Here is a 115,343-nt window from a genome sequence, read left to right as displayed (position 1 = left end):
TTTGCAGCATAAAAAAGTCTTCGGCTCGCTCACCAATGGTGGTGATCTTGGCCGCGAGTAACGTCGTGTTGCAACGGTAAAAGATATCCCCGACTTTTGCCAGTAATCCTGGCGAATCTAAGGCGATAAGCTCCATCATACTTGTACCATGACGACTGCTTTCGAGGAAACTCACTTGTGTCGGAACATTAAAAGGTTTCATCTTGCGCGACAGTTTTCTAAAGCGTGGCAGTTTTGGACTGTCGCTCGACAGGGCTTTTTCGAGCGCCTTACGGATACTTTGAATACGTGACAGCTGGCTAACGGGCGCGCCATCTTGCTCTAAGATCACAAAGGTATCGAGGGCATAATTATCTTTTGAGGTCATGATGTTGGCATCATGGACGTTGATATTTTTATTGTCGAGTACCGCCATCACAGTTGCGAACAATTTAGGTCTGTCTTGGCAATAGACAAAAAGCTCAGTGCCACCACGAGTCGTGTGTTTGGACACTAAGACTAAGGGCTCATCCTGTTGTTTATGCTTTAAAATCGCTTCGGCGTGCCACGCGACTTGATTGGGCTGGTGGCGTAAAAAGTAATCTGCCTTAAAACGTTGCCACAGGGTATCGAGATCTTTCTCTTTCAGTCCACGGCGCAGCAGTTCTTTTTTCGCCTTAGCTTGGTATTCACGCACTCTGGCACGAATATCGACGGGTTTTTCTTTACCGCGGGCGAGTACCCTTTGGGTCGAAAAGTACAAGTCACGCAGCAGTGAGCCTTTCCAGTTGTTCCAGGTTTTTTCGTTGGTGGCGCAGATATCGGCCACGGTTAAGCAATACAGATAACTTAAATGCACGGCATCGCGGACTTTATTAGCAAAATCGGCCACCACATCGGGGTCGGAAATATCGCGGCGCTGGGCGGTGACAGACATCACCAGATGATTCTCGACCAGCCAAGCGACTAAACGGCCATCGTGATCGTTTAACCCGTGCAGCTTACAAAAGGCGAGGGCGTCGCTTGAGCCCAATTTACTGTGATCGCCGCCGCGACCTTTGGCAATATCGTGAAAGATTGCACCGAGTACCAGTAAGCCCTTTTTCGGCAGTTGGTTGATGAGAATCGAGCCTAGGGGAAATTCTTCTTTTTGTTCGGGCTGGGAGAATCGTTCGATATTGAGCAGCAATCTGTGAGTATGTTCATCGACTGTGTAGGCGTGGAATAGGTCAAACTGCATCTGGCCTTCAATATTTCGCCATGCGGGTAAATAGGCCGATAACACACCGTGTTTATGCATTAACGAGAGGGCAACAATGCCGCGAGGGTGGCGCAGAATTTCCATAAAGGCTTGGCGACAGAGCGGATTTTCTTGCAGCGCTTGCGGCTGAGCACGCCTTGCACGGCGCAGTGAACGCAGTGTTGGCGCGTAAATGCCTTTGATGTTGGAGTTTTTAGCGACCAACAAAAACAGCCGGACAATTTCTTCGCCGCTATCGAACAGATCATCGCTGAGCGCTTCAATAAAGGTGCCACGGCGCTGGTAGTGTTTGTCTATCGATTGAATTTCTAAGGCTTTTGTGTGCCCCAATGTTGCCCGTTTAAATAGCTGCAGCAACATTTCGTTCAGCTCCATCACTCGGCGTACCGTGCGATAGTAGCGTTTCATCATCTGCTCAACAGCAAGCTGGGTGGCGTCTTCATACCCCATAAGTTCAGCAACTTGGCGTTGTACATCAAAGAGTAAGCGATTTTCATCGCGCCCCACCACCATGTGCAGGGCAAAGCGCAGCTTCCATAAAAAGTGCTGACATTCGAGCAATTCTTCTAATTCACCTTGCTCTAAAAAGGCGTATTGGACTAATTCTTCGAGGCGAGCGGCGCCAAAGTGACGCATGGCCACCCAAGCAATGGTTTGAATATCCCTAAGGCCACCGGGACAACTCTTGATATTGGGTTCTAAATCGAAGGCACTGGCTCTGGCATGGCGAGCATTTTGTTCGTCACGCTTAGCGATAAAGAAGTCGCTTGAGGTCCAAAAGTCACTCTGACGAATGGCATCGTAAAGTTGGTCGAATAAAAACTCGGGCCCTTCGAGCAGTCGTGCCTCTAACAGGTTAGTGGCTATGGTGATGTCTTCACGGCCGAGAGTAATAGTGTCGTTTAACGTACGGACACTGTGGCCGATTTCGAGATTAGCATCCCACAGAAAGGCAATAAACTGACTGAGTGCCGCTTCGGCGGCGGGTGACAAGATATCATTAAACAGGAACAGCAAGTCGACATCTGAGTGGGGATGCAGCTCCCCACGGCCATAGCCGCCTACGGCAATCAGGGAAATATCAAATTCCCTTAGACCGTGCTGTTCCCAAGCTTGCTTTACAAGGGTATCGACAAATTGACAGCGCTGCGTGACTAGCTCTTCAATCGGGGTTTTAGCCTTGAAACTGGCTAAAAGAGTCTGATTCTGTTCGATTAATGATTGTTTAGCGAGCAGAGCTATATTCATCGAGTCCCTTGTTTTTATGCTTGTTAGTTTGGCCTATCGCTCGTGATTGATGATACGCGGGAAATCTTCATCCTCACGCAGAGTCAGTACTTCAACCCCTTTTTCTGTTACCAGAAGAGTGTGTTCCCACTGGGCAGAGTTTTTTCCATCGGAGGTGGTAACCGTCCACTTATCATCACGATCGAGTATGGTCGTGTGGCGACCGGCATTGATCATAGGTTCAATGGTGAAACACATGCCTGGGCGTAATACTGTGTTATCGCCGTTACGGTAGTGCATGACCTGAGGTTCTTCATGGAAACCCGAGCCAATACCGTGGCCACAATAATCTTGCACGATGGAATATTTCTCAAGGCCTGTTTTGCTTGCTTTGATGAATTTTTCGATAGTATTGCCAATTTCACCCAGTTTTAAACCTGGACGCACCTTGCGAATGGCTAAATACAGGCTTTCTTGCGCGATGCGGCACAGGCGTTTGTCCTTAGCGCTCACTTCACCAATTAAAAACATCATCGAAGTATCACCGTGATAGCCGTCTTTAATCACTGTGATGTCGATATTGAGAATATCGCCTTCTTTCAATGGTGGGTTATCGTTCGGAATACCGTGGCAAATCACATTGTTTACTGAAGTACAAATGGACTTAGGAAAACCATGGTAGTTAAGCGGCGCCGAAATCGCACCTTGCTCTTCGGTATATTTGGCGCAGAGATCATTGAGTTCATTGGTGGTCACGCCCGGCTTAACATACGGGGCGATCATTTCTAATACCTGTGCGGCAAGTTTGCCCGCAGCACGCATTTTTTCAATTTCTTCAGCTGTCTTGATGACTATACTCATTGCGTTTTCTCTTGTGTCTTTAATGTCTGTTGGCCACGCAACCTAATGCAAAAATTTGTGCTTTAGGGCTATTTATGGTATAAAGCGCGCCGTTATGTTTAAGTCTTGATGAATTGCCTAAGCCAGCATTTGCTCTGTTTAGATACTTGCAAGACTAAAGATGGCGGCCATTATACATGGCTATTTGTCTAAATACTAAATCACACACGTGTCGACACATTCTTCGGGGTGCCCTCAGCTGTTAACTGCGGGGTCGAAGACATGGGATACGTGGAGGTCTAACCCCCTAAATTTTAAGGTAATAGAAATGACTACAGTTTCAATGCGCGATATGCTTCAGGCCGGTGTCCACTTCGGTCACCAAACCCGTTACTGGAACCCAAAAATGAAGCCATTCATTTTCGGTGCTCGCAACGGTGTTCACATCATCAACCTTGAGCATACTGTGCCAATGTTCAATGAAGCGCTGGCTTTCATCAGCAACGTAGCTTCAAAGAAAGGTAAAGTATTATTCGTTGGTACTAAACGTGCTGCTGGCGAAGCGATCAAAGAAGCTGCTCTGTCTTGTGACCAGTACTATGTTGATCACCGCTGGTTAGGCGGTATGCTGACTAACTGGAAAACCGTTCGTCAGTCAATCAAACGTCTGAAAGAACTGGAAAGCCAATCAGTAGATGGTACTTTCGACAAGCTGACCAAGAAAGAAGCGCTGATGCGTACTCGTGAGCTTGAAAAGCTGGAAAAATCTTTAGGTGGTATTAAAAACATGGGCGGCCTGCCAGACGTATTATTCGTCATCGGTGCTGACCATGAGCATATCGCTATTAAAGAAGCTAACAACCTGGGTATCCCTGTTGTTGCAGTTGTTGATACTAACTCTGCGCCAGATGGTGTTAACTACATCGTTCCTGGTAACGACGACGCTATGCGTGCTATCCGCCTGTACACTACTTCTGTTGCTGCTGCTGCTAAAGCTGGCCGTGGTCAAGATTTGGCTGTTCAAGCTGAGCAAGACGGTTTCGTAGAAGCCGAATAATAATAAGGCGGGATGAGTTTCATCACCCTTATTAACCAAGATTTTTGATTGGTTAACAGGGGCCATTCGGCCCCTGTTTTATATCTGCAAATTAGTCGATTTTTTATAGAGGATTTAACAATGGCAATTACTGCTGCCCAAGTTAAAGAACTGCGCGACCGTACTGGCGCAGGCATGATGGATTGTAAAAACGCTCTGACAGAAGCTAACGGCGACATGGAGTTAGCGATTGACAACATGCGTAAGTCTGGCGCTGCTAAAGCGGCTAAAAAAGCGGGTAACATCGCTGCTGACGGTACTATTTTAATCAAGAATGGCGAAGGTTTCGCTGCTCTGTTAGAAGTTAACTGTCAAACTGACTTCGTTGCTAAAGATTCTAACTTCTTAGGCTTTGCAAACGCGGTGTTAGATGTTGCTGCAGCATCTAAAGTGACACTTGAAGATTTAAAAGCACAGTTCGAAGATGCACGTGTTGCTCTGGTAACTAAAATCGGTGAGAACATCAACATTCGTCGTGTTGAGTACATCGATGGTGCAAACCTGTCTTCATACCGTCACGGTGAGCGCATTGGTGTTGTTGTAGCCGGTGAAGCTGACGAAGAAACCTTAAAGCACATCGCAATGCACGTTGCTGCTTCTAAGCCTGAATTCGTTAATCCAGAAGATGTGCCTGCTGATCTTGTTGCAAGAGAGCAAGCACTGCAAATCGAAATCTCTATGAACGAAGGCAAATCTGCTGAGATCGCTGAGAAGATGGTTCTGGGTCGTATGAAGAAGTTCACCGGTGAGATTTCTCTGACTGGCCAAGCTTACATCATGGAACCAAAGAAAACTGTTGGCGAAGTTCTGAAAGAGAAAGGCGCTACAGTGACTAACTTCATTCGTTTAGAAGTTGGTGAAGGTATTGAGAAGAAAGAAGAAGATTTTGCAGCTGAAGTTGCTGCTCAAATCGCTGCTTCTAAAAAGGCTTAATCGCCAACGCTAAATACCCCCAAGACCGTGGCATTCGCTGCGGTCTTGTTATAACCAGGATAAAAATTATGAGCACCAATCCAAAACCCGCATTTAGACGCATTCTTCTTAAATTAAGTGGCGAAGCACTGATGGGCGACGAAGGCTTCGGCATCGACCCTAAAGTATTAGATCGCATGGCTCAGGAAGTGAAAGAGCTGGTTGAACTGGGTATTCAGGTGGGTGTGGTTATTGGTGGTGGCAATCTGTTTCGCGGTGAAGGCTTAGCAAAAGCTGGCATGAACCGTGTGGTGGGCGATCACATGGGTATGCTGGCAACGGTTATGAACGGCTTGGCAATGCGCGACGCCTTGCACCGTGCCTATGTTAATGCCCGTCTGATGTCAGCTATCCCGTTAAAGGGTGTGTGTGACGATTACAATTGGGCTGAAGCGATCAGCTTGCTAAAATCTGGCCGAGTGGTTATTTTTGCTGCCGGTACAGGTAATCCATTCTGCACGACCGATTCTGCTGCCTGTTTACGCGGCATTGAAATTGAAGCTGAAGTCGTGTTGAAAGGGACGAAAGTCGACGGTGTATACTCCGAAGACCCAATGAAAAACCCAGACGCCGTTAAGTATGATGAAGTCACTTATGCGGAAATTCTGGAAAAAGAATTAAAAGTAATGGACTTAGCAGCCTTTACTCTGGCGCGTGATCACGACATGCCTATTTTAGTCTTCAACATGAACAAGCCTGGCGCTCTTCGCCGCGTTATCATGGGTGAAGAGGAAGGCACGCTGATCAGAGCAAAAAAAGTTATTTAATGACCAAGAAGGACATTTAACGTGATTGAGAACATTAAGAAAGATGCGCAAGAACGCATGGGCAAATGTGTAGAAGCGACTAAAAACCAAATGGCGAAAGTACGTACAGGTCGTGCTCACCCAAGCCTGCTTGATTCAATTCAGGTTTCTTACTACGGTACTATGACACCACTGAACCAAGTGGCAAACGTGGGCGTTGAAGATTCACGCACTCTGTCTGTGACTGTATTCGATCGTAGTGCTATCCAAGCTGTTGAAAAGGCCATTATGAGCTCAGATTTAGGTCTGAACCCTATGTCTGCTGGCGCGACCTTGCGTATTCCATTACCCGCGCTGACCGAAGAACGTCGTAAAGACTTCATCAAAGTGGTGCGTAACGAAGCCGAAAACGGTCGTATCGCTATCCGCAACGTACGTCGTGATGCCATTTCTGAAGTGAAAAAGCTTGAGAAAGCTAAAGAATGTACAGAAGATGACGTTCGTCGTAGCGAAGAAGAAGTACAAAAGTTCACCGATGCTCACATTAAAAAGGTTGATGAGATTTTAGCAGCCAAAGAAATTGAGTTGATGGAAGTCTAATCTCAAGTTCGATAAGCTAGAGTTGATGCGCCGTGTAGGGGTATACTACACGGCGTTTGTCTATTTTAAAGGGCTGTATTAGATGTCATCCACAGTGGAACTTGATCCGCACCCTAGGACGAGTGAGAGTGATTTATACACTCAAACGACCTTGCCGGGACAATTACCCGAACTCGTGAAACAGTCGTTACCTAAGCATGTCGCCATTATTATGGATGGCAATGGGCGTTGGGCACAAACCCAAGGTAAGCCACGAGTGTTGGGACATAAGGCCGGTGTTAAGGCCGTTAGAAGAGCCGTAAGCACGGCAAGCCAATTGGGTATTGAATCGCTAACGTTATTTGCATTTTCTAGCGAGAATTGGCGTAGACCCGATAAAGAAGTCAGCTTGCTGATGGAATTGTTTTTTACCGTATTACAGCGTGAAATTAAATTGCTGCATAAGAATCAGGTTAAGCTGAAGATTATTGGCGATATCAGCCGTTTTTCTGCGCGATTACAGAAGCAAATTGCTGCCGCGCAAGAGAAGACATCAGGCAATACAGGCTTAGTTTTGAATGTCGCCGCTAACTATGGTGGCCGTTGGGACATACTTCAAGCAGCCCAAAAATTAGCTGAAAAGGTTGAAACTGGCGAAATGACCAGCAGTCAGTTCACCGAAGAAGCCTTAAGTGCACATTTGTGCATGCAAAATCAGAGTGAAGTTGATTTAATGATTCGCACGGGCGGGGACTGTCGCATCAGCAATTTTGTGCTGTGGCAGGCGGCCTATGCAGAATTGGTGTTTACCGACACCCTTTGGCCTGATTTCGATGAACAGGCTTTTCATGAAGCGATTGCCATTTTTGCAAGTCGCCAGCGCCGCTTTGGTTTGACTGGAAGTCAGATTGATGAGATGCGTGCATTGTAAAACCTCATGAGGGATTTTTTTTGCTAAAACAACGAATAATAACAGCAATTTGGTTAGTTCCATTAGTTTTGGGGGCGATATTCTTGCTCCCTGCCAGCTACTTCGCTTGGGCCTTGGTCGGCGTCTTTCTCATTGCTGCAAAGGAATGGGGAAGAATTATCGATAATCAGTGTGACGTCACCCAGTGGAGCTTCACCTGTACGGTCGGTATCTTGTTGGTGGCACTGAATCTGATTGTGCCCATCGATGCGGTTTGGTTAAGCCATCAATTACACCCTATCTATTTAGCCATTCTCTATATTGGCGCACTTTGGTGGTTAGCCTCACTATTATTAGTGGTGACTTATCCGAAAAGCGCTAAGTTCTGGCAAAAGAATCCTATGTTTAAGTCCATGTTTGGACAGCTAACCTTAATACCTTGTTTTGTGGCTCTGATCGCGCTCAAATCCATTAGCTCGCAAGCTTCGCCTTATTATGGCCCTGTGTTGGTGTTATTGGTGATGTTGATTGTGTGGGCCGCGGATTCAGGCGCTTACTTCGTGGGCAAGGCGATAGGTAAAACCAAACTGATGCCAGCGGTAAGCCCAGCTAAAACGCTTGAAGGTTTACTCGGTGGTTTAGTGACCACTATGATAGTGGTTGGTGCGGTGATGTATTATTCGCCAGAGCAAGAACTGGGTTTAGTTGTGGCCGTGACCTTATTTGTTGCCTTAGTGTCAGCACTGGGTGATTTATCTGAAAGTATGTTTAAGCGTGCGGCCTGTATCAAAGATTCTGGCACCATTTTGCCAGGTCACGGCGGCGTGCTCGACCGCATCGACAGCCTGACAGCAGCCTTGCCGGTGTTTACCCTGATCTACATTGCATTCTGGATGTAACGCTATGCAAAATATGGTGATTTTGGGTGCTACCGGCTCTATAGGTGCCAGTACCTTAAGTGTGATCTCGGCTAATCCATTCGCTTATCGCGTGTATGGATTAGTGGCCAACGCGAGTGTTGATAAGATGCTTGCACTTTGTTTGGCGCATAGACCGAAAGTGGCGCATATGGTGGATGAAGCGGCAGCAAAACAGTTGCGTGCCGTTTTACCTGCGACGCTCAATATCCAAGTCACCACAGGCATGAATGATTTACTCGGGTTAGTGACCGCTGCTGAAGTGGATACTGTGATGGCGGCGATTGTTGGGGCTGCAGGGCTAGTACCGACGCTTGAAGCCGTGAAGGCGGGTAAGCGGGTATTACTGGCCAACAAAGAAGCCTTAGTCATGTCAGGTGAGCTGTTTATTGAGGCGACTAAGCGCTCTGGCGCAGTGCTCTTGCCTGTGGACAGTGAGCATAATGCCATCTTCCAATGTCTCCCCCAGGAAGTGCAAGCCAACCTTGGCCGTTGTGACTTAGCGGCATCGGGTATTTCCCATATTCTTTTAACCGGTTCTGGCGGACCTTTCCTGCGGTCGGATCTTGCGACACTGGCCGCCATGACGCCAGCCCAAGCCTGTAAACATCCTAATTGGTCCATGGGACCTAAAATCTCCGTCGACTCCGCCACTATGATGAATAAGGGCTTAGAGTTTATTGAGGCACGTTGGTTGTTTAACACTCAGGCTGAGCAACTTAAGGTGGTTATCCATCCGCAAAGCGTGATCCACTCTATGGTGCAGTACCGTGATGGTTCCGTTATTGCCCAAATGGGTAACCCAGATATGCGTACGCCTATTGCCCATTGCATGGCTTATCCGCAAAGAATTCATTCTGGCGTTGAACCTTTAGATTTTTTCAAAGTCGGACAGTTAAGCTTTTATGAACCTGATTTTGAACGTTTCCCCTGTTTAGCTCTGGCAATGGACGCGTGTGCCCAAGGCCAAGAGGCGACAACTGTGTTAAATGCGGCCAATGAGATTGCTGTTGAAGCGTTTTTACAGGGACAAATTGGCTTTACTCAAATTGCAAAAGTGAACGAAGCTTGTTTAGTGACTGTGCCTAAGCGCCCTATGGGCAGCATAGAAGATATTTTAGCCTTAGATGCGCAAACCCGCGTCTATGCGCGTGAGACCTTAGCAAGCATCGCTTAGCAATGGCTGAGTGATTAAATCAATGACGTAAGGAGTGGGATGTTAGATTTTTTATGGAACTTAGGTTCTTTCATCGTTGCACTGGGCCTGTTAATCACCGCCCACGAATACGGCCATTTCTATGTCGCACGCCGTTGTGGTGTCAAAGTCGAACGTTTCTCCATTGGTTTCGGTAAGGCGATTTGGCGTCGTGTCGGTAAAGACGGCACTGAATACGTGTTAGCCATGATCCCACTCGGTGGCTATGTCAAAATGCTCGATGAGCGCGTCGAAGACGTTCCTGAAGCATTAAAAGATCAAGCATTCAATCGTAAAACCGTTTGGCAACGCATTGCGATTGTGGCTGCTGGCCCGATTGCGAATTTTATTTTTGCCATCGTTGCCCTGTATTTTATGTATCTGATTGGTGTGCCGTCACTGAAACCTGTGATCACATCGACAACACCTGGAACTGCTGCCGCGCAAATCCAGGTCACTGAGCCCATGCAAATAACGGCCATTTCCGGCCAGGCTGTGCGTAACTGGGAAGAAGTGAATTTAGCCTTAGTGGGCCACATAGGCGATGAAAGCCTGAGTGTATCGCTGACGCCATTGAGCGGTTTGCAGGGCCTAGATTCCAGCGCGCGCTCTTATACCTTAGATACCCGCAATTGGCATTTTGATCCTGAAAAAGAATCACCGATTACCACCTTAGGTTTAGGAATATATCGACCCGAAATCGTCCCGACTATTGCTGCTATTAGCCCTGACAGCGCCGCTGCCAAGAGCGAACTAAAAGTTGGCGATACCTTAGTGGCGATAAATGGTAAAAATTATACCGATTGGCAGGCTTTTGTTGACATTATTCAACATTCTGCCAATGTGCCTGTGAGCTTAACTGTGCGTCGCAATGGCGAGCAGTTTAACGTGGCAGTGACACCGTTAAGCAGTAAAAACGCCGATGGCCAAGAGATAGGTATGCTGGGGGTGAGCCCAACCCAAGCACCATGGCCAGACAATATGCGTTTACAACTTGAATATGGACCAATCGATTCTTTCGGCATCGCAGCGGATAAAACATGGCAACTTGTTGCTGTGAGCTTTAAGATGATTGGCAAATTATTTACCGGCGATGTGTCGGTGAAAAACCTGAGTGGACCCATCTCGATCGCACAGGGTGCGGGCAGTAGTGCAAACTATGGTCTGGTCTATTTTCTCGGGTTCCTCGCGCTCATCAGCGTCAATTTAGGCATCATTAACTTGTTGCCTTTACCTGTGCTCGATGGGGGACACCTGCTGTATTACTTTATTGAAGTAATAACTGGTAAACCTGTACCTGAAAAGGTGCAGGAAATAGGATTCAGATTTGGGGCAGCAATACTGCTGATGTTGATGAGCATTGCGCTTTTCAATGATTTTGCCCGACTCTGAGCAAGGACAGACTAATAATTAGAAGTGCTCTATGAGATTGAATAAACTTTTTGCCTCGATGTTATTCGTCGGTGCGTCGTTTTCAGGGACTGTGTTGGCTGATACTTTCCAACCGTTTGAAGTGACCGACATCCAAGTTGAAGGTTTGCAGCGAGTTGCACTCGGTGCTGCCCTGTTAAGCTTACCAGTAAAAGTAGGTGACACTGTTGACCAGTTAAGAATTCAACAAGCCATTAAAAGCTTGTATGCATCGACTAACTTTGAAAATGTCTCCGTGAGCCGAGATGGCGGCGTATTAGTGGTGAAAGTCACTGAACGTCCTACCATCAGTGCCGTGACATTTGATGGCAACAAAGACATTAAAGACGAACAGTTACAGGAAAGTCTGGACGGTTCTGGCGTTAAAGTCGGTGAGTCGCTCGATCGCACTATGTTGACCGGTATTGAAAAGGGTCTGCAGGATTTCTACTACGGCGTGGGTAAATACGGCGCTAAAGTGGAAGCTCAAGTGATCAACTTGCCCCGTAACCGGGTTGAGCTGAAATTTAAGTTCACCGAAGGTTTAGCGGCCGAAATCCGCCAAATTAACGTGGTCGGTAATCATGAGTTCACCGATGCTGAGTTGATTGGCATGTTGGAACTTAAAGATTATGTGGCTTGGTGGGATCTGTTTGGCGAACGCCGTTATCAGAAGCAAAAGCTGCAGGCCGATCTCGAGACCATCAAAACCTATTATCACAATAAAGGTTATATCCGCTTTGAAGTCACCTCGACTCAAGTGGCGATGACGCCTGACCGTAAAGGTTTATATATCACCATCAACGTAGATGAAGGTGAGAAGTATAAAGTTAAAGAAGTAAACCTGACGGGTGATTTGATGGGCCGTGAAGAGTTGATGAAATCAATTCTGCCAATCAAAGCGGGTGATATGTACAACGGCGGCGATGTGACTTTCACCGAAGAAATGTACAGCAAATATTTAGGCCGCTTCGGTTATGCCTACCCAGAAGTGAAAACGTACCCAGAAATTGATGATAAGACCAAAGAAGTCACCTTAAACATCAATGTTAAACCGGGTAAACGTGTTTACGTTCGTGCGATTAACTTCACTGGTAACACAGTGACCAAAGATGAAGTGATGCGCCGTGAACTGCGTCAGATGGAAGGGGCTTGGTTAAACTCAGCACAAGTTGAGCAATCTAAAGCGCGTCTTAACCGTTTAGGCTTCTTCGAAACCGTTGACACTGAAACCATTCAAGTGCCTGGTACCGATGATTTAGTCGATGTCGCAGTGAAAGTGAAAGAACAGCCGTCGGGCTCATTCAACGCTGGCGTAGGTTATGGTACTGAATCAGGCCTGAGCTTGCAGTTTGGGGTGCAGCAAAATAACTTCTTAGGTACGGGTAACCAAGCTGGTGTGAGTTTGAGCACCAACAAGTACTCTAAGAACGTTAACTTATCCTATACCGATCCGTATTGGACGAAGGATGGCGTGAGTTTAGGGGGGAGCGTTTATTGGAGTGAGTTTGACGCCAATGAAGCGAACTTAGAACGTTATAAAAACAGTTCTTACGGTGTGGCATTGAACTCGGGTTTCCCGATCAATGAATACAACCGTATCAACGGTGGCATCGGCTATCGTCATAACACGATTTCTGAAATCTCCGCCTACGAGCAAGCGCGTCGTTTCTATAACATCTATCGTGATAACGATCCAAATGCGGACTTAAGTTTCGATAACTTTGAATTGAGTCTGGGTTGGTATCGTAGCACCTTGAACCGTGGCACTTTCCCTACAGACGGCTCGTCTCAGCGTTTGAACGGTAAAATGACTTCGCCAGGGTCTGATTTACAGTACTTTAAGACAGACTTTGACACTAACTTCTATTTCCCTATCAACCGTAGTCAGAGCTTCGTGCTTTTGGCCCGTGGTCGATTAGGTTATGGCAACGGTTATGGTCAGTTTAACGATAACGATCAAATTCTGCCTTTCTGGGAAAACTATTACTCGGGTGGTAGTAGCTCTCTACGTGGCTTTAAGTCAAACTCGGTCGGTCCTCGCTCCTTCTATATGTATAGTGGCAGCGAACCTTGCTTCGATCCATCCGGCGATGGCTGTAACTTCCCTCAGCCGGATCCTGATAGTATCCAAGTGAGTTCTGGTCGCTCAATCGGTGGTAATGCCCTTGCGACAGCGAGCATGGAGTTGATTGTCCCAACACCATTCTTGGATGAGGCTTACACGAATTCAGTACGTACGAGTTTCTTCGTTGATGCGGGTAACGTCTGGGATACTGAGTTTGACTACGATTTTTATAAAAATAGCTTGCCAGCAGACGAGTTTGCTAAGTTACAGGACTACAGTGATCCAGCACGCCTGCGCGCCTCTTGGGGCTTAAGTGTGCAGTGGTTATCACCTATGGGTCCTATGGTGTTTAGCTTAGCGTGGCCGATTAAAGAATACGAAGGCGACCAAACAGAGATATTCTCTTTCAATATTGGCAAAACTTTTTAAAAGGCATACACTCGGCAAGTTTTGCTGACTATAACAAGGTAACAAGGAGTTTATTTTGAACAAGATGGTAAATCGCGCGCTGATGACGTTAGTTTTGTTAGGCGCGCCGTTAATGGCACATGCTGAGAAAATTGCCGTAGTGGATATGGGCGCTGTGTTCGAACAGCTGCCACAACGTGAACAGATCTCTCAATCTCTGAAGAAAGAGTTTGGCGATCGCATGGCTGATGTCCAAAAAATGCAAGAAGAAATGCGCTCTCTAATGGAGAAGCAGCAACGTGACGGTGCGTTAATGAACGATGCACAAAAAACGGAACTGGTTCGTAAAATGGAATCGCTAAAATCTGAATATCAGTTAAAAGGCAAAGCATTGGATGAAGACTTACGTCGTCGCCAAGGTGAAGAGCAAAATAAACTGTTAGTTAAAGTGCAAAAAGCCATCAATACTATCGCTGAAAAAGACCAATATGATTTGGTATTGCAACGTGGTGCAGTCATTTATGTTAAGCCTAACGCTGACATCAGTGGCAAAGTGGTTGAAGCCTTAAGCAAAGGCAAGTAATAGATGAATAGTGTGACTTTAAAAGAGCTAGGCCTGTTATTAGACGGTGATATCCAAGGCGACGAAACGCTAGTTATTAATAGTGTGGCGACCTTAGAACATGCCAAAGCGGGTCAAATCTCTTTTTTAGCCAACAGTAAATATCGCTCTCAGCTTGAGGAAACTCAAGCGAGTGCGGTGTTATTGTCAGCTAAAGATGCGCAGGATTATAAAGGTACTGCGTTAATTGTAAAAGATCCTTACGTTGGTTTCGCCCGCGTTGCCCAGTACTTGGACACTACGCCTAAAGCGGCGGTGGGTATCCATCCTTCGGCTCAAATAGACGCTTCTGCCCATATAGGTGAAGGTGTTGCGATTGGGGCGAATGCGGTTATTGGTGCGAACGTTATTTTAGGTGAAGATGTCCAGATAGGTGCCGGTGTTGTGCTCGGACAAGATGTGATTATTGGCTCAAAAACGCGTTTATGGGCTAATGTCACTGTCTATCACGATGTGCATTTGGGGCAAAATTGTATTATCCATTCGGGTGCCGTATTAGGCTCAGATGGTTTTGGTTATGCCAATGAACGCGGTCAGTGGATTAAAATCCCACAAACGGGCGGCGTTCGTATCGGCGATCGGGTTGAGATAGGTGCGAATTCAACGGTAGATCGCGGTGCATTAGGCCATACCGAGATCCACGATGGGGTGATTATCGATAACCAAGTACAAATTGCCCATAACGATATTATCGGTGAAAATACCGCAATCGCTGGTAGTACGACTATCGCTGGCAGTGTGACTATTGGTAAATATTGCATTATTGGCGGTAGTTGTGCCATCGCAGGTCATTTGAGCATTGCCGATGGTGTGCATGTGTCTGGTGCTACCAATATTACCACTAATATGCGTGAGCCCGGTTTATACTCTTCTGCCACAGTGGCAATGGACAATAAACTTTGGCGTAAAAATACAGTTCGTTTCCGTCAGTTAGATGAACTGTTCCAGCGTGTTAAAACGTTGGAAAAAAATTTAAAAACACCAGATTAATTGCTCCAAGGCAATTTGAGGAACTCGGTTCGTGTCTAATCAAATGAACACTATGGATATTAAAGAAATACTTAAATATCTACCCCATAGATATCCATTCCTATTGATCGATCGTGTGCTTGATTACACTCCTGGTGTTAGTCTGCAGGCGATCAAAAACGTTTCAATAAATGAGCCATTTTTTCAGGGACATTTCCCGGTTCAGCCTGTAATGCCAGGCGTGCTTATTTTAGAAGCCATGGCGCAGGCAACTGGCCTGTTAGCCTTCAAAACCATGAGCAGTGATGTGCCACCTCCAGGGGTGTTGTATTACTTTGCTGGTATCGACAATGCGCGTTTTAGACGTGTCGTTGAGCCAGGAGATCAAATCCATTTTGATGTCAAAATGATTAAAGAGCGCCGCGGGATTGGCGTCTTCTACGGTGAGGCCAAAGTGGATGGTGAAGTGGTTTGTTCCGCTGAAATCATGTGTGCCCGCAGAGAGATTAGTCAGTGATAGATACATTAGCGTTTGTGCATCCCGATGCAAAAATTGGCAATAACGTCACTATTGGCCCTTGGACCTATATCGGTGCAGGCGTTGAAATTGGCGATGATTGTTGGTTGAGTTCCCATGTGGTTGTTAAAGGCCCAACGATTATCGGCAAAGGTAATCGTATTTTTCAGTTCGCCTCAGTAGGCGAAGAGTGCCAAGACAAAAAGTATGCTGGCGAACCCACACGATTGATCATTGGTGACAATAACGTCATCCGTGAGCACGTGACGATTCACCGTGGTACAGTTCAAGATAACAGTGAAACCCGTATTGGGTCGAATAACCTGTTTATGAACTATGTGCATATCGCCCATGACTGTGTGGTCGGCGATAATGTGATCATGGCGAATAACGCTTCTATCGCGGGTCACGTACACGTGGGTGATTGGGCGATTTTAGGTGGTATGACTGGTGTTCACCAATTTGTGCATATCGGTGCCCATGCGTTTACTGCAGGGTGTTCTTTGGTGCTGCAGGATGTGCCTCCCTTTGTGATGGCGGCGGGTCAGCCGACGATACCGCGCGGTTTAAACAGCGAAGGCATGAAACGTCGTGGTTTTTCTAAAGAAAGCCAGCTGGCGGTGCGTCGTGCTTATAAAACCTTATATCGCAGCAGCTTAACAGTTGACGAAGCGATGGAAGCCCTAGCAGAAGATGCGCAGAGCGATGAGCAAGTGAAATTGTTCCTTGAATTTGTAAAGTCATCGAGTCGCGGCATTATTCGCTAACTTGATGACCACACGACAACAAAAGGGCATTTTTATGCCCTTTTGTATTATTGGCTTAAGCCAATTGGGTGGTTAGACGTTGTCGTTAGTAATGTCCTTGTGCATTCAACCATCAATGAGCTTAATCATTAATTTACAGCAGTATGGCTTGGCATGATGCGTTTTAGCTGTTGTTCGCCCCGTCATCCAATGTCATTCATTCATGAGACATGATTGGTTTATGAGCAATAAAACTCCATTAGTGTTTGCCATGGTTGCCGGAGAACTCTCGGGCGATATTTTAGGCGCAGGTTTAATGGCGGCGCTGCAAAAGACTCATCCCGATGCGCATTTTGTCGGTATCGGTGGTCCCCGCATGGAAGCCCTTGGCTTTAAATCCCTGTTTGCGATGGAAGAACTCGCCGTGATGGGAATTGTTGAAGTGCTATCCCGTTTGCCTCGTTTATTAACAGTACGTGCCTCCCTGATTAAAGAGATTACCGCGCTTAAGCCCGATTGTTTTATTGGCATTGATGCACCGGACTTTAATATTGGCCTCGAGCTTAAACTCAAAGCGCGCGGCATTAAGACGGTCCATTATGTGAGTCCGTCCGTGTGGGCGTGGCGTCCAAAACGGATATTCAAAATCGCCAAGGCTACTCATATGGTGCTATCGCTGTTGCCCTTTGAGAAAGCCTTTTACGATCAGCATCAGGTGCCTTGTACCTTTGTGGGTCATACCTTGGCTGACGATATTCCTTTCCAAAGTGATAAAGCTGCAGCCCGTGCCTTGCTTGGATTAGATGCCGATGCAGAATACTTAGCGATTCTGCCCGGTTCCCGTGGTGGAGAGCTAAAGCAACTGGCTGAGCCTTTTGTGAAGGCGGCTTTACTGATTAAACAGAACTTCCCTGATATACGTTTTGTGACGCCGCTGGTGAATCAAAAACGCCGTGACCAATTTGAGCAAGCACTGAAGGATTTTGCGCCTGATCTTGAAATCCACATGATTGAAGGCCAGTCCCGTGAAGTGATGGCAGCGGCCGATGGTATTTTATTGGCCTCTGGCACTGCGACGTTAGAAGCCATGTTAGTCAAGCGTCCTATGGTGGTGGCTTATCGCGTGAGCCCGATAACCTATCGCATTGCTAAGCGCATGATGCAGGTCGAGCGTTTCTCGTTACCGAATTTGCTTGCTGGAAAAGATCTCGTCCCAGAACTTATCCAAGAAGATTGCACCCCAGAGAAAATTGCGGCGGCCGTGACCCTTGAACTCAATCGCGATTTTGCGCCGCTCAAAGCCGAGTTTGAAGCACTACACCAAGTATTACGTCGTGATGCGAGCTTAAAAGCTGCAGAAGCGGTAATGGCGCTGGTTGAGCCTAAACACACTCAGGCTAAATCGCCGGAGGCTAATTAGTGGCAACCTATAAAAGTTTAACTGAAGCCGATTTGCTCGCCTTTTCAACCGGTTTGATTGCTGGTGTGGATGAAGTTGGCCGCGGCCCCTTAGTCGGCGATGTGGTCACTGCCGCTGTGATTTTAGATCCAAACAAGCCCATCAGTGGTCTGAATGATTCTAAAAAACTCACTGAGAAACGCCGCGAAGCCCTGTTCGATGAGATTTGTGATAAAGCGTTGTGTTATCACGTTGGCCGTGCAAGTCCAGTTGAAATCGATGAGCTGAATATTCTGCACGCCACTATGTTGGCGATGCAGCGCGCGGTTGCTGGACTTAAGATTGCGCCTGCGTTGGTGTTAGTCGATGGCAATTGTAGCCCCATCTTTGTTGCCCATAATGGCGCAGAGCTTACCAGTCACAGCATCATTAAAGGTGATGGTTTAATTGCCAGTATTAGTGCTGCATCGATTATCGCCAAAGTGACGCGGGATCGCGAGATGGACGTGCTCGATGCCGCTTATCCGCAATACGGTTTTGCTCAGCATAAAGGCTATCCAACAAAGGCACACTTTGCGGCTATCGCCGAACATGGGGTATTTGACCAGTATCGTAAAAGTTTCAAACCCGTCAAAGCATTACTGGGACTGTGAGCGCTGATTTTTAGCATTTGACCCAAACAAGCCGAAATAGGTATCTTGAGGTTGTTTGGGTATATAGTTGCCGTTATCCTGCAAAGTCACTGGCTCTGGCTGCGTGACTTTGTTAGTCTGCTTTCTAGTTATTGTTAACCTGCTATTCAAAGATAATCCTAATTATGTCCGATCCTCGTTTTGTGCATCTTCGTGTCCACAGTGACTTCTCTATGACCGATGGCGTGGCCAAGGTCAAGCCTATTTTGGCGCAGGTGGAAGCGCAGGGAATGGCCGCGGTCGCCTTGACTGACCAAAATAACTTTTGTGGTTTGGTGAAGTTTTACAGTGGTTGCCATGGTGCGGGGATCAAGCCGATTATTGGTGCCGATTTTTGGATGCAAGTGCCTGGATTTGACGGTGAATTATGTGCCTTAACCATCATTGCGATGAACAATGTCGGTTATCAGAATCTGACCCAAATCATCAGCCAAGCCTATTTGCGTGGCCAAGTGGCCGGCCGTGTAGTGATAGACCAAGAGTGGTTACTCACTTATAACGAAGGCATTTTGCTGTTATCGGGCGCCAAAGAAGGCGATCTGGGTAAGGCACTGCTCAAGGGCAATGGCACACAAGTCGAATCTTTATGCGACTTTTATCAGACCCATTTCACTGACCGTTATTTCCTCGAACTTATCCGCACAGGTCGACCCGATGAAGAGCGTTATCTGCATATGGCGGTGGCCTTAGCGCAGGAGAAGGGCATCCCTGTGGTGGCTACTAATCAGGTGGTGTTTCTTAAACCCGAAGATTTTGATGCCCACGAAATTCGGGTGGCAATTCACGATGGCTTTACCCTTGCAGATCCTCGCCGACCTAAAAAATACAGTGAACAGCAGTATTTGCGTAGCGAAGAGGAAATGTGTGAACTATTCGCCGACATTCCTGCGGCGTTGTCGAACAGTGTCGAAATCGCTAAACGCTGTAATGTAACGATCCGTTTATACGAATATTTCTTGCCCAATTTCCCGACGGGCGATATGTCCATTGAAGACTTTCTGGTCGACTGTTCGAAGAAGGGTCTTGAAGAGCGGCTCGAGTTTTTGTTCCCTGATCCTGAGGTGCGCGCCGAGAAACGCGGCGAATACGATGAGCGCCTCGACATTGAACTTAAAGTGATCAACCAGATGGGGTTCCCAGGTTACTTCTTGATCGTAATGGAGTTCATTCAATGGGGTAAAGATAACGGTATTCCAGTCGGGCCTGGTCGTGGCTCGGGCGCGGGTTCACTCGTGGCCTATGCGCTTAAGATTACCGACTTAGACCCATTGGAATTTGACTTACTGTTCGAGCGATTCCTCAACCCTGAGCGGGTTTCTATGCCCGACTTTGACGTCGACTTTTGTATGGATAGACGTGATGAAGTGATCGACCATGTGGCCGAATTGTACGGCCGCGAAGCGGTATCGCAAATCATCACCTTCGGAACTATGGCGGCAAAAGCGGTTATTCGCGACGTTGGCCGCGTGCTGGGTCATCCCTATGGCTTCGTTGACCGAATTTCTAAACTTATTCCTCCAGAACCTGGGATGACGCTGGCGAAAGCCTTTGAAGTCGAGCCAGCACTGCAAGAATCCTATGATGCCGATGAAGACGTAAAAGATCTGATCGACATGTGTCGCAAGCTCGAGGGTGTGACGCGTAACGCGGGTAAACACGCGGGTGGTGTGGTGATTGCACCGACAAAAATTACCGATTTTGCGCCGCTCTATTGCGATGCTGAAGGTAAAAACCCAGTAACACAATTCGATAAAAATGACGTCGAAACCGCAGGTTTAGTTAAATTCGACTTTTTGGGTTTACGTACTTTGACAATCATCGACTGGGCACTGGAGATGGTGAACAAGGTCGAGGTCAAAAATGGTCGCCCACCTGTGCGTATCGAAGCGATTCCGTTAACGGATGCGGCATCTTTCCGCTTGTTGCAAAAATATGAAACCACGGCGGTATTCCAGTTGGAATCCCGCGGTATGAAGGATTTGATTAAACGTCTGCAGCCTGACTGTTTTGAAGACATGATCGCACTGGTGGCATTGTTCCGCCCTGGGCCTTTGCAATCGGGCATGGTAGATAACTTCATCGAGCGTAAGCATGGGCGCGAGGAAGTATCGTATCCCGATTCTCAGTACCAGCATGAATCCTTAAAAGAACTGTTATCACCGACCTACGGCATTATTCTGTATCAAGAGCAAGTGATGCAGATTGCACAGGTGTTATCGGGTTACACCCTTGGCGGCGCCGATATGCTCCGCCGTGCTATGGGTAAGAAAAAGCCCGAAGAGATGGCCAAGCAGCGCAGTATTTTTAAAGAAGGCGCAATCAATAACGGCGTCGACGGCGATTTGTCGATGAAGATCTTCGACTTAGTGGAAAAGTTTGCCGGCTACGGTTTTAACAAATCCCACTCAGCCGCTTATGCGCTGGTTTCCTATCAAACCTTATGGCTTAAAACCCATTTTCCTGCGCAGTTTATGGCGGCGGTAATGTCGGCCGATATGGATAACACAGATAAGATTGTGACCTTGGTCGATGAATGTGAGCGTATGGGCTTGCCGCTCATTCCTCCGGATGTGAACAAAGGCTTGTTCAAATTTACCGTTGATGATGATCTGCGCATTGTTTATGGCATTGGTGCCATTAAAGGTGTGGGTGAAGGCCCAGTTGAATCGATTTTAGAGGCGCGTAAGGATGGCCCCTTCGTGGATCTATTCGATTTTTGCGCCCGTATCGATTTGAAAAAGCTCAATAAGCGCGTGATTGAAAAGCTTATCTGCGCGGGGGCACTCGATACTCTTGGACCGCATCGTGCGTCTATGATGGCAACCTTGCCCGAAGCGATTCGCGCCGCCGATCAACACGCTAAAGCTGAGGCGATTGGTCAACACGATATGTTTGGTTTGCTCAACAGTGAACCCGAAGACAGTAAGCAGCAGTTTGTTGAATGTACCCCTTGGCCGGATAAAATTTGGCTCGAAGGCGAGCGTGAAACCTTAGGCTTGTATTTGACCGGTCATCCGATCAATCAATATTTAAAAGAGCTTAAACATTACACTTCTGGCCGTTTGAAAGATGTGCATCCGACCGAGCGCGGTAAAACCGCTAAGGCTGCGGGATTAGTGGTGGCAACACGCGTGATGTTGACTAAGCGCGGCTCGAAAATGGGCCTGTTGACGCTTGATGATAAGAGCGCGCGTCTTGAAATCATGTTGTTTACCGAAGCCTTTGAAAAGTTTAATCATCTGCTGGAGAAAGACCGCATCCTCATTTGTGAAGGTGAGGTGAGTTATGATGATTTTGCCGGCGGTAACCGTATGACGGCGCGTAACATCATAGATATCAGTGAGGCGCGCAGCCACTTTGCCAAAGCGCTGGAAATTGATATGGATGGCAGCGAGTTAACACCATCGGCGTTAGACACTTTCGAGCAAGCCCTAAGCCCGTGGCGTAACGGTGCTGTGCCTGTGGTGATCAATTACACTCAAGCTCAAGCCAAAGGTCAGTTTAGGTTAGCCGATGCTTGGCGAGTGAATCCGACCGATGACTTGATGCTCTCGCTCGAATCGCTCCTCGGGCCAAACAAGGTGAGAATTTTATTCTAATGTTGGCGAATGTCTTAGGTGTAAACAGATGAAGTTAACTTATGTCGGCTAAGCGTGACGAAGCGTTGACTGCTGGCGATCTCAGCGCGCATATCTGTGATTTTTTGGCAGCGCAATCCTTAGCGCCTGACAGCAAGTTAGTGCTGGCTTACAGTGGCGGAGTTGATTCCGAAGTCTTGGCCTTTGGTTTAAGCCAGTTTGCACGGCAACATCCGGAGTTTAATTATCAGCTAGTGTATGTACACCATGGCCTAAGCGATAACGCTGAGGCTTGGGCACTGCATTGCCTTGAGCGGGGCCTGTATTACGATCTGCCCGTGACGGTTGAGCGAGTCACGGTTAATCGTGGGCCAAGATTGAGCCTTGAAGCCGAAGCGCGCAAAGCGCGTTATCTGGCGATTGAGCGGCATTTAAGTGCCAATGATGTGTTGCTGACGGCTCACCATGAAGACGATCAGCTTGAGACTATCTTACTGGCACTCAAGCGGGGTCAGGGGCCTAAAGGGCTGGCGGCCATGGGACAAGTGCAAGCATTAGCACATGGCAGACAACTGCGGCCGTTATTGGATATCAGCCGTGAGCAGATTGAAGCCTACGCAAAACAGCAAGGCTTAGTGCATATCGAAGATGAAAGTAATCAAGACGATAAGTTCGATCGTAATTTTTTACGTTTAGAAATCATTCCCCGTTTAAAAGCGCGCTGGCCGAGTATTGCGACAACTGCGAGTCGCAGCGCGGCATTGTGCGCCGAGCAACAGGCAACGTTGGATTTACAGGTGAGTGAACGTTTGCCTTTATGGTTAACCCAAGCGCCTTACCATACTCAAAGTGTATTTAAGCTCGAGGGTTTTGTTGAGCAGTCAGCCGACTGGCAAGCGTTACTCTTGCGGGGATTTATCGAATCCCAAGGTTTTGCCTTGCCCTCAAAGGTGCAGCTTAATCAGATCATCACTCAGCTGTTAACCGCGAAAGATGATGCCAAAGTGCATATTCGAGTGGGTGAGTGTGAAATCCGCCGCTTTGCTAATCAAGTGTATTTATTTAAGTATCAAGCTCGCATGCGTCATGTTAAGCCTGCGAGTTGGACACTTCCTTCGCAGCTCCTCATCCCTTTAGTGCGGGGTGATGTTACGCAATTAGACGTGACTCAATCAGATGTTACTCAATTGGATGTGACTCAATTAGACGTGAAACCTGCGGGTGTTACTTGTGGTGAGCCGATACGTCTCAGTGCCTCTAGACAAGGGCCTAGAGCTCGCTTTCCTCGGCCAGATGAAGTGGTGAGTGTGCGTTATCAACTTGCGGGGCAATATCGCTGCCACCCGCATTCTCGGGGTAAGGGGCGAGAATTAAAGAAACTATGGCAAGAGTTTGGCGTGCCGCCTTGGGTACGCGAAAAGGTTGGTTTCGTGTTCTATAACGAACAACTGGTGATGGCGATTGGGCTGTGGGTTGAAAAAAGCTTTATTCTTGAGTCGAATAGACTAGGTTTACAGGTCTCTCAAATTTCTATTTAAGTGCTTGTTTAAGCGTTTTATAAGTGGCTGTTGGCGAAGCAAGGGGTTTGGGTTGGGAGTTGTCGCTGGAGTTTTTGTGAGTCGTTGCGGCGTTATTCTTTTTAAGTAGGAAAGCAGTAAAGTAAGAGAGTAGGTCGCAGCACGTCAGTTTGATTCGAATCTTCCTTGAGATCTACCTTAAGATAGTAATCTTCCTTTTGTTTTGAACCTTCACAGATTACGCGCTGCGAGTTTGTTATCGCATTTCATTTGGCATCCTTGCGCGTCTAAACTAATTGATTTTGGCTGAGTTTATAGCAGTTACGTCCCGCGGCTTTGGCTTGATAAAGCGCCTTATCGGCAAGTTCATAAAGTTGTTCGGCTTCAATGGTATCGTGTGATTCTGCCACACCTAAGCTACAGCTCACCCCAAATTGAGTGAAACTAGTGTGCAGATTGATGGCCGAGACAATCCGTTCGCACAATAGGCCTGCCGCATGAATATTACCTTGGACAATAATCACGAATTCGTCACCACCGATACGGAAGGCTTGATCCGTATTACGTATGGTTGCACGAATGATGTCGCCAAATTCCTTCAGAATATAATCACCGCATTTATGGCCGAATTTATCATTTAGCTGTTTAAAGTTATCTAAATCGAGCACTATGAGTGCAACAGAACCTTGTTTTCTATGGGCTCTGGCGGTCGCATTGTTGATGCTTTGACTGTAGTAATGACGATTACCTAAGCCAGTGAGCGAGTCAAACATGGCCTGCATCGACATTTCTTGATATTGCATCGCATTTAATAACGGTTGCAATAACAGCGGTTCAATATCCTGTAAGTTTGAGGCTTGTGATGGTGTTAGTGGCGTCAATAACTGGTATTGGATCGTCAGCGGCAAACCTGCACATATCAGCTGTCGTTTGACGCTGATACCATAACGTTTGCCCCAGCTGAATTTATGTTCGCCATAACTTAAGCGCACACCTTGGATCGGCAAGTGTTGTCCCAGCACTTTGCCATAGCAGGCAAAGACTGTCCTTGGATCTAAACTGGCGTGCAGTTGTTGGATCACTTGTACTAAGTCCAATGGATTATCATTGGGACTATAATGTTCTGTTTGATAGCGATATTCGTCGGGATACAGCTCGGTCGCTAGGCCAAAGTCCATAATCATCACTCCAGCAAATGTTAGTGCGATACATCTCTTACCTAGTCTAAGCAAATACCGTGCCGCAATATTTGTTAATAAAATTTGTCTTTGTTAGTCATTCAGTTAAGCTTAAAACTCAGCGTTAGTTTTTTTGACACGTCAGCATTTTGACAGGAGTCATAGCCCCAATGGAACATAGCTTTTTAATCCAAGTACTACTTATGTTAGTGATTGCCATTGTGGCCATTGCTGTGCTGCGTCGTTTGGGGTTAGCTGCAATTCTGGCTTATCTACTCACTGGTGTTGTGAGTGGACCAAGCGGTTTTCACTGGTTTACCCAGCATCAAATGCAATCCGTCGCCGAACTTGGGGTTGTGCTGCTGATGTTTACCTTAGGCTTGGAGTTCTCTGTGCCGCGGCTATGGGCTATGCGCCGCACTGTATTTGGCTTAGGCAGTGCGCAGGTGGTGATAACGACTCTGTTGACTATGGGTGTAGCCCTATTATGTGGTCTTAACTGGGTAGAAGCCTTGGTTATCGGTGCCGCTATCGCTTTATCATCCACAGCCATAGTCCTTAAATTACTCAATGAACAGGGATGGCTGAGGCGCCGTCACGGTGAGCTCTCTGTCAGTGTCTTATTGTTCCAGGATTTAGCGGTTGTGCCGCTGTTGATCTTATTGCCATTACTGGCCAATGGTGGCGAACCTTTGATCGTTGCGGATATCGCCTTTGCTTTGCTGAAAGGTATTTTGGCTTTTTCCCTCTTAATGGCTTTCGGTAAATGGGCACTGCCGCGGATTTTTGACGAAGTTGCCCGCTCCCGCTCTAACGAACTGTTCGTGTTATCAACGCTGGTGGTGGCCTTAGTCACTGGCGCGTTCACCCAATGGCTGGGACTATCCATGGCGCTGGGGGCATTTATGGCGGGTATGCTGCTGGGAGAAAGCCAGTACCGCCGCCAACTTGAGGCCGATATCCGGCCTTTTCGTGATCTATTGATGGGGCTGTTTTTCATCTCCATAGGCATGATGCTGGACTTTACCTTAGTGATGCGTTTTTGGTGGCAGATATTGCTGATTTTAGTGGCAGTTGTACTCGGTAAGGCGCTGATCATTCATGGCATTTTAAGATTAGTAGGCGAGCCTTTTCGAATTTCGATGAGTACGGCCATGAGCCTAGCCCAAGTGGGCGAGTTCAGTTTTGTGGTGTTGGCTTTAGCGGTTAATTATCAACTTTTAGATAATGAAATCAGTACCATGTTGGTCATGGTCGCCGTGCTTTCCATGTCGATCGCACCTTGGTTAGTTCGCCATAGCGTAGACATTGCTAAGTGGGTGTTGGGGATCCGGCAGGCAAAACACGTGGATGAAGTCGTACCACTTTTAATGGATGAGCAAGAGCTGGTGATGATTTTCGGTTATGGCCGAGTAGGGCAGACCATAGCGCGATTTTTGAAAACTGAAGCTGTACCTTATCTGGTCATGGATCTCGATCCGACTCGTGTCTCTGAAGCGCGTCGTGCCGGCGAACCTATTTACTTCGGGGATGTGTGTAAACGGGCGATGTTAAAACAAATTGGCGTTAAGCAGGCCAAGATGATCGTCATCACTTTTTGTGAGTCGCGCAGTTTGGAAGAAGTTCTACCCTTATGTAAGTTATTGGCGCCAGAAGCTAAAATTTTAGTCAGAACTAAAGACGACAGTGATTTAGACTTACTGAAAAAAGCCGGTGCTAATCAAGTGATCCCAGAATCTTTGGAAGGCAGCCTGATGTTAGTGTCACAGGTGTTACATCAATGTGGTGTGCCTCTGGCGCGCATTTTAAAACGCTTAGAGTCAGAGCGGCGCAATCATTATCAATTTTTACATGGTTTTTTTTCCGGTACTGAAACCGACTTCACCTTAGAGTCATTGCATGCGGTGGCGTTACCGCGTGGTGCAGATGCGATTGGTAAAACCGTTGCCGATATTATGTGGGAAACCTTAAGAGTTGAGTTAAGGGCGATTCGTCGCAATGGCGCCGAAGTGGAACATCCTGAGCAGGACTGGGTTTTTCGTGCAGGGGATATCTTACTGATAGTGGGTAAACCACGACGACTTGAGAAAGCTGAGGCTAAGCTCCTACATGGCTAAAGGCCTGAGGTTCACTCTTTTGAGATGGATGAAAATGCAGATATAAAAATGCCGACATAGTGTCGGCATTTTTGTCTGGAACTTGTTAACTTAAATTAGACAAAGTCTAATTACAGAATAACTACGTTCGCAGCTTGAGGACCTTTTTGGCCTTGTTCGATGTCAAAAGAAACCTTTTGACCTTCAGCAAGAGTTTTAAAGCCTTCTGAAACGATTGCGCGGAAATGAACGAATGCGTCAGCGCCACCATTGTCAGGAGAAATAAAACCAAAACCTTTATCTTCGTTAAACCATTTAACTACACCAGTAGTTTTAGACATGAATGTCTCCAAAATTTTCAAACAAATAATTCGCAATTATGCGGGATGTTAGCCAGAAATAGAATTATTTACATTGATGATAAGTTATGAGTGGAAAGCTTCATGACAGCAAAAAATATTACAGGCGTAGCGAAGGTTTTCAAATACATAATATTGCTTATAAATAGGTCTGAATCACAGGCCGGAGTGCAGATTAACACACTCTAGGGGTTTGTATAGCTTTATTTTGAAATACCTTTCATCTATAGAGAGGATTATGGAAAGATATTGGGAAGGGCGAGGCTTTATAACTGTTTATATTCAAATGGATACGAAGCTAGTTTGAAAGTTATCGAGCATAAAAAATATTTTGTCTGTTTGTCGCGACTTAGTGACAGTTTACCTATTAGGTGTCTGTGGAGTGTGGGAGGCGACCTGTATGCCAGAGAAAGGATTCAGTCACGCTTAGTTACGTTATTAAATTGTTGCCTATTTGTGTTGATGATATTCTCGTCAGCAAAATAACAGCGTGCTTGAGCTTTAGATTCAGTGCGATAACTGTAGACCCAATATAATAAGAATGGAGAATGACGTTGAAAACAGTACTGAAACGGATTGGACTCGGCAGCTTAGTCTTAGTGCTGTTATTAGTGGCGCTGGCCGCCCATGAATGGTTTGCGAAAAAACCGTTTTTCTTTCGCGCGTTCTTAGATCGAAGTGTGGTCAAGATGGCTTTCGAAAGCCCTGAGACCTTAACCTCATTGGGTTTCTTAGAATCGGTAGGGATTACAGGCCATAACGCCGAGTTGGATGATGATAGTCCAGAGGCGATGGATAAGACTTTCGCGCAAGTGCGAGATCTGCGTGAAACCTTATTGAGCTATTCCGATGCGGATTTAGATGAAAATCAACGTATCTCCAAGGATATTGCCTTATATCTTGCCGATTTCGCATTGGTCTCTGAGCCGTATCGTTACCATAACTATCCGCTGAATCAGTTGTTTGGTGTGCAAAACGGGTATCCCAGCTTTATGCAGGCGCAGCACCAAGTCCATTCTGTTGGCGATGCTGAAAACTATCTGTCGCGTTTACAAAAGGTGAAACTTAAGTTTGCGCAAACTCTCGAAGGCTTAAAAATCCGTGAAGCTAAAGGGATTATTCCACCTAAGTTTGTGATTGAGCGAGTACTGACCGAGATGAATGATTTTGTCGCGACGCCGATTCAAGACAATATCCTATACAGTTCATTCAAAACCAAATTAGCTGACACGGATATCAGTGCCGATGAACAAGCACGGTTATTGGCCGCCGCCGAAGCGGACATTAAAGGTTACGTGCATCCAGCGTATCAATTATTTATCGACTACTTTACCCAGTTACAAGCCAAAGCTGGGACGGATGATGGTTATTGGGCGCTGCCAAATGGCGACCTTGCCTATGAGCAATTGCTGAAGTTCTTTACGACCACTAATTACACAGCTGACGAAATCCATGCTAAAGGGCTGGCTGAGGTGGATCGCATTCAGAGCGAGATCATGACTATCTTAGCCGCTGAAGGTTACGATGTGAGCCAAGGTTTCTCGGTCGCGATTGAAGCATTAGCTGCCGATCCTAAGTTTTACTACGAAGATAGCGATGCGGGTAGAGCGCAAATTCTGGTTGATTATCAGCATATTCTTGATGAAGTGAATGCGGGACTCGGTGATGCCTTCCGTATTCGACCTGAAGCGGGCATGGAAGTAGTACGAATCCCTGAATTTAAAGAAAAAACAGCACCGGGTGCCTATTATCAGCAGCCCGCGATTGACGGCAGTCGTCCGGGGCGTTTCTATGCCAATTTATATGACATCAAGGCCACGCCTAAATACGGTATGCGCACTTTAGCCTATCACGAGGGGATCCCTGGGCATCATTTTCAAATCGCAGTGGCGATGGAGTTAGAAGGTATGCCGCTTATTCGTAAGATGGCGCCTTTTACGGCGTACATTGAAGGTTGGGCTTTATATAGCGAACGTTTGGCGTGGGAGCTTGGTTTTCAAAAGGATCCCTTTGATAATATCGGTCGTTTGCAGGCAGAGTTGTTCCGCGCTGTGCGTCTAGTGGTAGATACGGGCATTCACCATAGCCGTTGGACTCGCGAGCAAGCGATCGACTATATGAAGAAAAACACTGGCATGTCCGATCGTGATGTCACGGCTGAGATTGAGCGTTATATCGTTATGCCAGGCCAAGCGACGGCCTATAAAGTCGGCATGATGAAAATTCTCGAACTGCGCGAAAAAGCCAAGTCGGCCCTAGGGGATAAGTTCGATCTCAGAGACTTCCATGATGTGGTGCTGAAAAATGGCGCCGTGCCCTTGGATATCTTAGAAACACTGGTCGATCGCTACATTGCTGATAAAAACAATGCTGAGGCTAAAGCTAAAGTTTAGCCCTTGGTTGCAACCGTTAACGCTTAGTGATTAATGCAACACTAACACCTGATTTATCAATGGCTTTATGCGGGTTTAAATCCATCCCCTGTCTGCGAATAAGTATGTTCTATTAATTTTGCAGGCAGGGTGGGTTTATCGATAGAGGCTATCATTCTGGCTTTCGGCCAAGGCTTTCAATACAATCCCACACAACTCATTGATAAATGTCGCTCGGCAATGGCTTGCTATTGTTAGGTATCGATATTTTTAGTTTCAAGGTTTTTACATGAATCGCTTGTCCCCCCAAGATCCTATCCAATTGACTCGCACCACGATTGAGTCATTATTCACGCCGCCAACCTTAATGCGCGCCCGTGATTATGTGATGAAAGGACGGGTCTTGAGCGCCAAAGCGAATGCCGATTTTCGTCATATTGAAGGTCGCGTCATGGGTACGGAATCCCAGCCCTATCGTCAAGATATTCGCCTCGTGAGTGTTAACCATAAGTTGATCATGAATGGCTTCTGTTCATGCCCCGCCACTGGGCATTGCAAGCATATTGCCGCCGTGCTTTACAGTTTACTAAGTGATAGAACCGTTGAAGATCAACGTATTGCCCAGTGGTTACATCTGCTAGACGAAAGTGATGATCTCACGGTTTCAAATGTCGATTTACTCTATGACGATCGCGTGCTGTACGTATTATCTAAAGATGATAACGGCGTTTACCTTGAGCTCAGAAAAGGTAAGCTGGCGAAGAAGGGCGGCTATAACAAAGGCTCGAAAATCGCATTATCCGACGTACAATATTACATGCCCGCTTGGATTGGTGCCGAAGACGTACTCATCATCAATCTCATTATGTCGACTCGTCGTCACGGTGCCTCGCGTCTGTATCTTAAAGCTCAGTTAGGCGCTATGGCGCTGGAAAAAATGCTCGTCACTGAACGGTGTTTTTGGGAAGAGAGCCGTTTAGCGCTTACCCGAGGTGAACCGTTAAAGCCAGAATTCATTTGGCTGGATAAGGATGCCGAACATAAACAGATGCAGTTAACGCTGCCCAATAAAGAAAATTGGGAGCTTATCCCCTGTGAGCCGCCGACTTATATCGATTTAGATTATTTTAAGATAGGCGCATTAGAGACAGAGATCAGCGTTGAAAAACTGTTGTTACTCAGCCAGATGCCGCCAGTGCCTAGCTCGCAGATTGAAATGGTGAGCCACAAACTGATTAAACACTTTTCGGCGAAAACCGTGCCTACGCCCGCTTCGATTGATTTTGTCGAGCTGCAAGTGCCGCTGCAAGTCAGGTTGACCTTAACCGCGCAGGAGTTACCTGAGTTTGCGATGGCGCAGCCACTGGTGTTGCTGGAGTTTATTTATCAAGACGTGGTGCTTGGCGGCCAATATCCCGATGAGCCCTTGTCCTTAGTTACCCATCAAGGCAAAACCTATCAAGTCGCGCGTCAACTCGATGCGGAAATGGATGCCATTAATCGTTTGATGACATTGGAACTGGTCGAACTGGCGCCTTCTTTTATCTCGAATAGCGGCAGTTATGCCAGTATTTGGGGGGTAGGGCCACTGCCAGAAACCATTGATGCTTGGTTGCACTTTATCCAACAGGAAATCCCAGCGCTAGAGGCCTTGGGCTACCAAGTGCATTTTGCCGACCATTTCAGCTTGAATGTTATCGATACTCCGCTGGCGATTGAACTGGATGATACCCAAGAGGGGTGGTTTTCTCTGTCACTGAATGCTGACATCGATGGTCAAATAGTGCCTATGCTGCCCTTAATTGCCACTTGGCTTAAGCAGTATGGTGAGCCCGCCGATGATGCAGAATTACTGCTGCCCAGCCCAAATGGCGATTGGTTAAAAGTCAAAGCTAGCGTGATTAAGCCGCTGATCAGCATTATTTTAGAGCTGTTTGACAGTCACAAAGGCAATAGCGTGTCTTTGCCTAAATACCGTGCCCACCTATTAAATGATTTTGCCGACAGTGATCTTCGCCTGCTTAATGGTGAACGGGTGCGCAGTTTAGCAACTAAACTTGAAAACTTTAACGGCGTGTTAGAGGTTGCAGTCCCAGACAACTTAAATGCTGAGTTACGTCAGTATCAACAGCAAGGGTTGAATTGGCTCTGTTTTTTAAAGGAATATCAGCTTGGCGGTATTTTAGCCGATGATATGGGGCTAGGGAAAACCATTCAAACCTTGGCCTTTTTACTCAAGCAGCAAGCGCTAAAACCCGTAGGGGCTAACCATGCTCCAAGCCTCATTATTTGCCCAACGAGCTTAGTGGGTAATTGGGCAAAAGAAGCCGCGAAATTTGCACCTTCGTTAAAGCTTGTCGTGATTCATGGCGCCTTGCGTAAGCCTTTGCTCGAGCGCTTAGGTGAGTTTGATATTGTGGTGACGACCTATCCGCTGATTGTGCGCGACAGTGACTATTACCAACGGCAGGTGTTTGAACATATCGTGCTCGATGAAGCGCAGCAGATTAAAAATGCGCAGGCGAAAGTGACTCAAGTGATTAAAGCTCTTAAAGCGCCGTTTAGATTGTGTCTGTCGGGTACGCCGCTTGAAAATCACTTAGGTGAACTTAAGTCCTTGATGGACTTTTGTTTGCCCGGACTACTCGGCACGAATGCCTTCTTTAACAAATCCTTTAGGCACAAAATTGAACGTTATGGCGATAGGGAACAAGCGCAAATCTTGAGTCAACGGATTGCGCCTTTTGTGCTGCGCCGAACCAAAGATGAAGTGGTCGGTGAATTACCCCCTAAAACCGAAATCTCCCAGAGCTTAGAGTTAGAAAAAGATCAGCGAAATCTCTACGAGAGTATTCGACTGGTGATGGAGAAAAAACTGCGGGATTTATTTGCCTCTCAAGGTGTTGCTAGCAGCCATATCGAGTTTCTCGATGCTTTACTTAAGCTACGCCAAGCCTGCTGCGATCCGCGCTTAGTGAAGTTAGAGCAAGCGCAAAAAGTGAAGAGTAATGCTAAGTTAGACTGGCTAAAACAGAATTTGCCCGAGATGGTGCAAGAGGGGCGCAAGATATTAATTTTCAGCCAGTTCACTAGCATGCTTAGCCTGATTGAAGCAGAGCTGGTGGACTTAGAGCTCGATTACAGTAAGCTCACTGGGCAAACTCGCCTGCGCCAAGCCCAGATAGATAAGTTCCAAGAGGGCGATACGCCTGTGTTCTTAATCAGTTTAAAAGCGGGCGGTACTGGGCTCAATCTCACCGCTGCGGATACTGTGATCCACTATGATCCTTGGTGGAATCCAGCGGCGGAAAAACAGGCTACGGACAGAGCCCATCGTATCGGCCAAGATAAGCCAGTGTTTGTGTATAAGCTGATTGCCGAAGGCACTGTAGAAGAAAAAATCCAAGAAATGCAACAGCATAAACAAAGTCTGGCGGACAGTATTCTCGAAGGTAAAGGTAAGGGCACATGGCAAGGAAGCGCAGATGAGTTGTTATCGCTTTTTAGCTAATAGTGACCAGTTTAAAATTGATTGAATCATTTGACTGAGGTGAACCATGCAGTACCAAGTCGACACTCATACCCATACTGTGGCTTCGAGCCATGCTTATAGCACGATTCATGACTATATTGCCGTAGCAAAACAGAAGGGTATTCGCCTATTTGCGAATACAGATCATGGGCCTGCGATGGCGGATGCACCGCATTTTTGGCACTTTGTGAATTTAAGAGTGCTGCCTCGTATGGTCGATGGTGTCGGGATTTTGCGTGGTATCGAAGCCAATATTAAAAATATCGACGGCGAGATTGATTTCTTTGGTGATTATTTAAAGCAGCTCGATATTGTGCTCGCGGGATTCCATGAACCGGTTTATCCGCCATCGGATAAGGCAACCCACACAGAGGCCATGATTAATGCGATTAAGAGCGGCAAGGTTGATATCATTACTCATCCGGGAAACCCCGCCTATCCGATTGATATTGAAGCCGTTGCCCGCGCCGCTGCCGAATACGGTGTAGCGCTTGAAATTAACAATTCCTCCTTTGAAGTGTCCCGTAAGGGCAGCGAAGCCAATTGCACTGCGATTGCCAAAGCGGCCAAGGAGTTTGGCACTATTTTAGTTATGGGCTCTGATTCCCATGTGGCCTTTAGTTTGGGCGGTCTTGCGCGGGCGCAAGCGATCATCGATGAAGTGGCTTATCCGCCATCACGATTACTCAATCGTAGTCCTTCAGCACTCTTAGCCTTTTTAGCCGCCCGTGGCCATGAAACCGTTGCTGATTTGATCCCCTTATTCAGTGACGATGAGCCATGCTGTTGATTAGTGATGAAAATAGTGGCAACTAAAGTGACGCCACTTCAATGCGGAGCGGCGAGTGCCACAGACGCTAACACTCCTCAAGTGGTGTTAATCACTGGTGCGAAGAGTCAGCTCGCTCAGGCGTTACTGAGAGTCGCTGCCGATATTGGCGAGCTAGCCCTAAATAGCAGCACAAGTGCAAACACGAGCGCAAACACAGTCGCGCCACTGAAGCTGTATGCGCTAAATCGTAGTCAGTTAAACATTACCGATGCCGCCAATATTGCAGCAGTGTTTGATCAATATCGACCAAGCTGGGTGATCAATTGCGCGGCCTATAATGCGGTGGATGCTGCTGAGCATGATGCAATCGAAGCGAATCGGGTGAATGCACTCGGCCCTGAGTTATTGGCGCAGCAGTGTTTGTTGTCGGGCGCCCGCTTGCTGCATGTGTCGAGCGATTATGTGTTTGGTGGTCATGCAGTTTGCGATAGTGCCCATGCAACTGAACGTGTAGTGGGTGATGCTAGAGAAGCTGACTTTGAACAGCATCAAAACCCTGACTTAGCTCAAAATTCAAACCCAAACCAAGTTCATTTACCAAGGCCATTTGTTGAACTCGATGCTCCCGAGCCGTTGTCTGCTTACGGCAAGAGCAAGTTGCTCGGTGAGCAGAAGGTATTGGCGGTCTTGAGTGAGCGGGCAACGATTGTGCGCACCTCATGGCTTTACGGTCAAGATGGGCATAATTTTGTCAAAACCATGCTCAACTTGATGCGTACTCAGCCAAGCTTGCAGGTGATAGTCGATCAAATCGGCTGCCCGACATGGAGTGATGCACTCGCTAAGGTAATATGGCAATTAGTCGTGCAGCAGTACTCTGGAGTTTTCCATTACAGCGCTCAAGGCCAATGTAGTTGGTATGAGTTTGCCTGTGAAATTCAGCGACAAGCTATAGCGCTTCATCTGTTAAGTCAACCTATGGTTATCCAACCGATTACCAGTGCTGATTATGCTAAGCAGGCACTAAACCGCGGCATAAGTTTGGCAAAAAGGCCGAGTTATAGTGTGTTGAACAGTGGTAAATTACGCTCCACTTTGGCTACGAATAATGTACTGTCGATGCCTGAACAGATCGAGTGGCAAGATTGGCGTCAGCAACTGAATCGCATGTTGCGGCGGTTATCTTGACAATAATGAGCGTGACTCACATTTTGCTTTAGGCTGCTTTAATCAGGCTTTAAGCGTTTACGTCATCTAAGTGATTAACGCTGTCGAAAACAATAAGCCCGCCAATAATCAGATTTAAGCGACGGCTTTAGACTATCCGTATGAAAACATGGGCTGTGAATACGAATGCAGCTGGACTCAAGGCTCTTCTCAGCGCCGATGGCTTGCCTTAGTATCGTAATCACTTTGTTTATCTGTGGTTTTGTACGCAGCGGTTCAAGCCGTGAGTCTTAGTCTATTTTGCTTGATGTATGATGAATTTGTTCTAAATTCCCCTTGGATGACAATGGCATAATGCCAGAATATTTAATGCATTAAGGACGTTTCAGTGACAGACAAAACGACAATAGCACAGACATTGACCAAACAAGATTTATTGCAAGTGGTCGCGATTGCCAAAGCGGCGGGCGATGCCATTATGACGGTTTATGGTCAAGATGACTTTTCAGTGAGCCATAAGGGCGATGATAGTCCCGTGACAGCGGCCGATTTAGCCGCGCACCACGTGATAGTGGCGGCATTGGCAAAGCAGTTTGTCGGTATTCCTATTATGTCTGAGGAAGCGGCGGATATTGCGTGGGATGAGCGTCGTCAATGGCAAACCTATTGGTTAATTGACCCTTTAGATGGCACTAAGGAATTTATTAAGCGCAATGGTGAGTTTACCGTCAATATTGCGCTTATCCATCAAGGGGTTGCTATCGCAGGTGTGGTATATGCGCCTGTGCTCGATACCTATTATTACGGTGCTAAGCATTTAGGTGCATGGCGTCAACAAGCGGGTCAAGAAAGTCCCTTATTGGGCGCTAAAGTGCCACGCGCGATGCCGATGATTGTTGGCAGCCGCTCGCACTTGAGCCCAGGTTTAGCGCAATATTTACAACAGTTTGGCGAGCATGACATCTTAAGTGTGGGTAGCTCGCTTAAGTTTTGTATGTTGGCAGAAGGCAGTGCCGATCTGTACCCCAGGCTAGGCCCTACCAGCGAATGGGATACTGCGGCGGCGCAAGCTGTGCTCGAAAGTGCTGGCGGCACAGTTGTCTGTTACGACTCAGGTGAACCATTAACTTATAATCAAAAACCTGACATTTTAAACCCTTACTTTATTGCCACAGCCCCAGGCTGGGTGAAATAACGACCGCCTAGCATCGATACTTGTTGATGAAAGGGCGGGCTAAACACTGGAGTAGTATTCATGATGCGCATGGGCGTCGATTTAGGCGGAACAAAAATAGAATTAGTCGCACTGAGTGATGAAGGTAATGAGCTATTTCGCAAACGTGTGACGACGCCACGTGACTATCAGGGCACGCTTGCTGCGGTTGTCAATTTAGTTAAGGAAGCAGAAGCGACTCTTGGCGAGCACGGCACTGTCGGCGTGGGTATTCCAGGTGTGGTATCGCCCTATTCAGGTTTAGTCAAAAATGCTAACTCGACGTGGATCAATGGTCATCCCCTCGATGTGGATTTAGGGGAATTGTTGCAGCGTGAAGTGCGGGTTGCCAATGATGCCAACTGCTTTGCGGTATCTGAGGCGGTCGATGGTGCTGCCGCTGGTGCATCTGTGGTGTTTGGCGTGATTATTGGTACTGGTTGCGGTGCTGGCGTGGCAATTAACGGCAAAGTTCACGGCGGTGGTAATGGTATCGGCGGTGAATGGGGTCATAATCCTTTGCCTTGGATGACCAAGGAAGAGTTCAATACCACCCGATGTTTCTGTGGCAATCCCGATTGTATCGAGACCTTTATCTCTGGCACTGGCTTTGTGCGTGATTATAATGCGGCTTTGACGGCTGCAGGTACAGTGCGTACTGCCGCCAAATCAGGTGCTGATATTATGTTGTTAGTCGATGAGGGGGATGCGATTGCGGTTGCTGCATTTGATCGTTATATGGATAGACTCGCTCGTTCACTCGCCCATGTGATCAATATGCTCGATCCCGATGCCATAGTGCTGGGCGGCGGAATGTCGAATGTCGCAGCGATTTACCCAAGATTACCGGCATTGCTGGCCCATTATGTGGTGGGGCGTGAGTGCCATACGCCTGTGGTGCAGAATCTTTATGGTTGTTCATCGGGTGTGCGCGGCGCAGCTTGGTTGTGGGAAAAGTAATCTTCGCTTGGATATCTGTACTCATCTAGTGAGCTTATTCGGCTTTGAGATCAATGCTTAATGGCTTATACGTTTTATAAACATTAGCCCAGCAAAACGCTGGGCTAATGTTATCTGCTGTGCGTTTCGCCGTATTTTGATGCTATGATTGCGCTCCTTTGGGTTGCTTGGCATGGACATCATGTTTTGGGTTAAGAAAGTTGTTTCACAGGGGATAATGCCGATTCCCTTTATCCTATTGTTATTACTGATTTCTTTTCTGGTATGGCGCCGTCGGAGCATGGCGAAATACTTAGTATCTTGCGCTTTTTTTCTCTTACTCTTTTTAAGCAGTCAACTGAGTGTAAATACCTTAGTGCGGCCATTAGAAGCGGCTTACCCTATTAATTCTACGCCCATCGCTGGCGCTTGTTTTGTGATGGTATTAGGTTCGGCACACTCGGATATTCAAGGCGCGACTGCGGTGCAATCCTTATCTGCAGTAGCGCTTGCAAGGCTTAGTGAAGGTGTCAGACAACTTCACTTAGGCCAAGAATGCAAGTTGATTGTCAGCGGTTGGGGCGGCGAACTCACGCAGGTTTCCCATGCTGAAATGATGGCGAATGCCGCAGTTGAACTGGGCGTCGATAAACGTCGGATCATTCAATTTCCTTTAGCGCGAGATACGATAGAAGAAGCGCAATATTTACAGTGGGAATTAGGCGAAGAACCTTTTCGCTTAGTCACATCGGCCACTCATATGCCACGGGCTATGGCTATCTTCACCGCTAAAGGTTTACATCCCGAAGCCGCACCAACGGATTTTATTGGGAGAGATGATTTTTGGTGGCGTTTGACGGCGGATAATCTAGTGGCTTCTCAGCGGGCGATTCACGAATACATTGGCCGTTTGTGGTTATGGTTAAAGACCGTAAGTTAAAGATGGCAAGTTAAGGGTGTGGTTTCCGACTTTAATCTAAAGATAGTGAGTGTTAACAGGAAGATGAACAATGTCAATTGAGTCAGAAATAATGTCTGTGCGTCCTTTATCAAAACGAAATGGGTTAACCTTAACTTGGCTGGGCGGTTTAAGTCTGCTGCTGGGTTTGGTGCTGTTTCTGACATGGCCGGCCTTGTTTGCTGTTGGTTTGATGTTTTTTAGTTTGGGCGCGATTTCATTAATTCTCGGTTTAGCTAAGGTGTATGAGCCGGAAACGACCCTAGCATTAGATGACAAGGGGCTGACCTATTTTCATCGCCGCGGCAAAGTGTCTATCGCTTGGGATAATATTCAAAGGGTCGATATCCCGCGGGTGACCAATGGATTAGATACCATAGAGTTATCTTATTTAGGTATTAAATTAAAACACTTAAATCCTATTTTGGACAATATCTCCCTGCGCTTAGCCACCGGCTTATTAACAGAGCAGCGGCCTTTATTGGTGACTGCAGCCTCGCAAGATGAAGACTTAGCGACTTTAGAAACTTATCTCGGCGCAGAGTTTGGTCCTTTGGTGATAGAAGGGGATCGCTATCGCGGTGTATTGGCAATGTTTGGGCATCGCTGCGTGATGTTAGATACGCGTTTAGGTTATCACTTGTATATTCCCCACGACAGTTTGGACAGAGAAGCTAAGGACTTTATCAAGCTGCTTAGACAACGTATTGCACAAGCCAGTCGCTTAGCGGATTAAGCTTTACCGCAGTTATTAATACGATTGATATTTCATTTTTACGTGAAGATAATCGGTAATAAAAAAGGGGACCCTAAGGGTCCCCAATGAGTTGCAGAGATGAAGTTTGGGTTGTGCAGGGGCAACCCAAAGGTACTAGTACTGCTGTGCTACTCTGCGTGTACCTTATCTACGCCGTAGGTTTTTCCTTCAGCATGACAGGTCGCGCAAGATTCTACTGGTAGGTTAGGATCTGTCATTGCATCCGCTTCTACTACCGCACCGTTACTTCTAAAGTGAGCGACAGCTGCCGCATCAGAGTGAGCGTGACAAGTACGGCATGATTCAGCGACTGGGCTAATGTAGTAAGCACCTACTTTGATTGAGCGTTTGCCTGAAGTTAAACCACCGTCAGTTGCAAACAGTTTGGCATTGTCTTTATGACAAGCCGCACAATCTGTTTCAACAGCTGGATAACCGAACAAACCACCTTTCGCATCGCGGAAGATACCTTCTACTACACCGAAGTTACCGCTGTGGAAACGGTGAGCAACTGTGAATAGGTCTTTGTTATTGAAAGTCACTTCAGGATTAACAACTAACTTACCATCATCGCCTTTATAGCCAGTTGCACCGTGGCCAGAAGCGCCAGTGGTGTCGTTATGGCAGTGCATACATTGGTCGAAGGTGTAAGCGCCGTGTCTTGAACCTTTTGCATAATCTAAAGTGCCATGACAAGCATTACACTTAGTTTCTGCGACTGTGATACGAGTAGGATCAGTCATACGGGCTTTAGTGACTACGCTACCATCTGGGCTATAGAATTTCACTGCAGCTTCGTTACCGATAGGGCTAGTTGGACCAAACTCTAAGTTTGTAGTATTACAGCTAACCACTTTACCCGCTTTAGCACAGAAGTTGGCTTCTGAACCTACGTAGAGAGTGCCCACAGCTTGCGCATCTGGGATATCTTTAACGATAGTTAACACGCCACCAGCAAGTGTTCCACTGTCTAGCTTAATACTGATTGCAGCAGGTTTAACATCTCTCCAAGAGTACACAGTACCGTCAGTGGCCACATTACCGATCAATAGACCATTAGCGACAAACATCGCTGTTGGGTTACTGGTCGCGTTGTAGGCTTTTAACGATGTACCATCAGCAATTGGCGCACCATTTAAGGTGACATTGGCTGTTAAGGTTAAGGTTTTCATGCCTAGAGTCGCTGATGGAACTGTTGTAGCACTGGTGAAGTCAACTTTGAACAGAGATGCATACTCTGCACGTTTACCAACACTATGTACCATCGCAGGTGACAAGTTACCTGTGCCGTGGCAAGAGCTACATTGAGTATCATCTGCTTGAGCTAGGGCAAATTCAGAGTGGTTTTCACCGGTCGCAAAGTTGACTGTCATATGGCAGCCTACACAAGCTTGGGCGTAAATAGTGTTATAGCTAGGTTGGTCTGTAGTATGACAGGTCGTACATTCTTTCAGATCAGATGGGAAGCCAATTTCACTCCATTCTTTAGCGGTATTATTGCTAGTATCGAAGTTTGCTGCGTTTTCTGCGCCAGAGTGGATCCTGTGGATCATAGGTGCAAAGTCAAATATCAAACCTGCGGCTAGATCTGCATCACTTGGGATTTGATCTGGGTTATGGCAGGTCACACAATTTTTAACGCCTTGGTAGTTATGGTGGGCTGAAATATTGGCGATATGGCCATCTGCTTCACCGTGACATTTTTCACAGGCTGCGCTACTGACGGTATCTTTACCTGATGATGCAAGTTCATCAGTGGCAGGGATAAAGTCAACGGGTACAGATAAAATCTTGTCAGATAAGGCTACGCCTGCACTGTCAGTGACGTTGTAAGCACGTAGAAATATTCTGTGTACTGCATTTGGATTATCATTGGGATTAATGATTGGCGCTGCGCCATCATGTGCCCAAGTTGCAGTGTAAGTGCCTGGTGTTGCTGTATCTTCGGTTAAAGTACAAGCATTTTTAGTACCGTTAAGACCATCTAAGGTACAAGTTAGCGAAGTACCTGCGGCGTTCGCCATGGCATTGTTTTGCCATTGAATAGGGGCGCCAGTACCTGAGGTATTTTCATTTGCCGTTAAAGAATAAAGCGCAACTTTATCGAGTCCTGTAAAAGGAACATCTTTGTTAGCATTTTTTCCGGTAACAGTAAATTTAACGCTGAAGCCTTCACTGCTGGTCACTTTAATGTCAGCTGGACTTAAAGTGAAAGCCAGATCAGTAATAGATTGAGCTGTCGTTGCGAAGGATCCCGCAGGGGTTCCCGGTGTACCTGGTGTTCCGGGAGAGCCTGGTGTTCCGGGTGTACCTGGTGTGCCAGGTGCCCCATCTTGACCATCGCTTCCGTCCCCGCAGGCGGTAAGGCTTAAGGTACTGACGAGAGCCAGTGCCAGTAGAGATTTATTGTAGTTTTTCATCATCGCGTCCCTTTTTCTTTCTATAAGACTGCGTGTGCAGTGCCTCTAATATAGGAGGATTCACCTACTTATAAAGTGGTATTTGCAAGTTTGTATCTGATATGTGAACGATGATTTAACAAACGCGAATGGGAATTCTAAAATTTGCATTTTGATATTTTAAATAATGAAATTCAGCTGGAAAGCCATGATGGGCATCACAATTTATATTTTTCAACTTGGGCTTTAGTGAAGAATTCATTTTCGGTTAAGCAAAATGATTGAGGCTAAGATAGCCTAAATCTCAGTGATGGAATTGACGTTTTAAGCATTAAAGCGACGGGAAAAATAAGCGGTACTGTCGTCTGAGGATGAGGATGAGGATAAGCCTTGTTAAGAGAGAAAATATCGATGAAATTTTGCTGTTTTAAACTTCGGTATTTTACTACCTAAACCCCGTTTAACATCGACTTATCGCAATGATGTAAACAAGGTTTAGTGAATGATATATCCACGAGCTTGGCTGAGCTTATTGTCTCGTGTTAGCGTGCGGGGTCGAGCGCGGCAAGTAAGGAACGCACGACAAGCGCGCTTTGACTTTGGCTGTAGCGCCGATGAATGGCTGGTTTTTCAATAAGATAATATTGTGGCGCCATCATAGTATCGTGGAGTCGATTGAGCTCTGTATCGCTTAGGCGTTCTAAGTGTAATCCGGGCATGTGTTTTACTGTGTGCATATCAATGCTGGAACAAAAAGCCACACTCTTCATGGTGAGTAAATGGGCGTACCATTCCTCTCGGTCGATAACTTTCTCCACCGCAGGCAGTAAGATACCTTGGCGTTGGCAAAACAATTCTAAGGGGTCAATTTTACTGTTAAAACCTTTAACTTCTATAAATAGAAATGGATGGCGACAAATTTGCTCTAAGCTAATGTCAGTTTCAATTTGCCACAGAGGATGTTGTTTGGCCGCCACTATGTAAACGCCATTGACTGAGCCCAGTTTGGTGTAGCTTAATTCTTTATTTTCAGCACTTTCTAAGGTGATGCCAAAATCCAGTGCACCTGCGTGAATTAACTCTGCGCTATTCTCTTGCCATTTATGTAAACGTATTTGCCCTAGCGCTTGGGCGACGTCTGGCGTGCTTAATTGTGGCGCTAAAAAGCTCAGTAGCCCATTACAGGCAGCGATATGCAGCGGTAAATCGGCATTGATGGCTGCATTTTGTATCTGAGTTGCAGATTGTTCGAGGTGATAAACCGATTCAGTAAACTGGCAAATAGCCACATACAGGCTTTCTGCTAGCGGAGTGGGTTTTAGCCCCTGTTGACGGCGATAAAACAGTTCATCGTTAAAGGTCAGGCGTAATGCGTTGAGACAACGGCTGATTTTCGGTGCAGAAACATCCAGCGCTTTGGCGGCACTGTTTGCGTGCCCAGTGTCGAAAATACTTTTAAATACCAGCAAGGTAAAAACATCGAGTTCACAGATTTGTTTGAGTAATACGTTGCTCATTTTGTATGTTGCCCTGTATGAGTCTTAACTATTTTTTGCGGGGTTATTAAGGGCATTCTGTGGCTCTGACTCTGCTCCTTGCTATTACCCAAACCGCCGCGATTAGCCGCTAAGATTAACAGCAGTCGTGCGGATTAACTGTGATCACTCTCGGCAAAATAACAATTATTTAACCATTGTAAAGCGTGCTATTTCGCAGGCAGTTATTTGGTTGGTAAGTGGAGGGGTTTGAGTCGGGATATTAAGAAAAAATCGAGCAAATAATGAGTTGAAAAATACAAGCTCGCCTAAGTGTCGGTGAGCTTGCGAGTGTCATTTATTCGCCGTTTTAGCGAGATTCTATAACATCGTTTTGTACGTGCGATAAGTTACGATTGTCTGTTGCAGGAGTGTGGCCTATTGCATGGGAATAAATGGTTGGCGCATCTTCTTTAATCCGCATGCCGATAAATTGGCCGCCCTCAAGAATTTGCATTGAAGTACTCGCAACTTCGCCATCGACAACGCCATTACGCTGGATCACTAAACGCTCACAAATGAGTCTGCCTTTGAAGTGTCCATCAACGATAAATTCATGGCACTTTACTTCGCCTTGAATCATACCGCCTTGTTCTATGGTGATATTAGCCTCAGAAAGCAGTTGACCTTGGATATCACCGCCAACAAGTACATCGCCCGTTAATTCGATGTTCCCCGTGAGTTTAGTGCCTCGAGAAATAAAGCTAAAAGAGGGACTTTTTTTAGGGGGGAAGAACAGTTTTTTTACAAACATCATCATAAATCAACTTAATTCGAGAAGGGATTAACTGAGTTCAATAGAGGCGCGATACTAGCGTAAAACGGATGATAAGCACAGCCTTGTATGGGTTAATGCGATGGCTTTTCTGTAATTAAGTGGGTCGGGTTATTTCAATGGCCTTGCTAGGGCAGGGAGCCACACAGGCACCGCATCCGGTACAAAGTTCAAGGTCTATTTGCGGACGTGGAGCTTGGCCAATATTGAACACAAAACTGATGGCTCTAGGTTCACAGGCATCCTTACAACTTTGGCACCAGATCCCTTGAAAGGTTAAACAACTCTGTTGAATATGGGCGTGATACGACCAAGGTGTTTGGGCTAAATCGAAGATATTTTCAGGGCATGCCTTAGCGCACAGCGTACAAAATGTACACTCATTGTCCTTAAAGGACACTTCAGGAAATCCACCATCGCCTTTGTTGATGATCTGCGTTTCACATACCTCAACACAGGCTGAACAGCGCGTGCACACATCGGTGAACTCGATATCATCACGCACCCAAGGCGGCCTCAAGGCATTATCTTTACGGCGGCGAAAGAGGTTGCGACGACTGTGATTAATACTTTGAGTCATATTGCTCCTCGAACTGTTAATTATTTAAAGTGATGGGCGTATTCAAAGTGATAAAGAAAAATGGCTTGGGATATTTCCACAAGCCATTCAATTTGTTAGCCGTTATAACCATTGGGATTGGTCGATTGCCAATGCCAGCTACTGTTGGCCATATCTGCTAGCGTATGCGTTGCTTGCCAGCCGAGATCTTCCCGTGCATGGGTTGGATCGGCGTAGCAGGCGGCAATATCACCAGGGCGACGTGGCGCAATTTGGTAGGCAATGGTGTTACCACAGGCTTTTTCAAAGGCGTGAACCATGTCTAAAACACTATATCCTTGGCCTGTGCCTAAGTTATAGGTGACCAGACCTGGTTTAGTGGCCAATTTAGCCAGCGCTTTTAAATGGCCATTGGCTAAATCCACTACATGGATATAGTCACGCACACCAGTCCCATCATGAGTCGGATAATCATCACCAAACACGCTTAAGGCGGCACGTTTACCCACGGCAACCTGCGCAATAAAGGGCATTAAGTTGTTAGGGATATCGTTAGGATCTTCGCCGATTAAGCCACTGGCATGGGCGCCGACCGGATTAAAATAACGCAGACGAGCGATATTCCAGCTCGGATCGGCATTGTGTACATCTGCCAATATATGTTCAACCATCAACTTAGACTGACCATAGGGATTGGTCGCCCCAGTGGGGAAGTCTTCGGTGATAGGCAAACTGGCTGGATCGCCATATACAGTGGCCGATGAGCTGAAAACGAGATTTTTCACCTTAAACTCCGCCATAACTTGGCAGAGGATCAGGGTTCCTGTGACGTTATTCTCATAATACTTAAGGGGTTTAGCGACGGATTCACCCACAGCCTTTAATCCCGCAAAGTGAATAACCGAATCGATAGCATGATCGTTAAACACTTTCTGTAATAAGGCTTTATTGAGAATATCGCCTTGATAGAAAATGACCGATTTACCTGTGATCCGCTCGACTCGATTTAAGGCTTCTATGCTCGAATTAGACAAGTTGTCTAACACAATCACGTCATTGCCAGCATTGAGCAGTTCTACCACAGTGTGAGTGCCAATATAGCCAGCACCACCGGTCACTAAAATCGTCATTACTTCATCCCTTTTACAACTGTTTTTAAATATTGCGCAAAATCTTCACCGATTTCGCTGTGGCGCAGAGCATATTCAACGTTCGCACGCATGTAACCTTGCTTGTTACCACAGTCGTGGCTCTTACCTTCCATATAATAAGCGTTCACGGTTTCTTGCTTCATTAACATAGCAATTGCATCCGTTAATTGAATTTCATCGCCCGCGCCTGCAGGGGTTTTAGCCAGTAGTGGCCAAATGCTGGCAGGTAACACATAACGGCCTACAACGGCTAAGTTAGACGGCGCTTCATCCACGGCTGGTTTCTCAACTAATTCAACTAATGGCTCAGATTCACCAGGTTGTAAATCATGGCCATTCACATCAGCAATACCGTACTGATTGACGACGTTGTGCGGCACGCCTTCAACCATGATTTGACCCACTTGGGTTTCATCAAACAGCGCAACCATAGCGGCTAAGTTATCGCGACGCAGATCACAGCTGGCTTCATCAATGATCACATCCGGCAGCAATACTGCAAATGGTGCATCGCCGACGACTGATTTTGCACACAAAATAGCGTGGCCTAACCCTTTCGCCTGAGATTGACGCACGCTGATCACTGTCACGTCTTTAGGACAGATAGATTGTACGGCTTCGAGTAACTGACGTTTAACGCGGCGCTCGAGTTGGGCTTCTAATTCGAAACTGGTATCGAAGTGGTTTTCTATAGAGTTTTTACTGGCGTGGGTCACTAGGACAATTTCTTTGATCCCAGCAGCGATAGCTTCACTGACCACGTATTGGATCAATGGCTTATCGACAACCGGTAACATTTCCTTTGGAATCGCTTTGGTCGCAGGAAGCATACGAGTGCCTAAGCCTGCGACGGGAATAACGGCTTTACGAATTTGATGTTGTTTCATTGCGAACCTTTTAGGTCAAGGAGATGCGGTTAATGGCCAATATTGTAAATGACCTGCACAGAAAAGCTATTTACAAACACTAAAAAATTGAGGAAATCTAAGTATTTTAACGGCAAATTCAGGCATAAGTTTTAGCAAAGGTAGCACAGTGGATCTAATCCAGCATTCATGGCATGTACCAGCAGGGGGATTTTAATGACCTTGTAATATTTGCTTTACGTTTACGTCACAGTAGCGGCACAAGAATAAAGTGTGAGGGAGTTAACAAATTTAAAGCCTTAGACCACTATGGAGTCATGAGTGTTAGCCACCAAGTGAAGATTATGACGAAAGGAACAGAGTACATCGCTCACAGAGCCGATGACACTGGGTTTATCCATTACCCGCAAGAAGAGCACGATATTTGGCGTCAGCTTTACGCCCGTCAAGCCGTTAATCTCCCCGGTCGTGCCTGCAAGGAATATCTGCAAGGGCTCGATGCCTTGGGTATGCCAAAGGATCGCATTCCGCAACTTGCCGAAATTGATGCGGTATTACAAGCGACCACTAGCTGGAAAACGGCGGCGGTACCTGCGCTGATTTCCTTCGGCCGTTTTTTTGAATTACTGGCAAATAAAGAGTTTCCTGTGGCCACCTTTATTCGCCGCAAGGAAGAGTTTGATTACTTGCAAGAGCCAGATATCTTCCACGAGATTTTTGGTCACTGCCCTTTGCTCACCAATCCTTCATTTGCCAATTTCTCTCATATGTATGGCCAGTTAGGTTTACATGCCAGCAAAGAGGAAAGGGTATTTTTAGCGCGTTTGTACTGGTTTACGGTTGAGTTTGGTTTACTACAGCCTAAAGACGGCGCCTTATGTATCTATGGCGGCGGCATTTTAAGCTCGCCCGGTGAAACCTTGTATGCGATGGAAAGTGATGTGCCAGAGCGTCAACCCTTTGATTTATTAAATGTGCTGCGCACCCCATATCGGATCGACATTATGCAACCGATTTATTATGTGATTGAGCATATTGATATGCTAGATGAAATTGCCAAGATGGACATCATGGGTTATGTCACTAAGGCGCGTCAGTTAGGTTTATTTGCCCCTAAGTTTCCGCCAAAAGCCAAGGCGAGTTAGCCTCGATTAGATTGATGAGTTGACTCGTTATTTGGCTGACATCTAATTTAGCCATCTGATTGAGTGATGTGATTTAAGTTATTAATAGAAAATGAGTAAAGTGCAACTGAATATCCCTAATCAATGTTGCCAAGAGGAGTATGTATGACAGCGTTATCGAATATGAAATGTGAAGCGTGCCAAGCCGACGCACCTAAAGTGACCGATGAAGAATTGGCTGAACTTATTCGTATGATCCCCGACTGGGGAGTGCAAGTGCGTGATGGCGTAATGCAGCTTGAGCGCGTTTACAAGTTTAAAAACTTTAAACTGGCGATGGCATTCACAAATAAGCTGGCGGATTTAGCGGAAGAAGAATTCCATCATCCAGGCATTTTCACTGAATGGGGCAAAGTGACTGTCACTTGGTGGTCACACTCTATTAAGGGTCTACATAAGAATGACTTCATCATGGCAGCCAAGACAGACCAGTTATTAGTCTAATTAATTCGCCAATTTAATCAGCATCTTAATCTATTTTTCGATGCTGATTTTTTCTTCCTGTTACAATTCAACTGTAAACTAGGCTTGCCACTTTCTGTTTAACCTTCTAACGTATACGGGCTCTGCTATTTACCCTCATCGCTGACGTTTTCGTTAAGGTAACAACTTGCCTAGCAAGCGTCATTTTTGTTGTAAAGCTTAAGGCGAAAAATAGCTCTGCACGGTTTATCCCCAAAATTCGAATCAAAAAAGGGAATATCAGTCATTATGCGCTTGGAAGTCAGCTGTCAGGATCGTGTTGGTTTAGCCAAAGATATCTTAGTCGTGTTAGAGCGTTATGGTATTAATTTAATTGCCATTGATGCCAGTAACCAAGGATTCCTGTACTTACAATTTGCCGAAATCAGTTTTGAAACCTTAAGTGCCTTGATGCCGCAGATCCGCAAAGTGGAAAGTGTCCACGATGTGCGTACGGTGTCGTTTATGCCCTCAGAGCAAGAACATTACGCCCTTAAAACCTTGCTCAAAACCTTACCTGACTCCGTTTTCTCCATTGATGCCAAAGCGCGTATCCGTATCGTTAACGAGTCCGCCTTGCTCAATATCGGTATGGGTGAGCATGAAGTGCTCGAAGAGTCGCTCAATCATTGGGTGCAAGGTTTTAACTTCAGCCGCTGGTTGAGCGAAAGCCAAGTCTTACCGCAAGCGGCGAGGGTACAAATTGGTCCAAACGAATATCTAGCCGAAATGCTGCCGATTTACCTACCCGATGAGGATGAAAAAACCATCTTAGTTGGCGCTGTGGTGTCGCTAAAATCCCCCGCGCGGGTTGGAAAACAATTTAACGCGCTGCAGAATCAAACTACTGGCTTTGAAAATGTATTAGCCAGCAGCGACAAAATGAAGGAAGTGCTTAAGCAAGCGCGGCGGATGGCCCAGCTCGATGCGCCTTTATTGATCACAGGTGAAACGGGTACTGGTAAAGAATTAATGGCCAGAGCCAGCCACGATGCCAGCATGCGCCGCGAGAAACCCTTCATCGCCATCAACTGCGCCGCTCTGCCCGACAGCGCCGCCGAAGAAGAACTATTCGGTTATGTCAGTCAGGGCAAAGTCGTTAAACGGGGTTTCTTTGAAGAAGCCAAGGGCGGCACAGTATTTCTCGATGAAGTGGCTGAGATGTCTAAGGCCGCCCAAGTTAAGCTGCTTCGGCTATTGCAAGATGGTACCTTTAGACGCATAGGCGGCGATGAAGAAGTCCGCGCCGATGTGCGGATCATTTGCTCAACCCAGAAGAATTTAGCCGAACTGTGTCAAACCGGTGAGTTTAGGGAAGATTTGTACTATCGCATCCATGTGCTGAGTTATCACATACCGTCACTGCGCGAGCGTAAAGTCGATATCATTCCTCTGACGGAAATGTTCCTCGAACATTACAGCCAACAGTTGTCTAGCCCAGTGCGGCGGATTTCGGCCCAGTGCCGTGATCATTTGCTCACCTACGCTTGGCCAGGTAACGTACGCCAATTAAAGAACGCAGTATTTAGAGCTGTGTCTATGTGGGATGGTTCGGCCGAGTTGACGGTAGAACAATTAAAACTGCCGTCCTACGCCGAAGGTTTTGGTTACTTTGACAATGAGTTTGAAGGCAATCTCGACGATGCAATGAAGCAGTTTGAAGCGAGTCTGTTGCGTCGGTTATATCCAGCCTATCCGAGTACTCGGCAGTTAGCGAAAAAGCTCGGGGTGTCGCACACCGCTATTGCCAATAAGCTGCGTGAGTACAAGATAGCCAAGCGTCGTTAAGCCGAGTATTGCTAGCTTGACGCGATAGATGTAACAGTATCGTTCCACTTAGTTGCCGACTTTTCAGGCATATTGCTTACCGAGATATTGATAAGCGGCAACTAGGTTATAAACGTAATGATTAGTTTACGAAATGTGAAATAATTGACCTAAATGTGATTTGGGTCACGCTATAGGAATCTGCGCCAGCTTCGGGTATTTCTACGCGCAACAAATACGTTAAAGCAAGCAAAAGGGCGTGCCTCTGTTGGCGCGGAGTGCGTAACGTGTGCGCCCTTAATGAGTCAAAGAGTCCGATTAAAATCGCCGAATATAAGCTGAATGACGCCGCGCGTTTTCCAGCACAATAAAATTGTACGCCTAGCCTTAGAAGCACTGGAGCCAATATGAAACTTGCAAGTTATAACAATGGTCGCCGCGATGGTCAGTTGATGTTAGTTAGCCGCGATCTCACTAAAACGGTTGCCGTTCCTGCTATTGCCCACACTATGCAGCAATTACTCGACGGTTGGGATTTACTGAAACCGCAATTGCAAGAATTGTACGACGCGTTAAATGAAGGCATGTTAGATAACGCGCAAGCGTTTGACGAAGCTAAGTGTTTGTCGCCACTACCGCGTGCCTACCAATGGGCCGATGGCAGCGCTTATGTGAATCACGTTGAGCTAGTCCGTAAGGCTCGCGGCGCAGAAATGCCTGAAACCTTCTGGACAGATCCGCTGTTCTATCAAGGTGGTTCAGACAGTTTTATTGCCCCTAAAGCCGATATTCCACTGGCGAGTGAAGACTGGGGTATCGATTTCGAATCTGAAATCGCGATCATTACCGATGATGTGCCTATGGGCGTGAGCAGCGACAATGCGGCTAAGCATATTAAATTGTTGATGTTAGTGAACGATGTATCACTGCGTAACTTAATCCCTGGTGAGTTGGCGAAAGGCTTTGGTTTCTTCCAATCTAAGCCATCGAGCAGTTTTTCACCTGTGGCAGTGACGCCGGATGAACTGGGCGCACGTTGGGAAGATTCTAAAGTGCATTTACCGTTGATCACTCATTTAAACGGTGAATTATTCGGTCGTCCAAATGCGGGCATCGATATGACATTTAATTTCAGCCAGTTAGTTTCGCATGTTGCGAAAACCCGTCCATTGGGCGCTGGCGCGATTATTGGCTCTGGTACTATTTCTAACTATGACCGTAGCGCAGGCTCTAGCTGTTTAGCGGAAAAACGTATGTTAGAAGTGATTGCTGAAGGCAAAGCTACTACGCCATTTATGCGTTTTGGCGATACTGTGCGCATCGAAATGCTCGATGACAACGATGTAACGATTTTCGGTTCTATCGATCAAAAAGTGGTTGAATACAAAGCCTAAGGCTTTCCCTTAAAGGGCTACATCGACTCAAACTAACGGGGCTTAATTGCCCCGTTTTTATACTGACTTTTATAAGGATATGAAAATATGAAACTTTATGGTTATTGGCGCTCAAGCGCGGCGTACCGAGTTCGCATCGCTCTCAATCTTAAGGGGATTTCAGCCGAGCAGTTGTCAGTGCATCTTGTACGTGATGGCGGCGAGCAGCATAAAGCGGCTTATACTGCACTAAATCCGCTCGAGTTAGTGCCAACCTTAACGTTGGATGATGAGTTAGATATGGATGCTTTGTCGCAATCCTTAGCCATTATTGAATATCTCGATGAAATACATCCACAAACCCCATTATTGCCTGCATCGGCTCTTGAACGTGCCCATGTGCGCGCCATGGCGCTCACGGTAGCCTGTGAAATTCATCCATTAAACAACTTGCGGGTATTGCAGTATTTAACCCAAACCTTAGGGGTCGATGAAGCGGCTAAAAATACTTGGTATCACCACTGGGTTGCGAGTGGTTTTGCAGCCTTAGAAACATTGTTGGTTAGGCACAGTGGTCGTTATTGCTTTGGAGATACAGTGACATTAGCCGACTTATGTTTAGTGCCGCAGGTGTATAACGCCCAGCGTTTTAATGTGGATTTAACGCCTTATCCCAATATCATGCGCGTGTGGGCTGAGTGTAATCAGCTTGAAGCCTTTGCCGATGCGGCCCCAGAGCGTCAAGCGGATGCGGTGTAACGAATCGTACTGATGAAGCGTTTACAAATAGAAAGAATGGATGATGAGGCTTGCTTTGCAAGTCTTATCTTAGTGATGGGGTTTTAATGCTTTTCAGTAAAAAATGTCCGTATTGCAAAGGTAAACTCGGCGCTAAGGATGTGCCGATTAAGGAAGGACGCTGCTGCCATTGTGATAAGCCGATACTGTACAAACTCAATGTAATTAAATGGATGCTACTGTTCATGCCCATCTTTACTGTTAGCGTTAATTTGCTAGACAAAGATGTCTATGGGTTTTGGATTTGTTTTGCGGTTATGGCACCTATTTATAGTCTCGTTTATTTACTCTGTCATGGGGTCGTAAAGTGCTCAGAAACCGATGGCGAAGTGGAGTAAGCCGAATGTTATTCCCGTGCTTATATCTGACATTGAAGCGGACAATTATGTTAAGAGTAATGTTATGAATGATGCAGTGAGTGAAGTAGAACTAAAGCATCAATTACTCGAATGGATAGCTCAAGACTGCGAGCGGGTGAGGGCGCTTGAACTCGCGCTTCAATGCGCCAGAATACACTCAATGCCGCAGTGGTGCCTTGCGGCGGGATTTGTCCGTAATCTAGTCTGGGATCGCTTGCACGGATTTGAGTTGAGTCCACTGAACGATATCGATCTGATCTATTTTTGCCCGTTAGATATCAGTCCCGAGCGGGATCTGGCAATTGAAACCTATCTCAATCAGCTTGCCCCTGAGTTACCTTGGTCGGTGAAGAATCAGGCGCGCATGCATGTTCGAAATCAAGACATGGCTTACACATCTTGTGTTGATGCGATGGCCTATTGGCCAGAGCTTGAAACCGCAATCGGGGTAAGCTATCAAGCTGTCGATACAGAATCTGATGATCAGACTCAGACTTGTGTTGGGATGAAAAATCATCCCGCGTCTTATGATATTGAGCTGGTGGCTCCCTTTGGGCTGAACTCCTTGTTTGCACTCAAACTGAGTGCTAATCCAAAGCGGGCATTACCCGTGTTTGAATACAGAGTCGCGACTAAGGGTTGGCTCACTCGGTATCCTTTGCTTGAATGTTGCCGCACAAGCTGATTTTCTCATTCACCTACTTTATCTCTCATTCACCCACGTTATCTCTCATTCACTCCTAAACCGACTCAAGCATCTGACTCAATTCGTCCCATCAATTTGAACTTAATGGCCAAATCCCCCTCAGCTAAGTGCTTTTTGTTGTTACTTAAATGTTTATTTTACTAATATTCTCTACCTCTTGCTGTAGTCATTAGTGATGACTAATAAAGAACTTAGCTCACAGAAAACAAAGGTGTACTGTCGATAAATGTTTGAATTTCGTGATTCAGCTCCCATGTGCAGTACCTAGAAATGAGTATTGCTCATTCACTTTGATTTGGATCAATAAAGTGGTCGCGCTTCTCTGGCAGTGTAAGCGTCAATTGTTAAGGATGTAATTTAAAACAAAAACCTATGTTGTACATATGGAGTATGATGATGAATAAAAACACTGTTTCTACACTGATCGCTGCCACCCTTTTAGCTGCTGGTTTTTCTGCTTCTGTATCGGCTCACCAAGCAGGTGACATTATCGTTCGTGCGGGTGCTGTTGTTGTCGCGCCAAACGAATCAAGTGCCAACGTTTTAACTTTGGGTGAGTTTTCAGTCGATAATAATACCCAATTAGGCTTAAACTTTGGTTACATGTTGACAGATAACTTCGGGATTGAGTTATTAGCGGCAACCCCTTTTAGCCATACCGTTTCTTTGCCTGCAGATGGTGTCGGTGAGATTGCTGAAACTAAGCAACTGCCGCCAACGCTAGTGGCGCAGTACTATTTCGGTAATTCTCAATCTGTTATTCGTCCTTATATTGGTGTAGGTGTTAACTACACTAACTTTTATGACAATGATTTTAATGCCCATGGTAAGTCTCTAGGATTAAGTGATTTAAGTATGAGTACTTCTTGGGGCTTAGCTGCACAAGTAGGTTTGGATTATCAAGTGAACAAGAATTGGTTGGTGAACGCATCTGTGTGGTACGCAAAAATTAGTACAGATGTTAAGTTCACTGCCGGAGGTGCGCAACAACAATTCGAAACCGATATTGACCCATGGGTTTATATGGTCAGCGTAGGTTACACTTTCTAATCTACGGATCAGATAAGCGTAAAAAAGGAGCCTTAGGCTCCTTTTCCGTTTCTGCACTTTTTATCGCGCATGTTCCACTCAGGTTAAGCCGACTTAGCGCTTTGGCTTTTTAGCCTTCCAGTGGCGAGTGTTATAGATAAATTCGGGTAATAATACGGTGAGCCAAGCGACGAGGCGCCAGCGTTTAGTCACATAGACGCGGCGTTTACCTTGCTTCATTGCTTTGATGATCTGTGCTGCGACTTGTGGCAACGGGGCAAGCCACATTGCACTTTGTTGCATGGCGGCTTTATCGAGTAAACCGAGTTGGATATCGGTAATCGTAATGGGTAACTTGAGGCGCTGGGCGTGCATACATAAGCCCTCAAGGTAATTCTGCCCAAAGGCTTTTGAGGCGTGATAGGCCACACTTGGGCCACCGCGCAAACCTGCGATAGAGTTTATTGCCGCCAGTTGTCCATAACCTTGCTCGCGAAATAGTCTAAATGCCGTATTGCAGATAGCGGCAAAACCTCGCACATTGACATCGATAATGTCTTGCTCTGGCAGCCAAGGCAGCTCAGGATCATAACTATTGAGGCCTGTATTGACTAAGACTAAGTGCGCACCGCCAAGACTCTGCCAGACGGATTCAAGTTGAGTGATAATGGCTTGAGGCTGTTCAATTTGAAGTGAAAATACTTGTACTTTTGTTGGCAAGGATAAGGCAAAATCGCGGAGTGATTCTGGATCTTGGGCGAATAAGACTAATTCAACCTGTTGATCTGCCAATTGCTTTGCAATTTCACGACTTAATTGTGAGCTAGCTCCCACAATTATTGCAGTTGCTTGGGTCATAGGTTTTTCGGCAACGAAATGGTGGCTTATGATAGGAAGATATGTTCGCCAAGACAAGATTTATAGCTTGGGCGTATGGACATCTAGAAGTCTTTATGTATGATTAGGAGAAACAAAATGAACAAATGGTTGCGTTTAAGCGCGTTGAGATTAACTGCTTTAGCATTAATGGCACTAATGGGTGTGTTATCGGGTTGTGCGACACCCAATGCTATCGTGGAGATAAAAGGCGAGACCTTGTATCGCGAACGGATTGCTCTGCCCGCAGAGGCTAAGGTCGTAGTGCAACTGCTCGATGTATCAAAAATGGATGTGCCAGCCATAGTGATGGCGGAGCGCGTACAACAAGGTGCAGCAACACCCACGCCATTCAGTTTTGCGATTGGCAGTGATCAGTTCCAACCCGGGCACACTTATGCCATAGGTGCACGGATAATGCTCGGTGATAAGTTATTGTTTATTAATACTCAAGCCTATCACATTGACCTCAATTCGACTGAGCCAATGACGATACTGCTAGAGAAAGTCGGTGGCTAGTTAGCCCGCTCAGAAGTGAGCTGACATACGCGCCGAATCCGTTGGTATTTACGAACAGAAGAGGCGCGGTATGCCGGTTAGAATTCCAGATCATCTGCCCGCAGCAGAAGTGTTAGAGTCAGAAAATATTTTCGTTATGTCCGAGACGCGGGCGGCGAATCAAGATATCAGGCCGATGAAGGTGCTGATTTTGAACTTGATGCCGAACAAAATCGAGACAGAAACCCAGTTACTGCGTTTACTGGGCAACACGCCTTTACAAGTCGATGTGGATTTACTGCGTATTCACGACAAAGAATCCAAGCATACTTCCATCGATCACATGAATACTTTCTACCGTGACTTTGAAGCCGTGCGCCATAAAAATTACGATGGTCTTATCATCACAGGTGCGCCGCTTGGGCAAATCGATTTCGAAGATGTCGTTTATTGGGACCATATCCGTGAAATCATCGACTGGTCGCAAGAACATGTCACCTCAGTGTTGTTTTTATGCTGGGCAGCCCATGCGGGCTTGTATCATCTCTATGGTTTAAATCGAAAAATATTGCAACAGAAGCGTTCAGGCGTATTCGTGCATCGCCGTACCTCTCAGCATTTCCCGTTACTGCGCGGTTTTGATGATGAATTTTTTGCACCCCATTCCCGTTTTGCCGAAATGGATGTCGAAGAAATTAGACAACATCCACAGCTGCAGCTATTGGCCGAGTCCGATGAGGCTGGGGCTTATTTGGTATTGAGTCGGAACAATCGCAACTTGTTCGTGATGGGTCATCCTGAATATCAAAAGTCGACCTTAAACGAGGAATATCAGCGAGATTTAAGCCAAGGCTTAGATCCTAATGTGCCACAGAATTATTATCGCAATGATGATCCTAAAGCCGACGCCATTGCCCGCTGGCACAGCCACGGTAGTTTGTTGGTGAGTAATTGGCTTAATTATTACGTCTATCAGTTAACCCCTTACGACTTAAGCGATATGACGGCGATGACACCGTGGGAGTCGCGTTAACTCGTTTTTTGGCAATTTATTCAAATGCTTTCACATGGATGTGACTATGCAATGATTATTTCGAGATGGTAACCATAGCAAGCAATATAACTTGATTAACTCAGCACGTTAATCAATATCAATATCAATATCAATATCAATATCAATATCAATATCAATATCAATATCAGATTAATCGGAAGTAATCATCATGAGCAACGAGAATGTCATTGGATGTCTAATGCTTAGATATCAAAAATTTTTAATTGCTAGTTGGGATATTGTATTTCCTGATTTTGAAGATACTGATTTTCAAAATGATTTAAAGGATGATTGGCTAGAAGTCAATTGGGAACTTATCGTTGAATCACACTTCAATGTGGGTAAGGAAAGAATTAACTTGTCCCGTTATGGAGCTGGTGCCGCAGGACGATTCGATCGTGTATTTATTGAAGGCGCACAAGAAACTCATGAGGTTAAATGCTTTGCCGATAAAAATAACACCCTATTCAATATTGTTGATGGCATCAATATCGTCGTTCCAAAAGAAGGGTTTACATTCCGTAGGTTTGTGAGTATCCAAGATGGTTGGTATGTACAAGCTGTGCCATTTAATATGGTTCAGGTTAACGAGCTAGAGGACGCAGTATTTACTATTGAACAGATTGATTTTCGACTATCTGCAGTAATACATTCATATTCTGCTGGTAGTGTTTAACACCTCCCAATTCCCAGCTTGGCTGTAAATCCTTACTGACATTTTCCCCTGATAAAATCTGCACATTAGACCAAGGAATACTTGCTTTACGTTCGCGTAAACGTCAGAGTGGTTTTATTGTCGATTTTATTAAACGTCCCGAGGCTGGTACTAGGCTTCGTGGTCAATTTAGGTTGGAGCCTTCATGAGTACTGAACAGATAAATCAAGATATCGTTATCGTTGCCGCTAAACGCACCCCAATGGGTGGGTTTCAAGGCAACTTATCATCCGTAGCATCACCCATGTTAGCCGCGACGGCCATTAAAGGCTTGTTAGCGGAAACGCAATTGGCGGGTGAGCATGTCGATGAAGTCTTGATGGGCTGCGTATTACCCGCAGGCTTAGGCCAAGCGCCTGCACGTCAGGCAACTTTGGGTGCGGGATTACCCTTATCCGTTGGTGCGACCACAGTGAACAAAGTCTGTGGTTCAGGCATGAAGACGGTCATGTTAGCCCACGATTTGATTAAAGCGGGCAGTGCAAAAGTGGTGATCGCAGGCGGCATGGAAAGCATGAGCCAAGCGCCGTATTTACTCGATAAAGCCCGCGGCGGCATGCGCATGGGCCATGGCAAAGTGTTAGACCATATGTTTTTAGATGGCCTTGAAGATGCCTACACGGGCGGTGCTATGGGGACGTTCGCCCAGAAAACAGCCGATGAATTTGGTATCACCCGCGAGCAGATGGACGCTTTTGCCCTAAGCTCGCTCGAAAAAGCCAATGCCGCGATTAACTCGGGTGCCTTTAAAGCCGAAATCACGCCCGTTACTGTCAGTGATCGTCGCGGTGATGTGACTATCGATACCGACGAGCAACCCGGTAATGCCCGCCCTGAAAAAATTCCTACGCTGCGCCCAGCCTTTACCAAAGATGGCACTATCACAGCGGCAAACTCTAGCTCTATTTCCGATGGCGCAGCAGCATTAATGCTGACCTCACGCGGCGAAGCTGACCGTTTAGGCTTAGCCGTGTTAGCGACTATTAAAGGCCATGCAACCCACGCCCAAGAGCCTTCATTGTTCACCACTGCACCGGTTGGCGCTATGGCGAAATTGCTGGCCAATGTCGGTTGGTCAACGGATGAGGTGGATTTATTCGAAATCAACGAAGCCTTCGCTATGGTGACTATGCTTGCTGTGTCTGAGCTAGGTTTAGATATCGCTAAGGTAAACGTTAATGGCGGCGCCTGTGCCTTAGGCCATCCTATTGGTTGCTCGGGTTCACGTTTGCTGGTGACCTTAATTCATGCTTTAAAAGCCCGCGGTCTTAAGCGCGGTGTTGCCTCGCTGTGTATCGGCGGTGGTGAAGCGACGGCGATGGCCATCGAGGTTTAATCGCAAAGGTTTTAGTAAAATCAGGTTTTAGTTAAATCAACAAGACGGGGCTGGCAAGGGCAATCACTTCCCTTGAGGATAATCATAATATCGCACCGCCAGCCAATCACTCTACAAGGAAAGGATTGCAACATGACCACACAAGTAAAGCATTACATTGACGGTGAGTTTACCCAAGGTACTGGCACATCGCAGATTATTGTCACCAATCCCGCGAATAACTCGCCGATTGCAGTGATTAATGCTGCTACGAGCGAAGAAGTTCACGCTGCCATTGCTAGCGCCAAAGCCGCCTTCAAAACGTGGAAAGAAGTGCCAGTTTCTGAACGTGCGCGCGTCATGTTGCGTTATCAACATCTGCTAAAAGAACATCACGACGAACTTGCGACCATTCTTGCAAAGGAAACCGGTAAAACCTTTGAAGATGCCAAGGGCGATGTATGGCGCGGTATCGAAGTCGCTGAACACGCTTGTAACGTAGCGTCATTATTGATGGGCGAAACCGTTGAGAACGTCGCGCGTTCAATTGATACTTACAGCTACACCCAACCACTGGGTGTGTGTGCCGGTATTACGCCATTTAACTTCCCTGCGATGATCCCGTTATGGATGTTCCCACTGGCGATTGCCTGCGGTAACACCTTCATTTTAAAGCCTTCAGAACAAGATCCTATGACGCCGCAGCGCCTTGTTGAACTGTTTGTTGAAGCGGGTGCACCTAAGGGCGTATTGCAATTAGTGCATGGCGACAAAACTGCCGTGGATATTCTGCTGGCAGACCCTGCGATTAAAGCCATTTCCTTCGTCGGTTCTGTGGCTGTGGGCCAGTATATTTATAAAACCGGTACCGATAATTTAAAACGCGTACAAGCCTTTGCGGGCGCGAAAAATCACTGCGTTATCATGCCTGATGCGAACAAACAGCAAGTGATCAATAACTTAGTTGGTGCTTCTGTGGGCGCGGCGGGTCAGCGCTGTATGGCGATTTCGGTTGCCGTGTTTGTTGGCACCGCGAAAGAGTGGATCCCTGAATTAAAAGAAGCCTTAGCCAAGGTTCGCCCAGGTTTATGGGACGATAAAGAAGCCGGTTACGGCCCTGTCATAAGCCCTGCAGCCAAGGCTCGCGTGCTCAAGCTTATCAAGCAGGGGATTGATGAAGGCGCCGAGTGTTTGCTCGATGGCAGCGACTTTACTGTGGCAGGTTATGAGTCAGGCAACTGGATTGGCCCAACCATGTTCAATAAAGTCACTACCGACATGAGCATCTATAAGGAAGAAATCTTCGGCCCTGTACTGTGCTGCATGGAGTCGGACTCCTTAGAAGCGGCCATCGAATTAGTCAATGCCAGCCCTTATGGCAACGGTACTTCTATCTTTACTGCCAGCGGTGCGGCTGCTCGTAAATATCAACACGAAATAGAAGTCGGCCAAGTGGGAATTAACGTACCTATTCCTGTGCCATTGCCTTTCTTCTCATTTACTGGTTGGAAGGGCAGTTTCTATGGTGATCAACATGCCTACGGTAAGCAAGCGGTACGTTTCTATACCGAGACTAAAACCATCACTTCACGCTGGTTCGAGTCCGATATCGCCGTGGCGTCTACGCCAAACATGAGCATTAATCTACGCTAAGCTAGTACGCAAAGCTCAGTGATGAAGCTCGGTGATTAATCGATAAACCACGGCGTCTTTACGGCGCCCAATTTATAAAATAAAAAAGTGACCACAGAGTCATAGGAGAGCCCAATGGATTTTAATTTCAACGATGACCAACGCCAGTTTGCCGATCTTGCGCGCCAGTTTGCCGCGGAAGAGTTAACCCCGTTTGCCGCCAAGTGGGATGAAGAACACCATTTCCCCAAAGACGTGATCCAAAAAGCCGGTGAGCTGGGTTTTTGCTCTCTGTATTCGCCAGAATCAGAAGGCGGCATGGGCTTATCGCGCCTCGATGCATCGATTATTTTTGAAGAGCTCGCCAAGGGCTGCACAGCGACCACGGCCATGCTGACGATTCACAATATGGCCACTTGGATGGTGACAACTTGGGGCACTGAAACCCTGCGTCAGACTTGGTCTGAGCCGTTAACCACAGGGCAAATGTTAGCGTCCTATTGCTTAACTGAGCCGGGCGCGGGTTCAGACGCCGCATCTTTGCAAACCAAAGCGGTGCGCGACGGTGATGAGTATGTGATTTCAGGCTCAAAGATGTTTATCTCAGGTGCAGGCGCCACTGAGCTATTAGTGGTGATGTGCCGCACGGGTCAAGCTGGGCCTAAGGGGATTTCTGCCATTGCCATTCCGGCGGATGCCGCTGGTGTTATCTACGGTAAGGCCGAAGACAAAATGGGCTGGAATGCCCAGCCGACCCGTCAAATTACCTTTGAAAACGTGCGCGTGCCAGTAGCGAATTTGCTCGGTGAAGAAGGCCAAGGTTTTGCTTTCGCGATGAAAGGCTTAGACGGCGGTCGTATCAATATCGCGACCTGTTCAGTCGGTACGGCTCAAGCGGCGCTGGAGCGTGCAACTCAGTATATGAATGAGCGTCAGCAATTTGGTAAACCGTTAGCGGCGTTCCAAGCATTGCAATTTAAGCTCGCCGATATGGCGACTGAGTTAGTCGCAGCCCGCCAAATGGTGCGCCTTGCGGCCTTTAAACTCGACAGCAGCGATCCTGAAGCCACCGCCTATTGCGCCATGGCAAAACGTTTTGCCACCGATGTGGGCTTTCAAGTCTGTGATGCGGCGCTGCAAATTCATGGCGGATATGGTTATATAAGGGAGTACCCGCTGGAACGTCATTTCCGTGATGTGCGTGTGCACCAGATTTTAGAAGGCACCAACGAAATCATGCGCTTAATTATCGCCCGTCGTTTACTCGATGAAAATGCAGGACAAATCCTCTAAGTCTATTCGCAAGAAGTGTGACTTATCGGTTGGCGATAACATAAAAGGAGTCTATACAGATGGAATATTTAGTAGAACGTATCGAAGGCCATACGGCCATTCTGACGATGAATAATCCACCGGCAAATACTTGGACCGCCGAGAGTTTGCAGGCGCTCAAAGCCAAAGTGCTTGAGCTGAACGCGAATAAAGAAATTTACGCCTTAGTGTTAACGGGCCAAGGGCAAAAGTTTTTCTCCGCCGGTGCCGATTTAAAGCTGTTTAGCGACGGCGACAAAGGCAATGCGGCGACGATGGCAAAGCACTTCGGTGAAGCCTTTGAAACCCTAAGTCAATTTCGCGGTGTATCGATTGCCGCGATTAACGGTTATGCCATGGGCGGCGGCTTAGAAGTCGCACTGGCCTGTGATATTCGCATCGCCGAAATCCAAGCTGTGATGGCATTGCCTGAAGCGACCGTAGGTTTATTACCTTGCGCAGGTGGCACTCAGAATCTGACCGCATTAGTTGGTGAAGGCTGGGCTAAGCGGATGATTTTATGCGGCGAGCGCGTCGATGCGACTCAAGCTTTGAATCTGCGTTTAGTTGAAGAAGTGGTCGAAACGGGCGAAGCGCTCAATGCGGCAATTGCGTTGGCCGTAAAAGTCGCTAACCAAAGCCCAAGCAGCGTCACAGCGTGCAAGACACTCATTCAAGCGGGCCGCACTATGGCGCGTAGCCAAGCGCTGCCGATTGAGCGTGAATTATTTGTCGGGTTATTTGATACCGAAGATCAGGCCGAAGGCGTGAATGCGTTTTTGGGCAAACGTAAAGCTGATTGGAAGAACCGCTAATGACTAATGTAGTAGATAACGTAAATCAGGCCACGACCACGCAAAACGTGGTTTTTCAAACCTTAGCCACCGCGTCCGGTAAGTTGATTGGGGTGGTGACACTCAATGTGGAAAAAGCCCTCAACGCCTTAGATTTAGACATGGTGCGCGCTATGACGGCGCAGCTCAATCTATGGAAGAAAGACTCGCTTGTCGCTTGTATCGTGTTAGATGGCAGCGGTGAGAAGGCTTTTTGTGCGGGTGGTGATGTGCGCGCTTTATACCATGCATCCATTGCCGCTAAAGGACAAGTGACTGAGGAGGCAAAGGTTTTCTTCGAAGAGGAATATCGCCTCGATTATCTACTGCATACCTATGGCAAACCTGTGTTGGTGTGGGGCGACGGGATTGTGATGGGCGGCGGGCTCGGTTTGATGGCGGGCGCGAGCCACAGAGTCGTCACTGAAACCTCGCGCATTGCTATGCCTGAAGTGACGATTGGCCTGTACCCCGATGTGGGCGGCAGTTATTTCCTTAATCGTATGCAGGGCAAAATGGGACTGTTTTTAGGGCTCACGGCCTATCAACTCAATGCCGCCGATGCCTGTTATGTGGGCCTTGCGGATCATTACCTGAACCGTGACGACAAAGAACTGATGTTCGATGCCATGGCCACCTTAGATTGGAGCGATACACCAGCGCTTAATCATCAACGCTTAGATAGCATGATCAACGAGTTATCTAATCAAGTAGATATCCCTAAGGGCGAAAGTGTATTGGCGGACAGCCAAGATAGTATCGACCGACTGATGGCGGGGAGCTTAGAGGATATTGTCACCCGTATGTCGACGTTAGCCTCGGAGGATGCTTGGTTAATGAAGGCGCGTGACACCTTCCTTGCGGGCAGTCCTATCAGCTGGCATCTGGTTAATATCCAATCACAACTTGGTACTAAGTTAAGCTTAGCTGAATGTTTTAAATGGGAATTAACCGCCAGCGTTAACGTGTGTGCCCATGGTGATTTCTGTGAAGGGGTTCGCGCACTCTTGATTGATAAAGACAGACAACCCCAGTGGCGCTTTAAGGATGTGAACTCAGTGCCTACCGCTGTACTTGAGCAAATATTGACTTCCCCTTGGGGCGAGTCGCATCCCTTTAGCCAACTGAGCTAAGCGTTGAGTTGATTATGCATAGAGTTGGCTAAGCGTTGACTTGATTAGCGCAGACTTGAATAGTGCTGAGTGTATAGGCTCAGCCAAGCTCGCTTTACTCTGTGATAACGACAGCATAATCAACGGACTAGCATTATCACTACACTAAAAAGAGAACAGCACACAGGAGTGACAGCATGAGTACAGTAGCATTTATCGGTTTAGGCAATATGGGCGGCCCAATGGCGGCCAATTTATTAAAAGCGGGCATGACGGTTCGTGTATTTGATTTAGTTCCAGAAGCCATGCAAAGCCTTGCCGACCAAGGGGCCTTTGTTTCTAGCACGGCTTGCGGCGCGGCGGCGGGTGCCAATGTGGTGATCACTATGCTGCCTGCTGGCAAGCATGTGAAAAGTCTATATTTAGGCAATGGAACAGACAAAGGACTCCTCGAAGTGGTTGCGGGTGATACTTTACTGATCGATTGCTCGACCATAGATGCGCAAAGCGCGCAATTGGTGGCGGCCGAAGCGGCTAAAAGCGGCATCGAGTTTATGGATGCACCGGTTTCTGGCGGCACAGCAGGCGCGGCGGCGGGCACTTTAACCTTTATTTGTGGTGGTTCAGATACCGCTTTTGAGCGTGGTCAGCCAGTGCTGAAAGCTATGGGGGTGAACATATTCCACGCCGGTGGCCCAGGTGCGGGACAAGTCGCTAAAATCTGCAATAACATGCTGTTATCTGTGTTGATGGTCGGCACTTCTGAGGCGTTGCAAATGGGCATTGACCATGGTCTCGATCCCAAAGTCTTGTCCGACATTATGAAGGTCAGCAGTGGTGGTAACTGGACATTAGAGAAGTACAATCCATGCCCAGGTGTGATGGAGACTGTACCTTCTTCTAAGGGCTATCAGGGCGGCTTTATGGTAGATTTGATGGTTAAAGATCTCGGTCTGTCCCAAGAAGCCGCATTATTGAGCAACTCCAGCACGCCAATGGGCGCTTTAGCCCGCAGCTTGTATGTGAATCATGCAAGACAAGGCAACGGCCGCCGAGATTTTTCCAGCATTTTTGAACAATTTGCACAACTTAAAAAATAGACATAGTTAACAAGGGATAACCAGATGGATTTAAAAGATAAGGTTGTCGTCATTACTGGCGGCGCGGGTGGCTTAGGTCTGGCAATGGCGCAAAATTTTGCGCAGGCGGGTGCTAAGATAGCGCTTATCGACGTGGACCAAGAAAAACTCGAGCGAGCCTGTGCTGAGCTTGGATCGGACACTGAAGTCCAAGGTTATGCCTTAGACATTACCGACGAAGAAGACGTCGTGGCAGGTTTTGCCTATATTCTCGAAGATTTTGGCCAAGTGAACGTGTTAGTGAACAACGCCGGCATTCTGCGTGATGGCCTGTTAGTCAAAGCCAAAGACGGCAAAGTCACCGACCGTATGTCTTATGAGCAATTCCAATCTGTGATCAATGTGAACTTGACGGGCAGCTTCCTCTGCGGTCGTGAAGCGGCAGCGGCCATGATTGAATCCGGTCAAGCGGGCGTGATTGTCAATATCTCTAGCCTAGCGAAAGCGGGCAACATGGGTCAGTCGAACTATGCCGCCTCCAAAGCGGGCGTTGCGGCCATGTCTGTTGGCTGGGCGAAGGAATTAGCGCGTTACAATATCCGTAGCGCAGCGGTTGCACCGGGCGTTATCGCTACTGAGATGACAGCGGCAATGAAACCTGAGGCGCTGGAGCGTTTAGAGAAGCTAGTGCCAGTAGGACGCCTTGGTCATGCCGACGAGATAGCTTCCACCGTACGCTTTATTATTGAGAACGACTATGTAAATGGTCGCGTGTTCGAAATCGATGGTGGTATTCGTCTGTAATGACGATATCTTATTGATATTCATAAAAACCGAGCTGAGGCTCGGTTTTTTATTGCGTAAAGAAACATAATGGCATTTTGAACTCAGTCTTTGGATTTATTTAGATTTCACTGTTGGAGTTGACATTTAGTTGTTAACCTTCAACAATCGCCCTCCAGTTTTTTTACATAACTTTACATACATGCTTGTCGCATGTAACGGAGCTTAACATCCGGATGTCTTGGCAGGATAAAGCCCTCTGGCTTGAGAAAATCACTAAACGCATGATGTTAATCGTGGGTGTCCTAGGGTTGATTGTGATCTATTGCGGGTTCTTTTTTCTGCTCTTCAGTGGTCGCTCTGTGGCCGTGATCCCGTGGTTTTTCCTTATCTCACCTTGGGTGTGTATTTATTTTGGCTTAACGCAAGTACAGCAAGTGCAAGTGGTAAATTGGTTCTTAAAAAAATTTAAAAAATAACCAATTTCTGCAAGTTCCTATTTTGTTTCGGTTTGTGCAGTTGGCAAACATTGGGGAGAAACAATGAAGTTACATGGATATTTATGGGTGCTAGGGAGTTTGTTTTGTTTGGGGGCTTGCGAGCGCTCGAACAAAGAAACACCGCATCTTAGTGATAATGGTGAGCGTATTGTTGCGCCCTATGGCAGTTGGCTGTCTCCCTTATCCGCGAACGATGTTTTTGAACAGGCCGATAATGTCGCCGAGTTACAAAGCGTAGATGGGGCGATTTATTTCTCTGAATCTGATGGTGATAAGCAAGGCCAAGTAGGGATTAAGCGTCTCGATAAAAAGGGCAATATCGCCGACGTCGTGCCGCCAAGCTTTAATGTTAAATCCGCCGTCCATGAATACGGCGGCGCCGCCTTTTTAGGGATAGGCCAGAGTTTGTTTGCCACTAAGGCACAGGATCAACTGTTTTATCGTTTCGCCCCTAATCAACCTCCACTGCCGTTAACGCCTAATGGCACCCGTCATGCCGACTGTATCGCTTATCCTAAAGGGTCGCGGATTATCTGTGTGCGCGAGGATCATCGCCAGCCCGGTGAGCCCAAGGCGAGTCTAGTAACAATCAATCTTAACTTTGCTGGTGAAGGCGATACTTTTGTCTCGGGGCATGACTTTATTTCTTCGCCCGCTATCTCGCCCGACAACAGCCAACTGGCATGGATCACGTGGGAACATCCCTATATGCCATGGGATAACAGTATTCTCTGGCTTGGCGATCTCGACCGCAAAGGGCAACTGCACAATATTCGTAAGGTCAACACGCCTACGGATTCTTCGGTGACACAGCCATTATTCAGCCCTGATGGACAATTGTATGTCGTGTCGGATATCAGTAACTGGTGGAATATCTATCGAGTCACGGCACAAAATACCTTAGCCCCAGTGCTGAACAAAAAAGCCGAGTTTGCCGTGGCCGATTGGTATTTAGGCAATCACAACTACGCCTTCGAATCCGAAAAAACCATCATTGCCAGCTATATGCTTGGCAGCCAGGCGGCGTTAATTCGGTTGCATTTGGATTCGGGTTTAACCGAGTCCTTAGCCGTCGATTTCGGCGAAATCACTCAAGTGATCAGGGGCGAAGATGCCGTCTATTTTGTTGGCGCTAAGGCAACGCCAGAGAAGGGTATTTATAAAGTCATCGGCCGTGGCACTGAGTTGGTGTATACGCCTAACTTGCCAAAGCTTGATCCCAATTATATTTCTCGGGCAAAAAATATTACCTTTAAAACCGGCGTTAACCAGCAAGCCTACGGTTATTTTTATGGGCCGGTTAACCCCAACTATACAGCGCCCCATGATACCCGCCCGCCGCTGATAGTAATGTTGCACGGCGGCCCAACGGCGCGGGCGAGTCTGGCTTATCGCAGTGACATTCAATTTTGGACCAGCCGTGGCTTTGCGGTACTCGATGTTAATTTTCGCGGTAGCAGTGGTTTTGGCCGCGCCTATCGTCAGAGTATTTACGGAAAATGGGGCCAAGCTGATGTGGAAGATGCGGTCAATGCGGCCCGTTATTTAGTCGATAAAGGTTGGGTTGATGGACAAAAGCTGGCGATTCGAGGCGTAAGCGCAGGTGGGTTAACTGTGATGTCGTCCTTGGCTTTTTATGATGTGTTTCAAGCGGGTGTCAGTTACGCGGGGATCAGTGATTTTGAACAGCTGGCCAAGAGTACCCATAAGTTTGAGACTGGGTATTTAGATCAGCTCATTGGTCCCTATGCGAACAATCAAGCCCGCTATAGGGAGTTGTCGCCGCTGTATCATCTTGAAGGCTTGAATGAGCCCTTGTTAATTTTTCAAGGCTTGCGGGATCAAATTGTGCCGCCACAGCAGTCGCGACAAATTTATGAGGCGTTAAAAGTCAGAGGTGTGCCAACAGCTTATATTGCCTATCAAGATGAGCCACACGGCGGTTGGAAGCCAGAACACAGGGCCGCAGGATTAGAGACCGAACTCGCATTTTATGGGCAAGTGTTTAACTTCACCCCTGCGGGTAAGCTGGCAACATTGGTGCTGGATAATGCTGCGGCGTTAAAGCCGCCCGTCTTGAAAGGTCATCCCCGCGCTACTCGCGCTTATTGATCTAACTTGTCGTTATTACTTCAGGTTTTTACCGCAACACTCAGAGCCTGCATCGTGCAGGCTTTGATTTTTATGGGATTTGTCTTCGTCAGTCTCGTTGTCCTCATGGCTTAGGCTATCAATAATGGCGCAGTGGGGCTGATCGCCGCCTTGGCATTGGGTCACCATGTGTTGTAATTGCGCCCTAAGCTGTTGCAACTTATTGATTTGCTCTTCGACATAGGCAAGGTGAGTACGGGTAAGTTGTTTGACGTCTTCGGCATTACGGCTTTCATTGCCCTTAAGGCCAAGCAAGGATTTGCAATCCTCTAGGCTAAAACCTAAGTCGCGACATTGATGCACAAACTTAAGTGCTTCAATATCTTGATGGCGATAAACTCGATAACCCGCCTCATTGCGCTCGCCGCACACTAAGCCAATATCATGGTAATAACGGATACTCTTAACGCTCAAGCCCGTTTGTTTTGCCACTTCGCCTATCTTCATCTTGACCTCTATGTTTCCAACTGAATGGTATCACCCATTTCGCCCAGCAATTAATTGTCGATGTGATCACATTGAGTAAATTCATCCTTGACTCTCCCGCAATGGGAGACTTTATCTTAGACCTATAGTGTAAAACATCAAGTGAGGGATCTCCCATGTCTATGACCAGACTCTATGTCGCCAATATGAATTGCGCTGGCTGCGTCGCGAAAATTGAAAAGGCGTTTGCCGCCCAAGCGGGCGTCGAAGCGCGTGTTAATCTCGCCGATAAACAAGTGACGGTAGAAGGCAAGATGAGCGCCGATACCGCCTTAACTGTGATGGAAAAAGCAGGTTATCCGGCGCAGGTAGTGGTGGATGCAAAAGTCGCCGCCGAAGAAAAACGCCTAGAAGATGCCACTGAGTATCGGCTGCGGATGCGCCAAGCTATAGCCGCGCTCGTTGTGGGCGTGCCTATGATGCTGTGGGGATTATTGGGCGGCGAGATGATGATCAACAGTCCAGCGATGCAGCTTGGCTGGGGCATTATGGGACTGGTCACCTTGGCCTTGCTTGTCACCACGGGCGGACATTTTTATCAAGGCATGTGGCGGGCGCTAAAAGCCAAAACCACTAACATGGATACGCTGATTGTGCTGGGCACCAGTACGGCATGGGCTTATTCCATGCTGGTGGTCATTATGCCTAGCGTATTCCCTATGGATACCCGCCATGTGTACTTTGAGGCGAGTGTGATGATTCTAGGTTTGATTAACTTAGGTCACGGACTCGAGCTTAAAGCGCGCGGCAAAACCAGTGAAGCGGTGCAGCGATTACTTGGCTTGCAATCCACCACTGCTATTCGGATCACGGATAAGGGTGATGAAAAGGTTGAGATAAGTCAGTTGAAACTGGGCGATAAGCTGCGCTTGCGCCCCGGTGACCGAGTTGCCCTCGATGGTGAGGTCGAAACGGGGCAATCCCTATTAGATGAAGCTATGCTCACAGGTGAACCCATTCCCGTGCTTAAAAATCGCGGCGACAGTGTGAGTGCTGGCACAGTCAATGGCAACGGCAGCTTAGTTTACCGAGTGACGGCGGGGCAAGAAGATACCAAGCTCGCCAAAATCATCGCACTGGTGCAGCAAGCGCAAACCTCGAAATTACCCATAGGTCGATTGGCAGACAGAATCTCAGCGGTATTTGTCCCGACTGTGGTGGCGATAGCGCTGTTGGCAGCGGCAATTTGGTATTTTGTGGGGCCAGCACCCGCCTTAAGCCATGCGTTAGTGGTGCTGACGAGCGTGCTCATCATAGCGTGCCCCTGTGCGCTGGGGCTTGCGACACCTATGTCTATCATGGTGGCCGTTGGCCGCGCCGCCCAAATGGGCGTGTTAGTCAAAAATGGCGAGGCCTTGCAAACCGCCAGTAAAGTCGATTTTGTGGTACTGGATAAAACCGGCACTGTCACCTTAGGCAAGCCGCAAGTCACTGATTTTAATTTAGTGCAAACGCTGAGTGATGCCGATAAAGAGACTTTGCTGGGTGAAATTGCGAGTCTTGAGCAGCACTCTGAGCATCCGTTAGCGGGGGCGATTGTTAGTTATGCCAAGCAATCCCTGTCGCAATTGCCCGACACACAGGCATTTACGAACCATCAAGGTAAGGGGATTGAGGGCAAGGTCGATGGCGTATCGCTGGCGATTGGTAATCTCGCCTTAATGACGGCATTGGATATTGTTAATTCCGATGGCAGTGCCTTAGATCCAAAAGCGACATTAAGCTTTGCAAACCAAGGTAAAACTCCGATTTATGTCGCCAAAGCGGGCAAGTTAGTGGCCACTATCGCGCTTGCCGATCCGATTAAACCTGATGCTAAAGACGCCATCGCGGCCATGTTGCAAAGGGGTATTCGCGTGGTGCTGTTAACGGGTGATAACCCACAAACGGCGCAGGCGGTGGCCGACCAAGTGGGCATCACTGAAGTGATTGCCGGTGTACTCCCCGAGCAAAAACAACAGCATGTGCTGGATTTGCAAAAGCAAGGACATGTGGTGGCTATGGTAGGGGATGGCATTAACGATGCGCCTGCTCTGATGAGCGCCGATGTGGGGATTGCAATGGGATCGGGCACTGAGGTGGCGATTGAAAGTGCGGATATCACCTTGCTGTCGCAGCAGTTGATAGTGATTGCTAACTTATTGGCATTGTCGCGGGCGACGATTACCAATATTAAGCAGAATCTGTTCGGCGCCTTTGTGTATAACAGCTTAGGCATTCCGGTTGCGGCGGGCGTGCTTTATCCACTCACGGGCATGTTATTAAGCCCTGTGATCGCGGGCGCCGCCATGGCTTTGTCTTCACTCACTGTCGTCACGAACGCCAACCGCTTAAGACGGCAGAAGTTATAAGCTGTCGATACCTAAGCTAACTCAAAATGTTGAAACGGGTATCTTGAGTTAGTTTAGGGCTATGTCTACATAAGCCTTTAGCGTCGGCAAGGTTTGCGACGCTAAGGGTCATCAGATTGTCATTCTGCTCGAATACATTGAAAGTTAAGCCAATAGGGTAAAATTAATTACGCTTCTCACGCAGGCATTGTGCGGCGATTTCGGCATTCCCTCTGGCTTTTGATCAGCCTTGGTAGTTGATAATTTAGCCCAAACTGCTATAGTGCCACGTTTATTTTTACCCCTTCGGCATAGCGTTATTTGGTTTATGCTTATTTAAAGCGGCGCCAGCTGGCTCGGCCAACATTACTCGATTTGGAAGTTCATTTTGATCACAACAGCAAATATCACCATGCAGTTCGGCGCTAAGCCACTGTTTGAAAACATCTCAGTTAAATTTGGCGGTGGTAACCGTTACGGTCTTATCGGCGCAAATGGCTGTGGTAAATCGACCTTCATGAAGATCCTGTGTGGTGATCTAGACCCTAGCAGCGGTAACGTTTCGTTAGATGTGAATGAGCGTCTGGGTAAACTAAGCCAGAACCAGTTCGGTTATGAAGAATTCAACCTGATCGATACTGTGATCATGGGCCACCGCGAACTGTGGAAGGTAAAGCAAGAGCGTGACCGTATTTATTCTTTACCAGAAATGAGTGAAGAAGACGGCATTACCGTTGCCAACCTAGAGATGGATTTTGCTGAGATGGACGGTTATACCGCCGAATCTCGCGCCGGTGAATTGCTGTTAGGTGTAGGTATCGGTATCGACAGCCATTTTGGTTTGATGTCTGAAATTGCACCGGGTTTAAAACTGCGTGTACTGTTAGCGCAAGCCCTGTTCTCTGATCCAGACGTGCTGCTGCTCGACGAACCCACCAACAACTTGGACATCGACACTATCCGTTGGTTACAAGACATGTTGAACCAACGTAGCAGTACTATGGTTATCATTTCGCATGATAGATATTTCTTAAACTCAGTCTGTACTCACATGGCTGACTTAGACTACGGCGAACTGCGCGTTTACCCAGGTAACTACGACGAATACATGCAAGCGGCTACCCAAGCTCGCGAGCGTTTATTGTCTGATAATGCGAAGAAAAAAGCCCAGATCTCTGAGTTGCAAACCTTCGTAGCACGCTTCTCGGCTAACGCTTCTAAGGCGAAACAAGCCACATCACGTGCCCGTCAAATCGACAAGATTAAGTTAGACGAAGTAAAAGCCTCTAGCCGTGTGAACCCCTTCATTCGTTTCGAGCAAGAGAAGAAACTATTCCGTAATGCCTTAGTGATTGAAAACCTGACTAAAGGTTACGATACGCCGCTATTTGAAGACTTAAACCTGATAGTTGAAGTGGGCGAGCGCATTGCGGTATTGGGTGAAAACGGCGTCGGTAAAACGACCCTGTTACGTACCCTGATCCACGACATCCCGCAGGATGCAGGTACTATCCAATGGTCTGAAAACGCCAACATTGGTTACTATGCACAGGACCATGAGTCTGATTTCGCGAACGAAATGACCTTGTTCGAGTGGATGAGCCAATGGCGCAAACCAGAAGATGACGACCAATCGGTACGTGGCATCTTAGGCCGTATGTTGTTTGGTTCTGACGACATCAAAAAGTCAGTCAAAGTGCTGTCTGGTGGTGAGAAAGGTCGTATGTTATTCGGCAAGCTCATCATGCAAAAAGCTAACATTTTAGTGCTCGACGAACCGACCAACCACATGGATATGGAATCGATCGAATCATTGAACAACGCGCTGGAAATGTACGAAGGCACCTTGATTTTCGTGAGTCATGACCGTGCATTCGTATCGTCGCTAGCTAACCGTATCCTCGAAGTGACTCACACAGGTGTGAATGACTTCAGAGGCACTTACGATGAGTTCCTTGCCAGCAAAGGCATCGAAGTCTAAGGTTATTCGCTATTTAGCTGCATGTGTAAATGCATGCATCTAAATTCAGCATCAATAAAAACGCCGCAATGCATTGCGGCGTTTTTGTATCTGTTATCTGTCTATTATCTAGCGATTAGTTTTTTATGCACTTGATTCTAGCGCATTAGCGACGCTCGTTATTGCACTGACTCTTGCTGCACATAAATCAAACTGTCGGTATCAAAACCGCGGGCTTTAGACATTTCAACAAACTTTTGCAGTACCTCGGTTGGCACAGTCGGGGTTTTAGCCAGTAGCCACAAATAATCCGTGTCGGGTCCCGATATAAAAGCGTATTGATAGTTTTCATGATCTAATTCGAAGACCACATACGATCCATAAAATGGCCCAAAGAAGGAGACTTTCAAATAGCCTTCTGAGTCCCCATTGACAAAATAGGCCTTACCTTCGGCTTCTTTCCATTCGTTTTTAGCCGCTGAGAATCCACGGTTAATGACCATCACACCGCCATCGTCTTTCAGGCTGTATTCTGCGCTAACTTGGCTTAACCCTCTTTCGAATGAATGATCTAAGCGCGCAATTTCGTACCATTTACCTAAGTATTTATTCAGCTCAAAATCATTAACGGGTTGAACCAATTTAGGCATGCCTAAACAACCGCTGAGCAAAAATATACTGATGACTAACAGTAGCTTTCTCAATTTGACCTCCTGATCCCAAATCTTAGTTGCACATCTTAAGTTAAATGTTCAATCAATCCTCTGTCGAGCTTACACTATTTTCTTCATATTATTTCAGCAACTTGGCTTCTGTTTGTTAAAGTTCTGTTGTTTAAAGTCGTGTCGGCGACAGTCTTGTGGGTTACTCGCTCGCAACCTGCACTTTGCGCTGACTTATAAAGCCTTGGCTAATGCCGGCCAGAATAATCAAGCCGACACCGCTTAATTGCATTGGGCTCAAGCTTTCACCAAATATCCACCATGCCAGCGTCACTACGATAACCGGTTCCACATAGGCGAGGGTGCCAAAGGTGACTGCTGGCAATTGGCGCAGGGCTTTTACCGCCAGTAATATCGCTAAAAATCCGGGGAAGAATCCAATCGCGACCAACCAAGCAATTTGCGGCAAACTTGGCGTCAGCGGCGCATTTATCACTAAGGGCAGTAGACATAAAGCGCCGACACAAAGCTGCACTAAAGTGCTCTGGTAGGGCGAACTCAGACTCGGTTTTCGGTTGATTAACATAAACCCGCAGTAGGTTAAAAGGGCGAGTAAAGCATAAAAATAGCCTAATAATTCAGTGTGATTGCTCGCTTGCTGCGGCCCTGTTGGGATCATTAACATAAAGCCCATCAGCGCGACCACTACGCTTGCCATGCTTAAGCGGGTGAGTTTTTCGGCAAAGAAATAATGGGCGAAAATAGCCGACACCACTGGGGCTAAGTAAATAATCATGATTACATTGGCCATTTGGGTGTACTGAATGGCTTCAATATAAAACGCCATAAAACCCGCGAGCATAGCGCCATTCACTAAGTTGCGTTTGCTGAGTCTATGGCGAATCTGATGGCCTTTACCTGTGAGCAGCATATAAGCCAATAGAAATAGGGCACCGAGTAGTAAGCGGTAGAAGGTAATGTGCTCGGCGGGCAGGGCGGCAAAGCGTGCGAATACACCGATAGTGCCCATAAGAATGGCCGCCAATAGGGCAAAAATGATTGGTAAAGCTGAGCTTGGCATAGATAACCTACAACAGAGTGAACAGAGAGTTAAGGGGCGACACCGTCCTGTGGACGGCGTCGATTTTGCCTTAAAAACTCACCCTAGGCTATGCCGATATATTAACTAAATAATGCTTTTACGTGAGCGGAAATGGTTAAAGCTATCTTGGCTGTAGGCCGCCTTAATCCGTTTTAACGCGGCGTAATTATGGTCGAAGTACACATCAGTGGGGATAGCCTTATCTTTGAAGCTGATAAAGGCGCCCGAGGTGTTGGGGATGTCATAATTTCGGCTGGCATCAATCCAATCGAGTGCACGATTGATGCGAGTAAACACTTGGCTATCCTGCAATTGTTGTTTCTCTTGCAGCGCGTTATTCCACCAAGTTTGATATTGAATCGTGTATTGTCTGTCCTTGTAGGGGAAGGCGCTGCGGCTCTTTTGCTCTTCGCCCATAGTGCGATAATAATCACCCGCAATGGCGCAAAGGGTGACATAGGTAAATAGCCCCAATTGGCGATTACCTTCAAGCACATAGCGAGAAGTTAAGCTTTCAAGCAGTGGCTTATAACCGTCCCTCAGTCCCGTTTGATTCACTAAGCGCGAGGTGACTTTATGGGGCGCGGGCTCATCCAAATCGGGTGGCGTCGGTGAGCGGTTTATGCCTTGTAAGTCCGCTTGCAGATGATGAAAAGATTCCCTTTCCCAATTGGCCATTAAGTTTTCACCGTAGGCTTTGGTGAGTCCGCCCATACCCTCGATGCGTATATCATTGGGCACTAGGTCAAACTCATTAAATTGTGTCTGGATAAAGTGATTCAGACTGGCTGAATTGCCTTCCCAAAAGCCATACATCAAGCAGTTATGCTTAATCGACTCTGTGTCTATGTCAGGCGTTTTGTGTTGTTCTGCGGGTAAATGTTTGGCATTTATCTTGAGATTAGTACCAATCAAACAGCCTGTGCTGTCGGCATTAATGATGGCTTCCCAGCGCTGTAAAATGTCTTTGGTTGGGGTGTGCTCAATGAGTTCTTGGGTTTGTTTATCATAGCAATTCCACTCTAATTCAAACTTGAGCAGGCAAGGCGGTAGTGGAAAGGTTTGCACAAAAAAGCGGGTCACTATGCCGTAACTTAATCCGCCGCCACCCTTGAGCGCCCAGAGTAACTCTGGTTTATTGGCAACCGAGACGACTTGGGTTTCACCAATGCCGAGGACAATTTCTGCTTGTAATAGGGATTCGCAGCACATGCCGTATTTGCGGGTCCAAGGTCCTGAGCCGCCGCCCATAATAAATCCCGCTAAGGCAACGTTGCCACTGGTGCCATGGGGGATCATCACGCCTTTTTTTGCAAGGGCAGTGGTGAGATTGATAAAGCGATTGCCTGGGCCAATGGCCGCAATACCTGTGATGGGATCTAAAGTGAGGCTATCCATCTTCAGCAGATCCAACACTATGGTATTGGTCTCAGTGCTTTCACCTTCGTGATCATTCCCACCCGAGCGCACGCTGATCGGCAAGTTATAATCGATAGCCGCTTTATAGGCGATTTTGACTTCTTCAGTGGAAGTGCATTTGATGATCGCCAGAGGCTTTTTTTGCAACCTGCGGTTGAACAGCTGGCAAGCTTGTTGGTAGGCAATCATTTGCTTACCCGTGCTGACCGAGAATTGCTGTTCACTATAATAATGGCCAGCGGTAATAATATTGTCGGCCGGAATGTGTGCGCGAACTTCATTGATGAAATTAACAAAGTTTTTGGCTTGAGTGATCACTAAGTTTTCACTGATCCGCACTTCTGCACTTAATTCTTCTTCGGTCGATTGCATAATCAAACAATCCCGTTCGAGTTCATTCGCGACGGTCACTTTAATGTTCGAGCGATAGGCCGTCAGCGATTTAAATACTTCAATATTGAGGGTGATATCCGCTTGATTGCTCGCCGCGTAATTAACGACATAATTAAAATTAGGCCAAGTGTTATAGTCACACTCAATAATATAGGCTCGGCGTTCGTGGGGCGGAATAATCTTAGGCAGTTGTTGATTATAGGCGTTGCTATCCGCGGTGGTTTTTATGAATTGATATTCAGTATCATTAAATATGACCAGCAGCACTTTTTGTCTTTGAAGTGGGATAACGTTTTCATCACGAAAATTATATACATCTTGATGCTGATAAATATAAAGGTTATTTTCGGTAATCGATTTTTGTTGCGCCGGATTACGATAATAGTCGACGATTTCGGTTCGGGTTAATAATCGATTGAGTAAAGTGATGCCAAATATTTCACCATCGAAATGAGTGTCGCGGTGATTGGGTAATGACACGTTTTCAATTAAAAACTCATTGTCAGCAACCAGTGACAGGTTATTGAGTTGTGTATGGGTAATTTCACCATCCACATAACAATTTATTTCATGGTATTCATGGCAGATAGACAATAAGTGCCACTGGCCATCGTTGAGTCCACCTAAGGTTGAAATTGCCTCAACCCGCAGCAAGGTGGTATTAATCACGCATTCAATATGCCCCAGTGAATTAATATCCACCGCGAAATAGGTATCTTCTCGATCGGTTTTATAATGGAACACACGCCCACCTGCGCTGGTTTTTACCCAACACTGGTAAGTAAATATGGCAAGGGGTGACGTGTTCACGGGTAAGCTTTTTTCAATCACTGCCCGTATATTTCTTGATGCCTCAAGCTTATTCATATTCGTGCGTCCTTTCGTGTGCTTTGCGTGTTTTACCTCAGTGCGCTAAAGCGCAACTGGGGTAATTCATCCCGTGGTTAATCCATCGCGGGTAACTAAGTCGCGGATAACTATGTTTTGGGTAAATCAGTCGCTAATTAATGGGGATTAAAGCGACGTATTGATCCTGTCACGGCCATCGGCTTTGGCGCGATACAATGCGGTATCGGCGGCGCACAGCATGGCGAGTGAGGTACGGAATTGGCCATTGATTTCACTCGCAATTCCTTGGCTCGCGCTCACAGAGACATAATCGCGCAGGCCTTGCTCAGTAAAGCGCAGTTCATTAATCCCTTGCTGCACTTTTTGGGCAATCGTCAGTGCCATTTTGGCATTGTGGCTTGGCAGAATTAGCGCGAATTCTTCACCGCCGTAACGCGCTGCCAGGCCAATGTCTATTGGCACTATGTCAGCAATCACTTTGGCAATCTTACGTAGGCATTCGTCGCCTTGGATATGGCCGAATTGGTCGTTGAACACTTTGAAATAATCCACATCGATAATCACCACGCTGATAGGGCGCAGCTTACCTGTGCATTCTTCCCAATAGTGATGCAGCATTTCGTCGAAGTATCGGCGGTTCGCCAGCCCAGTCAGTGAATCCGTGGCGGCCAATTTACGTAGCTTTTGATTCTCCGCTTTGTGCTGCGTTAAATCGTGCATCATCATCACGAACAGAGGTTCATGGCTGGGGATGTAGGAAATGGAGAGTTCGACATCTTTTGCTTTGCCTGAGGCGGTAATGAGGGTGATTTCTTCGGCGCAGTGCTGCACTGGAATGCCGCAGTTTTTGCCTAGTTTAATATCATTGCTCAGCAGATTGTCGTAGCGAGCTTGATGGTGCTCTGTCAAAAAGTTACGCCAATCTTGTCCCTTCAAACTGGCCTGAGGGCATGTCAGTAAGTCAGCACCTTTGCTATTGCTAAAGTAAATGTAACCTTGGGCATTGACGATAATCACAGGCTCAGTTAGATGCTGAATAAACTGTTGAATCGTTTCAATCGAGGCATGCTCGAAGAAGGTTAACGGCAATGCGGGCTCGACCAAGCCTTGCTGCGCAGTACACTGTAAGCCATTGTCTTCACCCACAAGTGATAATGGATGTTGTGAGCGAGTCTGTTTAGGTGAGCTTGTCATTGTTATCATTCTCCGTGAACCTAATGTCATCTGCGCTAAGCGCTTTTCTGATGATGACTTTATTCTCAGCAAAGAAAAGATACCTTCTGCTTACCTTCCGATTTAATATATTGTTTATAAAGGTTTTAAATTTACTCTTCTCACGGTAAATACTCAGGTTTAGCTGAAACGTGCGAGGTTTTTGGGCATGGCTAAGTTGAAAGAGTGGCACTCATGAGTGGATTTTTGGCTATTAAGCGGCAAGCGCAAAGGATGTTAGTGTCGAAATTTAACCGCAGATAAACAGTGGAAACGGCTCGTTCACCCTAAAGGTTGATTTGGATGCAGAGCTTCGCTACTTGATTTTCCTCTACACCATTTACCACCTTGCTGAAGTTTAAAAGCGCACATCGCATCCCAACGACCACTGATGCCACTGTATTGGCGGCGAAAATCTTTAGCAGAGCTGAGCCAAGCATCTGATGCAATCCCTAACTCATTGAGCAGTTTTGGTCGCTGATTATCGATAAAGCCTTTTTTATCATGGCGAATGGCGCGGCCAGTCCAATCGATAAGTTCCAGATAATCCGCAAAATGAAAAGGGATGCCCGTTTGTTGACTAGAGTGTGTTGCCGCATCGAACTTGGCGAGAGATTGGTTTATCGTTTGAGGCTGATTTTTTGCGGATTGGACTGGTGCTTGCGGTGAGATGATGATGTTATTTACCTGCTTGAGTGCACTAATTCTTTCTTGAATCGAGGTGAAATCAGAAGATTGTAAAGAGTCGGCAATCCCTGCTCGAATAGGGTTTAAATCCACGTACATCATGCAGGCTAGTAAGGCTTGCTCATCTAGCAAAGCTTGGGATTTGAAACGGCCTTCCCAGAACGCGCCTTTACACTCATCTTCACGATTCGCTTTACGGGCAATTTCTTCGTTCAGGCAGCGCATAAACCAAGATATGCTGGATAAACGTTCATGCCATTCGGTAATTAACCCATCGAGCAGCATGCGTTCACCGTCAATTAAGGCTTCACCATTCATATACTTAGTTGCGACAGTATGGCCTTTAGTTATTTGACACCACCGGCTGATAACCTCTTTTGGGCTTAAGGTTTTTGCTTCCTCAACATCAATTTTAAGTACTAAATGGTAATGGTTGTTCATCACTACATAGGCGCAAATGTCGATACAAAAGATGGTGGATAATGCTTTGATTTTATCGACAATCCAGCCACGTCTATGCTCATAACTGCGGCCTGTGAGTTTATCCTCACCGCACAGAAAAGCCCTTCTAACACAGCGATTTATCACATGATAGAAGGGCGTTGTATTGGCATCGATAATCATTCTTCTGGCCGAGGTCATGACTCGCTCCAAACAGACAAGGTGAAGATAATCTAAAGACTAGTAGAAGAGGGGACAAAGCACAAAAAGACATGGCTGTCCCCGCTTTTGCTGCTTATCTCGAAAAGATATGGCTGTCCCCGCTTTTTTTACGGGATTTAGCGTCACTAGCAACCAAAGACAGTGCTGTTATGGGAATACGGAGGATAAGCGGATGTCTTGTGAGAAATGCTCTGCCGTAGCAGCAGAGCATTTATAACTCATTTCAGGAGGCACTTATCTCGAAAAGATATGGCTGTCCCCGCTTTTTCATCAGGAGGCACTTATCTCGAAAAGATATGGCTGTCCCCGCTTTTTCATCAGGAGGCACTTATCTCGAAAAGATATGGCGGTCCTGAGAAAAATCCTTTAATCACGATCATTAATGATTTGTGGATCAGGGCTAAGTAACAGTAAAGTATTGTTAGTATTAGTGAGTACAAACTGAAACTTAGTTGTACCAGAAGTGTGGTCAAGGTCGATCATCTGCAATATCGCGCCATCACTGCTTAGGGTCAAAGCATCTATAATGCCATCAAAGGGGGTTAAAAAGCCTGCGCCTACGAATTTAAGTCCCTTACCAGTTTGGTCATCGAGTAGGTAAGTGATAGTGCTAGCAGCAGTAATAGTCACATCACCTGGGCATTCACTTCCTTCTGCATTTGTATAAGTGAACACAGGTTCACCATTTTCAAGAGCCACCGTGACTTTAACATAATGAGCTTGTCCATAATTGTCTGACATCTGTTATTTCCTTTGTGTGTTGTTAAAATTTAATACTTTGTATTCCTGCATGTTTTAGTCTATTTACGAGTTCTTGATCTCGATCCAGTTCCCCTAAACAGTCAAGCGCTCTACTATAAGGTTGTAAATATTGGGGATCTCTATCTTTATTCTGAATTTGCATGAGTCGATTCTTTGCTCGCATGCAGTTCTGTTGCATGGCTTTTATATCATGTTGTTGATTGAATAATTGAGCATTTAGTAGTTCCACTTCTGCCATGCTGGCATGATATTTAAATTCATATGGAGCGTCATTGATCAATGTTGTAAGTAAAGCTTTTGCTTCTTCTATTAGATCCCAGCTTTTCTGGTACTGCCCAGTAAGCTGGTAATATTGAGCGGCATTTTTTAGCAGCATAGCTTTCAGTGGGCCGTATCTACGACTGGAAGAAAAAGCAGCCTTTTCTTTTGAAAGTTCAGCTTGCAAAGTTACAGGTGTATAAGTACAACGAGGATCTTTAAGAGTAGCGTTAAGCAACATTAGTTGGAACTTGAGGTAATACAGTTTTGTTTTCCATGCGGAATTTTCGGGATCTAAAGCTACAGCCTGCTGCATTAGGCTTTCTCCCTGCAATGCATTATCAAAAGCTTGCTGAGTAAGGTTTTGATATCCCAATAAATCAGAACTATTTCTCAAACTGCTTGCCAGTCTGTCTAATAGATATCCATCCACACTATTTATTTTCCTTATTGCTTCTAACCCAACCTGCAGCTGCTTATGTATTGTGATTGCAGAATTTAAGTCACCCTGAGAGAGGGCTGCACTCGCTAACCAAGATCTCGTATCCGCCACATCCGCAATGAGCTGACTATCCTCAGGTGCTTTGGCCAAGGCGAGCAATTTTAGCCTTAGCGACTCTTCAAAATCCTGCCGTGCTTGAGTAAATTCTTGCTGCTTCATTGAAACCGAGCCCAAAGTATTATGGGCGTAAGATAGCTCCATGAGCGCATCTTTATCTTCGGGCGCAAGGGCGTACATGGTTTGGCTGTATTTTAAGTATTGCTCGTAAAAAGGGCGTGACGCCGCCCAATCACTGACATCATACTTAAGCTGCCCTAACCAAAAGGCATTGGCACCTAGAGTTTTTAGTAGGGCTAAGTTTTCAGGCTGCACACTCAAGAGTGGCAGCATTTTTTCTTGCGCTGCGAGTAATGCGCTGCGAGCTTCATCGATTTTATTGCGCGAATATGCCACTTCGCCCATGGCCTCTAAGGTTTGGCCGTGTTGGAAGCGGGCGTCAAAACTTAAGTGTGCATCATCTTCTGTATTGGAAAAATCACTGAAATATTCCAGTGCTTTATTGCTGATCCCGTCGAGTAAGTCCATTCGGCCGATGCCGCGCATCTTGTCGGCGAAGTCGCCTACCATGAAACCGAGCAAATCTTCGGCGGCGAGGCGTTTTTGCAGGGCGAGTTTTTCAGCTTCTATGCTGCGCACACTCATGATAATGGAGGTGAGGGTGAGGATGCATAACAGGGTAACGGTTAAGCGCCTCGTCCAGCGCAACATATTGGCGCGTTTGGTGGAGGCTGTGATAAAGGCGGTTTCGGGATCGTCTAAATCGAATAACGGATTTTGGCTGAGGCTTTGGGCTTCTTTTAAAGGTTTACCTTCAGCGAGTAGATAGGCGCTGTGTTTGGCTTCGCTGAGCCAGCGTGTTGAAAGATGCTGTAGGCGACTCTTAATGCTCAAACTGTCGCTATGTTCGCTAATCCAAGCCGTCGCCCGTGGCCAACGGCGCAGCAGGGCTTCGTGGGCGATGCTAAAACAGGGTTCACCATTTTGCAGATGCGACACGAATAAGCGGCTATCGACCATGGCTTGCACTAGGGCAGTTTCGGCGGTGCTTTGCAGCTGCGACCAGCGGGCGGTGCGGCTGGTGATGGACTTTTCATCTTCGCGCAGGGTGACTAGCAGGGATAAAATCCGTGGCAGACTGGCTTTTTCGGCATCGCTTAAATGGGAGATCGCTTGCTCTGCATTTTTACCAATCGCCCCTTCAATACCGCCAAGGGCATGATAAACCGAGACTAATAACTTATCGTCGGCGCTGCGCTGTAAATACAAGGCTTGCAGCGTGTATTGCAACATGGGCAGTGCATCTGGGTTACTGGCGGCGTCGCTGCAGAGCATTTCATCGAGCGGCATCGCGGTTTCGCTGTCAACTTCCCAGCTTAAGTTGGCGGCCACCGCAGGCAGGCGGATCATTTGTAATAGCTCAGTGCGTGTTGGCGGCGCTAAGTCAAAGTGGGCGCCGCGGGCTTTACCCGCCATTAAGCTTGGGTAGCCCACAAGTAAAGGATAAAAATCGTTGCGACAGGCACTGATGATAATCACGGCTTTTGAGGTGGCGAGTTGTTCCAATAATTCTATGAACTGAGTTCGTTCGGTATCGCTAAATAGTGGTGATGAGAGCAACACTTCTAATCGGTCGATAAACAAGGCAAAAAACGGATTGGAAAAGGGTTTAGCCTTGAGCGCTTGGGTACACTGATTGATCACGCTTTGGATATCTTCGATAAGTTGAATCGCCAGAGTCTCAGCGCTCATGCCTTCGAATACTGGGATGTCGTTGATTTCCCAGTCGAGCATAGCGCTGGCAAGATCGGTTAACAGTTGCCCTTTACTCACATCGGCAAAATCTAAGCTGCTGAATGACGCGACACCAATGCCGTTATAGCCGCCGCCCTTCATTAAATTGGGCACAACACCGGCATTTATCAGGGAGGATTTACCGCTGCCACTTGGGCCTAAAACCAGACAGAAGGCACGACCATAGATGATTTGCTGGCTGATACGGTTAAGCAAAGTGCTGATTTGTTCACTGCGACCAAAAAACACCTCGGCATAGTTAGCGCTATAGGCTTGCAGACCCGGAAAGGGCGAGCCGCCTTGCCAACTTTGCGGGCTGGCGGTGGCTTCGTGGCCGATAGGAAAACGCACTTCGGCTAAGGTGCGATAGCCGCGTTTGCGTATGGTTTCTATATAGATGGGATCAGTGGCGCTATCGCCTAATGCTCTACGTAACTGATTGATAATTTTATGTAGTGGGTTGTCGCCAGTATCAACACCCGGCCAGCAGTGGCTGACTATTTCATCACTGCTGACGACTTCGCCCGCCCGTTGACAGAGAAACAGCAGCACATCCATCGCCTTGGGCTCAAGTTGTTTGACTTGTTTGCCAAGAAGCAGACTATTGGCGCTGGGATTGATTTGCCATTCACCAAAGAAAAATGTGCTGTCACTCATAACGATGTCCATTTATTGAGTATTGGCTAGCGTACTGTGGGAAACGTACCGTTAGTTACCACTCTTATAGTTATATTTTTGTTGTGTTTTTATGGTAAATGTTGGGCTGTTGTCGGCCTAAGGTTTGATGTCAAAGCCTTGACATTATGCCTATTACATTTGTTATTTAAAAGGGGTAACCCTTGATAATCAATGTAAATTTTATCAGGGTGAGGTGTGGTAAATAGTCTTTAGCTTGTCATTTTTCTGTCAACAGTTTGTGCTTTGCGCTAGATGTTAAATAAGGTAATGGCTTTTAGGTGTAGATTGCAAAAGATCAACAATAAAAAGTGCCCGTGATTGGGCACTTTGTATTAGAGAGGAACTTAAGGCTAACAAGCCTGACTTATCAGCACGTTAAGCTAAGTATCTTAACGTTAGCCCCTTAACATTGGTTCCTTTGGATTAGCGCGTTAAGGTTAGTGCCTTGGCTTGATAGCTTAATCTGGCCATTTGACCTTGATCTTGCAGTTCTAACTCATTGAGTTCGAAGGGCGGCTGTAAACCCGAGGCTTGGATAAGCTTAGGATCTAACATCAGCTTTAACTTTGGTGACTCTGGGGTCAGCCAATTGGCCGCTTGGGTGCGTAGAATCGCTACCTTTTGACCTTTGGCATTGGTGCCGGTTAACGTGCCACTTAAGCCAAAACGTCCCGCCTCGGCGACCGATAACTCAAAGTTTATTTGGTTAGGCAAGCCTTTATCCCAAACCGTGAGTACTTCGGGCTTGATGCTCGCCGAATTGACATAGGACTTAAAGACAGACTTGACCGTGCGCTGCACCGGTCGGCCATCGACTTGGGTTTGCACTGTGATTTCAATTTCACTGAAACCTGCATTGCTGCTCGAAAGTGCGACGCCCGCGGGGATCTCCGCTTGCCATGCCTCCCCTTGTTTTACCATCGCCAGCGGTTGCATATTGCCATCGGCTTGTTTGAGTTTTGCCTGTGGCACAAAGGCGTTATCACTTTGGCTGAGTGCGAGTTCAAGCCCAAGGGTTTGCGCATCCGCCGCGATGGCTATGGGGGCTTTGACGCTCAGTTGATAGGGCGAGCCTTTTTCCTTCACATTGACTAAGTAGCTGGCGCTCGGTGTTAACGGCTGGCTGACCTGCAGGCGATATTCGCCCGGTGTGGCCTTCGCCGACATTTGCAGCGCACTGGAATCATCGGTTAACCCTGCGCTAGCCAAAGCATCGGCGTTGACCATTGATTTGACCAGTGACTCATTGGTGTTTATTCCACTGCTGTTGGCTGCTTTGCCTTGGGGTGACTGATTAGGGGTAACGCGCTGAATTTGCACGCGCTCAGGGGTAATGACCTCGGCGTGCATTAAGGCGCCAGAGCGGGTATCGCCCCGAGGTGCAATGCGCACTAAGCTCGACGCTTGGCTCATGGTGAGGCCCACGCCCGCATTAAGCTGTGCGCCTGTTACATTGACCCAATACTCGTCACTTTGGCTGGCTTGCTCCAGCTTAAGCATACTCGCTTGATACTCACCGTACAGCGGGGTGATAAAGCTAATGTAATCCGTACTGGTGTTGATGGGCGTGAGTGTTGGGCTGGCAATATTGCTATCGACTAAATCGGTATCGCTCGGCGCAGCTAAGGTTAATCCTTTGGCGTACATAGGGCTGGCATTGGTTTTGGGATCTATGGGTGTGGCTTCATCTTGGCAGGCTGCAAGCAGTCCGCTTAGCGCCAAGACACTGGCAAGTTTGCTGAGTGTGTGCATCTTAGTGCTCCTTAAATGTGGTTGCGGATCAGCGTGTCTAAATTGAAACACGTACGACGACTCTGCTGATGGCTTAAGGGCTCTTGGCCACGGGTCTTTTGTTTATCAGTAAACCAGACGGTGCCAGCCGCCTTTTGTGAGCTGCAATTTAAGAAGCCGTCGGAGCAGCTATCGAGCCAGTTTTGGGTGGTTTCGAGCGCGACTTGGTATTGATAACCCGCGCAGTAACTGTCGCTGTCCCAAATGGCGGAATCAACATCTGAGCCCACCACGACTTCGAAGGGTTTACCCAGCGATGGGCGACCCGCTGTGCCATTAAGCCAAGCGTTGTTGTAGTTTGCCATCCAACCGACTTGCTGTTGTTTCACCGCATTGCTGCCATAGCCTAAGAGCCAGCCTAAGCTGGTTTCGAACACATTACCTTGGTTCACCGCATCGGCCAGCGGCGTACCAGCACTGGAAGGCGCGATGGCGATAACCTTTGAGGTGGAGTTGATCACTGCAGGATAACGGCTGTCCCACGTTGGGTTAGATAAAATCCACCGCACTACGTTGCCACCATTGGAGTGGGTCAGCAGAATTAAGTCGTCGATATTTTTGGCTTGGATAAAGCTATTGAGCTGCGTGGCCAGACAACCTGCGGCGCTTTCTTCCCACATATATTGGTCAAAGTCGCAGTTGATCACTGTGTAATTGTTTGGCACTGGGATGCCTTGGCGCACTGAGTTAACAAATTCGGGCGTCCAGTAATCGGCTAAGGCATTGGTCTGGTGACCCGTACCGTGGATAAAGGCAACTCCGGTTGCAGCGAGTGTCGCTGGGCTGACAGCTAACAGACCCAAGAGCATGAGGGCTTTTTTGATCTTCATGGGTATATCTCGTGTTGTTGGTCTTGTTGATAGTGGCCGCGCAGTCCGTTGTGACTGTTTAGGGCAAATCGGTTAATGCTAAGGATTTGCCGTAATTTAGCGTTAAATCGGCTGACATGGATCGGGTTATATGCGCCATAGGCGCGGGTTACTCACTTTGGGTAGAACATGATTTAAGGCCTGAATACGACGGGATAGGGTGAATGCGCTAGTTTAGGTTGGCAGTCAATGTGATTGCCGTAACTTAGCCATTATCAACAGGACTTAACTCAAGCTTCTTAACCTAGACGTAACATTTTTAGCTGGCAAGTAAAAAATCACCATATAATTGAATAGCATGGCAGCATTTTAAAGCATGCGTTTTAATATCAATATCGAGGGTGATAAGGTGATGATAAGCAATGACTAATAAATGGTACTGTGTTTTATAGTGTTTGAAATCATGGCTCAATTACGCAAAAGAATTTTCTGTGACATTGGCTTTGTGTTTGAGTTAATCGGTTTATCGTTCTGTATATAAAGGTTTTTTGGATAAATTCGCTAAACTTAGCCACTCGCTTTGTGAGATCGACATCAGCTTAGTGCATTTACAGCGTAAACCGATTAGGCTGAGCTGAGTTAACGTAGTATCAATGTGATAAATACAAATTGGGTAGTTTTTACAGGGATAAGGGAGAATAAGTTTGGCGATAGAACATAATGAGATGGTGAGCTGCTTAAGTGGATTGCAATGCCGCACTAACTTCAGCATAAAAAACATTACCGAATACATGCTCCCAGACACCAAAGAGGCGTTCTATTTACACCTCGACGGTAAATCACCGAACTTGATTATTCGGCCCGCATTTGAGGTTTTTTCTGGCGAACTCGTCACCATTGCAGGCGTGCATGCCAAATACGATTATTTCCACAATGCGGAGATGACTCGTTTTCCAAAGCGTTTGCATAAGAGTCTCACCGAAACCCACTATGGACTTGCCTTTAGCTTTGACACAGTCGAAGCCGTGCAGCAATTTGTCAGCCGTTTAGGTGCCATAGTCAAAGGTGCATAAATTTTAGTCTTGACGCTTTAGGGTTAAATTCCTCAATACCAATGAAAATGAGGAATTTAACTGCTGCCTTTTTACGCGGCGTTTCAGTATATTCATCAATAGATGAATTTTGCTGGAGCCTGCCATGTCGCTTATTCCCGGTCGTCCTAGGGGCGTCGTTCCATTTAGCGCCCAACCTGAATCGCCGCCCATTCTCGGTCGTCCGAAGGGAAATTCAGACGCGCGTCAACGCTTAATAACCGCTGCCTTAAGTCTCTTTAGTCATCGCAGTTATCCTACTGTGTCTACCCGTGAAATCGCCCGCGAAGCCGAGGTCGATGCCGCGCTTATCCGTTACTATTTTGGTTCGAAAGCGGGTTTGTTCGAACAAATGGTGCGGGAAACCCTTGAGCCCGTATTAACCCGCTTACGCGAAATATCTGCAGCTGAGGCGCCGAATAATGTCGGCGAAATCATGCAGACCTACTATCGCGTTATGGCGCCCAACCCTGGCTTGCCACGGCTGATTATACGGGTATTGCAGGAGGGCGATGGCTCGGAACCCTATCGAATTATCTTGTCTGTATTTGAGCAAGTGTTAACCCTGTCGCGGCAATGGCTCGAATCCACGTTAGTTAATTCGGGATTATTAAAAGAGGGTGTCGACCCCGATTTAGCACGGCTAAGTTTTGTGAGTCTTATGGTATTTCCGCTTATTGCCCCGCCCGTATTAATGCGTCAGTTCGGCTTTTTTGATGCCGATGCTGCGCTTTTGCAGCGCTTAGCTCTGCACAATATGCAGGTTTTTACGCAGGGACTGTTATGTGAACCAAGGAGCCAGTCATGAGCTCAACGAAAGGTTTAACGATGTTGAATGACCAAGATTTTAGTCGCAATCGTTTCAGTAAAAACAACTCAAGTAACAAAAGTTTAAGTAACAGCAGTTTAAGTAGCAGCAAGTTAAGCAACAGCAAGTTAAGAAACAATAAGTTAACTAATCAAACCGCATTAGCTAAAAGAGTCGCGACAGGTGTCGTTTTAGGCTGTTTGCTGCTGCAGTTAGCGGCTTGCACTCAAGAGTCGCCGAGCGTCCTTGGCACAGTCGAGCGTGACAGACTGACACTGACCGCGCCCGTGGGTGAGTTAATTACTCAGGTAAATGTGGTTGAAGGTCAGCAGGTTAAGGCGGGCGAAGTGCTACTCACACTCGATTCGACCTCGGCCAATGCGCGCCTTGCCCTGCGTCAAGCCGAGCTTGAACAGGCCAAGGCTAAACTTTCTGAGGCGGTGACTGGCGCGCGTTTAGAAGATATCGAACGCGCCAAGGCCGTGCTCGACGGGGCAAATGCCAGCGTGAAGGAAGCGAAGCGTGCCTTTGAGCGCACTAACCGTTTGTATGCCACGAAAGTGCTGAGCCAAGCGGATTTAGATACCGCCCGTGCGGCGCGGGATACCAGTTTAGCCAAGCAAGCCGAGGCGGAGCAAAGCCTGCGCCTACTAGAAAATGGCACCCGTAGTGAGCAGCTAGAACAAGCCAAAGCCGCGGTGGCCGCCGCCAGCGCCAGTGTCGCCATCGAACAAAAAGCCTTAGCCGACTTGAGTTTAGTGGCGGCGCGTGACGCCGTTGTCGATACCCTACCTTGGCGAGTAGGCGATCGTATTGCTGCGGGTACTCAGTTGATTGGTTTGTTGGCGAGTGAGGATCCCTTTGTACGGGTTTACCTGCCCGCGACTTGGTTAGACAGAGTGAAGGCGGGCGATAAGGTCAATATCCGAGTGGATGGCCGCGAAATGCCGATTGCTGGCACAGTGCGTAATATCCGCAGTCAGCCCGCTTATACGCCGTTTTATGCGCTGAATGAGCGTGACCGAGCACGGTTGATGTATCTGACAGATATTACGATTTCTGCCGAGGGGCAGGATTTACCGACGGGCATGGCATTAGCCGTGGAGCTGCCATGAGCCACACCGACTTTGCTATCGAGACCCAAGGCATGACCCGCGCCTTTGGCGGCGTCAATGCGGTGGCAGACCTCGATCTCGCCATTCCCAAGGGCACTATTTATGGATTTCTTGGCCCCAATGGCTGCGGAAAGTCCACTTCAATTCGCATGTTGACTGGGCTGCTAAGTCCAACATCGGGGGAAATCCGCGTCTTGGGTGAAACCTTACCCGGCGCCGAGGAAAAACTGCGTCGCCGTATCGGCTATATGACGCAAAAATTCTCCCTGTACGACAATCTTTCGGTGCGGGAAAACTTAGAGTTTGTCGCGCAAATTTATGGTCTAAATCGCCGAGCCTCAAAGCTGCGGATAGCCGAGTTAGTCACGCTGTACGATTTAGTCGGCCGCGAGAAACAAATGGCGGGCTCCATGAGTGGCGGCCAGAAGCAGCGTTTGGCCTTAGCGGCGGCGACCTTGCATCACCCCGAATTGTTATTTCTCGACGAGCCGACATCGGCGGTCGACCCCGAGAATCGACGTGAGTTTTGGGAGCGCTTATTTGATCTCTGCGCCCAAGGCACCACGATTCTTGTGTCGACTCACTATATGGATGAAGCCGAGCGTTGCCACGGTCTGGCGATTTTAGAGCGGGGGATAAAACGCGCCGACGGTTCACCCCAGCAGCTGATGGCGGCGATGGGCGCTCGGGTGGTTGAAATTTCAGGGGATGATTTACGTAATTTAAAGCAATCATTGATCAGCGAGTCCGCGGTATTGTCGGCGGCGCAAATTGGCAGTCGTTTAAGGGTGTTAGTGCGTAGCGATATTGAAGATCCGCTCGCTTGGCTTAAACCTCGAGTTGCCAGCCGGACGATGGAAGAAGTGCGCGCTAGCCTAGAGGATGTGTTTGTCACTTGCACCGGCGAGCGTTTGGCTGGGGTGTCCAAGGGAGCAACTAACCATGTGGCGTAGAATTTTTGCAGTTGTCGTCAAAGAGTTGCGGCAATTGTCACGGGATCGTATGACCTTTGGCATGATAGTCATGATCCCGCTAGTGCAACTGATGTTGTTTGGTTATGCCATCAATACCGATGCGCGCCATCTGCCCGCGGGGCTGGTGAATTTGAGCGATTCTGCCTACAGCCGCTCATTGGTGCAGGCGGTAGAAGCGACGCAGGTGGTCGATTTCAAACAGCGTTATTTAAGTGCAGCCGAGGCAGAAGCGGCGATCACTCGCGGCGAAGTTAAAGCTGTGCTGTATTTGCCCGCCGATCTCGATGAGCGCTTAGTGCGTCACCCAAGCTTTGTGGGTCAGCAATATTTAGCTCAGCCTTATTTATCACAACCTGTCGGCCAATGGCTGGTGGACGGTTCTGATACGGTTGTCGCCTCAACCATTCGTAGCCTTAGGCAAATGCCGCTGGATGCAGTCGCAGGGAGAGTGCAAAAAGCCGTGATGCCGAGTTTTGAAGTGGTGCAATATTTCAACCCTGAGCAGCGCTCTGTGGTCAATATCGTACCCGGCCTGCTGGGCGTGATTTTGACTATGACCATGGTGATGTTCACCTCTGCCGCCATAGTGCGCGAGCGCGAGCAGGGCAATATGGAGTTTTTGATCACTACACCAGTACGGCCGCTGGAGTTGATGCTGGGTAAAATCGTGCCCTATGTGATCGTCGGCTTTGTGCAAGTGACCATTATCCTGAGCGCAGGGCATTTGTTGTTTGATGTGCCGATTCGTGGCGGGCTTGATTCCATCGCCCTTGCCGCTATGTTGTTCATTTGCGCTAGTTTAACTCTAGGATTAGTGATTTCGACCATAGCGAAAACCCAGTTGCAATCGATGCAAATGACGGTATTTATCCTGCTGCCATCGATTCTCTTGTCGGGGTTTATGTTCCCCTATGAGGCCATGCCCATCGCGGCGCAGTGGATTGCCGAAGCCTTACCCGCAACCCACTTTATGCGCATGTCACGGGCCATAGTGCTACGCGATGCTCAAGTGATGGATCTGCAATTTGATGCCCTGTGGATGATAGGTTTTACCTGTGTCGGGCTATTTATCGCCAGTATGAGATTCTCTAAGCGTCTAGATTAATATTGTTAACAGCATGCTGATAGCCGCATGACAGGCTATCAGCGACTGGGAATGAGGTTGTGCTAGCTTGGGCTGTGAATTATGATGCCGTTTTCCAAATCTAGGGTGAAACGGAGTTCAATTGGATATTCAATGGAAGCCAAAAACTTGGCTCGCAGTATTATTAGGTATATTTTTTCAGCCGTTTGTATTTTTATACGTTAATCAATTTAAATATTTTATTCGATATTGTATTGTTGCGCTGATTATAGCGGCCGTGGATGTATTTTTACACTCAAATTATTTCCCATTTAAATCGGGGAATATGGCTTGGCTTCAACATATTTACCTCTCTTGGTTATTTATTGTTATTTGTCCCATTCACGGGTTTATGATCGCCCATCGTTACGATATTACTCAACCCCGCCGCTGGTATGCTCGTTGGTGGATAGTGTTAGCAAGTTACGCTTTGATGATGTTGCCGCAGATTGTGTTACGAGGTTTTTTCTTTGAGCCTTTTAGTATTCCGGCCTCTTCCATGAAGCCGACGTTAGCGCCCGGCAATCATGTGTTGGTGAGCAAATATGGTTTTGGTAACTATCGATATCTAGGTTTTCAACTGGCTAAGTCGACGCCATCGGTCACACCCGCAAGAGGGGATATATTGGTATTTCAATACCCTGCAAACCCGAAAATTGACTATGTTAAACGTGTCATTGGTTTACCCGGCGATAGGATTATCTATCGTGATAAAACCATTTTTGTGCAGAAAGCCTGTGATGTATCGAGGGAAGCGTGTGCAGAATTGGACTCACAATACGAACGTATCGATAAAAATTTATTACCCGAGTTGAGCACTGAGACTCAAGCCGTTTACCAAGAGTCGCTGGATGACATTCACTATCAGGTATTATTACTCCGCCATCAGAAAGAACTGGTTGATCGCTATTATGTGCAGGAAAACACATTAAGGGGTGAATGGTTAGTTCCCGCTGGTCAGTATTTCGTCTTAGGTGATAACAGAGACAATAGCTTAGATAGTCGATATTTTGGGTTTATTCCTCAAGACTTGATTATTGGTAAAGTGATATATATTTGGTAAGGCTGAGTGCTGATGGGGATAACCTAATACGGGCTTATTGGTGTTATCCCTAATCAAACTGTTGCAAAGCATTTTAGCCAGAGGCTTTATTAACCTCTAGTGCCAAAATAGGTTGAATGTGTATTTTGAGATCCAATTAATAATCCAGAGTTTGATATAGCGCAAACTATAGATAAACAGTCGCGCTAAGCCATTGAAATCGATATTGCTTAATTAGGATATCCCTTACACTACCGCTAGGGCCATTGCCGCCATCATGCTTAGGGAAGGGAATTCATTATGCCTGCAATCATTTGTCATAGCGCGCTCGAAGCCGTTGCATTAATTCAAAGTGGCGAGACGCTGTGGACGCATTCCATGGGCGCCACGCCGCGTATCTTGCTCGATGCGTTGGCGCAGCACGCACTCACTAAAGACAATCTCACCTTATTACAATTACATACCGAAGGCGCTGAATCCTTAAGCCATCCGAGTTTACAGGGACATTTACGCCATCGGTGTTTTTTCGGTGGTCTGCCGACGCGGGCATTATTGCAAAGTGGTGATGCGGATTATGTGCCGATTTTCCTGTCTGAAGTGCCTAAGTTGTTTCGCTCCGGCGAGCAAAAAATTGATACTGCGATTATCCAAGTATCGCCGCCCGATAAGCACGGCATGTGTTCCTTAGGGATCTCGGTCGAAGCCACGCTTGCGGCCTGTCAAGTGGCGGGCAAGATCATCGCCCATATTAATCCACAAATGCCACGCACCCACGGCGATGGGTTTATCCATATCGACCGTTTTGCCGCTGTGTATGAAGAAAGTGCGGCCTTGCCGATCCATTCTTTTGGTACGGGCGATGCCGTGAGTCTGGCGATTGGCAAAAATGTCGCCCAATTGGTACGCGATGGCGATTGCCTGCAGATGGGCATAGGCGCAATCCCCGATGCTGTTTTATCTTGCTTAACCGACCATAAGGATTTGGGCGTTCACACTGAGCTATTTTCTGACGGCATATTACAACTGGTTGAAAAGGGCGTGATTAACAACAGCAAGAAGCGATTTTATCCGGGGAAATTAGTCACAGGTTTTGCCCTGGGGAGTCAAAAGTTATACGACTATGTTGATGATAATCCGGCGGTTATTTTTATGGACATAGAGCAAGTCAACGACACGTCCATTATCCGTAAAAACCCCAATGTAATGGCAATTAACTCGGCGCTGCAGGTCGACCTTTCTGGCCAAGTGTGCGCCGATTCGATTGGCACTAAAATCTATTCCGGCGTCGGCGGCCAGATGGATTTCATCCGCGGTGCAGGGTTATCCGAAGGTGGGCGCTCTGTAATTGCGCTGCCCAGCACGGCTGCGGGCGGCACAATTTCTCGCATCGCAAGCGTGTTATCACCCGGCGCGGGTGTCGTTACCACTCGGGCCCATGTGCATTATATTGTGACCGAATACGGCGCCGCTAATCTACGCGGCCGCAGCCTGCGCGAACGGGCACAAGCGCTGATCGCCATCGCTCACCCAGATTTTAGGGAACAACTGAGTCGTGATGCCTTTGAGGTGTGGGGATTAAATCTATAGCATTGTAAATCTTGGTGTTATGGCTTGCTGCCGAGTTTGCAGTGGTGCAAGCTCGTTTGAGCGTAAAGGGTTGGTTTTAATACGTCGTTTAATCGCGGAAAAGAGTCATTCGTCTGTCCCGATATGGTATAAACTCTCGGCGGGTTTGACCGACAGACTTATAAAGAAAGGCGTCAATGATTTAAATGGATGAGATTGAATTAAAAGCATATTTAACAGAGAGGGTGTTATCTTTTTGTACGCGCTGGAACAGTATCGAAAATACCCTCTATACCGAAAGAACTGCCGAAGAAGATAAGCTACGGCAGGAATTGCCAGTGGCTGAATGAGCAATTAGCGCCGTTATTTGACGATTTTTGCACCGAAAAACAGCGCGTTTACGGCGGAAAAGTGCGTAATTCCTTCGGGTTTCCTTCAAAATTTAATGGTTGCGATCATCCTCTTGAGGTGCAAGTCACTTTAAAAAATAAAAGCAGAGCCGAAATCTATATTAAAACCAGCACTAACTTCGAAGATGAGTATTTGTTTATTGCTCTCAAAAAAGCCGATGAATGGCGTATCGATAGCTATAAAAACCGTCGCTATGGTAATGAGAAATGGAGCGTACAAATCCTTTAATTCAGCTTAATCTCAATGCTTGACGTCAGTAAAAAATGACTAAAGCATTGAGTTTAGTAACGTCGGTTTAATTTAAGTGATGCACTGAGACACAAAAAATATTGTATAAATGGAACATCTTTATGCCATTAGATAATGCTCTTATTGCTCGAATCAAAGCCGAGACATTGCGGTTTACAACGGTTGAGGTTGAGCAATTTTTATTAGCTCATCCTGATAAAACCTTTCATGCCTTTGCTTTTGACACCCATGCCGAATACGCAGAATTAAATCTTTGTTTTAATACCGAGGCAGATTTTCAGCAGCGATTGGCCTATTACCAGTCTGGGAAATGGGCTGAGTCATACCAAAGCCCTGAGGCCATCCAAGAACTTAAATTCAATACAGGTGACTGGGAGTATCAATGTTTTAGTACATGTTACCTGCTTTCAGAGGATGAGTTGCAGACGATTCAACAGAGCTTACCCGAGGATGACTTTAGTGAGTGGGAGGAGATAGCACGGCAAATACGCGCAGTGTTTAACGAATGCCTAGTGCAGTTTACCCAAACTGAAGTCTATCAAGCGATCCCTAAAATCGATGGTTTTATGGCCTTTAGTATCGACCATGATGAAGATGTTGCTGATATGCTGGCTGATAGATTTTTATAGTTATTAAATTTAAAAAAAATTAAAATCAATATCTTATGCTTTTATTCGTCGGTCATGATATCCAATTGCACAGATTCTCCGATGACTTTGTTCAAGCCCTACACGGTTAACAATCATCACTTAAATCTATTCAACATAGGTTAATTGGGTATTGCGAGGGCATTTCAATCTACCTAAGCTATACAAAATAGCACCGCAGCTTTATTAAATTTAGTTGACTACTACACTCTTCATGATGAAAATACCGCGTTTTCTTCGAGATGATTTTGTATTTTATTGATATTATAGGTTTTTATGTTTGATATTAAATCTCGCTTAGCAAACAAATCGATTGGAGAATGGCATCAATGTATCGCATCCTTAGAAGACATACTTGATGTAGGCGTTGCACTTTGAGGAGCATGTGCTTCGACAACTTTTATCACCTCGCATCCATCAACACCAAAATACGATAGGTACCTGATTTATGGCTGATATGTTAGCCCAAGCAAAAGCCCGTCAATGTACCATCGCAATCGATGAACTTGTATATGATCCAGCCTCTCGCCAATTGAGCAAAAATGCTCAAGGAATTGAATTAGAACCTCGAAGCATAGAACTGCTTGAAGTCTTTTTACAGCAAACAGGTACTCCGATTGCGGCAGAAGACATTATCAGTCGGGTTTGGCAGAGCAATTATATTTCTAAAAATGTCCTGACTAATCGAATTAGTACGCTACGTGCCATTTTTAAAGAGAGCTCGCCTGAACTGGATGCAACTAAATTATTAGTGACTTATCCTAAAAAGGGTTACTACCTCAATGCGACGCGAGTTACTTTAATCGACAGCGCAGCTGATCTGATAGCACCATCGAAACCTGTTCAATCAAAGATAATGATTCATTTGGTTTATATGGGTCTGCTGATGATTGCGGGCTTTTTTATCTATCAACAGTCGCAAAAATTACCTATAATAGCGCCTGTTAATCCGCTCACCGCAACAACACGACAGGATGCTCATATCACTATTGCTGTGGTTGAATTGGTGCTAAACCGAATTCATGTCACCAATAGTGCTGCCAGTCCTTATGTTACAGCGATCAAAACCGCGTTACTTTCACAACTCGTCGCTTACCCCTATATCAATGTGCTTAATCAGGATGATCCAACCTATTTTTTAAGCCCGCTCAATGATAGTGAATATTGGCCTGGCGATGGCAACACCTTATTTTCGGACTACAAACTTAATTTGCGACTCGACAAAGCTCCTACATCCGATCAGCTTACTGCACGGGTTGAGTTGGTGTACCACAGCAGCGAAAAGCAAACGTATCGCGGTGAGTATATTCTCTCTACTGGCTCACTCGACCAAGATATACAAAAGATCACTGATGATTTGATTGATTATTTTAAGTTGCCAGTCATAGCCTCTGCCAATACAGAGCAAACTCATACCTTTATCAATCAAACTTTAGCGCAACAGCTAGATACTGATAACCCCAGTATGTTTCAGGCCAATTATCTTGCCAGACGACTGTTGCTTGACCCAGAGCTCAAGTCTGATCAAATACAAACTTGGCTCAATCGTATCGACAAGTTGTTTCCTTTCCCGAGTGAAGAAACTGAAATTTGGCTGGGTCTGCTTGATTTTAGAATTGGAAATCATAAACGCGCACGTGAACGCTTGTTGAAGGGGCACTTCAATAATCAAATCGACAACGCATTTATTTATTTAGTGTTGTCAAATATTGCCCTTAAAGATGATAAACCTGAACTTTTCCGTTATTACTACCTTAAATCATTAGTCTCTTTGTCTTTAGTCGTACCGTCAAAAACGGTTTTTGAGCAGTTGTCCCGCGAGAAACTCACGAGTCAATGTTTAGGTGTGTGGGGCGTGTTATTCCAAGACAAAGCGCTTACCGCTGACATCCATTCTTGGGCAATGTTTGCTAATTATTGTGATACAGCCGCCCCATATCTTCCTAAAGCCTCTGCAAAAAGGTCGCAATGAAGCGACCTTTAAACTCTAATTAATGCTGCTTTGTCAGTAACCCTGCACCACCGACTGGATGGGCACCAGCAAGGTGATTGATGGCCATAATATCCTCGCCTTTGGCATCCTCAATAAAGCCTATCTTGATAGTTTGATTAGAAATAATTGCACGCACTAACTCTGCACTCGCACCTTGTTGTTGTAGGTATTGCTGACAAGGTACACTTTCTGAATCATTGATTTTTAAATCAAAATGCATAATAAGTCCCTGCTTTGCACTTACCGCCCCCACTGCGATACATTGTGGATTACCTTGCGCATCAGTCATTGATGCAGTCAATTGCACGGGAGCTGAACCATCACGGGTAAACTTGTACATATCATAGTCTAGTGGACTGCCATAAGCAGAGGGCGTTTCCCACTGACTTGGCAGTAAGCTTGTCATCAATGCCGCGGTTAAAGGTCTTGCTTTGACTTGGATTAATAGTGCCGATAACTGTGGGTTATCGTTAACACGCATCGTAAATCCTTTATCGGTGAACAGCGGTTCGATATTGTCGGCAAATTGATTGGCTTGCAATTGTGCTCTATGAGCATTCGATAGCGGAGTTAACCAAGTATCGCCACGCTCAATACTGGATTGCTCGATAGTGCACTTACCTAGTCCATCGCGGCTACAAAAGTTAACTTTGATATTATTGTCAAATGCGCTTAATTGGTTTGCTTTTGCATTGATGTTATACCAGTCTGCTGTAGTTTTTCCGACTTGCTTTACACTGGCTTGCAACTCTTGCTGAGAAGGATAGAGGTCGAGTGCAAAGCCAACACCTACATATTGGCTATAACCGTCGTTACCACGAATAAAATCGCCTTCGTCTTGTGCCAAGCTGAGCAAATAGATCCCTTCAGCATATCTACTTTTGGCTTTAGTGCCGCCATTCTCATCGGGCTTGGGTTTTGTACTGTTGTCTGTGCTTGAACCACCACATCCCATCAACACTGAACTTAACGCAGCAACGAGTAATACACAACGCAACATAAAACACCCTTAACAATAATGGCTAAGCTAGCCTTAACTTAAATTAAGTAACGACAACCGTTACAACTGCGGCGTAATTTAGGTATCGGTATAAAGGAGGTCAAAAAACAAAAGTGAATTAAATAATAATTTAATCTTAATTTTTATTTAATTTATTGATTTTTAATAGTAAAAATTAATTTTTGAACAGGCGTGATTTTGCAATGATGTGCTCGTGATATCGATACTTCTCTATACAACGGATGCCGCAATCACGCTCATAGCAGCATTTTTATGGCGAGTCACTGGATTGACTGCGCCTCATTAGCTTGGCTTATCGATAGCAATTGCAGCATTTATCCAATAGCAATGAAGCTATAGTTCGAAGCGTAAGGTTAATATTGTGGAATGCCTGAAAGCGTGAGACCAGCAATTTGCGCTAGGATTTCCCCATGCACTCTGCTAACAACTTAACAAAAAAGTCGCTGCCTTTGCGTTCGCAAAAGGCAATGTTACGTTCTGGGATGGTTTCGGGATCTGTGTAACTGGCGAGAGCGAGCTCCATGCTGGCTTCGCGGATGATGTGCAGGGTTGGGTAGGGCGCGCGGTTGGTGAAGTTGGCTGCCCCGTCCTGTGGTTCGCCATCGAAACAATAGTCTGGGTGGAAGGTGGCGAGTTGATATGTGCCTTCGTACTCGTGTTCGATAAGCGTATCGGTTGCCATGTCGACGAGGTCGAGATAGGCATAAAAGCCCTCAAAACCTCGGGGCAGAATAAACAGCGTGGTTTCGGCTTCTGGGTGGGCGTCGAGGTATTGGCACTCTTCAATCAATGCCTTAAGCACGAGTTTGACTTTGGTTTGTTCCACCACCAGATACCGAATACTGCCGCGCTCGACTTCTTGTCTGGCGAAGGGGCAAATATTGTATTTCATGATCACTTTTTTGACCCAGTTGTCGGTTTGTTCAATGATCATGTCGATTTCGTTCATGGTGGTCGTGGCTCGTGCTGACAAAAATTAGGGGGCGATCATAGGGATGATAGACGCCACAAGCAAGATTGCCATAGTGATATTGAAGATCTTCTGTTGGCGCTCATTTTTTAAAATGCGCTTAAGGGCAACGCCAAAACCGAGCCACACAATGGCGCAGGGGAAGGCGACACATAAAAATACCGTTGCGATAGTAATCACTTGCGGAGTTAAATCTTGCTGCACTGACGTGAATGTTGCAATTGCGCCCACCGCCATGATCCAGCCCTTAGGATTCACCCATTGAAACGCTGCGGCTTGAATAAAACTAAAGGGTTTGGCAATGGCTTTGCCTTCCATCTTGCTACTGCTGTTGGCGATTAGCCAAGACAGATACAAAAGGTAACCTATACCGACGACTTTAATCACTTGATGGATGATAGGATAGCTTTGGAAGAGCGCGCTTAAGCCCAAGCCGATCGCGAGGATCATAGTTGGGAAGCCAAGGCTTATTCCCAGCAGATGCGGAATACTGCGTTTCACGCCAAAGTTAACCCCTGAGGTCATCAGCATAATGTTGTTCGGCCCTGGGGTGATCCCCGATGAGAAGGCGAATAGCGCGATAGCGAGTATTAACTCCATGGATAGATCTCACACCTTTTGTTGTCGTTTTTGGCATTATGATAGGGAAATCTACCTCGAATTTACGTGCCGAAGTATGACTATCACTGACGTTAAGCGAAGCATTCTAGCGGGTAAACGGAACCGCGCCTATACGCAGGGTGGGCTTTATAAGTAACAAATCATAACGAATTGGACCGGGGTGATTGTCTTACCGTAGTCCTTGTCAATAAGCACGATTTAACACCATGATGCATATAGACTTTCAGTCTGAGAAATAGCAACTATCCTTAAGCTGTAAAAATCGCAATAAGGGAAAGATCATGTATTTACCACAGAAAATTGGGCGTTTATTGACGCTTTTAACCATCAGTTTGGCCGTGTTGACGGCCTGTGTGAGTGTGGAGGATTCGCAGGTGTTGCGAACCACAGTCGTGACTTCGGGGGATTTGAGCCAATTACCGCCGAGCGCCATGACCTACAGTTGGCATCCCACTTTACAGAAAATCTTTGTTGATCCTAGGCTCGATAAACAGCAAGTCCAGCAACATATGCAGGATACCCTTAAAAAGGTGCTACTGACGAAAGGGTATCGCTGGGTAGAAGATACGCAACTCGCTGACTTCCAAGTAGGTTTTGGGGTTGCCATGGGTACACAAATGTCTGACGAGCAGATATTGGCCGCTGCAGGCTTAGTGCCGGGTCTGTCAAACCAAGGGGTGGATCCTAAAAAATACGATAAGGGTTCAGTACTCATTAGCCTTTTTAAGCCGACAGCGATCGTGGGGCAATCTTCTGAAATGGTATGGCGAGTCCTTGCCCAAGGCTTTGCCAACATTAAGGATATGGATGAAGTCAAAACCCGTTTCGATGGTTTAATCGATGAAATGTTGTCAGCGCTGCCCGTTACCCATGCGGTGCAATAAGCGGTGCAATAATGCCGTCAACTAGGCGCAATCATAAGGCGAGTGAGATACTCGCTTTGTTCTTTTAGGGAGGAAATGAGCGATAGGGTTTTTAGCTTTTATCCGAATTACGCTTAGTATCGTGAGATTTTAGTGATCATAGTTTAGGCTGTAACAAGCATAAACAGGACGATTTACCGTCCTGTTTATAGGACTTAGTCTGACGTCCGGTTAGCACTTATAAAGGGAGATTATTATGGCGCAAAGCATCTTTGTTAATTTGGCAGTCGAGAGCGTTCAGGATTCACGCGCTTTCTACTCAGGTCTTGGTTTTGGCATCAATGAGCAATACAGCAATGAGCAGGCTGCCTGCGTCGTCATTGCGGACAATATTTATGTGATGCTGCTGGCTAAGCCTTTTTTCTCTGGTTTTACCGATAAGGTGATTGCGGATGCTCATACCACGACAGAAGTGCTCAATTGCCTAGACTGCGACAGTCGGGAACGTGTCGATCACTTGGTTAAGCTTGCCGAGCAGCATGGCGGCAAAGCCTATCGTCAAGCGCAAGATCAAGGATTTATGTATGGCCATGCGTTTGAAGATCCCGATGGACATATCTGGGAACTTGTCTACATGGAAGCGCAAGGTTAGTGCATTCTCTTCACATTCCTCTAAACCAAGCTTGTCCAATAATAGCGCGCGTTGCGTGAGACCTAAGCTGTACACAAGGCAGCGCGCCTATGTTTAATTAACCAGCCTATCTTAAGCTGGCTTATTCCCTCGGTTGGAAATATGAGTCTCAAGAAATTCCTTTATAAAATCAAAATCATCCACATTTATTTCCCTAGGCGTGAACGACACTTGGCCGGAAATGTGGGCAAAGTTGATCGTGAAGCTACGTATGCCTCTGCGTTTTGAGTATTTTGTACTGGCAATGTCATCCAAAGGGACAAACTGCTGCTTCATCTCAAAAAGATGAAATTCGGCATCGTAAACATGAAAAATGAGGCCTTCTTGATAGATATCAATGTAATAGCCATCTGGCCCCGCTTCGGCTAATTTCCTTTGTTCATTTTTAGCGGCTTTGCCTAGTCTTATCGATTCAGAAATGATCATGAAGACGAAGAAAAATGCCACCACAACGGCTAAAACGACAACAATAGTAAATCCTATATCCCATGGTTCTGTCGAAAGCGATGCAGTCAGTTCCTTCCAAGGACCGCTTGCTATTATCAGCGGGATTATCAAGAGCAAAAATATTCCAGATTGCTTACTACGTAATTTTTGTTGGAATGCACAGCGACGGATAAAATGTTGAGGTCCTTGTTTCATCAAAAATATTCCATATAAAGATGTTTTTTACTTTGGGGAAGCCAAGCGCCACTTTCATCCATACGGAGGCAAGGCTCGAGTTCCTCGGGGTAATAACGAGACGGCGGCAATCAATTAACCTATGCTCTGGCACAGTTTCAATGCTTCAGCATGAGCATGCCGAGGTTTCGCTATCAGTGTGTTGATAACCATGACAGATAGCAACACACTGAATTGAATAAAAATGAAGTTATATTAGCTCCACGCTCACTTCATAGGCAGTGAATTTACGAATGTTAATCACACCGGTATCGAAGATCAGATACTGACCTTTAATCCCCTGTAAAATCCCGCTTACCACCTCATTTTTATCGAAGTTGTGGGAAGTGATCTTTTTCGGAAAGGTGTCGATGGGATAGTGAATTGACTGAATCGTTTCATCTAAACGCTCGATACTGTAATCGCCTTTTTGCATGCCGATTTCGTGCAACTTAGCCTCAATTTGCGGGATCAGTTCTGCAGCTTTAGCATTTAAATCGATATCATCGGCGTGGCCCTTGAGCATCGCTTGCCAATGGGTTTTATCGTTCACCAGTTTGGCCAATTCTACTTCTACTAAGCCTGAGAGTTGCCTTGTTGACACTTTAAAAATCGGCAAACCTTGGGTGGCACCTTGGTCAATCCAACGGGTGGGCAGTTGCGTGTGGCGGGTAATGCCGACTTTAACGCCTGAAGTATTCGCCAAATACACATAATGCGGCACAAAACAGTGGCTCTGGGCCCACTCTGGCTCGCGGCAAGTACCTTGGTCGTAATGGCAGGTTTCCGGTTTCATGATGCACATATCGCAACTGGCGAGTTTTTGCATACAGACAAAACAATGGCCCTGCGAGTAACTCTTCTTGCTCTTTTTACCGCAGTTACAGCAGAAGATATTGCCCGTGTGGGTCAAGGTTAATTGCTTGCCTATCAATGGATTGAGCGGGAGTAACTCATCACCGACAACGAGTTGATATTGCACTTGTTGCGCGTCATCTAACTGTACGCGCATCTTCTTTAGCGTTCCTAACATGGTAATCCTAATGTGTTGCGTTCTGGTGCAGCTTAGTCGCTCATCATGCTGTCTAGTGCACGCTTTCGTTATATCGTCATTGCGTGGCCGTCAGTATACAAGATTATCCAAGCCAGTTTAGATAGGAATTCTAGATAAGTGAGTCGATAAGTAAGGCGATAAGTCAGTCGATAAGTGAATCGATAAGTCAGTCAATAAGCGAGCCGATTGATGGCGTTAATGACCAGAGTCGATTGAATTAGTCGATTGAATGAGCTGATTAAGTGCGTCTTTGTAAACTGTACTCAACTCCATCATCTTAATCAGACTTTTTGAGGGTAATGATTTGAGTCTTATGATGAAAACCAGTAAGTTACCCAGCATTACAAATGGAGGTGTACTTATGCGGTTGGTTTTAGTGCTGATGTTTTTCTTTTCAACGGCTGTCTTCGCACAGACGGATAAGACGGTAATTCATTCAGAAATCTTGAATGATGACATCAACTTACAAATCCATTTGCCAGATACCTATGCGCATTCCAACGACTTTAACTATCCGGTATTAATCGTACTAGATGGCTCTACCCAATTTGAGCATGTGGCGGCGAATGTTGGCTTTTTAAGTACTTATGCCATTATTCCGGAAATGATCACCGTTGGCGTGAGTTCGGATCAACGGATGAAGTATTTTACGCCGACTCAAATCGATAAATTTAAAGACAGCTCCGGTGGTGCTGAACAGTTCAGGCAATTTTTAGAGCAAGAGCTACTCAGTACATTAGGCAAAAAATACCGCACCTCAGATTATCAAATACTCACGGGTCATTCCTTCGCTGGGCTGTTTACGAGTTATGTGGCTATGACGCCTAATAGCCAATTTGATGCGGTGATTTCAATCAGTCCCAGTTTATGGTGGGACAGTGATTGGCTAGTGCTTAAGTCGGCTGAGTTATTACCAGCTAAGCGTGCAAAACCACTGCGCTGGTTTTTGAGTATGGCAAGTGAACCCAATGAAATGGCGAGCGCGTTTGCGGCGCAAATTAAGCAGTTGCAAGACGGCTTAGGTGCAAACTCAACGGGTAACGCATCAAAGCAACTGTATTGGTTTTACAAACACTTCCCCGATGAAACCCACGACAGTACGCCGCTTGTTGGCAATATTGAGGCGTTAAAGACCCTTTTTGCCGGTTGGAATGCTGTGCCTGAAATTGCCGTTATGCCACTCAAGGACCTACAACACTTCTATCGACAAAAGAGCGCTGAGTTTGGCTATGAATTTCCACTCTTTGCTCAGCAATATAATGTTTATGGACTCAAAGCGACTTATGAACAAAAAACGGCTTGGGGCGTTGAAATTCTCGCAGAGGGGACGCGCGCGTTCCCCAATTCAGAGGTGTTATGGGACAGTTTAGCGACCGCCTATGATCTGGATGGACAGCTTGAACAGGCGATAAAAGCCTCCGACAAAGCCGTGCTACTGGCAAAACAAACGGATTCAGTGTTTTTAAATGAGATCCTCAGTCAAGCTAAGCGCTTGCAGTTGCGAGCGAAAAAGTAACCGCTCCCAGAGAGGGTTTAACTACAAAGTTGCAACATGTTTGGACAAGTCTCACGCGGCTAGGTAATCTTGTGATCTTTTTGTTCGCTGAGAATTTATCTTGCCTGCCAACCTGTTATTACTGCTTGCCGCCGCGATTTGGGGCTTTGGATTTGTCGCCCAAACCTTAGGCATGGAACATCTTTCCCCCTTTGCGTTTAATGGTATTCGCTTTTTAATGGGGACGTTCAGTTTAGTGCCTTTGGTGTGGTACTTGCGTCGGCAAAATAAGCTGCATGTGAGTGCGCCAAAGGATTTAGTGCGCGGCAGTTTGCTGGTCGGGGTTTTACTGTTTGCGGGCGCGTCATTTCAACAGGTCGGTTTGCAATACACCACAGCAGCGAACGCGGGTTTTATCACTGGTCTATATATAGTGTTAGTGCCTGTGCTTGGGTTAGCGCTAAAACATACAACAGGCTTGAATACTTGGCTTGGCTGCGCGATTGCCGCAGTCGGTTTGTATTTTTTAAGCGTTAAAGATGGTATGAGCATAGGTTATGGCGATGCCTTGCAGTTGGTGGGCGCCTTGTTTTGGGCATTGCACATTCTGGCGGTGGATCATTTTGCCAAGCGGATCTCGCCCGTGGTGTTAGCCATGATGCAGTTTTTTGTCTGCGGCGTGCTGAGTTTGATGGTGTCGGCGGTAATTGAAGTCACCACGCTCGATGGTGTGTTGGCGGCTTGGGGATCACTCTTCTATGCTGGGCTGATTTCGGTGGGGATTGCCTATACCTTGCAAGTGTTGGCGCAGAAAAATGCGCATCCTGCCCATGCGGCGATTATCCTCAGTTTAGAAACCGTATTTGCGGCCATTGGCGGCATTATCTTCCTCGATGAGAGTTTGAGTGTGCGGGCATTATTCGGCTGTGGCTTGATGTTGCTGGGGATGCTGATCTCCCAAGTGCCGCTACGGTACTTAGTCAAATCTCGGCATCAAAAAGTGAGTTAAACAAAAAACGCCGCTGGCATCTGCTTAGCGGCGTTTGTGTTTTTAGCATTTTAAAAACCGTTCTTAAGTGCCATTTAAGTGCTGTTTGAAAGTGCTATGGCAAATGCACGCTCTAAACGTGTTGGCGTGCTAAGTTTCGCTCGTCGTAAAGGTTAACGGCTTAATCTATCGAGCACGAGATCATCACCCAGGGCATAGAGGGATGCTACCAGTTGATCTTCTTGGGTCAGATCTGTGAGCCCAAGGCCGATAGTTGCCCGAAATAGCGCAATGCCTGTGTGGCCAGCGGTTTCATATTGGCTACTAAACTGCTCGATATTGATGCCAAGGGCATTGATTTTATTTGAGATATCGAGCACGAGTCCAGGTCTGTCGTAGGCCACTAGGCTGTAGCTCAAACGTTTGATGGGCTTAAGGGCGACCGAGGTTTTGGCGTAGGTGAGGGTGAGGCTATCGATGCACTCCAGCGCCTCAATGAGTTCGTCCATACGCAAGGCAGGCACTTCGAGCAGCAGAATAGCGGCAAAGATACCGTCGATATGGCGTAATTCTGAGTCGAGCCAGTTGCCGCCGTGGCGGCTCACTGCATGGGCGATTTGTTCTACTAATCCTTTTCTATCAGGTGCTTGAAGTGTTATTAAGTATCGTAGCATAGTGACTGACTCCTATTTTTTGTAAAAGGCACCTGTTTTAAAACGGGGTGTAACACAACTGTCATCTTTGCGTCATATAATCCAACGCACTTAGAATAAAGGATGTTGTTATTGCTCAGTTTACGTTCAAACAGTGTAAGCATAGCACTCGGCAAATCCTAGCGAAAAAACTCGCTGGCTATTAATAATAGAGGTTCTTAATGGAAAGTCAGGTCACTCAACCTGGTTCTGCATCGCACAGTATGCTTAAAGGCGGACGCTCGAATCGCAGGGCATTTAAGGATAAAGCGGCGCAAATCGGCGTCACTATCGGCGGCACTATGGTGTTTGTCGCCTTATTGTTGATCTTCTTTTATCTGTTGTATGTGATTAAACCTATTTTCGATAGTGCTGATGTCACACCTGTGAAGACGGTGAGCTATCAACATGCGGATGTTCCGACATTAATGGTGGGCGCTGAAGAGCAAAATGAGGTGATGTACCGTGTGGCCGTTGATGGCCAAGTGGACTTTTATACCGTTGCCGACGGTAACTTACTTTCTAGCTTTACACCGCCATTACCAGCGGGCGTGACTGTGACCAGTGCCGCCGTTGCCGTGCCGAGCGAACAGCGTTTTGCGCTGGGATTAAGTAATGGTCAGGTGCTAGTGGCTGGCCTAGAGTTTGGATTAAGTTATCCAAACAACAAGCGTTTAATAACGCCTAAACTGCGTTATCCCGCAGGCGAAACCCCGATCACCATTAATGAAACGGGTGGGGCGATTAATAAACTGACCTTCAGCTATAGTTCAGACAAAATGAGTTTTGCCTATCAAGATGAGAACGGCATTTGGCGTCTGACTCGCCTCGAAGGGCAAGAGAACATGATGACTGAAGAAGTGGAGTGGGTTTCTACTACCTCACAAATTCAAGATGCGCCGAAGAAAGTCTCCCATGAGCTGATGACGCCAGACCAACGTCAATTGATGTTGCAAACCGGCAATAAAATCTTCGTGTATGACATCCGTGATATTGACAGCCTAGATTTGCTGCAGGTGATTGATGTTGAACGGGCTAAAGCTCAAGTGAATAACGTGGCTTTGCTGGCGGGCGCGAGTTCGTTACTGGTCAGCTACGACACAGGTATTGTGGCCCAGTACTTCCAAGTCAGTGGTCCAAAAGGGCGTTTATATCAAGAAATCCGCCAGTTTGATGACTTACCGCCTATCGAGTCACTTACCTCTGAATTCTACCGTAAGAGTTTTGCGACAGTGAGCCCTGAGGGCGAGCTGACATTGCTCTATACCACGAGTCATCGTGAACTGTTTGACGAAAAATTTGACCTTAAAAACCCCGGTAAAATGGGTTTTACCCCACGCTCAAACGGCATAGTCGTTGAGGCGGACAAAAAGCTGCATATCTTCAGTGTGGAAAACTCCCACCCAGAAGTGTCATGGAGCGCTATGTGGGACAAGGTGTGGTATGAAGGTTATCCAGAGCCTAAATACGTATGGCAATCGACTTCGGGGTCTGATGATTTCGAAGCTAAGCTGAGCTTAATGCCATTGGCCTACGGTACGATGAAAGCGGCATTTTATGCCATGTTGTTTGCCGTGCCTTTAGCCATTGCTGGTGCGATTTACACTGCTTACTTTATGTCGCCTAAGGTGCGCGGTTTCGTTAAACCGACCATCGAAATCATGGAAGCCTTACCGACGGTTATCTTAGGTTTCTTGGCGGGTCTGTGGTTAGCGCCGCTGATTGAAGAACATCTCCCCGGTATTTTGATTTTACTGACCCTGTTGCCGACCTCGATTCTCGCTTCGGCCTATGGCTGGAGTAAGTTACCTGCAGCTTGGAAACAACGTTTACCCGAAGTGTACCAAGAGCTGATGTTGATCCCTGTGGTCTGTTTCGTGGGTTGGTTCTCTTTTGCGGTTAGCCCTATCATCGAAGTGGCGCTGTTTGATGGTAATACCCGTCAATTTATCACCAACGAACTGGGCATCACCTTCGACCAACGTAACGCGCTGGTAGTGGGGATCGCCATGGGCTTTGCGGTTATTCCTACGATTTTCTCTATCGCGGAAGATGCGATTTTCTCTGTGCCACGTCATTTATCGAACGGCAGCTTAGCCTTAGGTGCGACGCCTTGGCAGACACTGACACGCGTGGTGTTGTTAACCGCAAGTCCGGGTATTTTCTCGGCCATCATGATGGGCCTAGGCCGCGCTGTGGGCGAGACCATGATCGTACTGATGGCCACCGGTAACACCGCCATTATGGAATGGAGCGTGTTCGAAGGGATGCGAACCTTGGCAGCAAACATTGCGGTTGAAATGCCTGAGTCGGCTATCGGTAGCTCACATTACCGTGTGCTCTTCCTCGCGGCGTTCGTGCTATTCATCTTTACATTCTTCTTTAACACCATTGCAGAAGTGGTGAGACAGCGTCTACGTGAACGCTATAGCTCGCTGTAACGGGGATAAGACAATGACATTAAATACTATTTCGCCAGTGACCTTGAGAGGTTTGTGCAATGGGTAAGTGGGTAAAATCAGGCTCGCCATGGATATGGATGACGGGCGGTGCGGTGAGCATCAGTTTGATTGCCGTCTTAGGCTTATTACTGTTAATCGCTTGGCGTGGCTTAAGTTACTTTTGGCCAGCAACGGTTTACCAGTGGGAACTCGAAGATAACACGGGTGTACGTTCAACCTTAATTGGTGAAGTTTACGATAGGGAAGAAGTACCGACTGAGCGTTTGATTGCTGCGGGCCATGTGTTTAAAGAGCATCCTGGCGAGTTCGTCACCCGTTACTTAGTGAAAACCGGTAACCGCGAATTTGTAGGGCTAGATTTCCGCTGGATATTAGGCACTGACATTCTGAGCCGTTCTACGCCAAGCGATGTCGCCATGATTGAGCGGGCTAAAAACGGTAACTTCTACGGTTATCCAATCGCAGTGATTGAAAATGGCAAGCGTCTGGATTTAGTCAACGATGCGATTGAGTCTTCCTTAATGGAACATATCGACCGCGCTGTGGCCTTATCGGACAAAGCGGTAGATTTGCAGAAGCAAGACATTGGCTCGATTAACTACGCCATTGAAAAGCTGCGTTTACAGGAGCGTCGTTACGAGCTTGATGGCGAGCTGACCGAGAGCAATAAAGCTGACTTAGTGGCCAAGCGAGCGCAACTGCAGAAAGATTACTTAGTGCTTGAAAAAGCGTTATTTGCCCTGCGTGATGACGCGGCGCGAGATTCAGTAATCGTGCGTGATATGCGCGGTGAAGAAGTTGAGCTTAAGCTAGATACAGTGCTGGATGTGACCTATGTGAACCACTTAAGCCTAATCGGCAAAATTGGTAAATGGTTCGTCGGTATCGGCCGTTTTGTGAGTGACGACCCGCGTGAAGCCAACACCGAAGGCGGCGTTTTCCCGGCGATTTTCGGTACTGTGTTTATGGTGATGTTGATGGCCGTTATCGTGACGCCATTTGGTGTGGTCGCGGCGGTTTATCTACATGAATACGCTAAGAAAGGCCCAATCACTAAGATGATCCGTATTGCGGTAATCAACTTAGCGGGTGTGCCCTCGATTGTGTATGGCGTGTTTGGTTTAGGTTTCTTCGTCTACATGATGGGCGGCTCTATCGACCAACTGTTTTACGCTGAAGCATTACCGTCACCGACCTTTGGTTCGCCAGGGGTGATTTGGTCGGCATTGACCTTAGCGATTTTGACTCTGCCTGTGGTTATCGTTTCGACCGAAGAAGGTTTGAGCCGTATCCCAAGTGCGGTGCGTCAAGGTAGTTTGGCACTGGGCGCAACGAAAGCTGAGACACTGTGGCGCATTGTGATCCCAATGGCGAGCCCAGCTATCATGACGGGGTTGATTTTAGCTGTCGCCCGCGCTGCCGGTGAAGTGGCACCACTGATGTTGGTGGGTGTAGTGAAATTAGCCCCAACATTACCACTGGACTTTAACTTCCCGTTTGTGCATTTAGAACGTAAGTTCATGCACTTAGGGTTCCATATTTATGATGTGGGCTTCCAGAGTCCTAACGTTGAAGCGGCACGTCCTCTGGTGTATGCGACTTCCTTCTTGCTGGTGTCTGTGATTGTGGCACTCAACTTGACGGCCATTGGCGTACGTAACCACTTGCGTGAAAAATATCGTTCGCTTGAGCACTAATCAGCGATTATCCTGAAAGTATTAGGACTGAATATGATTTCTATAGATTCGACAGCAATGAAAACCAACAACTTTGATTTAGCGAACTTAAGCCAGACCGACACCGCGTTGGAGATCCGTAACTTAGACTTGCGCTATGGCAGTAAACAAGCGCTGTTTAATGTATCGATGAAGATCCCCAAGAAGCAAGTGACCGCCTTTATCGGCCCCAGTGGTTGTGGTAAATCGACGCTGCTGCGTTGTATTAACCGCATGAACGACTTGGTGGATAACTGCCATATCGACGGTGAAATTTTGCTGCACGGCCAGAATATTTACGACAAGAAAATCGACGTCGCGGCCCTGCGCCGTAACGTGGGCATGGTGTTCCAGCGCCCGAATCCGTTTCCTAAGTCGATTTATGAAAACGTCGTTTATGGTTTGAGATTGCAAGGGCTGAATAATCGTCGTGAACTCGACGAAGCGGCCGAGCGTTCACTGCGCGGCGCGGCGATTTGGGACGAAGTGAAAGACAGATTGCACGATAACGCTTTTGGTTTATCTGGCGGTCAGCAACAACGTCTGGTAATTGCCCGTGCCATTGCCATCGAGCCTGAAGTGTTATTACTCGATGAACCCACATCGGCACTCGATCCTATTTCGACATTGACGATTGAAGAGCTGATAACCGAGCTTAAGACTAAATACACTGTGGTTATCGTGACTCACAACATGCAACAGGCGGCGCGGGTATCGGATCAAACGGCCTTTATGTATATGGGTGAATTGATTGAATACGCTGATACCAATACGATTTTCACCACGCCGAAAAAACGTAAGACCGAAGATTACATCACAGGGCGTTACGGTTAATTAGCTCGGTCGCTATCGGATAAAGCCGCAACCGCAGGCTTTGAGCATGCTTGGTAAACAGTTAAGTAAAAGGTTGGCTAAATGGAAAACATGAATTTAAGTAAGCACATCTCAGGACAGTTTACCGCTGAGCTGGATGATATCCGTAACCGCGTACTCGCTATGGGTGGCTTGGTTGAACGTCAGCTTGAGCAAGCCATTGACGCGCTCAGCGCACTGGATGCGGAACTCGCGCAGCGTGTTATCGAGGGCGATCACAAGGTCAATGGCATGGAAGTGTCTATCGACGAAGAGTGCACCCGTATTATCGCCAAGCGTCAACCTGCGGCCAGCGATTTACGCCTGATTATCGCCATCTCAAAAACCATCGCCGATCTTGAGCGTATTGGTGATGCCTGCGTGCGTATCGCTAAAGCAGCGTTAGATAAGCGTTTGAATAATCAACAACCTTTACTGGTTAGCATTGAAAATATGGGCCGTCACGCGACCCGTATGTTGCACGCGACCTTAGATGCTTTGGCCCGTATGGATGCCGATACTGCGTTAGAGCTGCACAAAGAAGATGCCAAGCTTGACCGTGAATACGAAGGCATTATCCGCCAGTTAATGACTTATATGATGGAAGATCCGCGTTCTATCCCAGACGTCTTAGACGTACTGTGGGCAGCGCGTGCGGTTGAGCGTGTTGGTGACCGTTGCAAAAATATCTGTGAATACATCATCTACTACGTGAAAGGCAAAGACGTTCGCCATACTTCCTACGAAGATATGGAAAAGGACATGAAAAGCTAACACACGCATTAATCTGCGGTTGTAATGCCTGAATACAACGCTCCGCAGTCTCTGTGGAGCGTTTTGCTTTTAGGATGCTGAGCTAGGATCGTTGATTAGGATAGTGAGCTAGGATCGTGAGATAGAGAAGTGAGCTAGGATTTTGGGCTATGGATTGTGAAATTGGATAGCTAAGTTGAATAGTTAAATTGGAGTGTGAACTGGCATTCTGGATCAGTACCGCGAATAAAGAAGGTCATTTTTGTGCTTACAATAAATTAACCTTTGTTTAATCTGATGCTTGCAACAAGCTTTAGCTGCTGGAAAGGGCGGTAGACCTAGATAGTGAAAGCAGTCGAAGCCTAAGTGCTAGCGTTTTTGTGTTTAGCTGTGGGATTGATATCACAGCACGTTAATCTCAGAATTTAACCGCCACCCCTATTTGTTACCGCTAAGGTTTGGGGTTAGCAGCGCAACGGAATGGGCGCTGTGTCGGCGATAACATGGATAAGTTGATGAGCCCATTATTGTATTCTTTAAAGCAAGGTTTCGAAGCCCTTAAAAGTATTCGAAATCATATTTCTGAAGCGAATTTACCCGCGGATTTCCCCCGCGCTGAATTACCGCCACTGTCCGAGGACGCTAAAGCCGAGCTATTGCAGCTATTAGCGCCGCTAGAAGCCTATCGAATTGAAAAGCTTGAAACTAAACTCTCCCGTAAAAAATGGGCGAAGCGTCTAGGTTGGCTATTGTGCCTGCCCGCACTGGCTTTTGATTTAATCTCGTTAGCCTCTAACCATGACCCAACCATTTTGAGCCTGATCGTCCTCGCCGGCATTTTGATGTGGGTTCAGCTGCCTGAAATGCAATATAAGCGCCATTACAAATATAAAATCTTGCCTGTTTTACTCAAAAAACTAGGAGACTACCGTTATAGCCCCGACTCCTGTGTCAACCTTGATTCAGTGGCAGATTTCGAACTTATGCCCCGTTTTAGCAATCAGCAATCAGAGGATCATATTCGCGGCAAGGTAGAGGATATCAGCTTCGAATTTTGCGAATTAACCTTAAAATCCCGCGGCAGTAAGTCAGACAAGATCCAATTTAAAGGTGGGGTAGTGATCATGACGATGCCCTTTAGCTTTGAATCCCATACTGTTGTCAGCCAAGACTATGGCTCCCTTGGTAACACCATGGCAGGCATAAAGAAACCCAGAGTGAAACTCGAAAGCGTGACCTTTGAGGCAATGTTTGAAGTGTATTCCCACGACCAACATTACGCGCGATATCTGTTGTCTCCCGCCGTAATGGAACGCCTCGTTGAGCTGGAACAGTTATTTCGTAAAACGGCGCGCGGGTCGGGGCTGAGTATCGAATTTAAAGCCAATAAAGTGCTGATCATGGCGAGCTATTTTGGCAATTTATTTGATACCGTCGATATCAACTTACCCACCCATGATATGTCGAAAATTCCGCAGTTACAGCAGGAGTTAGTCTTGATTACTGGCATCATCAAACAGCTAAAATTGGATTATCTTGCAGCGCAAAATCTGGCGACACAGCAGACACTTGAGAGGATTAAGACATTAGCGGGTTAACTAGAGCTGTTCTTTTCTCTGTATTTTGAACTGTACTTTGAGCAGGTTTTTATTCGTCGAGAGAAGAGGTTGCTTCAGAGGACTTAGCGTTTGCAGGTCTTCACTCATAAAGGCTTGCCATGGCATTTACTCATCGACTCGGTGAATAGAAACCTAGGGTTTCTGAGCTTATGAACGAGAGCCATGGTCGTTCTCATGCATCCCTGCATTGCACGACATTCAGGCGTCCTGCCCATCAGATGGCGAACTGGCCGTTAAACTGGGATGTTGTTCAAGTCCATCCGTGGATGCTCGACCGCCCCGTCCATGGGGCGGACGGTCGTCTCGCTAATCACCATGACTCACCTTCCGAATATTCGCGTAATCTGTTGATTTAAAAGACATACGCAACGCATTGTGGGACAATTCCGAGTTAGATCGTTAGCTCTAACATATGAATTTCGGATTAAAATGTCTATGGATTAACTACTCTTCTTGCTCGATTTGTTAAGAACCGCCGTTCTTGAGAATAGAGAACAGATATGCAGCCGCGACTGAGCTGCTAGCAGCGATAAACCAAGACAAAATACTTGGCCACGCTCGCTTCAAGTAACCGGGCTTGTTTTGCTCTAGGTAGATAGCCGTATTAGGAATAAACTTGTTATGAATAAATAAAAGAAAATTCAGTAGTGCGAAAACCACAATGACGAATATTCCACGATCCTTCCAATCTGCTATTTCTGGAAGAACGATAAGCATTGCTACAAATATTGCACCGTTTAAGTTAAGACCATACTTCCGGTAAGTGGTGACAAGGGAATTTTGTTTTGGCTTTATCGTTTGGTATATAGATTCTGCTTTACCTAACACCCAAGATTCATTAATACCAGAAACCCTGATTTCACTAGTGCCGTTTGCGACCAATTCAATAACGATAACCCTGTTTATCCCATATGCTTCCGGCTCTTGAATTACAATTTTTATGTAATTTAGCTGATCAATGCCATCAAGTTGATTGAAAAAATCGTCGGCATATTTCGTTAATTCACTTCCACGCTGGGTGTATGTGACTATAACTCGACCTGATGAGAAATCTTTTTTTATGAAACTGACAAGCTGCAAAATGTCATCTTTGAAAAGCCTGACTGAGCCTAAGTGAATTGTTTTATTGTGAATTTGCTCTGGGTTTCTCCCTCTTGCATCTTCAGCTGGGTCTGTAACATTTATATCATGAGGATAAATTTCGAAGGTCCCAGCCGTGCCTATCGTTGATTCCCATTCACCTTTTATGTTGCCTTGTGGTGTCAATCTCCCTTTAACGGTTACATCCCCGTGTTGAGCTCCGTCGTCTGCACTTTCAGGTTTACAATGCAGAATAATCTGATCATCAACTGTTCCGGAGTATGCATAAATGGAAACGCCAAAGACAGAATCCATTATTCTCAAGCGGCCAGAAATATTCTCGGCTTCTTGGTTTAGGTCAAGAAACACATTACCGGTATTGGTGCCATATATTCGGCCTGCCCATCGATTCGCGAGATTTCCCATTATTTGTAATGTACTCCTTGCTCTTAACGCAGTACGCGATGTTGGAGCGCTTTGTTATGCGCGCTCGCTATTATTTCTGCCTTGCCTTTTTAGAACGCATTTAAATGGAGCCATATTATGCTCACCATCAACGTA

96 protein-coding genes (1 of these 96 running past the window's edge) are annotated in these 115,343 nt (G+C 46.8%); 68 read left to right on the top strand and 28 right to left on the bottom strand.

What is annotated here, in order from left to right; genetic code table 11:
• Together glnD and map are read right to left on the bottom strand one after the other, a co-directional pair.
• Nucleotides 1-2,488: the 5' portion of a bifunctional uridylyltransferase/uridylyl-removing protein GlnD gene (glnD, locus tag Q4Q52_RS00480; RefSeq protein WP_311898757.1), read on the bottom strand. It extends 98 nt beyond the left edge of the window; 2,488 of the gene's 2,586 nt are visible here — the first part of the coding sequence; it begins with the start codon at nt 2,486-2,488; its stop codon lies off the left edge, out of view.
• Nucleotides 2,489-2,521: 33 nt separating this feature from the next.
• Nucleotides 2,522-3,352: a type I methionyl aminopeptidase gene (gene map, locus Q4Q52_RS00475; RefSeq protein ID WP_281422414.1), complete on the bottom strand. Its 831-nt coding sequence runs from the start codon at nt 3,350-3,352 to the stop codon at nt 2,522-2,524.
• Between the two features lie 283 nt (nt 3,353-3,635).
• Here map and rpsB point away from each other — a divergent pair, with 283 nt between their 5' ends.
• The 17 genes from rpsB to tilS all read left to right on the top strand — a co-directional run bounded on the left by rpsB (nt 3,636) and on the right by tilS (nt 23,669).
• Complete coding sequence (gene rpsB / locus Q4Q52_RS00470) at nt 3,636-4,364, top strand: 30S ribosomal protein S2 (RefSeq protein WP_037458301.1); 729 nt, start codon at nt 3,636-3,638, stop codon at nt 4,362-4,364.
• A gap of 120 nt (nt 4,365-4,484) precedes the next feature.
• Nucleotides 4,485-5,336 carry a translation elongation factor Ts gene (tsf, locus tag Q4Q52_RS00465; protein WP_106650020.1) on the top strand — a complete coding sequence of 284 codons (852 nt, stop codon included), beginning with the start codon at nt 4,485-4,487 and terminating at the stop codon, nt 5,334-5,336.
• Between the two features lie 68 nt (nt 5,337-5,404).
• Nucleotides 5,405-6,142, top strand: a complete 738-nt coding sequence (gene pyrH, locus Q4Q52_RS00460; protein ID WP_106650021.1) for a UMP kinase — start codon at nt 5,405-5,407, stop codon at nt 6,140-6,142.
• Nucleotides 6,143-6,163: 21 nt separating this feature from the next.
• Complete coding sequence (frr, locus tag Q4Q52_RS00455) at nt 6,164-6,721, top strand: ribosome recycling factor (RefSeq protein WP_106650022.1); 558 nt, start codon at nt 6,164-6,166, stop codon at nt 6,719-6,721.
• Nucleotides 6,722-6,803: 82 nt separating this feature from the next.
• A complete protein-coding gene (uppS, locus tag Q4Q52_RS00450) occupies nt 6,804-7,631 on the top strand; it encodes a polyprenyl diphosphate synthase (RefSeq protein WP_106650023.1) in 828 nt (275 codons plus the stop codon).
• A 20-nt stretch (nt 7,632-7,651) separates the two neighbouring features.
• On the top strand, nt 7,652-8,509 hold the full coding sequence (locus Q4Q52_RS00445) for a phosphatidate cytidylyltransferase (protein WP_259215456.1): 858 nt from the start codon (nt 7,652-7,654) through the stop codon (nt 8,507-8,509).
• A gap of 4 nt (nt 8,510-8,513) precedes the next feature.
• Complete coding sequence (gene ispC, locus Q4Q52_RS00440) at nt 8,514-9,704, top strand: 1-deoxy-D-xylulose-5-phosphate reductoisomerase (protein WP_311989580.1); 1,191 nt, start codon at nt 8,514-8,516, stop codon at nt 9,702-9,704.
• Nucleotides 9,705-9,743: 39 nt separating this feature from the next.
• The gene (gene rseP / locus Q4Q52_RS00435; RefSeq protein WP_311889255.1) at nt 9,744-11,114 is read left to right on the top strand and encodes a sigma E protease regulator RseP; all 1,371 of its coding nucleotides are present in this window, start codon (nt 9,744-9,746) and stop codon (nt 11,112-11,114) included.
• Nucleotides 11,115-11,145: 31 nt separating this feature from the next.
• Nucleotides 11,146-13,629 carry an outer membrane protein assembly factor BamA gene (gene bamA, locus Q4Q52_RS00430; RefSeq protein WP_106650027.1) on the top strand — a complete coding sequence of 828 codons (2,484 nt, stop codon included), beginning with the start codon at nt 11,146-11,148 and terminating at the stop codon, nt 13,627-13,629.
• Between the two features lie 64 nt (nt 13,630-13,693).
• The gene (locus tag Q4Q52_RS00425; protein ID WP_011846353.1) at nt 13,694-14,191 is read left to right on the top strand and encodes an OmpH family outer membrane protein; all 498 of its coding nucleotides are present in this window, start codon (nt 13,694-13,696) and stop codon (nt 14,189-14,191) included.
• 3 nt (nt 14,192-14,194) lie between these two features.
• Nucleotides 14,195-15,220, top strand: coding sequence for a UDP-3-O-(3-hydroxymyristoyl)glucosamine N-acyltransferase (lpxD, locus tag Q4Q52_RS00420; protein WP_311989579.1), 1,026 nt, complete (start codon nt 14,195-14,197; stop codon nt 15,218-15,220).
• Nucleotides 15,221-15,251: 31 nt separating this feature from the next.
• Nucleotides 15,252-15,716, top strand: coding sequence for a 3-hydroxyacyl-ACP dehydratase FabZ (fabZ, locus tag Q4Q52_RS00415; RefSeq protein WP_106650029.1), 465 nt, complete (start codon nt 15,252-15,254; stop codon nt 15,714-15,716).
• Nucleotides 15,713-16,483, top strand: a complete 771-nt coding sequence (gene lpxA, locus Q4Q52_RS00410) for an acyl-ACP--UDP-N-acetylglucosamine O-acyltransferase (RefSeq protein ID WP_106650030.1) — start codon at nt 15,713-15,715, stop codon at nt 16,481-16,483. Before fabZ ends, lpxA begins: the two co-directional genes overlap by 4 nt.
• A gap of 220 nt (nt 16,484-16,703) precedes the next feature.
• A complete protein-coding gene (gene lpxB / locus Q4Q52_RS00405; protein ID WP_220592476.1) occupies nt 16,704-17,882 on the top strand; it encodes a lipid-A-disaccharide synthase in 1,179 nt (392 codons plus the stop codon).
• Nucleotides 17,882-18,514: a ribonuclease HII gene (gene rnhB / locus Q4Q52_RS00400; protein ID WP_311989578.1), complete on the top strand. Its 633-nt coding sequence runs from the start codon at nt 17,882-17,884 to the stop codon at nt 18,512-18,514. The genes lpxB and rnhB overlap by 1 nt, the downstream gene beginning before the upstream one ends.
• Nucleotides 18,515-18,678: 164 nt before the next feature.
• Nucleotides 18,679-22,152, top strand: a complete 3,474-nt coding sequence (gene dnaE, locus Q4Q52_RS00395) for a DNA polymerase III subunit alpha (RefSeq protein ID WP_311989576.1) — start codon at nt 18,679-18,681, stop codon at nt 22,150-22,152.
• Between the two features lie 41 nt (nt 22,153-22,193).
• Nucleotides 22,194-23,669: a tRNA lysidine(34) synthetase TilS gene (gene tilS / locus Q4Q52_RS00390; protein WP_311989575.1), complete on the top strand. Its 1,476-nt coding sequence runs from the start codon at nt 22,194-22,196 to the stop codon at nt 23,667-23,669.
• 266 nt (nt 23,670-23,935) lie between these two features.
• Here the strand turns inward: tilS and Q4Q52_RS00385 are convergent, their stop codons facing one another.
• Nucleotides 23,936-24,826, bottom strand: coding sequence for a GGDEF domain-containing protein (locus tag Q4Q52_RS00385; protein ID WP_106650035.1), 891 nt, complete (start codon nt 24,824-24,826; stop codon nt 23,936-23,938).
• A 170-nt stretch (nt 24,827-24,996) separates the two neighbouring features.
• Here Q4Q52_RS00385 and Q4Q52_RS00380 point away from each other — a divergent pair, with 170 nt between their 5' ends.
• Nucleotides 24,997-26,943, top strand: a complete 1,947-nt coding sequence (locus tag Q4Q52_RS00380) for a monovalent cation:proton antiporter-2 (CPA2) family protein (protein ID WP_311989574.1) — start codon at nt 24,997-24,999, stop codon at nt 26,941-26,943.
• 110 nt (nt 26,944-27,053) lie between these two features.
• Here the strand turns inward: Q4Q52_RS00380 and Q4Q52_RS00375 are convergent, their stop codons facing one another.
• The gene (locus Q4Q52_RS00375; RefSeq protein WP_006080998.1) at nt 27,054-27,263 is read right to left on the bottom strand and encodes a cold-shock protein; all 210 of its coding nucleotides are present in this window, start codon (nt 27,261-27,263) and stop codon (nt 27,054-27,056) included.
• A 566-nt stretch (nt 27,264-27,829) separates the two neighbouring features.
• Here Q4Q52_RS00375 and Q4Q52_RS00370 point away from each other — a divergent pair.
• The 8 genes from Q4Q52_RS00370 to Q4Q52_RS00335 all read left to right on the top strand — a co-directional run bounded on the left by Q4Q52_RS00370 (nt 27,830) and on the right by Q4Q52_RS00335 (nt 38,970).
• Nucleotides 27,830-29,674, top strand: a complete 1,845-nt coding sequence (locus Q4Q52_RS00370) for a DUF885 domain-containing protein (RefSeq protein ID WP_311989573.1) — start codon at nt 27,830-27,832, stop codon at nt 29,672-29,674.
• Between the two features lie 268 nt (nt 29,675-29,942).
• On the top strand, nt 29,943-33,164 hold the full coding sequence (locus Q4Q52_RS00365) for a DEAD/DEAH box helicase (protein ID WP_311989572.1): 3,222 nt from the start codon (nt 29,943-29,945) through the stop codon (nt 33,162-33,164).
• A 46-nt stretch (nt 33,165-33,210) separates the two neighbouring features.
• On the top strand, nt 33,211-33,975 hold the full coding sequence (locus tag Q4Q52_RS00360; protein WP_311989571.1) for a phosphatase: 765 nt from the start codon (nt 33,211-33,213) through the stop codon (nt 33,973-33,975).
• 6 nt (nt 33,976-33,981) lie between these two features.
• Nucleotides 33,982-35,145 carry a sugar nucleotide-binding protein gene (locus Q4Q52_RS00355; RefSeq protein WP_311989570.1) on the top strand — a complete coding sequence of 388 codons (1,164 nt, stop codon included), beginning with the start codon at nt 33,982-33,984 and terminating at the stop codon, nt 35,143-35,145.
• A gap of 367 nt (nt 35,146-35,512) precedes the next feature.
• A complete protein-coding gene (gene cysQ / locus Q4Q52_RS00350) occupies nt 35,513-36,319 on the top strand; it encodes a 3'(2'),5'-bisphosphate nucleotidase CysQ (RefSeq protein ID WP_107946971.1) in 807 nt (268 codons plus the stop codon).
• Nucleotides 36,320-36,379: 60 nt separating this feature from the next.
• Nucleotides 36,380-37,297 (top strand): fructokinase, encoded by a 918-nt coding sequence (gene mak, locus Q4Q52_RS00345; protein ID WP_107946972.1) that lies wholly within the window; start codon nt 36,380-36,382, stop codon nt 37,295-37,297.
• 217 nt (nt 37,298-37,514) lie between these two features.
• Complete coding sequence (locus Q4Q52_RS00340) at nt 37,515-38,216, top strand: ElyC/SanA/YdcF family protein (RefSeq protein WP_311989730.1); 702 nt, start codon at nt 37,515-37,517, stop codon at nt 38,214-38,216.
• 70 nt (nt 38,217-38,286) lie between these two features.
• The gene (locus tag Q4Q52_RS00335) at nt 38,287-38,970 is read left to right on the top strand and encodes a DUF2982 domain-containing protein (protein WP_311989569.1); all 684 of its coding nucleotides are present in this window, start codon (nt 38,287-38,289) and stop codon (nt 38,968-38,970) included.
• Between the two features lie 149 nt (nt 38,971-39,119).
• Here the strand turns inward: Q4Q52_RS00335 and Q4Q52_RS00330 are convergent, their stop codons facing one another.
• The 6 genes from Q4Q52_RS00330 to galU form a co-directional block, all read right to left on the bottom strand.
• Nucleotides 39,120-41,414, bottom strand: coding sequence for an OmcA/MtrC family decaheme c-type cytochrome (locus Q4Q52_RS00330; protein ID WP_311989568.1), 2,295 nt, complete (start codon nt 41,412-41,414; stop codon nt 39,120-39,122).
• A gap of 518 nt (nt 41,415-41,932) precedes the next feature.
• Complete coding sequence (locus Q4Q52_RS00325) at nt 41,933-42,907, bottom strand: LysR family transcriptional regulator (RefSeq protein WP_311989567.1); 975 nt, start codon at nt 42,905-42,907, stop codon at nt 41,933-41,935.
• 328 nt (nt 42,908-43,235) lie between these two features.
• A complete protein-coding gene (locus Q4Q52_RS00320) occupies nt 43,236-43,685 on the bottom strand; it encodes a polymer-forming cytoskeletal protein (protein ID WP_311989566.1) in 450 nt (149 codons plus the stop codon).
• Nucleotides 43,686-43,797: 112 nt separating this feature from the next.
• Nucleotides 43,798-44,280, bottom strand: a complete 483-nt coding sequence (gene napF / locus Q4Q52_RS00315; RefSeq protein WP_311989565.1) for a ferredoxin-type protein NapF — start codon at nt 44,278-44,280, stop codon at nt 43,798-43,800.
• Between the two features lie 95 nt (nt 44,281-44,375).
• On the bottom strand, nt 44,376-45,389 hold the full coding sequence (gene galE, locus Q4Q52_RS00310; protein ID WP_259516329.1) for a UDP-glucose 4-epimerase GalE: 1,014 nt from the start codon (nt 45,387-45,389) through the stop codon (nt 44,376-44,378).
• Complete coding sequence (gene galU, locus Q4Q52_RS00305; protein ID WP_006081012.1) at nt 45,389-46,297, bottom strand: UTP--glucose-1-phosphate uridylyltransferase GalU; 909 nt, start codon at nt 46,295-46,297, stop codon at nt 45,389-45,391. The genes galE and galU overlap by 1 nt, the downstream gene beginning before the upstream one ends.
• Nucleotides 46,298-46,620: 323 nt before the next feature.
• Here galU and phhA point away from each other — a divergent pair, with 323 nt between their 5' ends.
• The 8 genes from phhA to ompW all read left to right on the top strand — a co-directional run bounded on the left by phhA (nt 46,621) and on the right by ompW (nt 53,975).
• Nucleotides 46,621-47,421: a phenylalanine 4-monooxygenase gene (phhA, locus tag Q4Q52_RS00300; RefSeq protein ID WP_311989564.1), complete on the top strand. Its 801-nt coding sequence runs from the start codon at nt 46,621-46,623 to the stop codon at nt 47,419-47,421.
• Between the two features lie 144 nt (nt 47,422-47,565).
• Entirely contained in the window at nt 47,566-47,904 is a 339-nt protein-coding gene (locus tag Q4Q52_RS00295; protein WP_006081014.1) for a 4a-hydroxytetrahydrobiopterin dehydratase, read from the top strand.
• A gap of 267 nt (nt 47,905-48,171) precedes the next feature.
• Nucleotides 48,172-49,710 carry a transcriptional regulator TyrR gene (gene tyrR, locus Q4Q52_RS00290; protein ID WP_006085271.1) on the top strand — a complete coding sequence of 513 codons (1,539 nt, stop codon included), beginning with the start codon at nt 48,172-48,174 and terminating at the stop codon, nt 49,708-49,710.
• A gap of 386 nt (nt 49,711-50,096) precedes the next feature.
• Entirely contained in the window at nt 50,097-51,083 is a 987-nt protein-coding gene (locus Q4Q52_RS00285) for a fumarylacetoacetate hydrolase family protein (protein WP_006081016.1), read from the top strand.
• A gap of 87 nt (nt 51,084-51,170) precedes the next feature.
• Nucleotides 51,171-51,821: a maleylacetoacetate isomerase gene (maiA, locus tag Q4Q52_RS00280; RefSeq protein ID WP_311989563.1), complete on the top strand. Its 651-nt coding sequence runs from the start codon at nt 51,171-51,173 to the stop codon at nt 51,819-51,821.
• An 86-nt stretch (nt 51,822-51,907) separates the two neighbouring features.
• Nucleotides 51,908-52,198: a hypothetical protein gene (locus Q4Q52_RS00275; RefSeq protein WP_311989562.1), complete on the top strand. Its 291-nt coding sequence runs from the start codon at nt 51,908-51,910 to the stop codon at nt 52,196-52,198.
• A gap of 64 nt (nt 52,199-52,262) precedes the next feature.
• Entirely contained in the window at nt 52,263-52,904 is a 642-nt protein-coding gene (locus Q4Q52_RS00270) for a nucleotidyltransferase family protein (protein ID WP_311989561.1), read from the top strand.
• Nucleotides 52,905-53,321: 417 nt separating this feature from the next.
• A complete protein-coding gene (ompW, locus tag Q4Q52_RS00265; RefSeq protein WP_107946981.1) occupies nt 53,322-53,975 on the top strand; it encodes an outer membrane protein OmpW in 654 nt (217 codons plus the stop codon).
• Between the two features lie 93 nt (nt 53,976-54,068).
• Here ompW and Q4Q52_RS00260 read toward each other — a convergent pair whose 3' ends face one another.
• The gene (locus tag Q4Q52_RS00260; RefSeq protein WP_006081021.1) at nt 54,069-54,812 is read right to left on the bottom strand and encodes an SDR family oxidoreductase; all 744 of its coding nucleotides are present in this window, start codon (nt 54,810-54,812) and stop codon (nt 54,069-54,071) included.
• A 117-nt stretch (nt 54,813-54,929) separates the two neighbouring features.
• Between Q4Q52_RS00260 and Q4Q52_RS00255 the strand changes: the two genes are divergently transcribed.
• The 12 genes from Q4Q52_RS00255 (at nt 54,930) to Q4Q52_RS00200 (ending at nt 67,774) form a co-directional block, all read left to right on the top strand.
• Entirely contained in the window at nt 54,930-55,349 is a 420-nt protein-coding gene (locus Q4Q52_RS00255) for a YbaY family lipoprotein (RefSeq protein ID WP_006081022.1), read from the top strand.
• Between the two features lie 70 nt (nt 55,350-55,419).
• Nucleotides 55,420-56,361, top strand: coding sequence for a homoserine O-succinyltransferase (gene metA / locus Q4Q52_RS00250; protein ID WP_006081023.1), 942 nt, complete (start codon nt 55,420-55,422; stop codon nt 56,359-56,361).
• A 220-nt stretch (nt 56,362-56,581) separates the two neighbouring features.
• Nucleotides 56,582-57,058, top strand: coding sequence for a hypothetical protein (locus Q4Q52_RS00245; RefSeq protein WP_227257079.1), 477 nt, complete (start codon nt 56,582-56,584; stop codon nt 57,056-57,058).
• Between the two features lie 184 nt (nt 57,059-57,242).
• On the top strand, nt 57,243-58,433 hold the full coding sequence (locus Q4Q52_RS00240; RefSeq protein WP_311989560.1) for an acetyl-CoA C-acyltransferase: 1,191 nt from the start codon (nt 57,243-57,245) through the stop codon (nt 58,431-58,433).
• Between the two features lie 132 nt (nt 58,434-58,565).
• Nucleotides 58,566-60,065, top strand: a complete 1,500-nt coding sequence (locus Q4Q52_RS00235; RefSeq protein ID WP_311989559.1) for a CoA-acylating methylmalonate-semialdehyde dehydrogenase — start codon at nt 58,566-58,568, stop codon at nt 60,063-60,065.
• Between the two features lie 114 nt (nt 60,066-60,179).
• The gene (locus tag Q4Q52_RS00230; RefSeq protein WP_006081028.1) at nt 60,180-61,337 is read left to right on the top strand and encodes an acyl-CoA dehydrogenase family protein; all 1,158 of its coding nucleotides are present in this window, start codon (nt 60,180-60,182) and stop codon (nt 61,335-61,337) included.
• A gap of 59 nt (nt 61,338-61,396) precedes the next feature.
• Nucleotides 61,397-62,170 carry an enoyl-CoA hydratase gene (locus Q4Q52_RS00225; RefSeq protein WP_006081029.1) on the top strand — a complete coding sequence of 258 codons (774 nt, stop codon included), beginning with the start codon at nt 61,397-61,399 and terminating at the stop codon, nt 62,168-62,170.
• Nucleotides 62,170-63,321 carry an enoyl-CoA hydratase/isomerase family protein gene (locus tag Q4Q52_RS00220; RefSeq protein ID WP_259565756.1) on the top strand — a complete coding sequence of 384 codons (1,152 nt, stop codon included), beginning with the start codon at nt 62,170-62,172 and terminating at the stop codon, nt 63,319-63,321. Before Q4Q52_RS00225 ends, Q4Q52_RS00220 begins: the two co-directional genes overlap by 1 nt.
• 176 nt (nt 63,322-63,497) lie before the next feature.
• On the top strand, nt 63,498-64,400 hold the full coding sequence (mmsB, locus tag Q4Q52_RS00215) for a 3-hydroxyisobutyrate dehydrogenase (RefSeq protein WP_311989558.1): 903 nt from the start codon (nt 63,498-63,500) through the stop codon (nt 64,398-64,400).
• A 24-nt stretch (nt 64,401-64,424) separates the two neighbouring features.
• On the top strand, nt 64,425-65,183 hold the full coding sequence (locus Q4Q52_RS00210; RefSeq protein WP_006081032.1) for an SDR family oxidoreductase: 759 nt from the start codon (nt 64,425-64,427) through the stop codon (nt 65,181-65,183).
• A 215-nt stretch (nt 65,184-65,398) separates the two neighbouring features.
• On the top strand, nt 65,399-65,641 hold the full coding sequence (locus Q4Q52_RS00205) for a hypothetical protein (protein ID WP_006081033.1): 243 nt from the start codon (nt 65,399-65,401) through the stop codon (nt 65,639-65,641).
• Between the two features lie 63 nt (nt 65,642-65,704).
• Nucleotides 65,705-67,774 (top strand): prolyl oligopeptidase family serine peptidase, encoded by a 2,070-nt coding sequence (locus Q4Q52_RS00200; protein WP_311989557.1) that lies wholly within the window; start codon nt 65,705-65,707, stop codon nt 67,772-67,774.
• Nucleotides 67,775-67,789: 15 nt separating this feature from the next.
• On the opposite strand, the gene Q4Q52_RS00195 is transcribed toward Q4Q52_RS00200, so the two are convergent.
• On the bottom strand, nt 67,790-68,260 hold the full coding sequence (locus Q4Q52_RS00195; protein ID WP_259511283.1) for a MerR family DNA-binding protein: 471 nt from the start codon (nt 68,258-68,260) through the stop codon (nt 67,790-67,792).
• A 155-nt stretch (nt 68,261-68,415) separates the two neighbouring features.
• On the opposite strand from Q4Q52_RS00195, the gene Q4Q52_RS00190 reads away from it, so the two are divergent.
• Complete coding sequence (locus tag Q4Q52_RS00190; RefSeq protein WP_311989556.1) at nt 68,416-70,650, top strand: heavy metal translocating P-type ATPase; 2,235 nt, start codon at nt 68,416-68,418, stop codon at nt 70,648-70,650.
• A 367-nt stretch (nt 70,651-71,017) separates the two neighbouring features.
• Nucleotides 71,018-72,610: an ABC-F family ATPase gene (locus Q4Q52_RS00185; RefSeq protein WP_080514475.1), complete on the top strand. Its 1,593-nt coding sequence runs from the start codon at nt 71,018-71,020 to the stop codon at nt 72,608-72,610.
• 158 nt (nt 72,611-72,768) lie between these two features.
• Here Q4Q52_RS00185 and Q4Q52_RS00180 read toward each other — a convergent pair whose 3' ends face one another.
• The 9 genes from Q4Q52_RS00180 to Q4Q52_RS00140 form a co-directional block, all read right to left on the bottom strand.
• Nucleotides 72,769-73,293 (bottom strand): lipocalin family protein, encoded by a 525-nt coding sequence (locus Q4Q52_RS00180; RefSeq protein ID WP_012588096.1) that lies wholly within the window; start codon nt 73,291-73,293, stop codon nt 72,769-72,771.
• Between the two features lie 160 nt (nt 73,294-73,453).
• The gene (locus Q4Q52_RS00175) at nt 73,454-74,332 is read right to left on the bottom strand and encodes an EamA family transporter (protein WP_311989555.1); all 879 of its coding nucleotides are present in this window, start codon (nt 74,330-74,332) and stop codon (nt 73,454-73,456) included.
• Between the two features lie 105 nt (nt 74,333-74,437).
• Entirely contained in the window at nt 74,438-77,032 is a 2,595-nt protein-coding gene (locus tag Q4Q52_RS00170; protein ID WP_311989554.1) for an FAD-binding protein, read from the bottom strand.
• 147 nt (nt 77,033-77,179) lie between these two features.
• Nucleotides 77,180-78,208 carry a diguanylate cyclase gene (locus Q4Q52_RS00165; RefSeq protein ID WP_012588094.1) on the bottom strand — a complete coding sequence of 343 codons (1,029 nt, stop codon included), beginning with the start codon at nt 78,206-78,208 and terminating at the stop codon, nt 77,180-77,182.
• Between the two features lie 300 nt (nt 78,209-78,508).
• Nucleotides 78,509-79,555, bottom strand: coding sequence for a transposase (locus tag Q4Q52_RS00160; RefSeq protein WP_311989553.1), 1,047 nt, complete (start codon nt 79,553-79,555; stop codon nt 78,509-78,511).
• Between the two features lie 387 nt (nt 79,556-79,942).
• Nucleotides 79,943-80,317 (bottom strand): DP-EP family protein, encoded by a 375-nt coding sequence (locus Q4Q52_RS00155; protein ID WP_063883207.1) that lies wholly within the window; start codon nt 80,315-80,317, stop codon nt 79,943-79,945.
• Between the two features lie 22 nt (nt 80,318-80,339).
• Nucleotides 80,340-83,606, bottom strand: coding sequence for a winged helix-turn-helix domain-containing protein (locus Q4Q52_RS00150; protein ID WP_311989552.1), 3,267 nt, complete (start codon nt 83,604-83,606; stop codon nt 80,340-80,342).
• Nucleotides 83,607-84,050: 444 nt separating this feature from the next.
• Entirely contained in the window at nt 84,051-85,379 is a 1,329-nt protein-coding gene (locus tag Q4Q52_RS00145) for a DUF4785 domain-containing protein (protein WP_311989551.1), read from the bottom strand.
• An 11-nt stretch (nt 85,380-85,390) separates the two neighbouring features.
• Entirely contained in the window at nt 85,391-86,248 is an 858-nt protein-coding gene (locus Q4Q52_RS00140; protein ID WP_311989550.1) for a hypothetical protein, read from the bottom strand.
• 704 nt (nt 86,249-86,952) lie between these two features.
• Between Q4Q52_RS00140 and Q4Q52_RS00135 the strand changes: the two genes are divergently transcribed.
• The 11 genes from Q4Q52_RS00135 (at nt 86,953) to Q4Q52_RS00085 (ending at nt 97,225) form a co-directional block, all read left to right on the top strand.
• Complete coding sequence (locus Q4Q52_RS00135; protein ID WP_311989728.1) at nt 86,953-87,300, top strand: hypothetical protein; 348 nt, start codon at nt 86,953-86,955, stop codon at nt 87,298-87,300.
• A gap of 124 nt (nt 87,301-87,424) precedes the next feature.
• Nucleotides 87,425-88,126 carry a TetR/AcrR family transcriptional regulator gene (locus Q4Q52_RS00130; protein ID WP_006085296.1) on the top strand — a complete coding sequence of 234 codons (702 nt, stop codon included), beginning with the start codon at nt 87,425-87,427 and terminating at the stop codon, nt 88,124-88,126.
• Entirely contained in the window at nt 88,123-89,241 is a 1,119-nt protein-coding gene (locus Q4Q52_RS00125; protein ID WP_311989549.1) for an HlyD family efflux transporter periplasmic adaptor subunit, read from the top strand. Before Q4Q52_RS00130 ends, Q4Q52_RS00125 begins: the two co-directional genes overlap by 4 nt.
• Entirely contained in the window at nt 89,238-90,194 is a 957-nt protein-coding gene (locus Q4Q52_RS00120) for an ABC transporter ATP-binding protein (RefSeq protein WP_311889210.1), read from the top strand. Before Q4Q52_RS00125 ends, Q4Q52_RS00120 begins: the two co-directional genes overlap by 4 nt.
• Entirely contained in the window at nt 90,184-91,320 is a 1,137-nt protein-coding gene (locus tag Q4Q52_RS00115) for an ABC transporter permease (RefSeq protein ID WP_311989548.1), read from the top strand. The genes Q4Q52_RS00120 and Q4Q52_RS00115 overlap by 11 nt, the downstream gene beginning before the upstream one ends.
• Nucleotides 91,321-91,624: 304 nt before the next feature.
• Entirely contained in the window at nt 91,625-92,401 is a 777-nt protein-coding gene (lepB, locus tag Q4Q52_RS00110; RefSeq protein ID WP_311889206.1) for a signal peptidase I, read from the top strand.
• A 279-nt stretch (nt 92,402-92,680) separates the two neighbouring features.
• A complete protein-coding gene (locus tag Q4Q52_RS00105) occupies nt 92,681-93,967 on the top strand; it encodes an acetyl-CoA hydrolase/transferase C-terminal domain-containing protein (protein ID WP_311989547.1) in 1,287 nt (428 codons plus the stop codon).
• Nucleotides 93,968-94,152: 185 nt separating this feature from the next.
• The gene (locus tag Q4Q52_RS00100) at nt 94,153-94,296 is read left to right on the top strand and encodes a hypothetical protein (protein WP_261273799.1); all 144 of its coding nucleotides are present in this window, start codon (nt 94,153-94,155) and stop codon (nt 94,294-94,296) included.
• On the top strand, nt 94,229-94,585 hold the full coding sequence (locus tag Q4Q52_RS00095) for an NTF2 fold immunity protein (protein WP_311889478.1): 357 nt from the start codon (nt 94,229-94,231) through the stop codon (nt 94,583-94,585). Before Q4Q52_RS00100 ends, Q4Q52_RS00095 begins: the two co-directional genes overlap by 68 nt.
• Before the next feature lie 122 nt (nt 94,586-94,707).
• Complete coding sequence (locus Q4Q52_RS00090) at nt 94,708-95,235, top strand: DUF4303 domain-containing protein (RefSeq protein ID WP_259563265.1); 528 nt, start codon at nt 94,708-94,710, stop codon at nt 95,233-95,235.
• 466 nt (nt 95,236-95,701) lie between these two features.
• Complete coding sequence (locus Q4Q52_RS00085) at nt 95,702-97,225, top strand: winged helix-turn-helix domain-containing protein (RefSeq protein ID WP_311989546.1); 1,524 nt, start codon at nt 95,702-95,704, stop codon at nt 97,223-97,225.
• A 19-nt stretch (nt 97,226-97,244) separates the two neighbouring features.
• Here Q4Q52_RS00085 and Q4Q52_RS00080 read toward each other — a convergent pair whose 3' ends face one another.
• The 3 genes from Q4Q52_RS00080 to Q4Q52_RS00070 all read right to left on the bottom strand — a co-directional run bounded on the left by Q4Q52_RS00080 (nt 97,245) and on the right by Q4Q52_RS00070 (nt 99,837).
• The gene (locus tag Q4Q52_RS00080; protein WP_311889203.1) at nt 97,245-98,246 is read right to left on the bottom strand and encodes a hypothetical protein; all 1,002 of its coding nucleotides are present in this window, start codon (nt 98,244-98,246) and stop codon (nt 97,245-97,247) included.
• Between the two features lie 418 nt (nt 98,247-98,664).
• Complete coding sequence (locus tag Q4Q52_RS00075) at nt 98,665-99,216, bottom strand: DUF1415 domain-containing protein (protein WP_259563268.1); 552 nt, start codon at nt 99,214-99,216, stop codon at nt 98,665-98,667.
• Between the two features lie 27 nt (nt 99,217-99,243).
• A complete protein-coding gene (locus Q4Q52_RS00070; protein WP_311889201.1) occupies nt 99,244-99,837 on the bottom strand; it encodes a LysE family translocator in 594 nt (197 codons plus the stop codon).
• Between the two features lie 302 nt (nt 99,838-100,139).
• Here Q4Q52_RS00070 and Q4Q52_RS00065 point away from each other — a divergent pair, with 302 nt between their 5' ends.
• Entirely contained in the window at nt 100,140-100,742 is a 603-nt protein-coding gene (locus Q4Q52_RS00065) for a DUF4136 domain-containing protein (RefSeq protein WP_220777320.1), read from the top strand.
• Nucleotides 100,743-100,977: 235 nt separating this feature from the next.
• Nucleotides 100,978-101,373, top strand: a complete 396-nt coding sequence (locus Q4Q52_RS00060; protein ID WP_311987568.1) for a VOC family protein — start codon at nt 100,978-100,980, stop codon at nt 101,371-101,373.
• 111 nt (nt 101,374-101,484) lie between these two features.
• On the opposite strand, the gene Q4Q52_RS00055 is transcribed toward Q4Q52_RS00060, so the two are convergent.
• Both Q4Q52_RS00055 and Q4Q52_RS00050 read right to left on the bottom strand, forming a co-directional pair.
• A complete protein-coding gene (locus tag Q4Q52_RS00055) occupies nt 101,485-102,054 on the bottom strand; it encodes a hypothetical protein (protein WP_220777318.1) in 570 nt (189 codons plus the stop codon).
• Between the two features lie 229 nt (nt 102,055-102,283).
• Complete coding sequence (locus tag Q4Q52_RS00050) at nt 102,284-103,105, bottom strand: DUF2797 domain-containing protein (protein WP_220592523.1); 822 nt, start codon at nt 103,103-103,105, stop codon at nt 102,284-102,286.
• A 382-nt stretch (nt 103,106-103,487) separates the two neighbouring features.
• Here Q4Q52_RS00050 and Q4Q52_RS00045 point away from each other — a divergent pair, with 382 nt between their 5' ends.
• Both Q4Q52_RS00045 and Q4Q52_RS00040 read left to right on the top strand, forming a co-directional pair.
• Nucleotides 103,488-104,642 carry an alpha/beta hydrolase-fold protein gene (locus Q4Q52_RS00045; RefSeq protein WP_311989545.1) on the top strand — a complete coding sequence of 385 codons (1,155 nt, stop codon included), beginning with the start codon at nt 103,488-103,490 and terminating at the stop codon, nt 104,640-104,642.
• 100 nt (nt 104,643-104,742) lie between these two features.
• Complete coding sequence (locus tag Q4Q52_RS00040) at nt 104,743-105,630, top strand: DMT family transporter (protein WP_106650088.1); 888 nt, start codon at nt 104,743-104,745, stop codon at nt 105,628-105,630.
• Between the two features lie 152 nt (nt 105,631-105,782).
• Here Q4Q52_RS00040 and Q4Q52_RS00035 read toward each other — a convergent pair whose 3' ends face one another.
• On the bottom strand, nt 105,783-106,283 hold the full coding sequence (locus Q4Q52_RS00035) for an ACT domain-containing protein (protein ID WP_311989544.1): 501 nt from the start codon (nt 106,281-106,283) through the stop codon (nt 105,783-105,785).
• A gap of 200 nt (nt 106,284-106,483) precedes the next feature.
• Here Q4Q52_RS00035 and Q4Q52_RS00030 point away from each other — a divergent pair, with 200 nt between their 5' ends.
• From Q4Q52_RS00030 to Q4Q52_RS00010, 5 genes are all read left to right on the top strand, one after another.
• The gene (locus tag Q4Q52_RS00030; RefSeq protein ID WP_311989543.1) at nt 106,484-108,742 is read left to right on the top strand and encodes an ABC transporter permease subunit; all 2,259 of its coding nucleotides are present in this window, start codon (nt 106,484-106,486) and stop codon (nt 108,740-108,742) included.
• A gap of 59 nt (nt 108,743-108,801) precedes the next feature.
• Nucleotides 108,802-110,460 (top strand): phosphate ABC transporter permease PstA, encoded by a 1,659-nt coding sequence (pstA, locus tag Q4Q52_RS00025; protein ID WP_311989542.1) that lies wholly within the window; start codon nt 108,802-108,804, stop codon nt 110,458-110,460.
• 33 nt (nt 110,461-110,493) lie between these two features.
• Complete coding sequence (gene pstB / locus Q4Q52_RS00020) at nt 110,494-111,312, top strand: phosphate ABC transporter ATP-binding protein PstB (RefSeq protein ID WP_006081067.1); 819 nt, start codon at nt 110,494-110,496, stop codon at nt 111,310-111,312.
• Nucleotides 111,313-111,393: 81 nt separating this feature from the next.
• Entirely contained in the window at nt 111,394-112,104 is a 711-nt protein-coding gene (gene phoU / locus Q4Q52_RS00015) for a phosphate signaling complex protein PhoU (RefSeq protein WP_011846414.1), read from the top strand.
• Between the two features lie 494 nt (nt 112,105-112,598).
• A complete protein-coding gene (locus Q4Q52_RS00010) occupies nt 112,599-113,681 on the top strand; it encodes a DUF3137 domain-containing protein (protein WP_311989541.1) in 1,083 nt (360 codons plus the stop codon).
• 486 nt (nt 113,682-114,167) lie between these two features.
• On the opposite strand, the gene Q4Q52_RS00005 is transcribed toward Q4Q52_RS00010, so the two are convergent.
• On the bottom strand, nt 114,168-115,208 hold the full coding sequence (locus Q4Q52_RS00005) for a hypothetical protein (protein WP_311989540.1): 1,041 nt from the start codon (nt 115,206-115,208) through the stop codon (nt 114,168-114,170).
• Nucleotides 115,209-115,343 lie beyond the last annotated feature (135 nt).

It is taken from the genome of Shewanella sp. SP1S2-4 (genome assembly GCF_031932075.1).
Taxonomy (GTDB): domain Bacteria; phylum Pseudomonadota; class Gammaproteobacteria; order Enterobacterales; family Shewanellaceae; genus Shewanella; species Shewanella baltica.
This window is presented reverse-complemented; position numbering and strand designations above follow the sequence as displayed.

Bases quoted from the DNA above. Each gene is read 5' to 3' on its own strand.
- rpsB (WP_037458301.1), top strand. From the start codon at position 3,636: ATGACTACAGTTTCAATGCGCGATATGCTTCAGGCCGGTGTCCACTTC.
- tsf (WP_106650020.1), top strand. From the start codon at position 4,485: ATGGCAATTACTGCTGCCCAAGTTAAAGAACTGCGCGACCGTACTGGC.
- pyrH (WP_106650021.1), top strand. From the start codon at position 5,405: ATGAGCACCAATCCAAAACCCGCATTTAGACGCATTCTTCTTAAATTA.
- uppS (WP_106650023.1), top strand. From the start codon at position 6,804: ATGTCATCCACAGTGGAACTTGATCCGCACCCTAGGACGAGTGAGAGT.
- ispC (WP_311989580.1), top strand. From the start codon at position 8,514: ATGCAAAATATGGTGATTTTGGGTGCTACCGGCTCTATAGGTGCCAGT.
- rseP (WP_311889255.1), top strand. From the start codon at position 9,744: ATGTTAGATTTTTTATGGAACTTAGGTTCTTTCATCGTTGCACTGGGC.
- bamA (WP_106650027.1), top strand. From the start codon at position 11,146: ATGAGATTGAATAAACTTTTTGCCTCGATGTTATTCGTCGGTGCGTCG.
- Q4Q52_RS00425 (WP_011846353.1), top strand. From the start codon at position 13,694: ATGGTAAATCGCGCGCTGATGACGTTAGTTTTGTTAGGCGCGCCGTTA.
- lpxD (WP_311989579.1), top strand. From the start codon at position 14,195: ATGAATAGTGTGACTTTAAAAGAGCTAGGCCTGTTATTAGACGGTGAT.
- lpxB (WP_220592476.1), top strand. From the start codon at position 16,704: ATGAGCAATAAAACTCCATTAGTGTTTGCCATGGTTGCCGGAGAACTC.
- dnaE (WP_311989576.1), top strand. From the start codon at position 18,679: ATGTCCGATCCTCGTTTTGTGCATCTTCGTGTCCACAGTGACTTCTCT.
- tilS (WP_311989575.1), top strand. From the start codon at position 22,194: ATGTCGGCTAAGCGTGACGAAGCGTTGACTGCTGGCGATCTCAGCGCG.
- Q4Q52_RS00385 (WP_106650035.1), bottom strand. From the start codon at position 24,826: ATGGACTTTGGCCTAGCGACCGAGCTGTATCCCGACGAATATCGCTAT.
- Q4Q52_RS00380 (WP_311989574.1), top strand. From the start codon at position 24,997: ATGGAACATAGCTTTTTAATCCAAGTACTACTTATGTTAGTGATTGCC.
- Q4Q52_RS00375 (WP_006080998.1), bottom strand. From the start codon at position 27,263: ATGTCTAAAACTACTGGTGTAGTTAAATGGTTTAACGAAGATAAAGGT.
- Q4Q52_RS00370 (WP_311989573.1), top strand. From the start codon at position 27,830: ATGACGTTGAAAACAGTACTGAAACGGATTGGACTCGGCAGCTTAGTC.
- Q4Q52_RS00365 (WP_311989572.1), top strand. From the start codon at position 29,943: ATGAATCGCTTGTCCCCCCAAGATCCTATCCAATTGACTCGCACCACG.
- Q4Q52_RS00360 (WP_311989571.1), top strand. From the start codon at position 33,211: ATGCAGTACCAAGTCGACACTCATACCCATACTGTGGCTTCGAGCCAT.
- Q4Q52_RS00355 (WP_311989570.1), top strand. From the start codon at position 33,982: ATGAAAATAGTGGCAACTAAAGTGACGCCACTTCAATGCGGAGCGGCG.
- mak (WP_107946972.1), top strand. From the start codon at position 36,380: ATGATGCGCATGGGCGTCGATTTAGGCGGAACAAAAATAGAATTAGTC.
- Q4Q52_RS00340 (WP_311989730.1), top strand. From the start codon at position 37,515: ATGCCGATTCCCTTTATCCTATTGTTATTACTGATTTCTTTTCTGGTA.
- Q4Q52_RS00335 (WP_311989569.1), top strand. From the start codon at position 38,287: ATGTCAATTGAGTCAGAAATAATGTCTGTGCGTCCTTTATCAAAACGA.
- Q4Q52_RS00330 (WP_311989568.1), bottom strand. From the start codon at position 41,414: ATGATGAAAAACTACAATAAATCTCTACTGGCACTGGCTCTCGTCAGT.
- Q4Q52_RS00325 (WP_311989567.1), bottom strand. From the start codon at position 42,907: ATGAGCAACGTATTACTCAAACAAATCTGTGAACTCGATGTTTTTACC.
- Q4Q52_RS00320 (WP_311989566.1), bottom strand. From the start codon at position 43,685: ATGATGATGTTTGTAAAAAAACTGTTCTTCCCCCCTAAAAAAAGTCCC.
- napF (WP_311989565.1), bottom strand. From the start codon at position 44,280: ATGACTCAAAGTATTAATCACAGTCGTCGCAACCTCTTTCGCCGCCGT.
- galE (WP_259516329.1), bottom strand. From the start codon at position 45,389: ATGACGATTTTAGTGACCGGTGGTGCTGGCTATATTGGCACTCACACT.
- galU (WP_006081012.1), bottom strand. From the start codon at position 46,297: ATGAAACAACATCAAATTCGTAAAGCCGTTATTCCCGTCGCAGGCTTA.
- phhA (WP_311989564.1), top strand. From the start codon at position 46,621: ATGACGAAAGGAACAGAGTACATCGCTCACAGAGCCGATGACACTGGG.
- Q4Q52_RS00295 (WP_006081014.1), top strand. From the start codon at position 47,566: ATGACAGCGTTATCGAATATGAAATGTGAAGCGTGCCAAGCCGACGCA.
- tyrR (WP_006085271.1), top strand. From the start codon at position 48,172: ATGCGCTTGGAAGTCAGCTGTCAGGATCGTGTTGGTTTAGCCAAAGAT.
- Q4Q52_RS00285 (WP_006081016.1), top strand. From the start codon at position 50,097: ATGAAACTTGCAAGTTATAACAATGGTCGCCGCGATGGTCAGTTGATG.
- maiA (WP_311989563.1), top strand. From the start codon at position 51,171: ATGAAACTTTATGGTTATTGGCGCTCAAGCGCGGCGTACCGAGTTCGC.
- Q4Q52_RS00275 (WP_311989562.1), top strand. From the start codon at position 51,908: ATGCTTTTCAGTAAAAAATGTCCGTATTGCAAAGGTAAACTCGGCGCT.
- Q4Q52_RS00270 (WP_311989561.1), top strand. From the start codon at position 52,263: ATGAATGATGCAGTGAGTGAAGTAGAACTAAAGCATCAATTACTCGAA.
- ompW (WP_107946981.1), top strand. From the start codon at position 53,322: ATGAATAAAAACACTGTTTCTACACTGATCGCTGCCACCCTTTTAGCT.
- Q4Q52_RS00260 (WP_006081021.1), bottom strand. From the start codon at position 54,812: ATGACCCAAGCAACTGCAATAATTGTGGGAGCTAGCTCACAATTAAGT.
- Q4Q52_RS00255 (WP_006081022.1), top strand. From the start codon at position 54,930: ATGAACAAATGGTTGCGTTTAAGCGCGTTGAGATTAACTGCTTTAGCA.
- metA (WP_006081023.1), top strand. From the start codon at position 55,420: ATGCCGGTTAGAATTCCAGATCATCTGCCCGCAGCAGAAGTGTTAGAG.
- Q4Q52_RS00245 (WP_227257079.1), top strand. From the start codon at position 56,582: ATGCTTAGATATCAAAAATTTTTAATTGCTAGTTGGGATATTGTATTT.
- Q4Q52_RS00240 (WP_311989560.1), top strand. From the start codon at position 57,243: ATGAGTACTGAACAGATAAATCAAGATATCGTTATCGTTGCCGCTAAA.
- Q4Q52_RS00235 (WP_311989559.1), top strand. From the start codon at position 58,566: ATGACCACACAAGTAAAGCATTACATTGACGGTGAGTTTACCCAAGGT.
- Q4Q52_RS00230 (WP_006081028.1), top strand. From the start codon at position 60,180: ATGGATTTTAATTTCAACGATGACCAACGCCAGTTTGCCGATCTTGCG.
- Q4Q52_RS00225 (WP_006081029.1), top strand. From the start codon at position 61,397: ATGGAATATTTAGTAGAACGTATCGAAGGCCATACGGCCATTCTGACG.
- Q4Q52_RS00220 (WP_259565756.1), top strand. From the start codon at position 62,170: ATGACTAATGTAGTAGATAACGTAAATCAGGCCACGACCACGCAAAAC.
- mmsB (WP_311989558.1), top strand. From the start codon at position 63,498: ATGAGTACAGTAGCATTTATCGGTTTAGGCAATATGGGCGGCCCAATG.
- Q4Q52_RS00210 (WP_006081032.1), top strand. From the start codon at position 64,425: ATGGATTTAAAAGATAAGGTTGTCGTCATTACTGGCGGCGCGGGTGGC.
- Q4Q52_RS00205 (WP_006081033.1), top strand. From the start codon at position 65,399: ATGTCTTGGCAGGATAAAGCCCTCTGGCTTGAGAAAATCACTAAACGC.
- Q4Q52_RS00200 (WP_311989557.1), top strand. From the start codon at position 65,705: ATGAAGTTACATGGATATTTATGGGTGCTAGGGAGTTTGTTTTGTTTG.
- Q4Q52_RS00195 (WP_259511283.1), bottom strand. From the start codon at position 68,260: ATGAAGATAGGCGAAGTGGCAAAACAAACGGGCTTGAGCGTTAAGAGT.
- Q4Q52_RS00190 (WP_311989556.1), top strand. From the start codon at position 68,416: ATGTCTATGACCAGACTCTATGTCGCCAATATGAATTGCGCTGGCTGC.
- Q4Q52_RS00175 (WP_311989555.1), bottom strand. From the start codon at position 74,332: ATGCCAAGCTCAGCTTTACCAATCATTTTTGCCCTATTGGCGGCCATT.
- Q4Q52_RS00170 (WP_311989554.1), bottom strand. From the start codon at position 77,032: ATGAATAAGCTTGAGGCATCAAGAAATATACGGGCAGTGATTGAAAAA.
- Q4Q52_RS00165 (WP_012588094.1), bottom strand. From the start codon at position 78,208: ATGACAAGCTCACCTAAACAGACTCGCTCACAACATCCATTATCACTT.
- Q4Q52_RS00160 (WP_311989553.1), bottom strand. From the start codon at position 79,555: ATGACCTCGGCCAGAAGAATGATTATCGATGCCAATACAACGCCCTTC.
- Q4Q52_RS00155 (WP_063883207.1), bottom strand. From the start codon at position 80,317: ATGTCAGACAATTATGGACAAGCTCATTATGTTAAAGTCACGGTGGCT.
- Q4Q52_RS00150 (WP_311989552.1), bottom strand. From the start codon at position 83,606: ATGAGTGACAGCACATTTTTCTTTGGTGAATGGCAAATCAATCCCAGC.
- Q4Q52_RS00145 (WP_311989551.1), bottom strand. From the start codon at position 85,379: ATGCACACACTCAGCAAACTTGCCAGTGTCTTGGCGCTAAGCGGACTG.
- Q4Q52_RS00140 (WP_311989550.1), bottom strand. From the start codon at position 86,248: ATGAAGATCAAAAAAGCCCTCATGCTCTTGGGTCTGTTAGCTGTCAGC.
- Q4Q52_RS00135 (WP_311989728.1), top strand. From the start codon at position 86,953: ATGGTGAGCTGCTTAAGTGGATTGCAATGCCGCACTAACTTCAGCATA.
- Q4Q52_RS00130 (WP_006085296.1), top strand. From the start codon at position 87,425: ATGTCGCTTATTCCCGGTCGTCCTAGGGGCGTCGTTCCATTTAGCGCC.
- Q4Q52_RS00125 (WP_311989549.1), top strand. From the start codon at position 88,123: ATGAGCTCAACGAAAGGTTTAACGATGTTGAATGACCAAGATTTTAGT.
- Q4Q52_RS00120 (WP_311889210.1), top strand. From the start codon at position 89,238: ATGAGCCACACCGACTTTGCTATCGAGACCCAAGGCATGACCCGCGCC.
- Q4Q52_RS00115 (WP_311989548.1), top strand. From the start codon at position 90,184: ATGTGGCGTAGAATTTTTGCAGTTGTCGTCAAAGAGTTGCGGCAATTG.
- lepB (WP_311889206.1), top strand. From the start codon at position 91,625: ATGGCTTGGCTTCAACATATTTACCTCTCTTGGTTATTTATTGTTATT.
- Q4Q52_RS00105 (WP_311989547.1), top strand. From the start codon at position 92,681: ATGCCTGCAATCATTTGTCATAGCGCGCTCGAAGCCGTTGCATTAATT.
- Q4Q52_RS00100 (WP_261273799.1), top strand. From the start codon at position 94,153: ATGGATGAGATTGAATTAAAAGCATATTTAACAGAGAGGGTGTTATCT.
- Q4Q52_RS00090 (WP_259563265.1), top strand. From the start codon at position 94,708: ATGCCATTAGATAATGCTCTTATTGCTCGAATCAAAGCCGAGACATTG.
- Q4Q52_RS00085 (WP_311989546.1), top strand. From the start codon at position 95,702: ATGGCTGATATGTTAGCCCAAGCAAAAGCCCGTCAATGTACCATCGCA.
- Q4Q52_RS00080 (WP_311889203.1), bottom strand. From the start codon at position 98,246: ATGTTGCGTTGTGTATTACTCGTTGCTGCGTTAAGTTCAGTGTTGATG.
- Q4Q52_RS00075 (WP_259563268.1), bottom strand. From the start codon at position 99,216: ATGAACGAAATCGACATGATCATTGAACAAACCGACAACTGGGTCAAA.
- Q4Q52_RS00070 (WP_311889201.1), bottom strand. From the start codon at position 99,837: ATGGAGTTAATACTCGCTATCGCGCTATTCGCCTTCTCATCGGGGATC.
- Q4Q52_RS00065 (WP_220777320.1), top strand. From the start codon at position 100,140: ATGTATTTACCACAGAAAATTGGGCGTTTATTGACGCTTTTAACCATC.
- Q4Q52_RS00060 (WP_311987568.1), top strand. From the start codon at position 100,978: ATGGCGCAAAGCATCTTTGTTAATTTGGCAGTCGAGAGCGTTCAGGAT.
- Q4Q52_RS00055 (WP_220777318.1), bottom strand. From the start codon at position 102,054: ATGAAACAAGGACCTCAACATTTTATCCGTCGCTGTGCATTCCAACAA.
- Q4Q52_RS00050 (WP_220592523.1), bottom strand. From the start codon at position 103,105: ATGTTAGGAACGCTAAAGAAGATGCGCGTACAGTTAGATGACGCGCAA.
- Q4Q52_RS00045 (WP_311989545.1), top strand. From the start codon at position 103,488: ATGCGGTTGGTTTTAGTGCTGATGTTTTTCTTTTCAACGGCTGTCTTC.
- Q4Q52_RS00035 (WP_311989544.1), bottom strand. From the start codon at position 106,283: ATGCTACGATACTTAATAACACTTCAAGCACCTGATAGAAAAGGATTA.
- Q4Q52_RS00030 (WP_311989543.1), top strand. From the start codon at position 106,484: ATGGAAAGTCAGGTCACTCAACCTGGTTCTGCATCGCACAGTATGCTT.
- pstA (WP_311989542.1), top strand. From the start codon at position 108,802: ATGGGTAAGTGGGTAAAATCAGGCTCGCCATGGATATGGATGACGGGC.
- pstB (WP_006081067.1), top strand. From the start codon at position 110,494: ATGATTTCTATAGATTCGACAGCAATGAAAACCAACAACTTTGATTTA.
- phoU (WP_011846414.1), top strand. From the start codon at position 111,394: ATGGAAAACATGAATTTAAGTAAGCACATCTCAGGACAGTTTACCGCT.
- Q4Q52_RS00010 (WP_311989541.1), top strand. From the start codon at position 112,599: ATGAGCCCATTATTGTATTCTTTAAAGCAAGGTTTCGAAGCCCTTAAA.
- Q4Q52_RS00005 (WP_311989540.1), bottom strand. From the start codon at position 115,208: ATGGGAAATCTCGCGAATCGATGGGCAGGCCGAATATATGGCACCAAT.